The 81,761-nt window shown below is 60.8% G+C and carries 83 protein-coding genes; 46 read left to right on the top strand and 37 right to left on the bottom strand.

From position 1 onward, the window contains the following. Positions 1 to 99, top strand: a 99-nt coding sequence (locus FJD34_RS26940; protein ID WP_146552254.1) for an IS3 family transposase, incomplete at its 5' end; no start/stop codon positions are given. Positions 100 to 157: 58 nt separating this feature from the next. Here the strand turns inward: FJD34_RS26940 and FJD34_RS26935 are convergent. From FJD34_RS26935 to FJD34_RS26925, 3 genes are all read right to left on the bottom strand, one after another. Further along, positions 158 to 799 carry an oxidoreductase gene (locus FJD34_RS26935; protein WP_090292147.1) on the bottom strand — a complete coding sequence of 214 codons (642 nt, stop codon included), beginning with the start codon at positions 797 to 799 and terminating at the stop codon, positions 158 to 160. A 29-nt stretch (positions 800 to 828) separates the two neighbouring features. Then, positions 829 to 2,547: a C13 family peptidase gene (locus FJD34_RS26930; protein WP_065942794.1), complete on the bottom strand. Its 1,719-nt coding sequence runs from the start codon at positions 2,545 to 2,547 to the stop codon at positions 829 to 831. Positions 2,548 to 2,685: 138 nt separating this feature from the next. Then, complete coding sequence (locus tag FJD34_RS26925) at positions 2,686 to 3,141, bottom strand: MaoC family dehydratase (RefSeq protein WP_032861675.1); 456 nt, start codon at positions 3,139 to 3,141, stop codon at positions 2,686 to 2,688. 285 nt (positions 3,142 to 3,426) lie between these two features. Between FJD34_RS26925 and FJD34_RS26915 the strand changes: the two genes are divergently transcribed. From FJD34_RS26915 to FJD34_RS26900, 4 genes are all read left to right on the top strand, one after another. Then, the gene (locus FJD34_RS26915; protein ID WP_032861676.1) at positions 3,427 to 3,789 is read left to right on the top strand and encodes a CidA/LrgA family protein; all 363 of its coding nucleotides are present in this window, start codon (positions 3,427 to 3,429) and stop codon (positions 3,787 to 3,789) included. Further along, complete coding sequence (locus FJD34_RS26910; protein ID WP_065942795.1) at positions 3,786 to 4,502, top strand: LrgB family protein; 717 nt, start codon at positions 3,786 to 3,788, stop codon at positions 4,500 to 4,502. Before FJD34_RS26915 ends, FJD34_RS26910 begins: the two co-directional genes overlap by 4 nt. A 21-nt stretch (positions 4,503 to 4,523) precedes the next feature. Continuing rightward, the gene (locus FJD34_RS26905; protein WP_032861680.1) at positions 4,524 to 5,114 is read left to right on the top strand and encodes an LON peptidase substrate-binding domain-containing protein; all 591 of its coding nucleotides are present in this window, start codon (positions 4,524 to 4,526) and stop codon (positions 5,112 to 5,114) included. Between the two features lie 107 nt (positions 5,115 to 5,221). Further along, positions 5,222 to 5,428: a hypothetical protein gene (locus tag FJD34_RS26900; RefSeq protein WP_032861949.1), complete on the top strand. Its 207-nt coding sequence runs from the start codon at positions 5,222 to 5,224 to the stop codon at positions 5,426 to 5,428. Between the two features lies 1 nt (position 5,429). On the opposite strand, the gene FJD34_RS26895 is transcribed toward FJD34_RS26900, so the two are convergent. Continuing rightward, a complete protein-coding gene (locus tag FJD34_RS26895) occupies positions 5,430 to 6,746 on the bottom strand; it encodes a bifunctional DedA family/phosphatase PAP2 family protein (RefSeq protein WP_032861681.1) in 1,317 nt (438 codons plus the stop codon). 144 nt (positions 6,747 to 6,890) lie between these two features. Continuing rightward, complete coding sequence (locus FJD34_RS26890; RefSeq protein ID WP_090292145.1) at positions 6,891 to 7,574, bottom strand: DNA-3-methyladenine glycosylase; 684 nt, start codon at positions 7,572 to 7,574, stop codon at positions 6,891 to 6,893. A 175-nt stretch (positions 7,575 to 7,749) separates the two neighbouring features. Between FJD34_RS26890 and FJD34_RS26885 the strand changes: the two genes are divergently transcribed. From FJD34_RS26885 to FJD34_RS26825, 13 genes are all read left to right on the top strand, one after another. Continuing rightward, complete coding sequence (locus FJD34_RS26885; protein ID WP_090292144.1) at positions 7,750 to 9,015, top strand: glutamate-5-semialdehyde dehydrogenase; 1,266 nt, start codon at positions 7,750 to 7,752, stop codon at positions 9,013 to 9,015. Next, positions 9,015 to 9,659 carry a nicotinate-nucleotide adenylyltransferase gene (nadD, locus tag FJD34_RS26880; RefSeq protein ID WP_032861688.1) on the top strand — a complete coding sequence of 215 codons (645 nt, stop codon included), beginning with the start codon at positions 9,015 to 9,017 and terminating at the stop codon, positions 9,657 to 9,659. The genes FJD34_RS26885 and nadD overlap by 1 nt, the downstream gene beginning before the upstream one ends. Positions 9,660 to 9,729: 70 nt before the next feature. Continuing rightward, positions 9,730 to 10,224, top strand: a complete 495-nt coding sequence (gene rsfS, locus FJD34_RS26875) for a ribosome silencing factor (protein ID WP_032861691.1) — start codon at positions 9,730 to 9,732, stop codon at positions 10,222 to 10,224. Between the two features lie 9 nt (positions 10,225 to 10,233). After that, positions 10,234 to 10,701, top strand: a complete 468-nt coding sequence (rlmH, locus tag FJD34_RS26870; RefSeq protein WP_003185785.1) for a 23S rRNA (pseudouridine(1915)-N(3))-methyltransferase RlmH — start codon at positions 10,234 to 10,236, stop codon at positions 10,699 to 10,701. Positions 10,702 to 10,716: 15 nt separating this feature from the next. Continuing rightward, positions 10,717 to 12,612, top strand: a complete 1,896-nt coding sequence (mrdA, locus tag FJD34_RS26865; RefSeq protein ID WP_032861694.1) for a penicillin-binding protein 2 — start codon at positions 10,717 to 10,719, stop codon at positions 12,610 to 12,612. 31 nt (positions 12,613 to 12,643) lie between these two features. Then, entirely contained in the window at positions 12,644 to 13,747 is a 1,104-nt protein-coding gene (rodA, locus tag FJD34_RS26860) for a rod shape-determining protein RodA (protein ID WP_050593408.1), read from the top strand. A 17-nt stretch (positions 13,748 to 13,764) separates the two neighbouring features. Beyond that, positions 13,765 to 14,775 carry a lytic murein transglycosylase B gene (gene mltB, locus FJD34_RS26855; RefSeq protein WP_032861698.1) on the top strand — a complete coding sequence of 337 codons (1,011 nt, stop codon included), beginning with the start codon at positions 13,765 to 13,767 and terminating at the stop codon, positions 14,773 to 14,775. Next, complete coding sequence (locus FJD34_RS26850) at positions 14,775 to 15,770, top strand: septal ring lytic transglycosylase RlpA family protein (protein ID WP_032861700.1); 996 nt, start codon at positions 14,775 to 14,777, stop codon at positions 15,768 to 15,770. Before mltB ends, FJD34_RS26850 begins: the two co-directional genes overlap by 1 nt. A gap of 172 nt (positions 15,771 to 15,942) precedes the next feature. Beyond that, a complete protein-coding gene (locus FJD34_RS26845) occupies positions 15,943 to 17,100 on the top strand; it encodes a D-alanyl-D-alanine carboxypeptidase family protein (RefSeq protein WP_029292257.1) in 1,158 nt (385 codons plus the stop codon). An 85-nt stretch (positions 17,101 to 17,185) separates the two neighbouring features. Further along, positions 17,186 to 17,461, top strand: coding sequence for a DUF493 domain-containing protein (locus FJD34_RS26840; protein WP_015886061.1), 276 nt, complete (start codon positions 17,186 to 17,188; stop codon positions 17,459 to 17,461). Beyond that, a complete protein-coding gene (gene lipB / locus FJD34_RS26835) occupies positions 17,461 to 18,108 on the top strand; it encodes a lipoyl(octanoyl) transferase LipB (RefSeq protein WP_032861701.1) in 648 nt (215 codons plus the stop codon). The genes FJD34_RS26840 and lipB overlap by 1 nt, the downstream gene beginning before the upstream one ends. A gap of 25 nt (positions 18,109 to 18,133) precedes the next feature. Then, positions 18,134 to 19,135 (top strand): lipoyl synthase, encoded by a 1,002-nt coding sequence (lipA, locus tag FJD34_RS26830; protein ID WP_162237654.1) that lies wholly within the window; start codon positions 18,134 to 18,136, stop codon positions 19,133 to 19,135. A 158-nt stretch (positions 19,136 to 19,293) separates the two neighbouring features. Further along, a complete protein-coding gene (locus tag FJD34_RS26825; RefSeq protein WP_090292142.1) occupies positions 19,294 to 20,226 on the top strand; it encodes a S66 peptidase family protein in 933 nt (310 codons plus the stop codon). Positions 20,227 to 20,324: 98 nt separating this feature from the next. Here FJD34_RS26825 and FJD34_RS26820 read toward each other — a convergent pair whose 3' ends face one another. The 5 genes from FJD34_RS26820 to leuS form a co-directional block, all read right to left on the bottom strand. Further along, positions 20,325 to 21,650 carry a lytic murein transglycosylase gene (locus tag FJD34_RS26820; protein ID WP_032861704.1) on the bottom strand — a complete coding sequence of 442 codons (1,326 nt, stop codon included), beginning with the start codon at positions 21,648 to 21,650 and terminating at the stop codon, positions 20,325 to 20,327. 61 nt (positions 21,651 to 21,711) lie between these two features. Continuing rightward, positions 21,712 to 21,876 (bottom strand): alternative ribosome rescue factor ArfA, encoded by a 165-nt coding sequence (gene arfA, locus FJD34_RS26815; protein WP_032861705.1) that lies wholly within the window; start codon positions 21,874 to 21,876, stop codon positions 21,712 to 21,714. Between the two features lie 137 nt (positions 21,877 to 22,013). Further along, positions 22,014 to 23,051 (bottom strand): DNA polymerase III subunit delta, encoded by a 1,038-nt coding sequence (gene holA / locus FJD34_RS26810; protein WP_032861707.1) that lies wholly within the window; start codon positions 23,049 to 23,051, stop codon positions 22,014 to 22,016. 39 nt (positions 23,052 to 23,090) lie between these two features. Further along, positions 23,091 to 23,696, bottom strand: coding sequence for an LPS-assembly lipoprotein LptE (locus FJD34_RS26805; protein WP_032861708.1), 606 nt, complete (start codon positions 23,694 to 23,696; stop codon positions 23,091 to 23,093). 90 nt (positions 23,697 to 23,786) lie between these two features. Beyond that, entirely contained in the window at positions 23,787 to 26,393 is a 2,607-nt protein-coding gene (leuS, locus tag FJD34_RS26800) for a leucine--tRNA ligase (RefSeq protein WP_090292140.1), read from the bottom strand. Between the two features lie 262 nt (positions 26,394 to 26,655). Here leuS and FJD34_RS26795 point away from each other — a divergent pair, with 262 nt between their 5' ends. Both FJD34_RS26795 and FJD34_RS26790 read left to right on the top strand, forming a co-directional pair. Further along, positions 26,656 to 26,973 carry a hypothetical protein gene (locus FJD34_RS26795; protein WP_032861710.1) on the top strand — a complete coding sequence of 106 codons (318 nt, stop codon included), beginning with the start codon at positions 26,656 to 26,658 and terminating at the stop codon, positions 26,971 to 26,973. Positions 26,974 to 27,057: 84 nt separating this feature from the next. Beyond that, entirely contained in the window at positions 27,058 to 27,819 is a 762-nt protein-coding gene (locus FJD34_RS26790) for a YdcF family protein (protein WP_090292138.1), read from the top strand. A 53-nt stretch (positions 27,820 to 27,872) separates the two neighbouring features. Here FJD34_RS26790 and lnt read toward each other — a convergent pair whose 3' ends face one another. The 5 genes from lnt to miaB all read right to left on the bottom strand — a co-directional run bounded on the left by lnt (position 27,873) and on the right by miaB (position 33,308). Beyond that, positions 27,873 to 29,396 carry an apolipoprotein N-acyltransferase gene (gene lnt, locus FJD34_RS26785; protein ID WP_090292136.1) on the bottom strand — a complete coding sequence of 508 codons (1,524 nt, stop codon included), beginning with the start codon at positions 29,394 to 29,396 and terminating at the stop codon, positions 27,873 to 27,875. An 8-nt stretch (positions 29,397 to 29,404) separates the two neighbouring features. Beyond that, on the bottom strand, positions 29,405 to 30,244 hold the full coding sequence (locus FJD34_RS26780) for an HlyC/CorC family transporter (protein WP_032861714.1): 840 nt from the start codon (positions 30,242 to 30,244) through the stop codon (positions 29,405 to 29,407). Positions 30,245 to 30,286: 42 nt separating this feature from the next. After that, the gene (gene ybeY / locus FJD34_RS26775) at positions 30,287 to 30,745 is read right to left on the bottom strand and encodes an rRNA maturation RNase YbeY (protein ID WP_065942800.1); all 459 of its coding nucleotides are present in this window, start codon (positions 30,743 to 30,745) and stop codon (positions 30,287 to 30,289) included. Then, positions 30,738 to 31,742, bottom strand: a complete 1,005-nt coding sequence (locus FJD34_RS26770) for a PhoH family protein (RefSeq protein WP_029292238.1) — start codon at positions 31,740 to 31,742, stop codon at positions 30,738 to 30,740. The genes ybeY and FJD34_RS26770 overlap by 8 nt, the downstream gene beginning before the upstream one ends. Positions 31,743 to 31,979: 237 nt before the next feature. Further along, positions 31,980 to 33,308: a tRNA (N6-isopentenyl adenosine(37)-C2)-methylthiotransferase MiaB gene (gene miaB, locus FJD34_RS26765; RefSeq protein ID WP_032861716.1), complete on the bottom strand. Its 1,329-nt coding sequence runs from the start codon at positions 33,306 to 33,308 to the stop codon at positions 31,980 to 31,982. A gap of 132 nt (positions 33,309 to 33,440) precedes the next feature. On the opposite strand from miaB, the gene FJD34_RS26760 reads away from it, so the two are divergent. Next, positions 33,441 to 33,767 carry a DUF1820 family protein gene (locus FJD34_RS26760; protein ID WP_003215457.1) on the top strand — a complete coding sequence of 109 codons (327 nt, stop codon included), beginning with the start codon at positions 33,441 to 33,443 and terminating at the stop codon, positions 33,765 to 33,767. A gap of 119 nt (positions 33,768 to 33,886) precedes the next feature. Here FJD34_RS26760 and FJD34_RS26755 read toward each other — a convergent pair whose 3' ends face one another. The 4 genes from FJD34_RS26755 to FJD34_RS26740 form a co-directional block, all read right to left on the bottom strand. Next, the gene (locus FJD34_RS26755) at positions 33,887 to 34,441 is read right to left on the bottom strand and encodes a tetratricopeptide repeat protein (RefSeq protein WP_032861717.1); all 555 of its coding nucleotides are present in this window, start codon (positions 34,439 to 34,441) and stop codon (positions 33,887 to 33,889) included. Between the two features lie 225 nt (positions 34,442 to 34,666). Continuing rightward, a complete protein-coding gene (hemL, locus tag FJD34_RS26750) occupies positions 34,667 to 35,950 on the bottom strand; it encodes a glutamate-1-semialdehyde 2,1-aminomutase (protein WP_065942801.1) in 1,284 nt (427 codons plus the stop codon). A 17-nt stretch (positions 35,951 to 35,967) separates the two neighbouring features. Beyond that, a complete protein-coding gene (thiE, locus tag FJD34_RS26745) occupies positions 35,968 to 36,591 on the bottom strand; it encodes a thiamine phosphate synthase (protein ID WP_090292133.1) in 624 nt (207 codons plus the stop codon). Between the two features lie 18 nt (positions 36,592 to 36,609). Continuing rightward, positions 36,610 to 37,407 carry a hydroxymethylpyrimidine/phosphomethylpyrimidine kinase gene (locus FJD34_RS26740; RefSeq protein WP_032861720.1) on the bottom strand — a complete coding sequence of 266 codons (798 nt, stop codon included), beginning with the start codon at positions 37,405 to 37,407 and terminating at the stop codon, positions 36,610 to 36,612. On the opposite strand from FJD34_RS26740, the gene FJD34_RS28115 reads away from it, so the two are divergent. The 5 genes from FJD34_RS28115 to FJD34_RS26720 all read left to right on the top strand — a co-directional run bounded on the left by FJD34_RS28115 (position 37,297) and on the right by FJD34_RS26720 (position 44,108). Further along, the gene (locus tag FJD34_RS28115; protein ID WP_162237653.1) at positions 37,297 to 37,761 is read left to right on the top strand and encodes a hypothetical protein; all 465 of its coding nucleotides are present in this window, start codon (positions 37,297 to 37,299) and stop codon (positions 37,759 to 37,761) included. The two genes, FJD34_RS26740 and FJD34_RS28115, sit on opposite strands and share 111 nt — an antisense overlap. After that, the gene (locus tag FJD34_RS26735) at positions 37,694 to 40,063 is read left to right on the top strand and encodes a hybrid sensor histidine kinase/response regulator (protein WP_032861721.1); all 2,370 of its coding nucleotides are present in this window, start codon (positions 37,694 to 37,696) and stop codon (positions 40,061 to 40,063) included. The genes FJD34_RS28115 and FJD34_RS26735 overlap by 68 nt, the downstream gene beginning before the upstream one ends. 88 nt (positions 40,064 to 40,151) lie before the next feature. Further along, positions 40,152 to 41,798, top strand: coding sequence for an acyl-CoA dehydrogenase family protein (locus FJD34_RS26730; protein ID WP_090292130.1), 1,647 nt, complete (start codon positions 40,152 to 40,154; stop codon positions 41,796 to 41,798). 140 nt (positions 41,799 to 41,938) lie between these two features. Further along, positions 41,939 to 43,402, top strand: coding sequence for an AMP nucleosidase (amn, locus tag FJD34_RS26725; RefSeq protein WP_032861724.1), 1,464 nt, complete (start codon positions 41,939 to 41,941; stop codon positions 43,400 to 43,402). Positions 43,403 to 43,472: 70 nt separating this feature from the next. Then, the gene (locus tag FJD34_RS26720; RefSeq protein WP_032861726.1) at positions 43,473 to 44,108 is read left to right on the top strand and encodes a pseudouridine synthase; all 636 of its coding nucleotides are present in this window, start codon (positions 43,473 to 43,475) and stop codon (positions 44,106 to 44,108) included. Here the strand turns inward: FJD34_RS26720 and FJD34_RS26715 are convergent. Both FJD34_RS26715 and FJD34_RS26710 read right to left on the bottom strand, forming a co-directional pair. After that, positions 44,103 to 44,312 carry a DUF2788 domain-containing protein gene (locus FJD34_RS26715; protein ID WP_032861950.1) on the bottom strand — a complete coding sequence of 70 codons (210 nt, stop codon included), beginning with the start codon at positions 44,310 to 44,312 and terminating at the stop codon, positions 44,103 to 44,105. The two genes, FJD34_RS26720 and FJD34_RS26715, sit on opposite strands and share 6 nt — an antisense overlap. Before the next feature lie 228 nt (positions 44,313 to 44,540). Next, positions 44,541 to 45,020 (bottom strand): Lrp/AsnC family transcriptional regulator, encoded by a 480-nt coding sequence (locus tag FJD34_RS26710; RefSeq protein ID WP_003176264.1) that lies wholly within the window; start codon positions 45,018 to 45,020, stop codon positions 44,541 to 44,543. A gap of 417 nt (positions 45,021 to 45,437) precedes the next feature. On the opposite strand from FJD34_RS26710, the gene FJD34_RS26705 reads away from it, so the two are divergent. Then, positions 45,438 to 46,475, top strand: a complete 1,038-nt coding sequence (locus FJD34_RS26705) for a DUF6515 family protein (RefSeq protein ID WP_032861727.1) — start codon at positions 45,438 to 45,440, stop codon at positions 46,473 to 46,475. On the opposite strand, the gene FJD34_RS26700 is transcribed toward FJD34_RS26705, so the two are convergent. The 5 genes from FJD34_RS26700 to FJD34_RS26680 all read right to left on the bottom strand — a co-directional run bounded on the left by FJD34_RS26700 (position 46,472) and on the right by FJD34_RS26680 (position 50,944). Beyond that, complete coding sequence (locus FJD34_RS26700) at positions 46,472 to 47,365, bottom strand: cation diffusion facilitator family transporter (RefSeq protein WP_032861729.1); 894 nt, start codon at positions 47,363 to 47,365, stop codon at positions 46,472 to 46,474. The genes FJD34_RS26705 and FJD34_RS26700 overlap by 4 nt on opposite strands. Positions 47,366 to 47,380: 15 nt before the next feature. Beyond that, a complete protein-coding gene (locus FJD34_RS26695; RefSeq protein WP_032861730.1) occupies positions 47,381 to 47,800 on the bottom strand; it encodes a hypothetical protein in 420 nt (139 codons plus the stop codon). 56 nt (positions 47,801 to 47,856) lie between these two features. Continuing rightward, positions 47,857 to 49,152: an MFS transporter gene (locus tag FJD34_RS26690; protein WP_032861731.1), complete on the bottom strand. Its 1,296-nt coding sequence runs from the start codon at positions 49,150 to 49,152 to the stop codon at positions 47,857 to 47,859. Between the two features lie 44 nt (positions 49,153 to 49,196). Continuing rightward, entirely contained in the window at positions 49,197 to 50,018 is an 822-nt protein-coding gene (locus FJD34_RS26685) for an alpha/beta fold hydrolase (RefSeq protein ID WP_223232762.1), read from the bottom strand. Positions 50,019 to 50,188: 170 nt separating this feature from the next. Continuing rightward, positions 50,189 to 50,944 carry an IclR family transcriptional regulator gene (locus tag FJD34_RS26680; RefSeq protein ID WP_146552290.1) on the bottom strand — a complete coding sequence of 252 codons (756 nt, stop codon included), beginning with the start codon at positions 50,942 to 50,944 and terminating at the stop codon, positions 50,189 to 50,191. Between the two features lie 489 nt (positions 50,945 to 51,433). Between FJD34_RS26680 and hrpB the strand changes: the two genes are divergently transcribed. Then, positions 51,434 to 53,941: an ATP-dependent helicase HrpB gene (hrpB, locus tag FJD34_RS26675; protein WP_090292126.1), complete on the top strand. Its 2,508-nt coding sequence runs from the start codon at positions 51,434 to 51,436 to the stop codon at positions 53,939 to 53,941. A gap of 67 nt (positions 53,942 to 54,008) precedes the next feature. Here the strand turns inward: hrpB and FJD34_RS26670 are convergent, their stop codons facing one another. Next, positions 54,009 to 55,097, bottom strand: a complete 1,089-nt coding sequence (locus tag FJD34_RS26670) for an endonuclease/exonuclease/phosphatase family protein (RefSeq protein WP_065942808.1) — start codon at positions 55,095 to 55,097, stop codon at positions 54,009 to 54,011. 72 nt (positions 55,098 to 55,169) lie between these two features. Beyond that, positions 55,170 to 55,832: a YciC family protein gene (locus FJD34_RS26665; RefSeq protein WP_032861781.1), complete on the bottom strand. Its 663-nt coding sequence runs from the start codon at positions 55,830 to 55,832 to the stop codon at positions 55,170 to 55,172. A 169-nt stretch (positions 55,833 to 56,001) separates the two neighbouring features. On the opposite strand from FJD34_RS26665, the gene FJD34_RS26660 reads away from it, so the two are divergent. From FJD34_RS26660 to FJD34_RS26640, 5 genes are all read left to right on the top strand, one after another. After that, on the top strand, positions 56,002 to 56,718 hold the full coding sequence (locus FJD34_RS26660) for a DUF2076 domain-containing protein (protein WP_032861782.1): 717 nt from the start codon (positions 56,002 to 56,004) through the stop codon (positions 56,716 to 56,718). Between the two features lie 120 nt (positions 56,719 to 56,838). Continuing rightward, positions 56,839 to 57,315 carry an NYN domain-containing protein gene (locus FJD34_RS26655; protein WP_032861784.1) on the top strand — a complete coding sequence of 159 codons (477 nt, stop codon included), beginning with the start codon at positions 56,839 to 56,841 and terminating at the stop codon, positions 57,313 to 57,315. A 25-nt stretch (positions 57,316 to 57,340) separates the two neighbouring features. Then, positions 57,341 to 57,952 carry a 3'-5' exonuclease gene (locus FJD34_RS26650; protein WP_032861785.1) on the top strand — a complete coding sequence of 204 codons (612 nt, stop codon included), beginning with the start codon at positions 57,341 to 57,343 and terminating at the stop codon, positions 57,950 to 57,952. 293 nt (positions 57,953 to 58,245) lie between these two features. Continuing rightward, complete coding sequence (locus tag FJD34_RS26645; RefSeq protein WP_090292123.1) at positions 58,246 to 58,812, top strand: hypothetical protein; 567 nt, start codon at positions 58,246 to 58,248, stop codon at positions 58,810 to 58,812. Then, positions 58,802 to 59,059 carry an acyl carrier protein gene (locus FJD34_RS26640; protein WP_032861788.1) on the top strand — a complete coding sequence of 86 codons (258 nt, stop codon included), beginning with the start codon at positions 58,802 to 58,804 and terminating at the stop codon, positions 59,057 to 59,059. The genes FJD34_RS26645 and FJD34_RS26640 overlap by 11 nt, the downstream gene beginning before the upstream one ends. Before the next feature lie 30 nt (positions 59,060 to 59,089). On the opposite strand, the gene FJD34_RS26635 is transcribed toward FJD34_RS26640, so the two are convergent. Continuing rightward, complete coding sequence (locus tag FJD34_RS26635) at positions 59,090 to 59,548, bottom strand: Lrp/AsnC family transcriptional regulator (RefSeq protein WP_032861790.1); 459 nt, start codon at positions 59,546 to 59,548, stop codon at positions 59,090 to 59,092. A gap of 161 nt (positions 59,549 to 59,709) precedes the next feature. Between FJD34_RS26635 and yedA the strand changes: the two genes are divergently transcribed. After that, on the top strand, positions 59,710 to 60,606 hold the full coding sequence (gene yedA / locus FJD34_RS26630; protein WP_065942811.1) for a drug/metabolite exporter YedA: 897 nt from the start codon (positions 59,710 to 59,712) through the stop codon (positions 60,604 to 60,606). 48 nt (positions 60,607 to 60,654) lie between these two features. Continuing rightward, positions 60,655 to 61,986 (top strand): DEAD/DEAH box helicase, encoded by a 1,332-nt coding sequence (locus FJD34_RS26625; protein ID WP_090292121.1) that lies wholly within the window; start codon positions 60,655 to 60,657, stop codon positions 61,984 to 61,986. Between the two features lie 66 nt (positions 61,987 to 62,052). Here the strand turns inward: FJD34_RS26625 and FJD34_RS26620 are convergent, their stop codons facing one another. After that, positions 62,053 to 63,324 (bottom strand): TIGR03862 family flavoprotein, encoded by a 1,272-nt coding sequence (locus tag FJD34_RS26620; protein WP_146552288.1) that lies wholly within the window; start codon positions 63,322 to 63,324, stop codon positions 62,053 to 62,055. Between the two features lie 136 nt (positions 63,325 to 63,460). Beyond that, entirely contained in the window at positions 63,461 to 64,381 is a 921-nt protein-coding gene (locus tag FJD34_RS26615) for a histone deacetylase family protein (RefSeq protein WP_090293210.1), read from the bottom strand. 75 nt (positions 64,382 to 64,456) lie between these two features. Between FJD34_RS26615 and FJD34_RS26610 the strand changes: the two genes are divergently transcribed. The 3 genes from FJD34_RS26610 to FJD34_RS26600 all read left to right on the top strand — a co-directional run bounded on the left by FJD34_RS26610 (position 64,457) and on the right by FJD34_RS26600 (position 66,639). After that, entirely contained in the window at positions 64,457 to 65,026 is a 570-nt protein-coding gene (locus tag FJD34_RS26610) for a GNAT family N-acetyltransferase (RefSeq protein WP_032861806.1), read from the top strand. A 159-nt stretch (positions 65,027 to 65,185) separates the two neighbouring features. After that, a complete protein-coding gene (tesB, locus tag FJD34_RS26605; RefSeq protein ID WP_032861807.1) occupies positions 65,186 to 66,055 on the top strand; it encodes an acyl-CoA thioesterase II in 870 nt (289 codons plus the stop codon). Next, positions 66,052 to 66,639 carry an HAD family hydrolase gene (locus tag FJD34_RS26600; RefSeq protein ID WP_032861809.1) on the top strand — a complete coding sequence of 196 codons (588 nt, stop codon included), beginning with the start codon at positions 66,052 to 66,054 and terminating at the stop codon, positions 66,637 to 66,639. Before tesB ends, FJD34_RS26600 begins: the two co-directional genes overlap by 4 nt. Positions 66,640 to 66,678: 39 nt before the next feature. On the opposite strand, the gene FJD34_RS26595 is transcribed toward FJD34_RS26600, so the two are convergent. The 3 genes from FJD34_RS26595 to FJD34_RS26585 form a co-directional block, all read right to left on the bottom strand. Continuing rightward, the gene (locus FJD34_RS26595) at positions 66,679 to 67,656 is read right to left on the bottom strand and encodes an alpha/beta fold hydrolase (RefSeq protein WP_032861811.1); all 978 of its coding nucleotides are present in this window, start codon (positions 67,654 to 67,656) and stop codon (positions 66,679 to 66,681) included. Then, complete coding sequence (gene ypfJ, locus FJD34_RS26590; protein ID WP_032861813.1) at positions 67,657 to 68,547, bottom strand: KPN_02809 family neutral zinc metallopeptidase; 891 nt, start codon at positions 68,545 to 68,547, stop codon at positions 67,657 to 67,659. 156 nt (positions 68,548 to 68,703) lie between these two features. After that, positions 68,704 to 69,117, bottom strand: coding sequence for a hypothetical protein (locus FJD34_RS26585; RefSeq protein ID WP_032861815.1), 414 nt, complete (start codon positions 69,115 to 69,117; stop codon positions 68,704 to 68,706). Between the two features lie 195 nt (positions 69,118 to 69,312). Between FJD34_RS26585 and FJD34_RS26580 the strand changes: the two genes are divergently transcribed. Continuing rightward, positions 69,313 to 70,191, top strand: a complete 879-nt coding sequence (locus FJD34_RS26580) for a DMT family transporter (protein ID WP_032861818.1) — start codon at positions 69,313 to 69,315, stop codon at positions 70,189 to 70,191. 1 nt (position 70,192) lies between these two features. Here the strand turns inward: FJD34_RS26580 and FJD34_RS26575 are convergent, their stop codons facing one another. Beyond that, positions 70,193 to 71,527, bottom strand: coding sequence for an MFS transporter (locus FJD34_RS26575; protein ID WP_090292117.1), 1,335 nt, complete (start codon positions 71,525 to 71,527; stop codon positions 70,193 to 70,195). A gap of 257 nt (positions 71,528 to 71,784) precedes the next feature. On the opposite strand from FJD34_RS26575, the gene quiC reads away from it, so the two are divergent. Both quiC and FJD34_RS26565 read left to right on the top strand, forming a co-directional pair. Further along, a complete protein-coding gene (quiC, locus tag FJD34_RS26570; protein ID WP_090292115.1) occupies positions 71,785 to 73,680 on the top strand; it encodes a 3-dehydroshikimate dehydratase QuiC in 1,896 nt (631 codons plus the stop codon). A 71-nt stretch (positions 73,681 to 73,751) separates the two neighbouring features. Further along, positions 73,752 to 74,417, top strand: coding sequence for a TetR/AcrR family transcriptional regulator (locus tag FJD34_RS26565; protein ID WP_032861824.1), 666 nt, complete (start codon positions 73,752 to 73,754; stop codon positions 74,415 to 74,417). Between the two features lie 71 nt (positions 74,418 to 74,488). Here the strand turns inward: FJD34_RS26565 and FJD34_RS26560 are convergent, their stop codons facing one another. Both FJD34_RS26560 and aroQ read right to left on the bottom strand, forming a co-directional pair. Further along, a complete protein-coding gene (locus FJD34_RS26560) occupies positions 74,489 to 75,343 on the bottom strand; it encodes a shikimate dehydrogenase (RefSeq protein ID WP_065942814.1) in 855 nt (284 codons plus the stop codon). After that, complete coding sequence (gene aroQ / locus FJD34_RS26555) at positions 75,340 to 75,777, bottom strand: type II 3-dehydroquinate dehydratase (protein ID WP_032861827.1); 438 nt, start codon at positions 75,775 to 75,777, stop codon at positions 75,340 to 75,342. Before aroQ ends, FJD34_RS26560 begins: the two co-directional genes overlap by 4 nt. 215 nt (positions 75,778 to 75,992) lie before the next feature. Between aroQ and FJD34_RS26550 the strand changes: the two genes are divergently transcribed. From FJD34_RS26550 to FJD34_RS26530, 5 genes are all read left to right on the top strand, one after another. After that, the gene (locus tag FJD34_RS26550; RefSeq protein ID WP_032861829.1) at positions 75,993 to 76,514 is read left to right on the top strand and encodes an RNA polymerase sigma factor; all 522 of its coding nucleotides are present in this window, start codon (positions 75,993 to 75,995) and stop codon (positions 76,512 to 76,514) included. Between the two features lie 62 nt (positions 76,515 to 76,576). Next, positions 76,577 to 77,563 carry a FecR family protein gene (locus FJD34_RS26545; protein WP_090292112.1) on the top strand — a complete coding sequence of 329 codons (987 nt, stop codon included), beginning with the start codon at positions 76,577 to 76,579 and terminating at the stop codon, positions 77,561 to 77,563. Positions 77,564 to 77,811: 248 nt separating this feature from the next. After that, positions 77,812 to 80,562: a TonB-dependent receptor gene (locus tag FJD34_RS26540; protein ID WP_090292110.1), complete on the top strand. Its 2,751-nt coding sequence runs from the start codon at positions 77,812 to 77,814 to the stop codon at positions 80,560 to 80,562. 173 nt (positions 80,563 to 80,735) lie between these two features. Beyond that, the gene (locus tag FJD34_RS26535) at positions 80,736 to 81,164 is read left to right on the top strand and encodes a hypothetical protein (protein WP_032861835.1); all 429 of its coding nucleotides are present in this window, start codon (positions 80,736 to 80,738) and stop codon (positions 81,162 to 81,164) included. Further along, a complete protein-coding gene (locus tag FJD34_RS26530; protein ID WP_090292108.1) occupies positions 81,161 to 81,598 on the top strand; it encodes a DUF2442 domain-containing protein in 438 nt (145 codons plus the stop codon). The genes FJD34_RS26535 and FJD34_RS26530 overlap by 4 nt, the downstream gene beginning before the upstream one ends. The last annotated feature ends 163 nt before the right edge of the window (positions 81,599 to 81,761 follow it).

Here is an 81,761-nt window from a genome sequence, read left to right as displayed (position 1 = left end):
GAGTACATCCACTACTACAACCATGACCGCATCAAGCTAAAGCTCAATGGCATGAGCCCTGTGAAATACAGGACTCATGCTGCTGAGGCTGCTAGCTGAAACTGTCCAACTTTTCGGGGGCAGTCCATTGGGCCGGTGCAAAAACCGTTGAACGGATTCACTTGCCAAGCTTGCGCAACTCATCCGACTCGACAACCCGTACCCCGTCCTGCTCCTCCAGCGCCAGGCGCCACATGGCCCGGGCCAGTTCGCACACTTCGATGCCGCGATACTTACCGGGAATCAGCCGCGACAACGGCCCTGCGAGCTTTTCCGCCAGCCGGGTTTCCAGGCGCTCGCCCAACAGCAGCGAAGGTCGCACGATGGTCAGTTGTGGCCAGCCCTGGGCTTTCAAGGCCTGCTCCATTTCGCCCTTGACGCGGTTATAAAACACCGAGGATTTCGGGTCGGCGCCAATCGCGCTGATCACGATCAGGTGCCGCGCTCCCATTTCCCGGGCACGCTTGCCGAACGCCACGACCATGTCCAGGTCGACGGCGCGGAAAGCCGCCTCCGACCCCGCCTTTTTCAGGGTGGTGCCCAGGCAGCAGAAGGCCAGATCTACCCGGCCGCTCAGTTGCGGCAGGAATACCGCCGGGTCGCCGACGGGGTTTTCCAGGTGCGGGTGCTCGGCCAGCGGGCGGCGGCTGGGTGCCAGTACGCGGGTGACGGTGGGCTCGTTGAGCAGGCGGTCCAGCAGATGTTCCCCGGTCAAGCCCGAGGCTCCGGCAAGCAATATATGCTGAGGCGTCAAGTACATGGTGTTTCCCCCCTTGATACAGTTTCAGCTTAGTTGCTCTTGGCTTCCTTGCTATTGATAGAGACGCTTTCCAGCGCCTTTCGTGCCTGCTGTTTACGTAATGATTGCCAGCGGGCGATGACGCTCTTGGGGGCCCAGATCTGCGGTTCGGAGGCTTCGAAATTGTCGGCCATCTCGCGTTCGGTCACATGCCGTTGCGCCAGCTTGAAGGCGTGCTGCAAGTCGTCGGTCTGGTTCAGGGCCTGGGCGAACAGGGCGTCGCCAAAGTAGGTGAAGTCGGCTTCTTCCGAGCAGCCAAACGACACGCGATCGGCGCGCGAGGCGGTCATGATCAGGGTGTGTTCGTCCTTGAGCGCCGGGATGAACCCACCGGAGTAGCACGCGGAAATAACAATGACCTTGTCGCGGTTTTTCAGCGGCGCCATCACGGCGGCCAGTTCGTCGCTCGGCAGGTCGGCCAGTTCCATGCGCGGTTGGTCGAGCACCAGTTGGTGCTCGTGGGTGCCATGGCTGGTCAGGTAGATAAACACCAGGTCTTCGGGGCCGGTGCGTTCGGCCAGGGTCAGTACGGCCCGGCGCAGGCTTTCGCGGGTCGCCATCGGGCGGTCGGCGATATGGTCGCGGTGGTTGACCAGGCGGATCTGGCCGCGCGCGCCGAAGCGACTGGCCAGCAGGTTGCTGACATAGTCGGCCTCGCGCAGAAATACGCTTTGCTTGCCGTCACCAGCCACCACCAGGCTGTACAGCTCGACAGCCGGGGTAGACGCCGGCACGGCCGCGAGGGCCTCATCGAGCAAGCGGCCCTGGGCCAGTACCCCGACTTCGAGGGTATCGGGCAACAGCTTGCCGTCGGCATCGCGCACGCGCAGGCCGTTGAGCCAGGTTCCGGCTTGCACGGTGCCGTCGGTGAGCACGAGGGTGCCCTGGCCCTGATAACTGTCGTTGTCGAAGCCGCCGACGTAGAAGCTGCCGTCGCTGAGGTTCAGGCGCCCTTCACCGGTAAAGCGCCAGTCACTGAATTGCCCGATGTAATGGCTGCCATCCACACCGGTCAGTTCGCCCTTGCCGCTCAGGGCGCCTTCGCGAAATTCACCGGTCCACACGTCGCCATCGGCGTTTTCATAACGGCCCTTGCCGTTGAGTTGGTTCTGCTTGAAGTGGCCGATGTACATGTCGCCTTCGGCACTGTTGAAGGTGCCGTTGCCTTCCAGTTGGCCGTTGACGAAGTGGCCGCTGAACTGGTTGCCACTGTCGTCGTTGCGCTGGCCTTCACCGTTGGGCTTGCCGTGGGCGAACAGCCCCTGGTATTGACTGCCGTCCGCCAGCTCCAGGCGCCCGAGGCCGGAATACTGGTCGTCCTTGAATTCGCCGCGATAGGTCATTTGCCCCTCTTTGAGGGTGCCTTCGCCATTGCGTCGGCCTTGCTTGAAGCCGCCGACGTAGGTGTTGGCCGCCGTGGTCAGGGTGCCCTGTCCATCAAACAGACCTTGCTGGAACTGCCCTTTATAGACTTCGCCGTTGCTGCCGTGCCATTCGCCCTGGCCGTGCCACTGGCCCTTGTCGAATTGCCCGGCGTACCAACTGCCATTGGGATAGTCCACCCGGCCCTGGCCTTGCAGCAGCCCATCGACCACATCCCCGCGATAACGCCCGCCGTCCGGCAGCCGTGCGTCGGGCGGCAACAGGGATTCGCCGTCGCCGCAAGCGGTGAGCAACAAGGCCAGAGCAAGGGGAACGATTGGGCGCATAGCGGGATCCGGATAATTGAGCGCCGAGTATGCCGCAGCGGGGGAAGCTATACCTAGTGGTCTGTGTGGTAATCAGGACTTGTCGGCGATGGCGTCGGCAAAAACGCCGTCGCCGGCAAGTCGGCTCCTACATGTGCATCAGACGAAGCAGAGTGACAACGACTCGGCGATATAGGCGGGTTTTTCCTGGCCGTCGATTTCCAGGGTGCAGGTCGCCTTGAGTAGCCACTGGCCAGGCTTTTTCTCGGTTGCGTCGGTGAGGGTCACCGCCAGGCGCACCTTGGAATTGACTTTAACCGGCTGGATAAACCGCACGCTGTCCAGGCCGTAGTTGACGGCCATCTTCAAGCCTTCAGGCATGATCAGGATGTCTTCGATCAGCTTGGGGATCAGCGACAACGACAGGAAGCCATGGGCAATGGTGCTGCCAAATGGGGTCTGGGCGGCTTTCACCGGGTCGACGTGGATGAACTGATAATCGCCGGTGGCTTCTGCGAACAGGTTGATACGCTCCTGGTCGATGGTGAGCCATGCGGAACGTCCCAGTTCCTTGCCGACATAATCATTGAGTTGCGCTACAGGTACGAAGGGCATTGCGACTCTCCTTGGTTCATCAATCTATTCCCCTGTAGGCGCGAGCTTGCTCGCGAAAAACCCAACGTCACCGCGTACTGCCTGGATGCCCGCGTTATCGTTGACGGCTTTCGCGAGCAAGCTCGCTCCTACAGGGGGTGGGTGTTGTTGTTTTCGGTGGATTACAGAGAACCAATGTAGATCATCATGGGCCAATGGTCCGGTCAACCCACCATGCTTTTGGCGAATGCCAGTTCATAGGGGCTGCATGCTTATAATGGCCAAGGGCTTTTGGAGGGAAGGCAGATGTTGTTACGCGGTTTGACTTGGCTGGTGTTGTTCCAATTGCTGGGCACGGCGATCAATCATTTGTTCCTGCCGGTCTTGCCGGGGCCGATTGTCGGCCTGCTGTTGCTGCTGGCGTATCTGGTGTGGCGCGGCGAAGTCGGCGAGCCGTTGAGCCTGGCGGCCAGCAGCCTGTTGCGTTACCTGCCGTTGCTGCTGGTGCCGCCGGCGGTGGGGGTGATGGTGTATGCCAAGGACATTGCTGCCGATTTCTGGGCCATCGTTGGCGCGCTGGTGTTATCGCTGGTGATCGCCATGGGCTTTGTCGGCGTGTTGATGCAAAAGCTGGTCAAGCGCCAGGCGCGGCGGGAGGAGGGGCAATGACCTTCGATTGGCAGGGCGCGTGGGCCGCGGTGATCCACCATCCTTTATTTGGCATCGGCATTACCCTGGGTGCCTATCAACTGGTGTTGGCGGGGTATGAAAAGACCCGCTGGATCTTCCTGCAACCGGTGCTGGTGTCGATGTTGCTGGTGATCGGCGTGTTGCTGGGTTGCGGGCTGACCTACGTCGAGTACCGCAAAAGCACCGAGATCATGAGCATCCTGCTGGGCCCGGCTACCGTGGCGCTGGCGGTGCCGCTGTATCTGAACCTGCGACGGATTCGTCAGCTGTTCTGGCCGATTTTTACTACGCTGGTGGTGGGTGGTGTGTTTGCCACCGGCCTGTGTGTGTGGCTGGGATGGTGGTTTGGTGCCGAACACATGGTGCTGATGACCATGGCGCCCAAGTCGGTGACCTCGCCCATCGCCATGCTGGTGGCCGAGCAGATCGGTGGCGTCGCGGCACTGGCGGCGGTGTTCGTGCTGATCACCGGGGTGATCGGTGCGATGATCGGGCCGGCCTACCTGTCGCGCCTGGGGGTACACAGCCCGGAGGCGCGGGGCATGGCCCTGGGCATGACCGCCCATGCTGTCGGCACCTCGGTGGCCTTGCAGGAAAGCGAGGAGTGCGGCGCCTTTGCCGCATTGGCGATGAGTTTGATGGGCGTGGCCACGGCAGTGTTCCTGCCACTGGCCGTGTCTTTGGCGATTTAAGTCGGGTTTAAGGAACGCTTTATGAGTCTGGCGCTGTTCCCTCTCAATACCGTGCTGTTTCCAGGCTGCACCCTCGACCTGCAACTGTTCGAGGCGCGCTACCTGGACATGATCGGCCGCTGCATGAAAAAGGGCGAAGGCTTCGGCGTGGTCTGCATCCTTGATGGCCAGGAAGTCGGCCTGGCACCCGATGGCTATGCAGTGATTGGTTGCGAAGCGCTGATTCGTGATTTCAAGCAGCAGGACAATGGCTTGCTGGGGATTCGGGTCGAGGGTGGGCGCAGGTTTCGGGTGCGCGAGGCGGATGTGCAGCGCGATCAACTGTTGGTAGCCGATGTCGAGTGGCTGGAAGACCTGCCCGAGCGCCCGTTGGACGAGGAGGATGCTGATTTGTTGGCGCTGCTTGAGGCCCTGGCGGAGCACCCGATGGTCGCCTCGCTGGACATGGGCGCCGATGCGCAGGGGCAGCAGGTGCTGGGCAACCGCCTTGCCTACCTGTTGCCGTTCACCGATGCCGACAAGATCGAGTTGCTGCAACTCGACGATCCCCAGCAGCGTCTGGATGCGATCCAGTTGCTGCTGGATGAGTTGCAGGGTGAACTGTTTCCCTGAGTCGGGTTGCCTCGGATTTATCCACGCAAGGTTCGGATTTTTCTTCGATGCCGGGTGCCCATCGCCTGAAATAGTGGAGCTTCAGCCACTACTGTCAGGGAATGAACATGATTCGATTGTCGCCATCGGAGCAGCCGATCTGGGATGCTTTTTTTGTCAGTGTGACCGCGCAATTGATTCAGCAGGCCGGCGATCGTGGCCCGGAGTACATTGCCGAGCGGGCTGCCGAAATCGCCGATGAGATGTTGTTCGAACGCCGGGAGCGCTGCTCTGAACGGCGTAGCGCTCCCGTGGACTGGGTCGGTCCGGCCTAGATCAGTAGGCGTAGCGCAGCAGGGCGTGGGTGGTCCCGGTCAGGGCAAAGAACCCCAGAACCGCCACGCATCCCGGCACGATCAGCCACCACACCTTTGGCGCCATGGGCGGTAGCGAGCTCTGGCGCTGGCTCAGCGTCAGGCTGAAGGCGCAAACCGTCATTGCTAGCAAGGTGCCAGCCAGGATATCGCTCGGCCAGTGCGCCCCCAGATACACCCGTGACAGTGCAATGGCGGCGGCCGGGATCGCTCCCAGCAGCAGCCAGGCCAGGCGCATGCGAATCGGTTGGTCGCGACCGGCCAGCACCGCCAGCGCGAGAAAGAACGCAAATGAGCCCGAGGCGTGACCGCTGGGCATGCTGAAGCTGGTCAGCGGGTCGACGAGGATTTCTGGTCGGCCACGGGCAAAGAACAGCTTGCTCCCGGTATTGATCAGCGCGGCGCCCAGCAGTGTGGCGCCGACAAAGATCCCCTGGCGCCATTGCCGTGCCAGGAACAGCAGGCCGGTCAGCACGGCGCTGGCGACGAACATCTTCTTGAACTCACCCAACTGCGTGATCATCACCATGACTCGGTCCATGGTTGGGCTGCGATGCTCCTGGACCAGGGCCATCAATCCCTGGTCAAAGTGGTTCAGGTACGGATAACCGATAAACATCGCAATCAACAAGGCCAGGCTGGCGCAGCCCACCCACAGCGTGGCCCGGCGGTGGCCGCGCAGGGTGCTGTTGAGGGCGATACCGAACAACACGGCCAGGCAGGCGGCAACCACCCCAGCCTCAGGCCAGAACCCTTCGGGCAGCGGCAGGCGGAACGCTGCACCTGCGGCCCAGCCAGGCAACAGGTAGGCGACCGACCAGCCGGCGGCGGCCAGCACGCTGACGGCAGCAAAGCGCGGGAATGGCATGTCGCACATCCCGGCGACCATGGGCAGCATGGGGCGCAGCGGGCCAATGAAGCGTCCTACCAGCAGGCTGACGATGCCGTACTTCTGAAAGTAGGCCTCGGCACCGTCCATCCATTCGGGATGATGACGCAGGCCGGGCAGGCGCCGGATATTCTGGTGGAAATGCCTCCCCAGATAGTAGGAAATCCCATCGCCCAGCAGCCCGCCGAGCAAGCCCAGCAGCAGGGTTTCGCCCAGGGACAACGCACCACTGCCGGCCAGTGCGGCAATGGCGAACAGCAACACCGTACCTGGCACGATAATCCCGGCAATGGCCAGGCACTCCACAAACGCGACGATAAACACCGCCGCCGCCAGCCATTGCGGGTTAAGGGTCAGCCAGCCAGTAATGCCATCGAGCCATGGGCCCATACAATCACTCCATCAATGGTCGTATCCTCTGTAGGGGCGAGCTTGCTCGCGAAAATCGCTAACGATAACGCGGGCATCCTGGATAAACCTGGCGCCTGGACGTTTTTCGCGAGCAAGCTCGCTCCTACAAGAGGACGCAGGTTTTCAAATCAAAACGTAGTCGCGGCCTTCGACCTGGCCGCGTCGCAACGGGTTCCGTGTGCAATACGCCGCATAGCCGGCGTCGACGAAGCGATACATCAAGTGTTCATCCCGCCCACCGGGAATGCCCAGGCGGGTGGTCTGGATAATCTGTGCGGGCGTAAGGTTCACATCCTCGACGTACAGTCGCTGCGGGTCGAAGCGCTTGGCGTCCCACATCGGCACCTTCAAACCCAAGGCCTTGCACAGCAGTGTTTGCCCGGCGCAGAGCTTCTGGGCCGGGCGCGGCCGGCCGCTGGCGTCAGGGTTGTTCAGCAGCATTTGCGCCAGGCTGCCCGGCCCTGAGACCTCATCCACCCACGGGTAGGCCGACTTGATCAGCACGGCATTGCCTGGCCCTTGGGCGCTGAAGTTCAGGGAGTCGCCACCACGGGCGTAGTACATATAGATGTGCCCGCCATCCAGAAACAAAGCCTTACGCTTTTCTGTGTAGCCGAGGGATGCATGGCTGCCTTTTTCGGCCAGGTAATAGGCCTCGGTTTCAATAATTCGCGCCGACAGCCACACATCGTCGACGCGATGGCGGATGACTTTGCCCAGCAAATCTTTCGCGAGCGTTTGCGCGTCGCGGTCGAAAAAGCCATCAGGCAGGGGGCTGGCGAGGATCTTGGGCGAAAAACTGGACATGACGGTTGACGGTTGCGCAGGCCAAATGTGACAGGATGATATCAACTCCAGGCTTAATCACCGCTGAACGTCGTCTTTTTGCAGTTCATTTCGACCATCCGCCCCTCACCGCTGTCCGTAGGACGGCGCGACAGCTATAATCTGCCGCTTTCCTCTTTGCCAAGACCTCCAGACCATGACTGAGTCCGTTCTTGACTACATGACCCGCCTGGGTCGCGCTGCCCGTCAGGCCTCGCGGTTGATCGCCCGTGCGAGCACTGCGCAGAAGAACCGTGCCCTGCTGGCTGCCGCCGACGCTCTGGATGCCTCGCGCTCCGAGCTGATCGCCGCCAACGAGCAGGACCTGGCCAATGGCCGGGCCAATGGTCTGGAACCGGCACTGCTCGATCGCCTGGCGCTGACGCCGGCACGTATCGACGACATGATCGAAGGCCTGCGTCAGGTGGCCAAGCTGCCTGACCCCATCGGTGAAATCCGCGACATGCGCTACCTGCCGTCCGGGATCCAGGTCGGCAAGATGCGCGTGCCCCTGGGTGTGATCGGCATCATTTATGAGTCGCGTCCGAACGTGACCATTGACGCTGCGAGCCTGTGCCTCAAGTCCGGCAACGCCACCATCCTGCGCGGCGGCTCCGAGGCCATCAACTCCAACCGCGCCATCGCCGCCTGCATCCAGCAAGGCCTGGCCGTGGCCGAGTTGCCGGCGCAAGTGGTGCAAGTGGTGGAAACCACCGACCGCGCCGCCGTTGGCGCGCTGATCACCATGCCTGAATTTGTCGACGTGATCGTGCCGCGCGGTGGCAAGAGCCTGATCGAGCGCGTCAGCCGCGATGCCAAGGTGCCGGTAATCAAGCATTTGGATGGCGTCTGCCACGTATATATCGACATTGCGGCCGATCTCGACAAGGCGATCCGCATTGCCGATAACGCCAAGACGCACCGCTACGCGCCGTGCAACACCATGGAAACCCTGTTGGTCCACGCCGGCATTGCCGAGCGCGTGTTGCCGCCATTGGCTGCGATCTATCGTGACAAGGGTGTTGAGCTGCGCGGCTGCGAGCGTACCCGGGCGTTGCTGGGCAGCGATGTGATCGAAGCCACCGAGCAGGATTGGTACACCGAGTACACCGCGCCGATCCTGTCGATTCGGATCGTTGATGACCTGGACCAGGCCATCGAGCACATCAATACCTACGGCTCCAAGCACACCGATGCGATTGTTTCCGAGCATTTCAGCGATGCCCGGCGTTTCCTCACCGAAGTGGACTCCGCGTCGGTGATGATCAACGCTTCGACACGCTTTGCCGATGGCTTTGAATATGGCCTGGGGGCGGAGATCGGTATTTCCACCGATAAGCTCCACGCCCGTGGCCCGGTTGGCCTGGAAGGCTTGACCAGCGAGAAGTACGTGGTCTTTGGCGATGGCCATGTGCGCACTTGATGGGTAAACGCATCGGGCTGCTCGGCGGTACCTTCGACCCCGTGCACATCGGCCATTTGCGCAGTGCCCTGGAAGTGGCGGATACCCTCGGGCTGGAAGAGCTGCGGCTGATCCCCAACGCCAGGCCGCCGCACCGGGATACACCGCAGGTCAGCGCGCAGGAGCGCCTGGCAATGGTGCAGTGCGCGGTGGCCGGGATTGCCCCGTTGGTGGTGGACGACCGCGAGCTCAAGCGCGATAAACCGTCCTACACTATCGACACCCTGGAACAGACGCGGGCCGAGTTGGCCGCCGATGACCAGTTGTTTCTGCTTTTGGGCTGGGACGCATTTTGCGGCCTGCCCACTTGGCATCGCTGGGAAGAGTTGCTCCAGCATTGCCACATCCTGGTTTTGCAACGCCCGGATGCCGACAGCGAACCGCCGGATGCCTTGCGCAACCTGCTGGCAGCGCGGTCGGTAAGTGACCCACAGGCCCTGACCGGGCCGAGCGGGAATATTGCATTCGTCTGGCAGACCCCGCTTGCGGTGTCGGCCACCCAGATCCGTCAACTGCTGGCCAGCGGTAAGTCGGTACGTTTCCTGGTGCCTGACGCGGTCCTGGCCTACATCGATGCGCACGGGCTTTACCGTGCGTCGAACTGAAAAGGCGCGCTTGAAGGCACGAATAGTCGTGTATTGAAGCGCCCGAACTAATGAGCAAAACGAGTTTTATATGACGAACAAAGACGTAAGCAAAGTTAAGCGCAAAGGCACCTTCAAGAGCGCACCGTTGCCGGTGGAAGCCTTGCTGGTCCCGGCTCCTGAGGGTGAAGCGCTGGTAGCGCTGGCCGTCGCCGCCCTGGAAGACGTGAAGGCCCAGGACATCCAGGTCCTGGACGTGCGCGACAAGCAAAGCATCACCGACTTCATGATCATCGCCACCGGTACCTCCAACCGCCAGATCGGCGCGATGCTGGACAAGGTTCGCGAAGCCGTCAAAGCCCAGGGCGTCAAGCCATTGGGTGAAGAAGGCAAGGGCGACAGCGACTGGGTACTGGCTGACCTGGACACGGTGATCGTACACATGATGACCAGCAACGCCCGCCAGTTCTACGACCTGGAGCGCCTGTGGAAAGGTGCCGAGCAGAGCCGTGCCGCCGATGGCAAGCACCACAGCCCTGAAGTCGGCCACGCGCACTTCGACAAGCTCAACAAAGACCAGGAATAAGGAACGGCTGTGCGCTTGCGCCTGATCGCTGTCGGTTCACGCATGCCCAAGTGGGTGGAAGAAGGCTGGCATGAATATGCCAAGCGTCTGCCATCCGAACTGGCGCTGGAGCTGGTGGAAATACCGCTCAACACCCGGGGCAAGAACGCCGATGTGGCGCGCTTTATCCGTCAGGAAGGCGAGGCGATGCTGGCCAAGGTCGGTCCCAACGAGCGCATCGTCACCCTTGAGGTGCACGGCAAGCCCTGGAGCACCGAGCAGTTGGCGGTGGAACTGGATCGCTGGCGCCTGGATTCGCGCACGGTCAACTTCATGGTCGGCGGCCCCGAGGGGCTGGCGCCGGAAGTCTGCGCGCGGGCCGACCAGCGCTGGTCGCTGTCGCCCCTGACGCTGCCGCATCCGCTGGTACGGATCCTGATCGGTGAACAGCTGTATCGCGCCTGGACAGTCCTGTCCGGGCACCCTTATCACAAATAGTCTGCGCCCTGCCTGATGACCCAGCCGATCCGCATCAAGGACCACGAGAAAGACGCACGTCTTGTACGCGCGCGCGTGATCTTTGGCGCGATCGCGGTGGTGGTGCTGATGTGCGTGTTGATCGCCCGTCTGTATTACCTGCAGGTGATCCAGTACGAATATCACTCCACACTGTCGGAAAACAACCGGGTGCATGTGCAACCGATTCCGCCGACCCGTGGCTTGATTTTCGATCGCAATGGCGTGGTGATCGCCGATAACCGACCCAGTTTCAGCCTGAGCATGACCCGCGAGCGCTCCGGTGACTGGCAGCAGATCCTCGATGTGATTGTCGAGGTGCTGCAACTGACCCCGGAAGACCGGGTGATCTTCGAAAAGCGCATGAAACAGGGGCGGCGCCCGTTTGAACCGGTGCCGGTCCTGTTTGAACTGACTGAAGAGCAGATCGCCAGGATTGCGGTGAACCAGTTCCGCCTGCCGGGTGTAGAAGTGGTGGCGCAGTTGGTGCGCCATTACCCGCAAGGGGCGCACTTTGCCCACTCGGTTGGTTACATGGGGCGGATCAACGAAAAAGAGCTGAAAACCCTCGATCCGGTCAATTACAGCGGCACCCACCATATCGGCAAGACGGGTATCGAGCGTTTCTACGAGCCGGAACTGCACGGCCAGGTAGGTTACGAGGAAGTCGAGACCAACGCCCGTGGCCGCGTGCTGCGAGTGCTCAAGCGGACCGACCCGATACCCGGCAAGGACATTGTCCTGAGCCTGGATATCAAACTGCAGGAGGCCGCAGAAATGGCCCTTGGCGGCCGGCGTGGCGCGGTGGTCGCACTGGATCCGAATACCGGTGAGGTCCTGGCCATGGTCAGCCAGCCGAGTTTCGACCCCAACCTGTTTGTGACCGGGATCAGCTTCAAGGCCTATGCCGAGTTGCGCGACTCCATCGACCGGCCGCTGTTCAATCGGGTACTGCGCGGTCTGTATCCGCCGGGTTCGACCATCAAACCGGCGGTGGCGATTGCCGGCCTGGATGCTGGTGTGGTCACCGCTTCCAGCCGAGTCTACGATCCGGGTTACTACATGTTGCCCAACTACGATCACAAATACCGTAACTGGAACCGCACCGGCGACGGCTATGTGGACCTGGATACGGCGATCATGCGTTCCAACGATACCTACTTCTATGACCTGGCCCACAAGCTGGGGATCGATCGTTTGTCGACCTACATGGGCAAGTTCGGCCTCGGTCAGAAAGTGTCCCTGGACATGTTTGAAGAATCCCCAGGCCTGATGCCTTCCCGGGAATGGAAGCGTGCCACCCGTCGCCAGGCCTGGTTCCCTGGCGAGACCCTGATCCTGGGGATCGGCCAGGGCTACATGCAGGCCACGCCCTTGCAGCTGGCCCAGGCCACGGCGCTGGTGGCCAGCAAGGGCAAGTGGATTCGCCCGCACCTGGCCAAGACCATCGAGGGTGAAAAGCCGGTGGATGACAACCCGATCCCGGACATCATCCTGCGCGATCCATCCGACTGGGCCAAGGTCAACCACGGCATGCAACAAGTGATGCACGGCGCGCGGGGCACCGCGCGCAAGGCGGCTGCCGGTGCGCAGTACCGGATTGCCGGCAAGAGCGGTACCGCCCAGGTGGTCGCGATCAAGCAGGGCGAGAAATACGACCGCTCCAAGGTTCAGGAGCGCCATCGTGACCACGCCTTGTTCGTCGGTTTCGCCCCGGCCGACAACCCGAAAATCACCGTAGCGGTCATGGTCGAAAACGGTGAATCCGGTTCTGGTGTGGCCGCTCCGGTGGTGCGCCAGATCATGGACGCCTGGTTGCTGGATCAGGACGGCAAGCTCAAGCCTGAGTTTGCCAACCCTTCAAGCGCGGAGGCTACGGCCCGTGAAGAGTAATTTTGACCGCATCCTCTCCAGTGAAGATGTGATGCGTCGCCGCGCCACCTTGTTGCAGCGCATGCACATTGATGGCCCGTTGCTGATCCTGCTGCTGACCCTGGCGGCTGGCAGCCTGTTTGTCCTGTATTCGGCCAGCGGCAAGAACTGGGACCTGTTGATCAAACAGGCGTCGTCGTTCGGTCTGGGCCTGTTGTCGATGGTGGTCATCGCCCAGTTGGAACCGCGCTTCATGGCGCGCTGGGTGCCGCTGGGGTATGTCGCTGGCGTCCTGTTGCTGGTGGTGGTGGATGTCATGGGGCATAACGCCATGGGTGCCACCCGCTGGATCAATATTCCGGGGGTGATTCGCTTCCAGCCGTCGGAATTCATGAAGATCCTGATGCCGGCCACCATCGCCTGGTACCTGGCCAAGCGCACGTTGCCGCCGCAGCTCAAGCATGTAGGGATCAGCCTGATCCTGATCGGCATTCCGTTCATTCTGATTGTGCGCCAGCCGGACCTTGGCACCGGCCTGCTGATCCTTGCGGGTGGTGCGTTCGTGCTGTTCATGGGCGGCCTGCGCTGGCGCTGGATCGTCAGTGTGCTGGTGGCGGCCGTGCCGGTGGCGATCGCCATGTGGTTCTTCTTCATGCACGATTATCAGAAGCAGCGGGTGCTGACCTTCCTCGATCCTGAGAGCGATCCGTTGGGCACCGGCTGGAATATCATCCAGTCCAAGGCTGCCATCGGTTCCGGCGGGGTGTTTGGCAAGGGCTGGCTGCTCGGCACCCAGTCGCACCTGGACTTCCTGCCGGAAAGCCACACCGATTTTATTATCGCGGTGATGGGCGAAGAGTTCGGCCTGGTGGGCATTTGCGCGCTGCTGCTGATCTACTTGCTGTTGATCGGGCGCGGCCTGGTAATCACCGCGCAAGCGCAGACGTTGTTCGGCAAATTGCTGGCCGGTGCGCTGACAATGACTTTTTTTGTTTACGTTTTCGTCAACATCGGTATGGTCAGTGGCCTGCTGCCGGTGGTTGGGGTGCCGTTGCCGTTCATTAGCTACGGCGGAACTTCGCTGGTGACATTACTGTCAGCGTTTGGGGTTTTGATGTCGATCCATACCCATCGCAAGTGGATCGCACAGGTTTGAATAAGGTGAAGATGTCAATGCAAGCAATGCGCGGCTGGGCTGCTCGGTATGCGTCCTGTCTGGGCCTGTTGGGCGCCTTCGGCGTTTCACCGCAGGCCTTGGCCGGCGATTACGACGGCTCGCCCCAGGTCGCCGAATTTGTCGGCGAGATGACGCGTGACTATGGTTTCGCCGGCGAACAACTGATGGGCGTGTTCCGCGAGGCCCAGCGCAAGCAGGCGATCCTCGACGCCATCTCCCGGCCCGCCGAGCGCGTCAAACAGTGGAAGGAATATCGCCCGATGTTCCTCACCGACGCCCGGGTGGCGCGGGGTGTGGACTTCTGGCGCCAGCACGAGGCCGTGCTGGCTCGCGCCGAGAAAGAATACGGCGTGCCGGCCCAGGTGATCGTGTCGATCATCGGCGTTGAAACCTTTTATGGGCGCAATACCGGCAGTTATCGAGTGATCGATGCCTTGTCGACCCTGGGCTTCGATTACCCGCCCCGCGCCGAATTCTTCCGCAAGGAACTGCGTGAGTTCCTGCTGCTGGCCCGTGAAGAGCAGGTCGACCCATTGACCCTCAAGGGTTCCTACGCCGGGGCCATGGGCTTGCCACAGTTCATGCCCAGCAGCTTTCGCGCCTACGCCGTGGATTTTGACGGTGATGGCCACATCAATATCTGGAGCAATCCCGATGATGCCATTGGCAGCGTTGCCAGTTACTTCAAGCGTCATGGCTGGGTAGGTGGCGAACCGGTGGTGATCCGTGCGGATGTCACGGGGGATCGCGCCGATGAAGGCCTGACCCAGGGTATCGAACCGGTGAAAACCGTCGGGGAGTTGCGAGCGCTGGGCTGGTCAAGTCATGATGCGCTGCGCGATGATATGCCGGTTACTGCCTTCCGCCTGGAAGGCGCCGATGGCCCTGAATACTGGATGGGCCTGAAGAATTTTTACGCAATCACGCGTTATAACCGTAGTGTGATGTACGCCATGGCCGTGCATCAGCTGTCAGACATGCTGGTTCAAGCACGGGGCGTCAAGTAATGCGGGTATCGCCAATCAATAAACCGCTCAAGCTGGTGGCGCTGGCCGCATTGTCCTTGCTGGTTGTCAGTTGTTCCACCAGCCGTGCGCCGACGCAGAAGGCCGCTGGCCCGGTAGTCCGCGCGCAGCCTGGGCTGGATATCAACCGGGCCCACAAGGACGGCGCGCCGTGGTGGGACGTCGACGTCTCGCGTATCCCGGATGCCACGCCGACCCTGCATACCGGCAACTATAAGGCCAACCCCTACACGGTACTGGGCAAGACCTACTTCCCGCTGCAAGAGTCCAAGAACTACGTGCAGTCGGGCACGGCGTCCTGGTACGGCACCAAGTTCCACGGCCAGAACACCGCCAACGGCGAGGTGTACGACCTGTACGGCATGAGCGCGGCGCACAAGACCTTGCCGCTGCCGGCCTACGTACGGGTGACCAACCTGGACAACAACCGCGTGGTGATCCTGCGGGTCAACGACCGTGGGCCGTTCTATTCCGACCGAATCATCGACTTGTCCTACGCTGCCGCGAAAAAACTCGGCTATGCCGAATCCGGCACGGCGCGGGTCAAGGTCGAAGGCATCGACCCAGCCCAATACTGGGCGCAGCGCGGCAAGCCGGCGCCGTTGATGCTCAACGAACCACAAAGCGCACAGCCGCAGATCACCGCCTCGGCGGGCAAGGTCGAACAGTGGACGCCGCCGCCCCAGCAACACGCTGCGCCAGTCGTGGCCGTGCCACAGGCGGCGCCGGGCAGTGCAGCGGGCGGGCAGTACCTGCAAGTCGGCGCTTTCGCCAACCCGGATGCGGCAGAACTGTTAAGGTCCAAGCTCAGCGGGATGGTCAGCGCGCCGGTATTTATCAGCTCCATCGTGCGTAACCAGCAGACCTTGCACCGGGTACGCCTGGGCCCTATCGGCTCGGCGGGCGAAATTGCCCAAGTGCAGAACAGCGTGCGACTGGCCAACCTGGGTCAGCCCAGCGTGGTCAGCGCGGAATAAGTAGCGGATTGAGGTTCCAGGCACGCCTGGGTCCTGGTTGCAGGCTCTTTGGATAATAAAAACCCGAAGGCAAGGGTTGAGCTGGCAACTGAACACGCGACAGCCTGGCAACGGGTTGTCTGAATAGTTTTGCCCGCGAGGGCAAGTTTCCATAAGCAATTTCGAGAGACGGATGAACATCACCACCTTAGCCAAACGCCTGTGCCTGCTTGTCCCGCTGATCATCGCGCCCGCTGCCTGGGCCGTCGAAATGATGCCAGCGCCACCGCAACTGGCTGCCAAGTCCTACGTGCTCATGGATGCCGCCAGCGGCAACGTGCTGGTCGAAAACAACGGTGACCAGCGCCTGCCGCCGGCCAGCCTGACCAAGCTGATGACCGCCTACATCGCGACCCTGGAAATCCGTCGCGGCCAGATCGGTGAAAACGATCCGGTGACCGTCAGCGAAAACGCCTGGCGTACCGGTGGTTCGCGGATGTTCATCAAGGTCGGCTCCCAGGTGACTGTCAGCGACCTGCTGCACGGCATCATCATCCAGTCCGGCAACGACGCCAGCGTCGCCCTGGCCGAGCACATCGCCGGCAGCGAAGATGCATTCGCCGACATGATGAACAAAACCGTGACTGACCTGGGCATGACCAACAGCCACTTCATGAACCCGACCGGCCTGCCAAACCCAGACCACTACTCGTCGGCCCATGACATGGCGATCCTGGCCCGCGCGATCATTCGCGTCGACCCAGTGCACTACGCCATCTACTCCCAGAAAGAGTTCTTCTGGAACAACATCAAGCAACCTAACCGCAACCTGTTGCTGTGGCGCGACAAGACCGTCGACGGCCTGAAAACCGGCCACACCGACGAAGCGGGCTACTGCATGGTGTCCTCGGCAGTACGTGACGGCCAACGCCTGATTGCCGTGGTGTTCGGCACCAACAGCGAGCAGGCACGTGCGGCTGAAACCCAGAAGCTTTTGACCTACGGTTTCCGCTTCTTCGAAACCCAGACCTTCTACCAGAAGGGCGCTGAACTGGCCCAGGCTCCGGTCTGGAAAGGCACCGAGCGTCAAGTCAAGGCCGGCCTGGCTGATGACCTGACCCTGACCATGCCTAAAGGCCAGCTCAAGAAACTGGCTGCCAGCATGACCATGAACCCACAACTGACCGCGCCAATCGCCAAGGGCGATGTGATCGGTAAAGTCGAAGTGAAGCTGGACGACAAAGTCGTACACAGTGCCGATCTGATCGCACTCGACGCTGTTGAGGAAGGTGGTATCTTCCGCCGCGTGTGGGATAGCATCCGTCTATTCTTCTACGGCTTGTTCAACTGATTGTGTGCACCCGCAAAGCCCCGCGTTGATCCGACGCGGGGCTTTGCTCGTCGCCACGGCTTACCGCTTACGAGGCCGTTACGCCATGACCGATAAAGAAGTAAAGGCGCCAAAGATCGAATTCCCGGTGGTGGACTATCCCATCAAGGTGATCAGCGATACCGGTGTCGGCCGCAAAGACCTGATCCTCGAAATCGTGCGCAAGCACGCTACGATCAACGATCAGCGCGTGGATGAGCGATCCAGCTCTACCGGCAAATACACCACGATCCAGTTGCACATCGTTGCGACTGATCAAGACCAGCTCTACAACATCAACAGTGAACTGCGGGCCACCGGCTTCGTGCATATGGTGTTGTGATGTCACAGGTCCTGGGCTTTCGCGAGCTCGGCCAGATGGCCTACGAGCCGGTCTGGCATGCGATGCAACGGTTCACCAACGAGCGCGGCACTTCGGCTCCTGATGAAATCTGGCTGGTGGAACACCCGCCGGTATTCACCCAGGGGCAGGCTGGCAAGGCTGAGCATCTGCTACTTCCGGGTGATATTCCGGTGGTGCAGGTCGACCGAGGTGGCCAAGTGACTTACCATGGCCCCGGGCAACTGGTGGCCTATCTGCTATTGGATGTGCGCAAGCTGGGGTTTGGCGTGCGTGATCTGGTCAGTCGCATGGAAACCTGCCTGATCGAGCTATTGGCCAGCTACGGCGTAACCGCGGCAGCCAAGCCCGACGCTCCAGGTGTTTATGTCGACGGCGCGAAAATCGCCTCCCTGGGCCTGCGCATCCGCCATGGCTGTTCCTTTCATGGCTTGGCCCTGAACGTGGACATGGACCTGGCGCCGTTTCGCCGGATCAATCCCTGTGGTTACGCCGGTTTGGCCATGACCCAGTTGAGCGATCACGCAACACCTATAGAATTTGCCGAGGTAAGTGCCCGGCTGCGCGCGCAGCTCGTCAAACACCTCGACTATGCTGAGCAGACGACCCTGACGGGCGGAATCGACTGATATGACTACTGATGTTGTGCAAACCATGATCCCGACGCTGGACATTACCGACCGTCCGGCCCCGGCTCCGCGTGCCAAGGTGGAAGCCGGCGTCAAGCTGCGCGGCGCCGAGAAGGTTGCACGCATCCCGGTGAAGATCATCCCGACCACCGAACTGCCGAAAAAGCCCGACTGGATCCGCGTGCGCATCCCGGTCTCGCCGGAAGTCGACCGCATCAAGGCCCTGCTGCGCAAACACAAGCTGCACAGCGTGTGTGAAGAAGCCTCTTGCCCGAACCTGGGTGAGTGTTTCTCCGGCGGCACCGCGACGTTCATGATCATGGGTGACATCTGCACCCGTCGTTGCCCGTTCTGCGACGTTGGCCACGGCCGGCCCAAGCCTTTGGACGTCAACGAGCCAGAAAGCCTGGCCATCGCCATTGCCGACCTGAAACTCAAGTACGTGGTGATCACCTCGGTAGACCGCGACGACCTGCGTGACGGCGGTGCCCAGCACTTTGCCGACTGCATCCGCGAAATCCGCAAACTGTCGCCGAACGTGATGCTCGAAACCCTGGTCCCTGACTACCGTGGCCGGATGGACGTGGCGCTGGAAATCACCGCCGCCGAGCCGCCAGATGTGTTCAACCACAACCTGGAAACCGTGCCACGCCTGTACAAGGCCGCGCGTCCGGGCTCGGACTACCAGTGGTCGCTGACCCTGCTGCAGAAATTCAAGCAGATGATGCCGCACATCCCGACCAAATCCGGCCTGATGCTGGGCCTGGGCGAAACCGACGAAGAAGTGATCGAAGTCATGAAGCGCATGCGCGAACACGACATCGACATGCTGACCCTCGGCCAATACCTGCAACCGTCGCGCAGTCACTTGCCGGTGCAGCGTTTCGTGCACCCGGACACCTTTGCCTGGTTTGCCGAAGAAGGCTACAAGATGGGCTTCAAGAACGTTGCGTCGGGCCCGCTGGTACGTTCGTCGTACCACGCCGACGAACAGGCCAAGCTGGTCAAGGCGAGCCTGGTTTCGTAAGCCGCACCGCAGAATCAATGTGGAATGCGGGCTTGTGTGGGAGCGGGCTTGTTCGCGAAGGCGCAGTATCAGTCACTTGATCCATTGACTGATACTGCGCCTTCGCGAACAAGCCCGCTCCCACATTGGGTTCTGCGTTACAGATAGGGAGAACATGGATGACCGCTCAACCGAGTGCCGTCGTACCCGCGTTGCGAGTTGAAGGCACTATCGGCCTGATCGCCCCCGCCGGCCCCGCCGCGCTGGATGTGGAAAAGGCCGGGCAATGGATGCGTACCCGTGGCTACGAGCTGCGGATCTTCTCGGGGGTGTATGAGCGCGACGGCTACCTGGCCGGCAGCGACAAAGTACGCCTGCGTGACCTGCATGCGGCCTTCGCCGACCCCGATATCGACGCCATCTTCTGCCTGCGCGGTGGCTACGGCACCCCGCGCTTGCTCGACGGTGTGGATTTTGCCCTGCTGGCCGCCAACCCCAAGCCTTTCGTCGGCTACAGCGATATCACCGCGCTGCACCTGGCGATCAGCCGCTACGCCGGTTTTGTGACCTTCCACGGGCCGATGCTCAATGCCGACCTGCTCGGTGATAAGCAACAGCCCACCGAATCATCGCTGTTCAGCCTGCTGCGTGGGCAACTAGGGGCTGGCAGTGTGCTGGTGCACCCGGTGGCCTACCCGCTGACCACCATTGAGCCTGGCATCGCCTGCGGGCGCCTGCTGGGGGGTAACCTGTCAATGATCGCGGCCGTGATGGGTACACCGTTCGAAATCGATGCCGAGGGCATCATTCTGTTTATCGAAGACGTCAACGAGCCGATCTACCGCATCGACCGCCTGCTGACGCACTTGCGCCTGGCGGGCAAGTTGGCACAGGTTCACGGTGTGCTGGTGGGGGATGTGGCGGGGGTGGATAGCGATGCACTGGAGCGGCTGTTGAAGCAGACCTTCGAGCCGTTGTGCATCCCGGTCCTGGCTGGCTGGCGCAGCGGCCATTGCGACCCGAACCTGACCTTGCCGATGGGCGCCTTGGTGCGACTGGATGCGGGGGAGCAGCGGTTAGTGCTGGAGCAGGATGTGGTGTTCAAACCCTGAGTATTTAGTCGTATGTCAGGCCGTTATCGCGAGCAAGCCTGCATTTGCCCCTGTGGGAGCGGGCTTGCTCGCGAAGGCGGTAGCCGCCTTACGCAGTTCTAGCGGTTCTGCAAGGATTCCAGCAACTTCACCGTCGGATACCCATCCGCCGGCCAGCCCAACGACTGCTGCGCCGCACGAATCGCCTTGCGCGTATTGGCACCGATAATCCCATCCGGGTTGCCAGCGTCATAGCCCTTGGCGCTCAACACCGTCTGCAACTCGATACGCTGGGAGCGGGTCAGTGGCAGTTCGTCCGTTGGCCAATCCCCGCGAATCACCCCGCCACCGCCAAAGCGCTCGGACAACAGGCCGACCGCCAGGGCGTAGGACGACGAGTTGTTGTACTTGAGGATTGCGCGGAAGTTATCCAGCACCAGGAACGCCGGGCCACGATGGCCGGCCGGCAGCAGCAGGGCGGCGGACAGCGCCTCGACATTGGGCGGGACGCTGGCACCGGCCGGCACCTGCAGCCCGAGTTTCAACCATTCGCCCACTGGCTTGCGCACTACGCCATCAGCCAGGGCGTAGTCGAAGTTTGCCGGCAATTGCTGTACCTCAAAGCCCCACGGCTGGCCTTTCTGCCAGCCGGAGCTTTGCAGGTAGTGCGCGGTGGAGGCGAGGGCGTCGGCGGAACTGTTCCAGATGTCGCGGCGTCCGTCACCGTCGAAGTCCACCGCGTGGGTGTTGTAGGTGGTCGGAATGAATTGGGTCTGGCCCATGGCACCGGCCCAGGAGCCGCGCATCTGCTCGGCCGGGATATCACCGTGCTGGATGATTTGCAGCGCGGCCAGCAATTGCGCCTGGGCGAATGCCGGGCGACGGCCTTCGTAGGCCAGGGTCGCCAGGGAGCGGATCACCGAATTGTTGCCCTGGAACGAGCCGAAGTTGCTTTCCATGCCCCAGACCGAGACCAATACCTGGCGATCCACGCCGTAGCGTTGTTCGATGCTTTGCAGGATATCGGCATGCTTGATCAGCAAGGCCTGGCCGTTACGCACGCGCAGCGCCGACAAGGCGCCGTTGAGGTATTCCCACACCGGCCGGGAAAACTCCGGCTGGCTGCGGTCGGCACGGATGACTGCCATATCGGGGGTGACGTTGGCGAAGGCGCTGTCGAACACTGCAGGCGTAATGCCGGCTTTCAGGGCTTCGACGCGAAAACCTGCCTGCCATTCGGCGAAGGTCTGGGTCGGTTGGATATCAAGATTGGTCACGGCCAGGGGCGCAACTACGGCGGGTGCGGCAACCGGTACGGGCTGGAACGTAGGCAGGGGCTGAGCGTCGGCGGCGGTGGGTTTTTCGGCGCAGGCGACTAACAGGATCAGGCTGGAGGCAGCAATCAATTGGCGAAGGTGCCAACGACGGGAAAGACTAGAGGGCATGCACAGGTCCAGGAAATACGAATCAGGTGCAGACCTTATCATGCCAGAGGGGCGCTTGCCTTCAGGCAGCCAGAAAGTAAGAAGCCTCCCAGCTATTAGACTGGAAGGCTTCGCGGCGGTAGCTGCCTTTGCCTTTGCCGGCTCGTTCCTGGCGACTGCGGAACAACGGCTGGGCAATGAGGGATTTGGCCTTGTTGGGGCCATGCTTGGATGGCTTTTTGCTCATGATCGGTACTCTCCGATGGGTGGGTAATGCGCTGCGAATCATCTGCCGAAGTTTGCCGGCTGTCCAGCCCGGCGCGATGTAGGAAATGGCCTCGGTTTGAATGTGAAATGCCGGCTTGTGTTGTTCTGGATAATTGATTATTCGGCGGGGAGTGCCAGGCGCTGGCCAGACATAAGCAGCGACAAACGGCTCAAGCTCATCCACGGCGACCCGGCAGCCTGGCCCTTGATTTGTGCATCGATGCGCTGGGCTTCGAGCAACAATTGCGCCCAGCGTTGCGCCGAGTGCCGTTGCAGGGCCTTGCTCATCAGTGGCTTGCGCTTGTCCCACACGGGTGGTCGGGCCTGGCTGAAGCATTTGTCCAGTGGCGTGCCTTGGCTGTATTGCAGGGCAATATTGGCCAGTACGCGCAGTTCGCGGGCCAGGGCCCAGAGAATCACGGGCGGTTCCACGCCTTCGCCGCGCAGCCCTTCGAGCATGCGCAAGGCATGTGCCGGTTCGCCATTGAGAATCGCGTCGACCAACCCGAATACGTCAAACCGCGCACTGTCGGCCACCGCACCTTGCACGGTTTCGACGGTAATCTGCCCGTCTTCGGCCATCAGCTTGAGCTTTTCGATTTCCTGGGCGGCGGCCAGCAGGTTGCCTTCGACCCGAGCTGCAATCAGCTCGACAGCATCTTGGGTGGCAGACAGCCCGGCTTGCGACAGGCGCTGACGAATCCATTGCGGCAACTGGTTGCTGTCGACCGGCCAGATCTGGATGAACTGGGTTTGTGCCCCTTCCACCAGCGCCTTGCCCCATTTGGTCTTCTGCGCACTGCCATCGAGCTTGGGCAAGCTGATCAGCAACAGTGTGTCCTCGGCAGGGCGAGCACAGTATTCCATCAGGGCTGCCGCGCCTTTGTCGCCGGGCTTGCCCGAGGGCAGGCGCAATTCCAACAGGCGTTTTTCGGCAAATAGCGACATGCTGGCCCCGGCCTGGAGCAGGGTGCCCCAGTCGAAGCTGGCGTCGGCGCTGAATACCTGGCGTTCATCAAAGCCTTGCTGGCGCGCAGCCTGGCGAATGGCGTCGGCGGCTTCCTGGCACAACAGCGGGTCATCGCCGCTGACGATGTACACAGGCGCAAGACTGCCTTGCAGGTGTTTGGCGAGTTGGGCGGGGGCGAGTTTCATAGGCTGGATGGACGGGGCGCATGACGCGCCCCGTCTGGTTTACTCGGCAGGGACTTCAACAGGCGATTGCTTGGGGATGCTGTTTTCATAGTCCTGCGCGGCTTTCAGCGCTTCGGCATCCGCCTTGGCCTTGGCATCGGCAGTCTGCTGCAGGGCATCCAGTTGGGCCGGGCTGATCATCTGCAGGCGCAGGACCATACGCTGGACCAGGTCGCGGCGCATTTCATTGCGCACCTGGTTGACCTCGGTATCCGAACCGACCAGGTTGTTACCGTCATGTGTCACGACTTTCTGCACTTGCAGCTTGTCGCTGATCAGTGGCAACTGGTCGTGACCCTGGATCTGGAACATGAGCACGCTGCTCATTTCGATGTCCGAAGAGCGGCCGGCACTGGCGTAGCTGATATTACGCTGGGTTTCTTTCTCGTCGACCAGCACCAGTTTGTAAGCTGCCCCTGGATAGACTTTGACGCCGCTGTTTTCCAGGGTTTGACGCAGCTGAGTCACGGTTTCGCCATAGGCGTTGCGTGCGCTGACATCCAGTTCCTTGATCGCCAGTTCAGTGGTGCCGGTGCCGCGCAGCTGGAAGCCGCAAGCGCTCAACAATACGGCAAGGCCCATAACCAGCAGGTTGCGTTTGATCATTTTATTGCTCCCCTTGAAACCATGTGGGCCTTATCGAGGCCCTGGAGGTTTTGTTCGGCGCCGGGGCTCTTGCCCTGGCGCCCGATCCGATTAGCTAGCGACGATATTGACCAGTTTGCCGGGCACCACGATCACTTTGCGGATCGTCAGGCCTTCGGTGAAGCGCAGCACGTTTTCGTTGCAGCGAGCGGCGGCTTCGACTTCTTCGCGACTGGCGCTGGCAGGCATGTCGATCTGGCCGCGCAGCTTGCCGTTGACCTGAATCACCAGTTGCAGCGTGTCCTGTACCAGGGCGCTGTCATCCGCGACGGGCCATTGGGCATCGATCACCGCGCCGCTGTGGCCCAACTGGCTCCACAGGTCGTGGCTGATGTGCGGGGTGATCGGCGCCAGCAGCAGGACGACAGTTTCCAGGCCTTCCTGTACCAGCGCACGGTCCTGCTCGGTGACCTGCGGGGCTTTTTCCAGCACGTTCATCAGCGTCATCACCTGGGCGATAGCGGTGTTGAACTTGTGATGCTGGCCCACGTCCTGGCTGGCTTGCTTGATGGCCAGGTGGGTGCTGCGGCGAATCAGTTTTTGCTCGTCGTTCAGCAACGCCACGTCCAGTTTGCCCGGCAAGCCCTGGCTGATATGGGCATGCGCCAGGCGCCAGACGCGCTTGAGGAAGCGGTGCGAGCCTTCGACGCCGGAGTCTGACCATTCGGCGCTCATGTCGGGCGGCGAGGCGAACATCATGAACAGGCGGCAGGTATCGGCGCCGAACTGGTCGATCATCGACTGAGGGTCAACGCCGTTGTTCTTCGACTTGGCCATCTTCTCGGTGCCGCCGATTTCCACCGGCAGGCCGTCGGATTTCAACTTGGCGCTGATCACCTTGGCCTTGCTGTCACGCTCAAGCTCGACGTCCGCCGGGTTGAACCAGGTATAGGCGCCATTGGCTTCGCGGCGATAGTAAGTCTCGGCGATCACCATGCCTTGGGTCAGCAGGTTCTTGAACGGCTCGTCGGAACTCACCAGGCCTTCGTCACGCATCAGTTTATGGAAGAAGCGCGCGTAGAGCAGGTGCAGAATCGCGTGTTCGATACCGCCGATGTACTGATCCACCGGCAACCAGTGGTCAGCTGCGGATTTTTCCACCAGGCCGCCTTCATAGTGCGGCGAGGCGTAGCGGGCGTAATACCACGAGGACTCGACGAAGGTGTCCATGGTGTCGGTTTCACGCTTGGCAGGTGCACCGCATTTCGGGCAACTGCACTCGTAGAACTCGGGCATGCGCGCCAATGGCGAGCCGGCGCCGTCCGGCACCACATCTTCTGGCAGCACGACCGGCAGTTGATCTTCTGGCACCGGCACGTCGCCACAGCTTTCGCAGTGGATGATCGGGATCGGGCAGCCCCAGTAGCGCTGGCGGCTGATGCCCCAGTCGCGCAGGCGGAACTGGGTGCGCGAGGCACCGAGGTTTTTCTTGATCAGTGCGACTTCCATGGCGTCGAAGGCACCGACGAAGTCCAGGCCGTCAAACTCGCCGGAGTTGATCAGGGTGCCGTGCTCGCCGTAGGCGTCTTGCCATGGGGCCGGGTTGGTATCGCCGGAGCTGGTACGCACCACCGACTTGATCGGCAGGTTGTACTTGGTGGCGAACTCGAAGTCGCGCTCGTCGTGGGCCGGCACGGCCATTACTGCGCCATCGCCGTAGTGCATCAGCACATAGTTGGCGACCCATACCGGCAGTTTCTCGCCGGTCAGCGGGTGTTCGACGAACAGCGAGGTCGGCAGGCCTTTTTTCTCCTGGGTGGCGACGTCGGCTTCAGCCACGCTGCCGCCTTTGCATTCGGCGATGAACGCCTGCAGCTCAGGGTTGTTCTGTGCAGCCTGGGTGGCCAGCGGGTGTTCCGCGGCCACGGCCACGTAGGTGGCGCCCAGCAGGGTATCCGGACGGGTCGTGAAGACTTTCAGTGCGCCCTCTGCGCCGATGGAATCGACGTTGTACGGGAACTGCACTTCCATGCCCTTGGACTTGCCGATCCAGTTGCGTTGCATGGTCTTGACCTGTTCAGGCCAGCCCGGCAGGTCGTCGAGGCTCGACAAGAGTTCATCCGCGTAGGCGGTGATCTTGAAGTAGTACATCGGGATTTCGCGCTTTTCGATCAGCGCGCCGGAACGCCAGCCGCGGCCGTCGATCACTTGTTCGTTGGCCAGCACGGTCTGGTCGATCGGGTCCCAGTTCACGGTGCCGCTTTTTTTGTAGATCACGCCTTTTTCGAACAGGCGAGTGAACAGCCATTGTTCCCAGCGATAGTAATCGGGCTTGCAGGTGGTCACTTCGCGGGACCAGTCCACGGCCAGGCCCAGGCTGCGCAGCTGGGTCTTCATGTAGGCGATGTTTTCGTAGGTCCACTTGGCGGGCGCTACGTTGTTCTTCATCGCGGCGTTTTCCGCCGGCATGCCGAAGGCGTCCCAACCCATGGGTTGCAGGACGTTCTTGCCGAGCATGCGCTGGTAGCGGGAAATCACGTCGCCGATGGTGTAGTTACGCACGTGCCCCATGTGTAGCTTGCCGCTGGGGTAAGGGAACATCGATAGGCAGTAGAAAGTCTCCTTGCCTGGCTGTTCACTGACTTCAAAGGACTTTTGCTCGTCCCAGAAGGTTTGGGCGGCATTTTCTATTTCACGGGGCTGATATTGTTCGTGCATGGCTACTTTTGAACTGAATAGGGGTGGCCTAATCCTCTTCGGTGCAACGTTCGGGTTGATCGACACCAAACAGCGGCGCGTCCGTGCCCAAACCCTGCGGGAAGTGGAGTTACAGGAAGCGCCGTAGCATACATGACCCCACTCTATCGAGGGAAACCCTGATTGCGCAGCGCAGGCCGTTGGTCGCGGCGTGCGGTTGGTTGCGTCAGCACAGCTACGCTGTTTATTGGGGAGTGAGACTTATCTTTAATGAGGTGAGGGGATGGTAGATTCGCAGCGAATGAGAACGAAACCGCAAGTGTATGAAGGACTGATCGACCGCTTGGGTCGAGCACTGGACGCAGCAAGAACCGCAGGTCGATTGCGTGACGAGCGGCCTGATGAGCTGGAACTGCGAGGCTTGAGCCCTGCAGAGTTTGAAGTGATCAAGGCCTACCTGGACTTGAACGCGTGCCCAATCCCGCAATGGGTGGCTCCTGTGCCAGCCAGGGAGCCGGTGCGATCGTCCAAGGTGGTATGGCTCAAGGACTTGTCGACCGGCCGTGGCCCGGAAAAGCTGCGGTCTGCACGATTCAAGTAACTTGATCAGCGTTATCCGCCGCGTGTAAAGATTGTCGCTAAACCCCGTTACACCTTAGGCTTCGGGCATCTTTGGAGATGCTCGATGCCTATTCGTTATTTCATCAAACAATTACTGTTGCCCCCCGGCATTTTCTTGCTGCTGCTGGCCCTTGCCTGGTGGTTTCGCCGCAGCCGCCCGCGCTTGGCCGGGGGATGCTTTGCCTTGGGGTTTGGCGGGATGTGGCTGATCAGCCTGCCGGTGATGGTGGAGTGGGGCGCCCGCGCGCTGGAAACCGAACCGCCATTGGCCCTGGAAGACTGGGCCGGCCTGGCGCAACGAGCCGATGCCATTGTGGTGTTGGGCTCGGGTCGTGAGCGGGGCGATCCGGCCTGGGGCGCTGATCAGCCGACCGGTATCGGCCTGGAGCGCCAGCGCTATGCCGCGCGATTGGCCAAGGCGTCGGGGCTGCCGGTGCTGACCACCGGCGGCCTGCACTATGGCACGCCGCCCAGCGAGTCAGAGTTGATGGCGGTGTCGATGCAACAAGACTTTGGCGTGGCCGTGCGCTGGAAGGAAGAGCGTAGCCGCACCACCTGGGAAAATGCACAGATGAGCGCCGAGATCCTGTTGCCCCAGGGCGTCAAGCGCGTGGTGGTTGTGACCCAGGCCTGGCATATGCCGCGTTCCGTGTGGAGCTTCGAGAAAGCCGGCTTTACCGTGGTGCCGGCGCCGGTCGGTTTCCTGGGCGTGGACAACGCTCGGCCGCTGGGCGGCTGGATGCCGGAGTTCAAGTCGATCTGGCAGAGCGGGCAGTTGATCAACGAGGCGGTGGGGCAGGTGGGTTACCGGCTGTTCTATCGCTAACACCACACATCAAAATGTGGGAGCGGGCTCCCACATTGGGTTTTGTGTGTCTGTCAGACAGTCTTGGCCATGCGCCCGGCCAGCAGTGCCCAGCCAAACAGCCCCAGGCACAGGATGATCAGCGGCCACGAACGCCATTGCAGGTACGGCGTCAGGTTGTGCATCGGCACCACTTCCCCGTAGAGAATGCCGCGCTCGAACTGCGGGATCTGCTCGGTGATCTGCCCAAACGGGTTGATCAGGCCGGTCACGCCGTTGTTGGTGGCGCGGATCATCCAGCGGCCGGCCTCCAGGGCACGCATCTGGGCCATTTGCAGGTGCTGCAAGGGGCCGATGGAGGTGCCGAACCAGGTGTCATTGCTGATGGTCAGCAGCAAGTCGCTGCGGGCGGCGAGGTCTGCAGCGAACTCCGGGTAGACCACTTCGTAGCAGATATACGGGGCGATCTGATAGCCCTTGGCTTGCAGCAGAGCCTGGTCTTCGGGGCCACGGGCAAAGTCCGACATCGGCAGGTCGAAGAACGCAATCAGTCCGCGCAGCACATCCTGCAGCGGCACATACTCGCCAAAGGGCACCAGCTTCTGCTTCAAATAGGTGCCATCACCCTGGCCGACCACGGTGATGCCATTGAAGTAGCGCTTTTCATGGCGTACCTCCTGGCGAATCGGCACACCGGTGATCATTGCGCCGTTCCGGTCGGCGGCGAACTTGCCCATCATCCCCAGATAACCCTCGACGGACTCCTTGAGCACTGGCACGGCGGTTTCCGGCCAGATCAGCAGGTCCACGCGCTTGGAGGCAAAGCTCATGTCGCGGTACAGCGCCAGTTGCTCGTTGAGCTGCGCTGGGTCCCATTTCATGCTCTGCTCGACATTGCCCTGGATCGCCGCGACGGTTAGCGGTTCACCTGCGGGGCTGGTCCAGGCGTGGTGCTTGAGCGCCAGGCCAATGGCCCACGGTGCGACCAGCAGTACCAGGCCGGTGCCGACAAACACGTTGCGCCTGGCTGCCAGCAGTCGCGGCAGGTTAACAATCAGCGCAGCGCTCAGGGCCAGGGCAAAGGAAATCAGCCACACCCCGCCCAGCGGCGCGAGCCCGGCCAGCGGCCCGTCGAGTTGGCTGTAACCGGAGTACAGCCAGGGGAAACCGGTGAGGAACCAGCCGCGAAACGCTTCCTGGCCCACCCACAGTGCAGCAAACGCCAAGGCGTCGGCCAGCGGCGCTTCGTTACGGCGGATCCAGCGGGCCCAGAGCCAGGCAGGCAGGGCAAAGAACAGGGCAATCGCCGCGGTGAACGCCAGCATCAGCAGCCCGGCCAGCAGCACCGAAGCCCCGCCGAAGTGATGGATGCTGTAGTAAATCCAACTGGTGCCCGCGCCAAACAGGCCAAACCCGAAACACCAGCCACGCCCGAAGGCCTGGCGCGGGGTCAGTTGGCGCATCCCGGCATAGAACACCCCGACCGCCACCAGTGCCAGCGGCCAGATATCGAATGGCGCCAGCGCCAGGGTGGTGATAGCACCGGCCACCACGGCCAGCAGGTTACCGGGCCAGCCGGGTGCGGTGAGACGGCGCATATCAGTCCTTAGCGGGCAATAGGTGTCAGGCGGATCAGGTGGATGCGGCGGCTGTCGGCATTCAGGATGCGGAAGCGATAGGCGCCGATCTCGGTGGTTTCGTTACGCTTGGGCAGATGGCCAAACGCACTCATCACCAGGCCGCCCACGGTGTCGAACTCATCGTCGGAGAATTCGCTGTCGAAGAACTCGTTGAAGTTCTCGATCGGCGTCAGCGCCTTGATCAGGAAGTCACCGCTGGGCAGTGGCTTGATGTAGCTGTCTTCTTCGACGTCGTGTTCGTCTTCGATATCGCCGACGATCTGTTCGAGCACGTCTTCGATAGTTACCAGGCCGGCAACGCCGCCGTATTCGTCAATGACGATGGCCATGTGATTGTGGTTGGCGCGAAACTCGCGCAGCAGCACATTCAGGCGCTTGGATTCAGGCACGAAAGTGGCAGGACGCAGCAGGTCCTTGATGTTGAAGCTGTCGCCGTTCTCCTTGAGGATCAGCGGCAGCAAGTCCTTGGCCAGCAGGACACCCATGACTTCGTCATGGTTTTCGCCGATCACCGGGTAGCGCGAGTGCGCCGAGTCGATCACGGCCGGGAGAAATTCCCGTGGGGTCTGGGTCGCCTTGATGCTGATCATCTGCGAGCGCGGGACCATGATGTCACGCACTTGCAGGTCAGCCACCTGGATGGCGCCTTCGACGATGGCCAGCGCTTCGCTGTCCAGCAACTTGTTCTGATGGGCCTCGCGCAGAAGCTCCAGCAGCTCCTTGCGGTTTTTCGGCTCGTGGGCAAAAGCCTGGGTCAGTTTGCCCAGCCATGACTTTTGCCCGTTGCTCGATCGGTCTTCGCTCATAGCGATTACTCTAAATCCTTGATTGTTTCAGTTGAGTGTCGATTAGTGTTCGTCGTCTGCATAGGGGTCAGGATGCCCCAACTCTGCAAGCAACGTTCGTTCCAGTGCTTCCATTTCTTCGGCTTCTTCATCATCTATATGGTCGTAACCCAACAGATGCAAGCAGCCGTGCATGACCAAGTGGGCCCAGTGGGCCTCAAGAGCCTTGCCTTGTTCCTTCGCCTCGCGCTCTACCACCGCGACGCAGATCACCAGGTCACCCAGCAGCGGGATATCCAGTAGTTCATCCGGTACGTCGGCGGGAAATGACAGTACGTTGGTCGCGTAGTCTTTCTGGCGCCAGGTGTGATTCAGCTCGCGGCCTTCAGGCTCGTCCACCAGACGAATGGTAAGTTCCGAGTCAGCGGTGCGCTGGCGCAGGGCCAGTGTGCACCATTGGCGAAACTGTTCTTCGCTGGGGGCTGGCGCTTGGGTGGCCAGTTGCAGGTCAAGCTCAAGCATCGCGGCGATTGTCCTTGGACAGGCCGTCATCGCGGTGTTCGAAGCGCTCGTAGGCCTCGACAATGCGCTGGACCAGCGGGTGACGCACCACATCCTTGGGCATGAAGTGGGTAAAGCTGATCCCCGGCACGTCCTTGAGGACTTCGATCACCTGGCCCAGGCCCGATTTGGTGCCCTTGGGCAGGTCGACCTGGGTGATATCCCCGGTGATCACTGCCGTGGAGCCGAAGCCGATCCGGGTCAGGAACATCTTCATCTGCTCGACCGTGGTGTTCTGGCTTTCGTCGAGGATGATAAAGCTGTTGTTCAGGGTCCGACCGCGCATATAGGCCAGCGGGGCGATCTCGATCACCTGGCGTTCGATCAGCTTGGCGACGTATTCGAAGCCGAGCATTTCATACAACGCATCGTAGAGCGGGCGCAGGTAGGGGTCGATCTTCTGGGCCAGATCGCCGGGCAGAAAGCCCAGTTTCTCGCCGGCTTCGACCGCCGGGCGCACCAACAGGATGCGTCGCACCTGTTCGCGCTCCAGGGCGTCAACCGCACAGGCGACGGCCAGGTAAGTCTTGCCGGTACCGGCCGGGCCGATGCCGAAGTTGATGTCGTTGCCGAGGATCTCTTTGACATAGCGCTGCTGATTCAAGCCGCGTGGGCGAATCATGCCTTTTTTGGTGCGCAGCGCCACGCTGGCTTCGGCCACCGGGTTATTGGCCAGGTCTTCTACGGCGGATTCCTGCAGGTACAGGTGCACGGTTTCCGGCGACAGCTCGCTACCCTTGGTTTCACGGTAGAGGCGGCGCAGCAGGTTTTCTGCAGACGTAGTGTGCTGGGGTTCACCAATGAGCTCGAACTGATTGCCGCGGTTGCGGATCTCGATGCTCAGGCGTTGTTCGATCAGGCGCAGGTGCTCGTCGAACTGTCCGCACAAGTTGGCGAAACGGCGAGCCTCAAACGGCTCAAGGAGAAAACGATGGGGTTCTGCTATGGGTGCGTTCAAGGTTGCTTTTAGCCGCCCTTTGGCTGTTTAGGTGAAATAGAGGATAACGCCAGCCGCCAGTGTGCGAAAGCACTTAAATGGACTGGCTCCACTCTCGATAACAATGAAGAACCCCTGTGGGAGCTGGCTTGCCTGCGATAGGGTCGGCCCATTCAAAAGAGATACTGCCTGTTACATCGCTATCGCAGGCAAGCCAGCTCCCACATTTGATCTACATTTGTCCCCGGATCTGTCCCGTCAGTTGATCAGCGAACCGCGCAGCGAGTGCGGTTGCGCCGCGTCGATGTGCACGTCGGCAAACTGGCCGATCAGCGTCGGGTTATCGCAGCGGAAGTTGACGATCCGGTTGTTCTCGGTCCGTCCCTGCAATTCGCCCGGGTCTTTCTTCGAGTAATCGGTAACCAGGATGCGCTGGGTTGAACCGACCATTTGTCGGCTGATCTCGAAACCCTGCTGGTTGAGGCGATGTTGCAGTGCGTTCAGACGCTCTTTTTTCAACGCCTCCGGGGTTTCGTCCGCGAGGTCCGCGGCTGGTGTGCCGGGGCGCTGGCTGTAGACGAAGGAGTAGGAGAAATCGAACCCGACGTCTTCAATCAGCTTCATGGTCTGCTCGAAGTCTTTTTCGGTCTCGCCAGGGAAGCCGACAATAAAGTCCGAACTGATGCAGATACCCGGCACGGCGGCGCGCAGTTTGCGCAGCTTGGACTTGTACTCCAGGGCCGTGTGGTTGCGCTTCATTGCCGACAGGATACGGTCCGAGCCCGATTGCACCGGCAAGTGCAGGTGTTTGACCAGCTCCGGCACTTCGGCGTGGGCCTGGATCAGGCTGTCGGAGAATTCCAGCGGGTGCGAGGTGGTGTAGCGGATGCGCTCGATACCGTCCACCGCCGCGACCACGCGAATCAGCTCGGCCAGGTCCGCCAGGCGCCCGTCGTGGGTCTGGCCACGATAGCCGTTGACGTTCTGCCCCAGCAGGGTCACTTCACGCACGCCGTTTTCAGCCAGGTGGATGATTTCTGACAGCACATCGTCGAACGGCCGACTGACTTCTTCGCCACGGGTATAAGGCACCACGCAGAAGGTGCAGTACTTGCTGCAACCTTCCATTACCGACACGTAGGCGCTCGGGCCATCGATGCGTGGCTCGGGCAAATGGTCGAATTTTTCTATTTCCGGGAACGAGACGTCCACCTGCGGCAACTTGGTGATGCGCGCAGCGTCGATCATCTCCGGCAGGCGATGCAGGGTCTGCGGGCCAAAGACCACGTCGACATAAGGTGCGCGGTCGCGAATGGCCGCGCCTTCCTGGCTGGCCACACAACCGCCAACGGCGATTACCATGTCCGGGTTGGCCAGTTTCAATTCACGCCAGCGACCCAGCTGCGAGTAGACCCGGTCCTGGGCCCGTTCGCGGATCGAGCAGGTATTGAGCAGGATCACGTCGGCATCTTCGGCGCGCGCCGTGACTTCCAGGGCCTGATGTTCACCCAGCAGATCGACCATGCGCGAGCTGTCGTACTCGTTCATCTGGCAACCGTGGGTTTCGATGTAAAGCTTCTTGGCCATGGGAATCGTCAACTGGTGGTAAAGAACCGCGCATTATAGGGGGCATGCCCATTGGTTCCTAGCACTGTGCATCGGGTGCCATGCTATAGTTCGCGCCCTCATTTATATCCGCCGATGTGCTGCCCGCCCCCCATGACCAAACGTGAAGCTCCAATCTACAAGGTGATTTTCCTTAACCAGGGCCAGGTGTTCGAAATGTACGCCAAGCAGATCTATCAAAGTGATCTGTGGGGCTTCCTGGAAGTGGAAGAGTTCGTCTTTGGCGAGCGCACGCAGCTGGTCGTCGATCCGGGCGAGGAAAAGCTCAAGGCCCAGTTCGAAGGCGTGGTGCGCAGTTTTGTGCCGATGCATTCGATTGTGCGCATCGATGAAGTCGAGCGCCTGGGCACGCCGAAGATCAGCGAAGCGCGGGGCATGAGCAATGTCATGCCGTTTCCGATGCCGATGCCTGAGAAGTAAGCTTTTTAGACCGCGTCGCGCCCATCGCAGGCAAGCCAGCTCCCACATTTTGATTTGTGAACACATTCAAATGTGGGAGCTGGCTTGCCTGCGATGGCGTCAGAAGGGTTTAGATAATGTCAGGGCAGCGGCGAGAAAGGCGAACGCCCATCCGCACTCTGCAACTCCAGCAGATAATTGCGGAAAATCTGCCCCAGCACCTGGGTCGCCACTTCCAACTCATCACGCTGCATGTGCTCGGCCACTTCATCGGCGGTGTCGAGCGCATCTTCGGCGCCATTGACCGCCGCCATCTTCAGCACGATATACGCCTGCACGTTATTGGCCGGCACACCTTCACCATGAAAGAACATGCTGCCCAGCTTGAATTGGGCTTGCGCATGCCCCTGCAACGAGGCTTTCTCGAAAAAGCTCAGGGCTTTATTGAGGTCACGGGAGGGATTCTTGTCGTCATAGAAGAATTCGCCCAACTCGTATTGCGCCTGCGCATCCCCGCCATCGGCCAGGGTCTGGCAGGCGCTCAGGGCCTCGGCCTGGCTTTCTGGCTGAGTATTGAGGGTGCAACGACCCATCGCTGGGATCAACAACGAGTTGCCGCCCGCTTGTGCATGCGCAAGCAGCGGTTGAAGGAGCAACAGGCAGCCCAGAACCAGGGTGCGGCCGGTGCGTTTCATGGGAATCGACTTACCTCTGACGGGGCGCGTGGAACCACGTGGGGATCCAATAAGCGCGCATTATGAAATAAGCAGGCCTCTGCTTACAAAGTCTTTACTCGTTTTTCTGCTGCGTGGGCAAGTTATCTGCCGGATTGCAGGTGATTTCTCGAAAAAAGAAGGAAATTTCTGTAAGCAAGGTAGCAAATCTGACGCCGCCAGGGGCGACGTCAGGTTTTGGCTGGCTTACTTCAGTGCGGCGAAGGCACGCTCGGCAGCATCCAGGGTCAGTTTCAGCTCGGCTTCGCCATGGGCGATGGAGGTGAAGCCGGCTTCAAAGGCACTCGGTGCCAGGTACACACCGCCTTCGAGCATCAGGTGGAAGAAGCGCTTGAACAGGTTGGCATCGCTGCCCATCACATCGTCAAAGGTCACGATGTCGTCGGCGCCACTGAAATACAGGCCGAACATGCCACCGGCCTGGGTCGTGACGAACGGGATGCCCGCCGCATCGGCGCGTTGTTGCAGGCCGTCCAGCAGGCGCGTGGTGTAGTCGGTCAACTCGGCATGGAAGTCCGGGCGGCTGATCAGGCGCAGGGTAGTCAGGCCGGCGGCCATGGCCAATGGGTTGCCGGACAAGGTGCCGGCCTGGTAGACCGGGCCCAGTGGCGCGATGTGCTGCATGATTTCGCGCTTGCCGCCGAAGCAGCCCACCGGCATGCCGCCGCCGATGATCTTGCCGAAGGTGCTCAGGTCCGGCGTGACGCCGTAGTAAGCCTGGGCGCCGCCGAGGGCAACACGGAAACCGGTCATCACTTCGTCGAAAATCAATACCACGCCGTGTTTGTCGCACTGCTCGCGCAGGCCTTCGAGGAAACCCGGCGCCGGTGGCACGCAGTTCATGTTGCCGGCGACCGGCTCGACGATGATGCACGCCACGTCCTGGCCGACTTCGCTGAGCATTGTTTCGACGGCAGCGATGTCATTGAACGGCAGCGTCAGGGTGTGCTTGGCGAATGCCGCCGGCACGCCTGCCGAGCTCGGTACGCCCTGGGTCAACAGGCCCGAACCGGCCTTGACCAGCAGGCTGTCGGAGTGGCCGTGGTAGCAGCCTTCGAACTTGATGATGCTGTCGCGGCCAGTGAAGCCACGGGCCAGGCGGATCGCGCTCATGGTCGCCTCGGTGCCGGAGCTGACCATGCGCACCATCTCCATCGACGGCACGATCGAGCACACCAGGTCCGCCATTTCGGTTTCCATGGCGGTTGGCGCGCCGTAGGACAGGCCATGCTCCAGTTGCTTGCGCACCGCGTCCAGCACGTCGGGGTGGCTGTGGCCGAGAATCATCGGGCCCCAGGAACCCACGTAGTCCACATAGCGCTTGTCATCTTCGTCGGTGACGTAGGCGCCTTCGGCGTGCTTGAAGAACAGCGGGGTGCCGCCAACGCTCTTGAACGCACGCACGGGGGAGTTCACACCGCCGGGGATGTGTTTCTGGGCATTGGCAAACAGGGTTTCGGAACGAGACATGGGCAGGCTCTCTGAATTCAGGATTTAAGGAGTTCGTTGAAGGCGCGGGCGCGGCGCGTCACTTCCTGGGGGCTGTCGGCACCGAACAGGCCGTGGACCACGGCCAGCAGGTCGGCGCCGTGCTCGACCAGGGGCGCGGCATTTTCCAGGGAGATGCCGCCGATCACGCAGATCGGCACCTGCAAGCGGGCGCGGGCCTGGGCGAGCATTTCGAGGGTGGCTGCCGGGGCGCCGGGTTTGGTGCTGGAATTGAAGAAACGGCCAAAGGCGACATAGCTGGCGCCTTCGCGCGCGGCCTGTTCGGCCAGTTCGATCTGGCTATGGCAGGTGGAACCGATGATTGCATGGCGCCCCAGCAACGCACGGGCCGGGGTCAGCGGGCCGTCGGTCTGGCCGAGGTGGACGCCGACGCCCAGGCGCGCGGCCAGTTCGGCATCGTCATTGATGATCAACTGGGTCTTGTAGCGCGAGCACAGTTCACGCAGGGCTTCGGCTTCGCGCAGGCGCCGGGCCTCGTCGCTGCTTTTATCGCGGTACTGCAGCAACGTCACGCCGCCTTCCAGCGCGGCCTCGACGTAGGACAGGAACTTACCGGCCAATAGTTGGCTGTCGGTAATGGCATACAGGCCACGTAGTTTCATCGAGCAGGCCCCTTGATATTACGAACAGAAATCCAGTGGCAGGCGACGCGGCACAAACTGCCCCTGGCCCAATTGTTCGGCGTCCCGCAGGGTGCGCCAGGTGTAATTGAGTGCCGACTCCACGGCGCTGGCCAGGCCTTCGCCCTGGGCCAGGCGGCCGGCGAGGGCGCTGGCCAGGGTGCAACCGGAGCCATGATAGCTGCCGGGCAGGCGCTGGCAGGTGAAGGTGCGGCGGGTGCCGTCGCGGCTGTACAGGCGATTGTGCACCTCATGCTCGTCGCCGTGGCCGCCGGTGATCAACAGGTGCTTGATGAATGGCAGCAGTTTCTCGGCGCACTGGTCCGCCGTGCCTTCGGGCAGTTCGGCGAGGATGCGCGCTTCAGGCAGGTTGGGCGTGGCAATCAGCGACAAGGGCAACAGCCGCTCGCGCATGGCATAGCCGACCTCGTCCTTGCCCAGGCTGCCACCGCCACCGGCGCGCAGCACCGGGTCGCAGACTACCGGCAGATGCGGGTGCTGCTGGAGCAGTTCGACCACGGTGTCGACCATGACGGTGGAACCGAGCATGCCCAACTTGACCGCTGCAACTTCGGAGTCGCCAAGCACGGCATTGGCCTGGGCCAGCACCCACTCGCGGTCGAGTACGCGGAAATCGCTGACATTCACGGTGTTCTGCACGGTCAGCGCGGTCACGGCCGGAGCCGCATGACAGCCTTGGGCGAGCAGGGCTTCGATATCTGCCTGCAAGCCGGCGCCACCACTGGGATCATGGCCGGAGAGACAGAGGACAACAGGGCGAGAGCTGTAGATATTCATGGTGCGCGAGCTTACCACCAAACGCTTTTTGCGTGGCTGTCGGGCAGTGCTTGTATTTTGCTTCGGAATATCAAGAAAAGTGGCTATAGGCCATTATTTATTTCTGGCAGTTATCGCTCTGAAAGCCCCGGCCTAGAGCCTTTCAAAAAATTATTTCAATGGTGTCTTTTGGCCTTTACCGGCTATGCTAGAGTGGATCCAAACAACTTAATGTATCGCCGGTGTACGTCTTCTCAAAAGGAATGGGGGGCTTTTGACATAACCGGACAGGCCACGCTGGGGCTCTATGCGCTATTTGCTGATGTTTCTCTTGTGCGGGCTGCCGATGCTGGCCGGCGCCGTCGAGTTCAATGAAACCACCCGCAGCCTTCCCCTGGGCCGGGTCATGCAAGTACTCGAAGATCCAAGTGGCAGCGTCACTCTCGCCGACGCCCGTTCTGCGGCACTGGCCGATCGCTACACCCGCCATGATAAAGACACCCTCAATGCTGGTTATTCGCGCTCGGCGTTCTGGCTCAAGGTCGACCTGCATTACCTGCCCAAGGATCCGAAGGCCCTGCGCACCTGGTTGCTGGAGCTGGCCTATCCGCCCCTTGATCATCTGGAGTTGTACGTCCCTGATGATACCGGCGCCTACCGACTGGCCGGGCGCACCGGTGATGCATTGCCGTTTGCCAGTCGCGAGATTCGCCAGAACAACTACCTGTTCAATGTCGACTTCAAGGCCGGCGAGCAGAAAACCCTCTATTTGCGCCTGCAAAGCGAAGGCTCGATCCAGGCGCCGCTGACCCTGTGGTCGAGCACCGCCTACCTGGAAGATCAGCCGCTGCGCCTGTATGTGCTGGGCCTGATCTACGGCGTGTTGCTGGGCATGCTGGTGTACAACCTGTTTATCTACCTCAGCGTGCGCGACACCAGCTACCTCTATTACATCCTCTATATCGCCTCGTTCGGCATGTACCAGCTCTCGGTGAATGGCGCGGCGGTGGAATATTTCTGGCCCGACAACCCCTGGTGGGCGAATGCGGCGACGCCGTTCCTGATCGGCGCGTCGGCGTTGTTCGGCAGCCTGTTTGCCCGCAGCTTCCTGCATACCGCCCTCTACAGTCGCTGGCTGGACCGGCTGTTGCTGGTGCTGGTGGGCACGGGGGCGGTGGTGATGTTGTTGTCGCTGATGACCAGCTACGCCCTGGCCCTGCGCCTGGCGACTGCGCTGGCATTGATTTTTACCGTGACCATTTTTGTCGCTGGGATCAAGGCCTGGTGCTGCGGCCAGCGCGTGGCGCGGTATTTCATCATTGCCTGGTCGGCGTTCCTGATCGGCGGGGTGGTCAATACGATGATGGTGCTGGGCTACCTGCCCAATGTGTTTTTCACCATGTATTCCAGCCAGATCGGCTCGGCCATTGAAGTCGCCCTGTTGTCCCTGGCCCTGGCCGACCGCATCAACGCAATGCGCGAACAACAGGCGCAGATCCTGTTTGAGGCCAGCCAGAAACTGGAGGTGCTCAACCAGCAACTGGCCCACAGCAACCAGTTGAAAGACGAATTCCTCGCGACCCTGACCCATGAACTGCGCACGCCGATGAATGGGGTGATCGGATCATTGGAGTTGATGCAGACCGTGCCCCTGTCCGGGGACCTGGCGCAGTACCAGCACACCGCCGCCGGTTCGGCGCGGGACATGATGCGCATGGTCAACGGCATCCTCACCCTTACCGAGCTTCAGGCCGGTCGCCTTGGCGCGCAGCCGCAGGTGTTCAGCCTGCGCGGGGTGCTCAATACCTTGCGCCAGCAGTTCCTGGGCAACGCCCAGGGCAAGGGGCTGGAGTTTTCCATCGACGTGGCGGGCGAGTTGCCGGATCGCCTGGAGGGGGATGCTGGCAAACTGATGCAGTGCCTGGAGTGCCTGCTGGATAATGCGTTCAAGTTTACCCACGAAGGCGCGGTGCGCGTGCGCGTGGTGGGACTGCCCCGGGCCGATGGTCATTTGCATCTGACGTTTATCGTCACCGATACCGGTATTGGTTTTGCCCACCTGGATGAGGCAACTTTGTATCAGCGTTTCTTCCAGGTGGACGGCTCGACCACCCGTGAATATGGCGGCCTGGGCATTGGCCTGGCGATCTGCCGGCAGTTGATCGAATTGCTTGGCGGGCGCCTGACCCATCATTCCGAACCGCGCAAAGGCAGTCGCTTCCAGTTGGAAGTGGCCGTGATTGCGGTGCCGCCCGAGCCGGCACGGGTGGTTGATTGGCAGCGCTCGCCCCAGGATTGCACGGTATTGCTGGTGGATGACAATAGCGTCACGCAGTTGGTCCTGCGCGGGATGTTGCTCAAGCTGGGTTACCGGGTGAAAGTGGCAGGCAGCGGCCCGGTGGCGTTGGCGATGTTGCAGGACGCGGCATTTGATGCGGTGCTGCTGGATGTGCCCGAGGATGGTTTCTCCCTGTGCTGCCAGGTCCGGGCCTTGCCAGGCTGTGGCGAACTGCCGGTGATTGCCTTGAGCGACTCACTGCAAGGCAGTGCGCGCCAGCATTGCCACGGCGTCGGCCTTACCGAACAGTTGGTCAAGCCGGTACGTTTTGAGCTGTTGCAAGCGGTATTGCAGCGGCGCCTGCTGTGTCCGTTAGAGGGTGAAAGCGCCGGCAGTTAGGCGTATATGCCACTTTTTTAAGCGCGGTGACGATGCTTAACTGAAATGAAGGCCTCACTGAAGCTGGCCTTTTATCAGGAGGCCCGTCATGAATCTGCACCCGTTCGCCGAAACCCACGACGTTACCAACCAGCCGCCGTCATTGGATGGCGCCAACCTGTATCGCCTCGACCTGCCCTTGCAGGAGTGGTCGCGGCGCTTTGGCGCGGGCTGGGCCGAGGCGCGGATTGATGCCTACGGCGCCCTGGCAGGTGGGCCGCTGATGGCGGCGGGGTTCCTGGCGAATCAGAACAAGCCGGTGTTCAACAGCCATGATCGTTATGGCCACCGGATTGACCTGGTGGAGTTCCACCCGGCCTATCACGAACTGATGCGCACGGCCGTTGAACATGGCTTGCCGTCATTGCCCTGGGCCCATCCCCAGGCTGGCGCCCATGTCGCCCGCGCCGCCATGACCTACCTGCACAGCCAGGCGGAAGCCGGCACCGGTTGCCCGCTGACCATGACCTTCGCCTGCGTGCCGGCCCTGCGCCTGCAGCCGGATCTGGCTGACACCTGGCTGGCGAAAATCCTCAACACCGAATATGACCCCCGCAACGTCGGCATTGCCCATAAGGCCGGTGCAACCATCGGCATGGCCATGACCGAGAAGCAGGGCGGTACCGATGTGCGTACCAACACCACCCGCGCTTACCCCGTGGGTGCCGGTGGCCCTGGCCAGCCCTATGAACTGGTGGGGCACAAGTGGTTCTGCTCGGCGCCGATGTGCGACGCCTTCCTGACCCTGGCCCAGACTGACAAGGGCCTGACCTGTTTCCTGCTGCCCCGGCACCGCCCGGACGACACGCGTAACCAGTTCTATATCCAGCGCCTGAAAAACAAACTCGGCAACTGTTCCAACGCCTCCAGCGAAGTCGAGTTCCGTGGCGCCCTGGCCTGGATGATCGGCGAAGAAGGCCGAGGTGTGCCGACTATCATCGAGATGGTCGCCATGACCCGTTTCGATTGCATGGTCGGTTCCAGCGCCTTGATGCGCCAGGCGCTGACCCAGGCCAGCCATCATTGTGCCCATCGTACGGTCGGTGGCCGCGTGCTCAGTGAACAACCCTTGATGCAAAACGTGCTGGCCGATCTCGCCCTGGAGAGCGAGGCGGCCCTGGCCTTGAGCCTGCGCATGGGCCGGGCGCTGGACCATCTGGGCGATGAGCAGGAAGCCAAGTTCGCACGGCTGGTGACGGCAGTGGGCAAGTATTGGATCTGCAAGCGCGCGCCGGCAATGATCAACGAAGCCGCCGAATGCATGGGCGGCGCCGGGTATGTCGAAGACAGCATCCTGCCGCGCCTGTACCGTGAGGCGCCGGTCAACTCGACGTGGGAAGGTTCTGGCAACGTGCAATGCCTGGACGTGCTGCGGGCCTTGTCGAAAGAGCCTGGGGTGCTGGAGACATTGTTTGTCGAATTGGGCGATGGGCATGGCGATAAACGCCTGGCGCGGCATATCGAGCAATTGAAATCGGCGTTTATGGACACCCAGGACATCCAGTACCGGGCGCGGCAACTGACCGAAGATATCGCCGTGGCGTTGCAGGCCAAGTTGTTGCTGGAGGCGGGCAATGCCAGTGTCAGCGATGGGTTTATGGCCAGCCGCTTGGGTGAGTCATCAGGGCGGGTGTACGGCACCTTGCCACGGGGGGTGGATGTGCAGGCCATCGTCGCCCGCTCAACCCCTTCCTAAACGCAATCCCTGTAGGAGCTGGCTTGCCAGCTCCTACAGGGATTGCATTCATCATGGGTGGGCATGCCAATTCAGAGTTTGCGTCTGGCAGCGATGCAGGCAAGATGGCCTCCTGCACGTAAGAAAACAGGAAGCCTACCGTGACCGAAGCTTTTGTTGTCGTTCAAACCGCCGAAGAAGCCGTGGACCGGCTGGCGGCTCTGCATGAGCGGGCCACCAGCGCGCTCAATCAGGCCCTCAAGCAATACCTCAAGGATCGCGTCGAACCCGACGCCGCACAACGTGCACTGTTTCGCTACCCGGAACTGCGCCTGACCTACCACTGCCATGGCGAAGTCCCACAGACCACTCGGGCCTATGCCAAGGTCCAGTTGCCGGGCACCTACAGCGTCACCGTCACCCACCCGGCAGCGTTCCGCAAATACCTGCTGGAGCAACTGGTGCCGCTGATGCACGACTTCACCGTGACGGTAGAAGTGGGCGTCAGCCAGCAGAACATCCCTTACCCGTACGTGGTGGAGCAGGGCGACGAGTTGGCTGGCTCCGGCGTGACCGCAGCGACCCTGGCGCGGGTGTTCCCGAGTACCGATCTGTCCGCTGCCACCGATGGCATTGCCGACGGCCTTTATGATTGGGAAAACACCGATCCACTGCCCCTGGCGCTGTTCGATGCGGCCCGCGTGGATTTCTCCCTGCGCCGCCTGGTGCACTACACCGGCAGCGACTGGCGCCATGTGCAGCCGTGGATTCTGCTGACCAACTACCACCGCTATGTCGACCAGTTCATCGTCCATGGCCTGGAACAGTTGCGCAGTGACCCACGCTTTATCCGCATGGTGTTGCCGGGTAACGTGATCATCGACAAGAACATGGACCATGGCGAAGCGTCTGCCATTGCCGCCGGCGTGGTCTGGCACCGTTACCAGATGCCGGCCTACCACTTGCAGGCCAGCGACGGCCACGGCGTAACCCTGGTCAACATCGGTGTCGGCCCGTCCAACGCCAAGAACATCACCGACCACCTGGCAGTATTGCGTCCACATTGTTGGCTGATGATTGGTCACTGCGGCGGCCTGCGCCAATCCCAGACCATCGGCGACTATGTGCTGGCCCACGCGTATATGCGTCGCGACGGGATTCTCGACCGCGTGGTACCGCCGAACATCCCGATCCCGGCCCTGGCCGAAGTACAGATGGCGTTGCAGCAAGCGGCGGCCAATGTCACCGGCGAGAAGGGCGAAGAGCTGAAAAAGCGCCTGCGCACCGGCACCGTGTTGACCTACGACGACCGCAACTGGGAGCTGCGTTGGGCCCAGGAACGCCCGTTGATCAACCTGTCCCGTGCCGTAGCGGTGGATATGGAAAGCGGCACCATCGCAGCCCAAGGCTACCGTTTGCGAGTGCCTTACGGCACGTTGTTGTGCGTCTCGGACAAACCGCTGCACAGTGAGATCAAGTTGCCAGGTTCGGCCAACGCGTTCTATGAGCGTGCTGTCAGCCAACACTTGAAGATCGGTATCGAGGCGGTGGACTTGTTGCGCACCGAGCTCAACTCGTTGCATTCGCGCAAACTGCGCAGCTTTGACGAGCCGCCGTTCCGCTAAATAGCGGGGTGGTTATTTAACGGTCAGGCCACTAGCATGGTCGGTCCTGACCGTTAGATGTTTCGTTGCCATGTCCCGTCCTGCCCGTCCCGACTCGCGCCGCCCTGGCGTGAAACCTCCCCATGCCGCTGCTCGCCGTGTTGCCAAGGCGCCGCCGGCCGAGCCGAAGTTGATCCTGTTCAACAAACCCTTCGACGTGCTGACTCAGTTCAGTGATGAAGGCGGGCGCGCGACTCTCAAGGATTTCATCGACATTCCGGGGATCTATCCGGCCGGGCGCCTGGATCGGGACAGTGAGGGCCTGTTGCTGCTGACCAATGATGGCCAGTTGCAGGCGCGGATTGCCGACCCCAAGCACAAGCTGGCGAAAACCTATTGGGTGCAAGTGGAAGGCGAGCCCACCGAGGAGCATCTGCAACGCCTGCGCACTGGCGTTGAATTAAATGACGGTATGACGTTGCCGGCTGAAGCCCGGCGACTGGATGAGCCAGAACTATGGCCGCGCAACCCGCCGGTGCGGTTTCGTAAAAACCTGCCGACCTATTGGCTGGAACTGGTGATTCGCGAGGGACGCAACCGCCAGGTACGGCGCATGACCGCCGCCGTGGGCTTGCCGACCTTGCGCCTGGTGCGGGTAAAAATCGGCGATTGGTCGATTGAAGGCCTGGGCCAAGGCCAGTACCGCGAAGTACCGGCGCGTTTATAAAGCCCCGGATTCGATCAGGCCGATCACCACGCTCTTGATGATGAACGCGGCCACGCCCAGGCCCAGCACGAAGAACAGAATCATCGAGCCAAAGCGCCCGGCCTTGGATTTCTTCGCCAGGTCCCAGACGATAAAGCCCATGAAAATGATCAGGATGGTGACCAGGCCGGTCATCATCCACTCTTCAAACAGCACGGGGTCAATCGAATTCATTGGGCAGTTTCCGACAAAGGCAGGCGCGAAGTATAAGGCAGCGAGGCACGCTCAAAGTTGACCTGCGTCGGTACGTCGCACACAGATCCAGCGGTTGAAACACAATCCAAATGTGGGAGCGGGCTTGCTCGCGATAGCGGTGTGCCCGTCGCCGAATGCATTGACTGACGCACCGCTATCGCAGGCAAGCCAGCTCCCACATGGGGTTGGTGGTGAGTCTTAGGTCCGCAGGTGAGTCAACGGCAACTCCGTGCTGTTAAGCACCTGGTTGAGCACAAAACTTGAGCGCACGCTGGTCACCCCTTCAATCCGGGTCAGGTGGCCCAGCAGCAGTTTTTGATAGTGATCCATATCCGGCACCACCACCTTCAACTGATAGTCGGCATCCATCCCGGTGACCAGGCTGCATTCCAGCACCTGCGGCAAGGTGCGGATGGCCGCTTCGAAGTTCTCGAAACGCTCGGGTGTGTGTCGGTCCATGCCGATCAGCACGTAGGCCGTGAGGCTCAGGCCGAGCATCTTGCGGTCGAGCAGGGCGACCTGGCGTGAGATGTAGCCGTCGTCCTCCAATTGCTTGACCCGGCGTGAGCAGGGCGAAGGCGACAGGCCGATGCGCTCGGCCAGCTCCTGGTTGGAGATCCTCGCGTCGCGCTGTAATTCCGCCAAAATACTCAGGTCGTATCGGTCAAGTTTGCTCATTGAGATGGCCTTTATCGTAACTATTGCTGCGAATTATCTATCCAGGGTTAAAAATTGCGCAAGCACTGTTTGTTGACGCAATCTTCGCAATCATCTATCGGGGCTTCACGCCTATGATTACCAACAGAATCACTGCCCGGACATACAGTCCACTGCAGCCCGCCGAATCAGGCCGGCTGCGGCCCGCCAACCCCACCGGGTTGTGCCGGCCCCCGGGCTGCACACTGTCCACAAGACGGCGTGAGGTGAGCCAACGTCATAAGCGTTGAGCCAGGACGAAGTTCTCAAGGGGTGGCCGACGGGCTACCCCTTTTCTTTTGCCGACGAAAAATGTTCGGCTGGCTGATAACCTGTGGCAGAACCGGGCCCGGCTTTTCCAGTCTCATGCATAGGCCCTAATCCGCAGTGAGGAATAGCATGAAGCGCATCTGGCGTTTGGCAGGTGTAGGTGTGTTGATGGTCACCTTGGGTACGCAGGTGATGGCTGACGAGCGAGACAACTCACCCCGCCAGGGGCAAGGCCCGCAGGGCGGTGGTGGCGGGCAGCGAGAGCGTGGCCCCGAAGGCGGTGGGCGCCCGGCGAATAACCCGCCGCGAGCGGAAAATACTCAGCCACGTCCACAGAATCAGCATTTCGAGCGCAATGGCCAGAGCGGTCAAAATGGCCAGTGGCAAGCTCGCCCCCAAGGCAATGAACCTTCGCGCCCGGCGCCCCAGGCCGGGAGCAATCTGCCGATCCAGGCCCGCCCCGATTCCGTGAACCAGACCCAGGAGCCGCGCCAGGGTAACTACCGTGACATTCCCCGGCGCAACGATGGCAACCCGCGCTGGGAAGCCGGCGGCCCCGGTTCGCGTCCTGGCTACAACGGCCACCCCAATGACAACCGCTGGCCGGGTCGCCCCGACGGGCACGGCAATGGCTGGGGCCCGGGCCCACAATATCGGCCCGGGTACACGGTGGAGCGTTTCCCCGATCGCAATTACCGCGTGCCCTATCGTGGCCAGGATTATTTCTTCTCCGGGGGTTATTGGTATCGGCCCCAGGGCCCGCGCTATGTAGTGGTCACACCTCCCTATGGGATTCGTGTGCATTACCTGCCGGACTATGCGCGGGAAGTGTGGGTGGGCAGCGCGCTGTTTTTCCTCGCCGCCGGCGCCTATTACAGCTATGAGACCAGCACCCAGCAGTACGTGGTGGTGCAACCGCCAGTCGCCAGTCTGCCGCCACAGCCGGCGCCCCAGGGCAATGGTTATGACGTGGTCGCCTATCCCGTCAACGGCCAATCACCCGCCCAAGTGCAGCAGGACGGTTATGACTGCTATCGCTGGGCGGTACAGCAGAGTGGCTTCGATCCTCAGACAGTCACCTACGCCCCCGCGCCGGCGGTGGTGCAAACCTACCGCCAGGCCCAGGGCAACTGCCTGGGCAGCCGTGGCTATCAGGTGACCTACTAGGCCTTGTTGCCGGTAACCACTTCCTGCGGATCGGCGTGCACCAGCACCTCAGCCCGCGGGTAGGCTTTCTGGATGGCATCGGCGGCCTGGTCGCTGATGCCATGGGCCACCAACAGGCTCAACTCCCCCGGTAATTCCAGGTGCAACTGCACAAACCAGTGATTGCCGGAAACCCGTGTGCGCAAGTCATGGGCGCCCAACACGCCGGGCACGCCACGGGCCAGTTCCAGCATATGCTGGCTGACCTCGGCCGGCAGTTCCTCGTCCATCAGCACGGCAAAACTTTCCCGGGCGATCTGGATCGCGCTCCACAGGATGTAGGCGGCGATCCCAAGCCCGAACCAGGCATCGACCTGATGCAAGCCAAAGGCCGCCAGCACCAGCGCCAGGAGGATGCTGCCATTGAGCAGCAGGTCCGAGCGGTAGTGCAGCGAGTCGGCACGCACCGCGTTCGAGCCGGTTTCGCGAATCACCCGATGTTGCAGGATCAGCAGCGCCACGGTCAGCGCCAGCGACAGCACAATCACCGCAATGCTCAGCCAGGGTGCGCCCACAGGCTCGGGGTGCTGCAAGCGTTGGTACGCCTGGAAGGCGATCAGCACCGCACTGCCGGCGATAAACAGCGCCTGGGCCATGCCCGCCAGGGACTCCGCCTTGCCATGCCCATAACGGTGGTCGTCATCGGCCGGGCGCAGGGCGTAATGCACCGCCAGCAGGTTGAGCAACGACGTCACGCCGTCGAGCAGCGAGTCGGTCAACCCGGCGAGCATGCTCACCGAGCCGCTGAACCACCAGGCGACGGCTTTACCGATAATCAGGATGCTGGCCACGCCGACCGAGGCGCGGGTGGCCAGGCGCAATAGCCGGGCGTGTTCGGTGCTGGTGGTCATGGGGCGATCAAGTCCTTACGCAGCCGGTTGCAGGCCCAGCATCGCGAGTTGTTGCACGCTGCCCTTGAACTGGATCAGGCGCGGGTCGTCCAGCGGCAGGCTGCGGCCGGTTTCGTGCTCGATGATGGTTTGCAGCTTGGTGTTATCCACCTTGCCGTCGGCGCCGATGGCTTGTTGCAGTTTTTCTGGCGCGACCTGGGCGGTCTTGCCGGGTTCGAAATAGATGGCGCCGGTGGCGAAGTCCACACCAAAGGCGATCAGGCCGGGGATGACATAGAACAGCAGGCCGAGCGCATCGAGTACGGCAATCGTCGGGTCGATCTTGCCGTCGATCTGGCCACGGCGGTCAGGATAGAAAATCGAACCGCAGGCGGTCAGTTGGCTCAACAAGGTGACGGCCAGAACACCGCCGATGACACGGGAAGCAATACGCATGGGACTCTCCTGAACACTTTATGGCGTGACTATAAAACATATCTACCGGGTGCCTCTTATCTAATGCGTGGGCTGGCTTGCCTGCGATGGCCCAGCCATAGGGTAAGCGAGCAAGCGACGACAGAGATAGCCAGGTACGGAATCAATGCATAGGTGAAGCTGCCGGTATGCCCTTTGATGATGCCTATTAGATAAGTCCCGGCAAATACTCCAAGGTTGTTCAGCGCATTGATAAGGGCAATCGCCATCGCGGTATTACGAGCAGGAATCATCTCGGTGGCGAGCGCCCAGAATGGCCCTTTGATCATTGAGGCGGCACTGATTGCAATGCATAAAATGATAATGGTCGGGATGAGCGCATTGACAAATATGATACTGGTCAATGCAACTGCGCCTACTGCTAGAGGGATTGCCAAGTGCATGACTCGCTCCCCTGTCTTATCGGAGTGGCTACTCCAAAAGTACATGGCGACACTTGCAAACGCGAAAGGAATAGAATTAAGAAAGCCAATTTGCATGGTGGTGAGGTTGAAAGTACTGATGATCTGCGGCTGCCACAACGAGAGGCCGTTCGTGACAGATGTCCCGCCAATATAGATTAGAGTAAGTGCCAAAACATACTTGTTGCAGAAAAGCTTCCAAATATCAGAAAAAGAGGCACGAGTTTTTTCGGTTGGAACTTTTTCAACTTGGCCGGACAGCCAGGTTTTATCTCCCTCAGTCAAAAACGAGGCTCTACTTACGCTATGAGGGAGAACCCACAAGGCTGCAATGCCCAAGAAAATGGCTGGGGAGCCTTCAATGATGAAAAGCCAGTGCCAGCCACGCATTCCAAACCAGCCGTCGAGCAACAATAGCATTGCCGACAAAGGCGAGCCCAAGACGCTCGATAGCGGCAAGGCAATCATCAGGATCGCCACCGCCCGGCTGCGATGACCGCTCGGAAACCACAGGGTGAGGTAGTAGATGACACCGGGAAAGAAGCCCGCTTCAGTGACACCCAGTAAAAACCGGAGAATATAGAATGAGTACGGCCCAGAAACCGCGGCCATGCAACTGCTGACGAGACCCCAGGAAACCATGGTCAATGCTAGCCAGCGAACAGGACCAAAGCGTTCAAGAAGCATGTTTGCAGGTACCGCAAAAATGCAGTAAGCAATAAAGAACAGGCCTGCGCCAAAGCCAAACGCGGCATCGCTCAAGGCAATATCTGATTTCATCTGCAATGCGGCAAATGCAATGTTGACCCGATCAAGTGAGGCAAGGAAATATCCCAGTGTAACGAATGGAAGGATTCGCCACGCGACCTTGTTCATTACCCCGCGTTCAATATCTTGCTGTGCTTGTGTCATATTGATTTCATCCCAAGCAGTCAGGCCCGAAGTCGGGTGGTTTTTTATAAAAGTCGGTCGACGAGCCAGTTGTCGATTAATCCGGATATGGTCAGATTGTTTTTCTCAAGCATTGGTAAATGAGAATTTCCATATATCCCTTGTTCGGGCAAGTCCAATGCGTCAACACGTCCTCCAGCAGAAGCCAGGGCGTGGAAATAGGCGTCAGTTCGCGCTCTGATGGCCGGCCATCGTGCATCCAGGGGCAAGTGATCCCCGTATACCGTGAGGATCGGAGTCTCTTTTAGCAGGCGTTTTTCAATGCCTTCTTTCGTACCGGCCTGAGAGGGCTCTATCGCCACAATGGCTGCAACTTTGTGTGGTACTAATTCAGCTGCACGAATAGCAAAATGGCCACCCTGCGAATGAGCGATCAATACGACCGGTTGTTCCAGCTCCTTGAGCATTTGAACGTAAGCGTTCAGGGTAAGCTCGTCGGTAGCTGCCCAGCGAGGAACAATCTGCTTCATGAACGTTTTAAACGCATGGAGCGGGAACTGGCAGTGCGGGTATGCAGCCCTCTGTAAGCTGCTGGCGCAGAGGTCACTGACACGTTTACCTATCCGGAATTGTGTGAACGTATCCTGGTGAGTCCGCAGTAATGCCGGTTCCGAAAACTCATCTTCTCGTGGTGCCCAGCCAGACCTTCCCCGTTCTACCGCATCAATATTAAAAACAGACCAGCCCCGTTTCAGAAAGTCGTTCAACCAACCAGGGCGCCCATCAGGGGTTGATTCCCATACTGCGCCGGTCATAGACCCACCATGACAAAAGACTATGGGGGGGCGGTCTTGAGCTGACGCATTTATGACAAACTGTACATACATCTGCCCAACACAAGCCGTACCATTGGGGTTGATCTTGACTGGCACTCCGTTTGGGGCCAATACGTACTCTTCCATGGGATTGTCGCAATAGTCGACATGATGCCCGCCTACAAAGTAAGAGCCAATGGAATTAATGCTCACTGGGTTTGAGGTTTCTTTAGCCGTAATTATCATAAGAAATTCCGGAAGTGGTCTTGAAGCTTGTTGGAAAGTTGCTTGATGACAGGAAGGCATGTATTTAACTTGCTGTCAGTCATTCTGGAGTTCGGGCCTCCAATGGTCACCGAACCGATGACAAGGTTTCGAATATCCAAGATAGGGAAGCTCAGTCCAACAACATCAGAGAGCCTTTCACTTCGGCTTATGGAAAACCCCGATGATTGAACATTTTTCAAATCCTCCTGGAGGGCCGTTTTGCGTGTTTCACGGTCGGCGCCAGACTCTGGAGCGAATACATCTTCCAGAATGGCCATTTGTTGATCGCGAGGCAGGAACGCTAGCATTGCTTTTCCCCGTGACCCCAGGTGCAACGGCGTTCGTTCGCCCGGATTGATGTTCAATTGGACATGTTCGCTACTCTTGGCAACCTGCACGCATACGGCGGTGCGGTTTTCGAGGAAGTTCAGGTAGACGGTCTCGCCTTGGCCCAGGGCTACTTCCTGGAGCCATGTCGCCGGGGCGTCGCAAAGCTGTAAGCGATCCCGGTACAGAACTCCGAGCTCCCAGAAACGGACACCCAATTCATATCGTCGTGTTTCAGGTTGCTGTCGAAGGAACCCCTTTTTCGCAAGGGTCGACATGATCCGTTGGACAGCAGACGGAGACAGCCCTGTCTGTTGGCTCATCTCCCGTACACCCCAACTAGGGTGGTGAGCAGTGAAATACCCTAAAAGCTCCAAGGAAATATCTAGTGTTTTCAGCGGCATGATCTTTTGTTCCTCTATTTGGAACACTGTTTCTTTATTAGGTTTGCAACTTTGTTCCTTCCTATAAAAGCTTGTCAAGCAATTGCTTGTAGGTCTATTCGTATGTTGATTTTTTGGTGTTAGTTGGGGTGGGTAAAGAATTTGTTGGAGGGGCGTGGTTTATTACTAATAAAGGGGTGTGTTGCTTGTTCCTTTATTAGCAACACTTAGTGTTGGCTGTAGCGCCAGTTAGCAGCTTGGCACTGAATGGCAATGAAATATTTCAGGGTATTAAAGAGCTTCTACTCTCTATATGCCTGTTTATCTCTCCCAAAAGACTACTGGCGGATGATCCGTTGGTGGCTGAAGTCACCGGACGGATCAAGCTCCGCAGCCATCATATGAAGGTCTAAGTGTGGGAGCGCATTCCATAGGGAGATGGCATCGCCTCTGAGATCATCGATATCCAGCAGTTCGCCGTTATACTCGCCGCTCTGCCTTGGAGCCAGTATGAATTCGTTGCCAATCGATGATGTTTTACCCGCCTTGCGTGAAGCCTTGGCGACGCGCCATGAAGCCGTGCTTGAAGCACCGCCCGGTGCCGGTAAAACCACACGGGTTCCGTTGGCGCTGTTGAATGAAACCTGGCTGGCTGGGCAAACCATCCTGATGCTTGAACCTCGTCGGCTAGCGGCCCGCGCCGCCGCCGAGCGACTGGCCAGCGAGCTGGGGGAAAAGGTTGGGGAGACCGTTGGCTATCGGATCCGCCTGGACAGCAAGGTCGGCCCCAACACCCGTATCGAAGTGGTCACCGAAGGCATCCTCACCCGTCGCCTGCAGGATGACCCGGCGCTGGATGGCGTAGGCCTGTTGATCTTCGACGAGTTCCACGAGCGCAGCCTCGACGCCGACCTGGCGCTGGCCCTGAGCCTCAATGGCCGTGAGCTGTTTCGCGACGAGCAACCGCTGAAAATCCTCCTGATGTCCGCCACCCTTGAAGGCGAACGCCTGTCGGGTCTGCTCGACGACGCACCGATCCTGCGCAGTGAAGGACGCATGTACCCGGTGCAGATGCGCTGGGGGCGACCGTTCCAGCCCGGTGAATTTATCGAGCCACGGTTGGTGCAGACCATCCTTGAAGCCCTGCACGACGAAACCGGCAGCGTGCTGGTATTTCTACCCGGTCAGGCAGAAATTCGCCGGGTCAATCAACAGTTGGCGGACGCCTTGGCTGAGCGCAGCGATGTACTGCTCTGCCCGTTGCATGGCGAACTCGACCTGACGGCCCAGCGGGCGGCCATTGACCCGGCACCCGCCGGCAAGCGCAAGGTGGTGCTGGCCACCAACATCGCCGAGACCAGCCTGACCATCAATGGCGTGCGGGTGGTGATTGACGCCGGGCTGGCGCGGGTCCCGCGCTTTGACCCCGGTAGCGGCATGACCCGCCTTGATACCCAGCGCATTTCCCGCGCCAGTGCCACGCAACGCGCGGGTCGGGCAGGGCGGTTGGAGCCGGGCGTGTGCTATCGCTTGTGGTCCGAGGACCAGCATGAAGGGCTGGCGGCCTATGGCAGCGCGGAAATTCTTTCGGCGGACCTGGCCGGCCTCGCGCTGCAACTGGCGCGCTGGGGTGTGACGCCGACACAACTGGTATGGCTCGATGTACCGCCCACGGCCGCCTATGCCCAGGCCCAGGACTTGCTGGAGCGACTGGGCGCATTAAAGGACGCGACCTTGACCCCCCACGGGCAGAAAATGGCCAGCCTGCCGGCGCACCCGCGTATCGCACACTTGTTGTTGCGTGGTCAGGATCTGGGGTTGGCGAACATGGCGTGTGATGTCGCCGCGCTACTGGGTGAGCGCGATATCCTGCGGGGTGCCGGTGCGGATTTGCACAGTCGCCTGGCGTTGTTGTCCGGCGAGGAGCGGGCCCGTGGCACCCAGGGTGGCGTGCAGCGGTCCAGGCAGTTGGCCCGCCAATATCGCGGCTATCTACGAGGCAAGGCCGAACAGCCCGTCGCCGATCCCGATCACCCGCGTTGGCTTGGGGCGTTACTGGCGCTGGCTTACCCGGATCGGGTGGCCCAGCAGCGTCGTGCCGGGGGTGCCGAATATCGCCTGGCCAATGGCCGTGCGGCGCTGTTTGCCGAAGCCGACAGCCTGATGAAGCAAGCGTGGCTGGTCATCGCCGACCTGGGCAGCCGTCAGGGGCAGCGTGAAGAGCGGATCTACCTGGCTGCAGACTTTGATCCGGCGTTGTTCGATTCGGTATTGGCCGAACAGGTGCGCTGTCTTGACCAACTGGATTGGGACGAGCGCGAAGGCGTGTTGCGTGCCGAACGCCAGCGCAAGGTCGGTGAATTGGTGCTCAGTCGCGAGCCGTTGACCGGTCTCGACGAGTCTGCTCGCAGCCAGGCGCTGGTCAATCTGGTGCGGCGCAAAGGCCTGGAATTGCTGCCCTGGACTGCGGAGCTGCGCCAGTGGCAGGCCCGCGTCATGCTGTTGCGCCAACTGGACGCCGGCCAGGTCAGTGAATGGCCGGATGTCAGCGACAGCGCCTTGCTCGCCAGCCTTGAACACTGGTTGATGCCGTACCTGGGCAAGGTCTCGCGCTTGAGCCATTTTGCCAACCTGGATCTATCGAGTTTCCTGCATAACCTGCTGCCCTGGCCGTTGCCGCAACGCCTGGACGAGTTGGCGCCGCACCATTTGAAAGTGCCGTCGGGGTCTTCGGTGCGTTTGGACTACAGCGAACAACCGCCGATCCTCGCGGTGCGCTTGCAGGAGCTGTTCGGCCTGGCTGACACCCCGCGCATCGCCGGTGGGCGGCAAGTGGTGAAGCTGCACCTGCTCTCGCCCGCACGGCGGCCGGTGCAGGTGACGCAGGATCTGGCGAACTTCTGGCGCAGTACCTACGCCGAGGTGAAGAAGGATCTGAAGGGCCGGTATCCCAAGCATTATTGGCCGGATGATCCTTTGGTGGCTGAGGCTACTGCGCGGATCAAACCCCGAAAATAACCTCGAACAGGCCACCGATCAAAAATGTGGGAGCAAGCCCGCTCCCACATTGGTTTTGTAGTGCTGGTTATTGCGCGGCGGGCAATAAGAACCGCGCAATCACCGGCAGGTGATTGGAAATACGCAACGTATCGTCCTGCCGCACCCGGGCCTCCACTTTCTTCAGCCTTGGGCTGTAGAACAGATAATCCACCGTGCGATCCGGTCCGTCGAGGCTCGGGTCATTGGGGAAGTGGGTCAGCCACTGCGCCCGGTCGATGCCGCTGGATTGGCTGTTGCTGGGCACCATCGGGTATTTGTCCCACAGCAGATGCAGCTCGCTGTCTGGCGAATACTGCCCGCGCTTACCGGCCTCCAGGCGCAGGAACTGGCCCAGCGGCAACAGATTGAAATCGCCGCCGATCAGCCAGGGCGTGCCACGGCTTTCGAATTTATCCAGCAGCTTGATGGTCGCCTGGACTTGTTCGCGCACCGTGCTGTGGCCAGGAGCTGCGTTGTCCAGGCGGGTGTTGAGCACCGCCAGTTGGCCGCCGTCGCTCAACGGCAGGTAGCTGAGCAGCAACGCAGGCTTGGGCTGGAACTGGTGACTGAGCAGGTTGGCCGAGGCCACTGGCAGTTGCAGGCGTTCGGCGTGTTCGATCTGGTAGCGGCTGAGGGTTACCAGCTTGCGGCCGACGCTGCCGAAGATATGCCAATCGGGCACAAAGTCGGCTTTCCAGTCGAAGGCCTGGACGCTGCAAGGATAGAGGTCCACCAGTCGCTCCTGGAGCAGCGCCAGTTGGTCCTGGTAATGGGACGGTTTGGCGTCCTCATCCAATTCCTGCAGCAGCAGTACGTCCGGTTGTTCATCACGGATCACCCGCGCCACTTCATCCAGGCTGGAGGCCATGTCTTCAACGGTCGGGCGGTCATCCGGGCCGCTGCCGTCCGGGGTGTCGTACCAGAACACGTAGTTCTTGCCGGCCAGGTACTGCACGTTCCAGGTCATCACCTTGAGCGCCTGGCCGGGCAACAGCGTCGGCGCACGCGGGGCGACGCAGCTTACCGGCAGGATCTCTTTGTCGGCGGGGCGCCAGGTCAGGCTGTAGACCAGGGCGGTCAGCACACCAGCCAGAATCAGCAGGCCCACCAGGGTTGTACGCAGTAAACGGTTCATCGGCTCGCCTTATGGCGCTGCAGGACAGGCACGGAGCATACCCGACCGGCGGCCGAGAGCCCAAGGGCCACGTTAGCGGGCGTCTGCATCACCGGCGATCAGCATGAACAGGCGGAACAGCACCACGCTGGTAAACAATTGCAAGAAGCTGTGGGCGCTGTCGATCAGCACCGCCAGCAGTGGGTTCTGCGGGTCGGGCCAGGCCGCGACGCTCGCGCCCTTGAGCAGCCACAGCGGGGTCATCACGCACAACAGGCAGATCAGGATGCGCAGGAAATGCCCACGGGTCAGTCGGAAACTTTCCTTCATCGCCGCCAGCGCCGGCATGCCGCGCAGCACCAACAGGTACTCGGCAAACGCCAGAGTGACCATCAGCCACAGCCCCGGCAGGAAGTACAACGACAGCCCCAGCAGGATCAACAGGGTGCTCATGGCGGTCAGCAGCGCATAGCGTGGCCACAGGGTCAGCGCCATGGCCAGCACGTCGGCGGTGCGCGGCGACTCGCCACGGCTGCGGGCATCGAGAAACAGGATCAACGCGGCGGTGTACAGCGGATACACCAGCAGCCCGACGATCATGCTGTAGCCGGTAAACGCCTCCGGGCCCAGGGTGCGATCGAGCACTTGTTGCAGCACGGCTTCGAGGATCACCAAGGGTAGGCACAACTGCACGATGGCGCCCAGGTTGCGCTGGAAGAAGTAGAAAGAGTCGCGCAGAACGGTCAACGGATTCATCAAAGTCATCACAGGCCAAAAAAGCAGCAGACACTTTAACTGATCACCGACAAACGTAAACCTTGGGTAAAGATCATTGAAACGCCACAGGCCAGCCCCATTACTGGTGGCGTACCTTGCCCATTGCGGGCGGGACGCAGATTTTTACCGGCAATCTAACGAGGTCGCCATGAACAGCGAAGAGCAAACCCTGATCGATGGACTGTTTTCACGGTTGCAGCAAGCCGAAACGGACTCAGCCCCCCGCGACGCCCAGGCAGAAACGCGGATCAAGGAGCACATCACTCGCCAACCGGCCGCCGGGTATTTCATGACCCAGGCGATCCTGGTGCAGGAAGCCGCGATCAAGAGCCTGGATGCGCAGAACAAGCAGCAGGCGCAACAGATCCAGCAATTGCAGGATGAGCTGCAACGGGCCAAGGCCGCGCCGCCGGCCGCGAGCGGCGGTGGGTTCCTGTCGAGTATCTTTGGTGGCAGCCCTCGCGACTCGCAACCGGCGCCCAGCACACCGTCGTCATCGAACGGTGGTTGGCGTGAGCCGAGCCGGCCGGGCTTCAACAGCGCGCCTGCGCCGCAACAGAATGTTCAGCAACCCCAACAGGCTGCACCCGCCGGCAGCAGCTTTCTCGGCGGCGCCCTGAAAACCGCAGCCGGCGTGGCCGGTGGCGTGATGCTGGCCCAGGGCATCAGCAGCCTGTTCAGCCATAACCAACAGCCGCAGGTGGTGGAAGAGATCGTGCGCGAAGAGCCGGCGCCGGCCAGTGACAACAGCGACTGGGGCAATGACGAGCAACGTTTCGCCGGCAATGACAGTTATGCCAACGATAACGACAGCTTTGCCGACAGCGATTCTTCCTTCTTTGGCGACGACGATTCCTTCGTCTGAAACACACAAATCCGGGGCGCGTTGCCGCCCCGGTCTGATTTTTCTCGGAAAGCTCCCCTTGGCTGGCATACTGGCGACCTTTGCGGGCCATCACGCCTGCCAGTGCCATGAGGGTGTGCGGTGAAAAAAATTGCAGTGTTCGCCGATGTCCAGAACCTCTACTACACCGTGCGCCAGGCCTATGGCTGCCACTTCAACTACGCCGCCCTGTGGGCTGATATCAGCCAGCGCGGGCAGATCGTCGAGGCGTATGCCTATGCCATCGACCGTGGCGACAGCAAGCAGCAGCAATTCCAGCAGATCCTGCGCAACCTGGGCTTTACCGTGAAACTCAAGCCCTACATCCAGCGCAGTGACGGCTCGGCCAAGGGCGACTGGGACGTGGGCATCACCATCGACATCATGGACGCGGCCGCCCATGTCGACGAAGTAGTGCTGGCCTCGGGTGATGGCGATTTCGACATGTTGCTCGACCGCATCATCCATAAACATGGCGTCGAAGCCGTGGCCTACGGTGTGCCGGGGCTGACGGCCAACTCGTTGATCCGCGCGGCCAGCCGCTACGTGCCTATCGAAGGCGCGTTGTTGCTCAAATAGATTTTCTGATGAGGTTGGAACAGGTTTGGAACGGATAGCGGTCATCGACTTTGAAACCACCGGCATCTCGCCGAGCAGCAGTTGCCGGGCCACGGAAATCGCCGTGGTCATCCTGGAGCGGGGTCAGATCGTGGACCGCTACCAGAGCCTGATGAACGCTGGCGTGCGCGTGCCGGGGTTTATCGAACAACTGACCGGTATCAGCAACGCCATGCTGCGCAGTGCGCCGCCGGCCGAGAAGGTAATGAACGAGGTCAATGAGTTTGTCGGCACCACGCCACTGCTGGCGCACAACGCTGCGTTCGACCAGAAGTTCTGGGACTTCGAACTCGGTTTGATCCGCCGCACCCGTCTGCAAAAATTCGCCTGCTCGCTACTGTTGGCGCGCCGGCTGATGCCCGCCGCGCCCAATCACAAACTCGGCACCCTGACCTCATTTGCCCAACTGCCCCACACCGGCAAGGCTCACCGGGCCATGGCCGACGCGGAAATGGCGGCTAACCTGACCGCCCACCTGGCCCAGGAACTGCGCCGTGCCCACGGCTTGCGCGACTTGTCCCATGACCTGCTGTGCAGCTTGCAGAAAGTGCCGGCGGCAAAGATCAATGATCATCTGAAGAAACATCGCGGGTTCTGATCTCAACCTTCCGAGCAGCAAAGATCAAAATGTGGGAGCGGGCTTGCTCGCGAATGCAGTGGATCAGCCAATACATAGGTTGACTGATCCACTGCATTCGCGAGCAAGCCCGCTCCCACATTGGTTTTGTGGTGGTTATCGGCGCTTTGTCGGGGCGTTTACCGGCTTTCTGAATTGTCAGTAGGTTTAGCCCTACAGTCCTGTCGGGCCTTTCTGGATTTTCCCTTCTCCCGCCTATCGTCCTTTGTTGCGGCCTAACATCTTGCCTGTCATTTACGTACAGGGACTACGTCATGCAGGAAAGCGATCTTCATTCGGCAATCATTCGAATCCAGTCCGAACTCGAACAAAATGGCATTGATTTCGGCTCAACTTCCAGCATGACGTTTCACCTGGGAAATACGATGGCAAGCTATCCGGCAGTCATGGTTTTACCTAATACACCAGGCTGGACGCATGGTGCCAATTACAAGTTACTCAAGCCCATTCATGCCGACTCTGCGGTGCCGAACACTACTGTTGACGAACTCTGGAAATGTACACAGCAACACTACGGCTTGACGCTGGCAACGGTCCTCACGGGGGCGGCGGGCATACCTATCAGCAAAATTGCAGTGGGGACTTGGGTCCACGTTGGCTCCAGCAAAACGACAAACCTGGCTAGCCTCATTGGCATGCGCTTTTTCCCTCGTACACTGATCAGGCAGCCGACATTGGCCGGCATGGCGAAAGCGACTTTTGGTACCGTCCGGGTGTTTGGCATTATCGGGCGAGGCATTCCCTTTGTTGCTGCGGGTTTGGCTGTTTTTGATCTAATCAGTATTGGTAAGTGTGCCTATGAGGCAAAAAATGGAAAGTAACCTGACCAGAGCCGAAATCAGTGAAAAAGTAATCCGGCTTTTCGTCGATATCATTGGCTTTATCGACCGAAACCAGGTGACGGAACAAACGGACTTCATCCACGACTTTAAGATTATTGATGAAGATCTGACCTGTTTTGTCATGCAGATCAAATGGCAATTCAACTTGCAGGCGACTCAGGATGATTGGAATCACATCACCACTATCCAGCAAGTTGTCGACTTGATTGTTCAATGTCGGCAGTGAGGCAACTGGCGCTACCGCTGGCTTGCCCGTTCAGCCACCGCCATTCTTCCCTTCCAAATGCCCCAACGGCACCCGCCGCTCTATGGCGCTCGACAAGATGATCGAGGTCTTGCTGAACCCGAACTTCGCCACTCGATTGATCAGGTTTTCCAATTCCGGCATCGAGCCCACCGCCGCCTGCATGATCACGCAGGGGTCGCCGGTGACCCGGTGGCACTCGGTCAACTCGGGGATTTCTGCCAGTGCGTCGTACACCTTCTGGCTACCGTTGTTGGTCAAGCGCAGTTCGATCGTGCACTGGATCGGCAAGCCGATCTTGGACAGGTCAACCTTGGCCTGGTAACCGGTGATTACGCCACTGGCTTCCAGCTTGGCCACGCGCTCGGCTACGGCGGGGGCGGAGAGGTTTACCGTGCGGGCCAGTTGCGCGTAGGTGGCGCGACCATCTTCGAGCAGGGCGCTGAGGAGCATGCGGTCGTATTTGTCCATGAATAAGGCTCTGGTAATGGGAGGCTTTCGAATACAAGGCTTATAGCCCTGATAACCATGAATTGAAAAGTGTATGGGCACTTTAAACAGGTTTTGTAACTTATGTTTACTGGCGCGGATTTCTAGAATAGCTATCCCCTGTCTTGCCTCAGAGCCACCCTATGCCTGGCCCACGTCGTTTTCCCTTACCGTTGATCGCCGCTTTTTTTGCGCTGTATGTCATTTGGGGTTCCACCTACCTGGTGATCCGCATTGGCGTGGAGTACTGGCCACCGCTGATGCTGGCGGGGATTCGTTTTTGTACGGCGGGCGTTCTGATGTATGGCTACTTGCGCTGGCGCGGTGTGCCAGCGCCGACCTGGGCACAGTGGAAAGCTGCCGGCATGATCGGCATCTTGTTGCTGACGTTCGGCAATGGCGCGGTGAGTGTGGCTGAACACACGGGCGTGACCTCCGGTGTCGCCGCGCTGGCCGTGGCGACGGTGCCGCTGTTTACCTTGCTCTGTGGTTATTTCTGGGGCGCGCGTAATACCCGTCTGGAATGGGCCGGGGTGATTCTGGGAATGATCGGCATCGCCATGCTCAATATGGGCTCCAACCTGCAATCGAGCCCGTTGGGTGCAGGGTTGCTGTTGTTCGCCGCAGCCTCCTGGGCTTTCGGTTCGGTCTGGAGCCGGCATTTGCCGTTGCCTCAGGGCGCCATGGCCAGCGCCGCTGAAATGCTGATCGCCGGTGTGGTGCTGTTGATCGGCAGCGTACTCAAGGGCGAGCACCTGGAAGCGATGCCGCCAGTGGAAGGTTGGCTGGCCCTGGCTTACCTGACCGTCTTTGGCTCGATCATCGCCTTCAACGCTTATATGTACCTGCTCAAGCATGTGCGTCCGGCAGCGGCCACCAGCTACGCCTACGTCAACCCGGCGGTGGCGGTGTTGCTGGGCATTGTGTTCGTGGGCGAGACCATCGGCCTGGAAGAAGCCCTGGCGATGCTGGTGATCATCAGTGCGGTGTTGCTGATCAGCCTGCCCCAGTGGCGCAAGCCGAAGCCGGAAATAAGGTAAACTGCCGCGCATTGCGACCTTGCGCTGAATTTTTCCTACGGTAAACACATGACTTTCGCCTCCCTTGGCCTGATCGAACCCTTGCTGCGCGCCCTTGAGACGCTTGGCTACCAGACCCCGACGCCGGTGCAGGCGCAAGCCATTCCGGCGGTGCTGGCCGGTCGCGACCTGATGGCTGCGGCCCAGACCGGTACCGGCAAGACCGCAGGTTTCGCGGTGCCGCTCCTGCAACTGCTGACGATGGAAGGGCCGAAAGTCACCGCCAACTCGGTGCGCGCGCTGATCCTGTGCCCAACCCGCGAGTTGGCCGAGCAGGTTCACGCCAGCGTCGCCCAATACGCCGAACACCTGCCGCTGACCACCTACGCGGTGTATGGCGGCGTCAGCATCAACCCGCAGATGATGAAGCTGCGCAAGGGCGTCGACATTCTGGTGGCCACGCCTGGCCGCCTGATCGACCTGTTTCGCCAGAACGCGCTGAAACTCAATCAGTTGCAAACCCTGGTGCTGGATGAAGCCGACCGCATGCTGGACCTGGGCTTCTCGGAAGAGCTGGCGAACATTTACCGCATGTTGCCGAAAAAGCGCCAGACCCTGCTGTTTTCCGCGACCTTCTCCGACGATATCCGCCTGCTGGCCGGGCAGATGCTCAATGACCCTTTGAGCATCGAAGTCAGCCCGCGCAACGTTGCCGCCAACACCGTCAAGCAGTGGGTGGTGCCGGTGGACAAGAAGCGCAAGGCCGAGCTGTTTGTGCACCTGATGCGCAAGGGCAAGTGGAAGCAGATGCTGGTGTTCGCCAAGACCCGCAATGGCGTGGATGCGCTGGTAGATAAGCTACAAGGCCTGGGGATCAATGCCGACGGCATCCACGGCGACAAGCCACAAGCCACGCGCCAACGTGCCCTGGACCGCTTCAAGGCCAGCGATGTGCAGATCCTGGTGGCCACTGATGTGGCGGCCCGCGGTCTGGATATTGAAGATTTGCCGATGGTGGTCAACTTTGACCTGCCGATTGTTGCCGAGGATTACATCCACCGTATCGGCCGTACTGGCCGCGCGGGCAACACGGGCGAGGCGATTTCCCTGGTATGTGCCGATGAGGTGAACATGCTCTCGGCCATCGAGATGCTGACCCGCCAGACCCTGACCCGCAAAATGGAACAGGACTTCGAGCCGGAGCACCGGGTGCCGGACACCGATGCCAGTGGGCAGGTGGTGAAAAAGCCGAAAAAACCGAAGAAGCCCAAGACCTCGGGTGGTGGCGGCAAGCGCAACTTGGGCAAGTGGGTAGAAAGCGGGGAAGTTGCGGCAGAGCCGTCGATCAAGCCGGTGCGCAAGGTGCCGGTCTTTAATACCGGGCCGCGTAAGAAGAAGTAATTTCTTTGCTGCCTGTCAGGGCCTCATCGCTGGCTTGCCTGCGATGAGGCCCTGAGTTCGCCGCAACTATTGGCGTTGGAACCATTCCAACACCCCGCGCCCCGTAGCCCGCCCACTGGCAAAACACCCCGTCAGCAAATACCCACCCGTCGGCGCTTCCCAGTCCAGCATCTCTCCGGCACAAAACACTCCCGGCAATTGCTTGAGCATCAAGCGCTCATCCAGCGCCTCAAACGGCACGCCACCTGCGGTGCTGATGGCTTCGTCCATTGGCCGGGTTTTCACCAGGGTCAGCGGCAGAGCCTTGATATCGACGGCCAATTGCTGCGGGTCGCTGAAATGTTCGGCAGGCGCCAACTCGCGCAACAGCGCCCCCTTCACCCCATCCAGCCCCAACTGACTGTGCAAATGCTTGCTCATCGAGCGTGAGCCACGGGGCTTGGCCAATGCAGCCTGCACTTTGTCCAGCGGCTTGCCCGGCAGCAGGTCGATATGCACGGTGGCCGCGCCATCACGGTTGATTGCTTCACGGATCGGCGCCGACAGTGCGTAGATCAAACTGCCTTCGATACCTGTCGCGGTGATCACGCATTCGCCCAACCGAGGTTTGTCAGCTGCCAAACCAATGGCGACATTTTTCAGCGGCGCGCCGGCGAATTTGCTCACCATCAAGTCGCTCCAGGCTGACACCTCGAAGCCACAGTTGCTCGGCTGCAGCGGGGCGCAGGGCACGCCTTGGTCTTCCAGCAATTTGAGCCAGGCGCCGTCGGAACCCAGGCGTGACCAACTGCCGCCGCCGAGGGCCAGTAGCACGGCATCGCTGTGGACAGTTTTCTCGCCATCCGGGCTGTGGATAATTAAGCCGCCATCGGCATTCCAGCCGAGCCAGCGATGGCGGGTGTGGATAACTACCCCTTGGTCGCGCAGGCGCTTGAGCCAGGCCCGCAGCAGCGGTGCGGCTTTCATGTCGGTAGGGAATACCCGGCCGGAGCTACCGACAAAGGTTTTTATCCCCAGGCCATGAATCCACTCGCACAACGCCTCGGCGCCAAACTGGCGCAACAAGGGGGCGATGTCCGGTGCGCGTTCGGCATAGCGCGCAAGGAATGCCGGGTAGGCCTCGGAGTGGGTGATATTCATGCCGCCAACACCTGCCAGCAGGAACTTGCGACCCACCGATGGCATGCCGTCGTACAGGTCCACCCGGACCCCGGCCTGGCTCAATACTTCGGCGGCCATCAGCCCGGCGGGGCCGCCGCCGATGATCGTGACGTGATGGGGCTGGGCTGGGATCTGGGACATGGCGGTGACTGCGGTTCGGCGAAGTAAGCCGAGCATTCTACCCGAGGACCGCAAAACTGCCTGATCAAAAAACGTACACCTTCCTACACGCTATACGCTGTCTGCCTTACAGGTGTTTACGCTCAAGTTATCCACAGGCCGTTCCACAGGCATTGTGGGTAACACTCACGTTTCAATGACAACCTGATGACGTCCAGACCCGTTGCGCGCTGTGGTGCAGGATACCGTGGCGACGGGCCAGGGCAGGGCGGTCCTTGCTGTAACCGCCACCAATCACGCCCATCACCGGGATGTCGCGGCCCAGGCAGTGGCGCATCACGCTTTCGTCACGGGCGGCGACGCCGGCGTCTGTCAGCTTGAGGTAACCGAGGGCGTCGTCCTTGTGTACATCGACACCGGCGTCATACAGCACCAGATCCGGTTGATACAACGGCAGCAGGTAGTTGAGGGCATCGTCCACCACCTTGAGGTAGTCGGCATCGCCCATGCCCATGGGCAGGGGGATATCCCAGTCGCTGGTGGCCTTGCGCGCGGGGAAATTCTTTTCACAGTGCAGGGACACGGTAATGGCATCCGGCGTGTCGTGGAGGATGCGCGCGGTGCCATCACCTTGGTGCACATCGCAGTCGAAGATCAGCACCCGGTTGACCCGTCCGCTGGCCAGCAGGTAGTGGCTGATCACCGCCAGGTCATTGAAGATGCAAAAGCCCGCCGGGTAGTCGTAATGGGCATGGTGGGTGCCGCCCGCCAGGTGGCAGGCCAGGCCGTGCTCCAGGGCCTGCTCGGCGGCCAGCAACGAGCCGCCGACCGCACGCACGGTGCGTCGGGCCAGGGCCTCGCTCCAGGGCAGGCCGAGGCGCCGTTGGTCTTCGCGGGACAACTCACCGCTCATATAGCGTTCGATATAGCCAGGGTCATGGGCCAGGGCGAGGACGTCGGCCGGGCATAATTGGGGGCGCAGCAACTGGCTGTCCTGGGTCAGGCCGCTGTCGACCAGGTGATCGCGCAGCAGCCGGAACTTGTCCATGGGGAAGCGATGATCCGCCGGGAATTCGGGGCTGTAGTCGTCGTGGTAGATCAGTGGCAAAGGCATGGCAATTTCTGACAGGAACCAGCGACGGATCTTAACAGCGCTGTACACTCACGCACATGGCAAGGGAGGGGAACGATGGAGCCGATACTGGAGTTGGAAAGCGCGCGCCTGGTGCTGCGCCAGTGGCGCGACAGCGACCTGCCGGAATTTGCCCGGATGTGTGCCGATCCGCAGGTGATGCGCTATTTCCCGGCCCCCCTGGACCGCTTGGAAAGTGCGGCATTGATCGGGCGAATACGTGGGCATTTTGCTGAGTATGGATTTGGCCTGTGGGCCCTGGAGCGCAAGGACAGCGGCGAGTTTATCGGCCTGACGGGGTTGCTGAATGTCGGCTTTGAAGCCGACTTCACCCCAGCGGTGGAAATTGGCTGGCGCCTGGCCCGCGAGCACTGGGGCCTGGGGTTTGCCAGTGAGGCGGCCTGGACCGCATTGCGCTGTGGGTTTGACCGTTTGCAACTGGAGCAGATCGTGGCCTTCACCACCGAGGCCAACCTGGCGTCGCAGAAAGTCATGCAGGCCATCGGCATGCATTACGATCCGGCGGCAGATTTTCAACACCCCAGGCTCGCGGCGGACGATCCGCTGCGCCATCATGTGTTGTATCGCATCACCCGCGCCCAATGGTTGGACACGCTGCACGGATAGGCAGGCGGTAATACTTGTAGGAGCGGGCTTGCTCGCGAAAAACGTCAACGGTTACGCGGGAGGCCTGACACCCTGCGTCATCCCTGGGCTTTTCGCGAGCAAGCTCGCTCCTACAGTAGAAAATAGAAGGTAGAAACCGTTTTGCTCTGAGGAGAGTGTATGAGCCAAGTGTTGGAAGATCTGGTCGATTTGCTGACCCTGGAACCGATTGAAGAAAACCTCTTTCGCGGCCGCAGCCAGGACTTGGGCTTTCGCCAACTGTTCGGCGGCCAGGTCTTGGGCCAGTCGCTGTCGGCGGCCAGCCAGACCGTCGAAGAAGCGCGGCATGTGCATTCGTTGCACGGCTATTTCCTGCGCCCTGGGGATGCCGGGCTGCCGGTGGTCTATCAAGTGGACCGGGTACGCGATGGCGGCAGTTTCAGTACGCGTCGGGTGACGGCGATTCAGAAGGGCAACCCGATCTTCACCTGCAGTGCCTCGTTCCAGTACGACGAAGAAGGCTTCGAGCACCAGACCACCATGCCGGTAGTGGTGGGGCCGGAGAACCTGCCGTCGGAGTTGGAACTGACCCAGCAGCGCGCGCACCTGATTCCTGAGTCCATGCGCGAAAAATTGCTGTGCCCCAAGCCGATCGAAGTGCGGCCGGTGACTGAGAAAGACCCGTTCAACCCGCAGCCGTCCGATCCGGTCAAATATGTGTGGTTCCGCGCCGATGGTGCCCTGGCCGATTTGCCGGCGCTGCACAAATACCTGCTGGCTTATGCCTCGGACTTCGGCCTGCTGACCACCTCGTTACTGCCCCATGGCAAAACTGTGTGGCAGAAGGACATGCAAGTGGCCAGCCTGGACCATGCGTTATGGTTTCACGCCGATCTGCGTGCCGATGACTGGTTGCTGTACGCCATGGACAGCCCATGGGCCGGCAATTCCCGTGGGTTCTCCCGTGGCAGTGTGTACAACCGCGCTGGCCAACTAGTGGCCTCGGTGACTCAGGAAGGCTTGATTCGCCATCGCAAGGATTGGGCGTGAGCCTGGCGCACGTCAAACACTGGGTGTTCGACATGGACGGCACCCTGACTGTGGCCGTGCATGACTTTGCGGCGATCCGCGTGGCGCTGGAAATTCCGCCCACCGACGACATTCTCACCCACCTGGCGGCATTGCCTGCGGCCGAAGCGGCGGCCAAGCATGCCTGGTTGTTGGCGCATGAGCGCGAACTGGCGCTGGGTTCGGTGGCCGCCACGGGCGCGGTGGAGTTGGTGCGTGATTTGGCGGCACGGGGCTGTCGCCTGGGGATCCTGACGCGCAATGCCCAGGAGTTGGCGCACATCACCTTGCAGGCTATCGGCCTGGCAGACTGTTTTGCCGTGGAAGATGTGCTGGGCCGCGACGACGCCCCGCCCAAGCCGGATCCCGGTGGCCTGCTGAAACTGGCGCAGGCGTGGGATGTAGCGCCCGCCGAGATGGTGATGGTGGGTGACTATCGCTTCGACCTCGATTGCGGCCGGGCGGCGGGAGCGCGGACAGTGTTGGTGAACTTGCCGGAAAACCCTTGGCCGGAATTGGCCGATTGGCATGCCAAGGACTGCGCGGCATTGCGCCAGATGATCTAAACCAAGCACCACATTTCTGATTGGGTTTTGTCTGAAGGATTAGTGGAACAGGGCCGCCTGCCCTTCGGGTGAGGTAAACATCTTGTCGCCGTCATGCCCAACCCCTGGCACTTCAACCAACCGCTGGCTCAACTGCGGATGCCGCTGCTTGAGGTAGTCGAAATAGTTGTGCCCGCGAATCAGCCGATAAGCGCCCTGGGCCTCGGCGGCGCAGCTCTTGTCCAGGGCCGGGTGGTTGGGGTCGGTGTCTTGTTGGCCCAGCAGGTAGGTGATATCGCGTGCGACGTAGGCTTTTTCCAGTTGCTCGGGGCTTTGGCCGTTGGCGTAGGTCGGCAGCTTTTGCATGCCGTACTTCCAGTCATTGAATCCTGAGCAACTGGCCGGCGCGAATTGCACCGGGCGTTGCGGGCTGAAGTAGGCATAGGACGACGGGTTGGCGATCACATAACGCAGGCTGATCCCCGCCGCTTGCAGGGCCGGGTGCGCATGGCCGGTCAGGGCAAAGCGTTGCACCACCTGGCCACCACCGGAATGCCCGGCGACCACTATTTCCTTGAGGGTCGGGAACAGTGTGCGGTTGCCCAGGTGCTTGATGATCTGGTCCAAGGCGCCGTAGGAACTGATCTGGCCATGGCCGATTGACGACTCGCCGGCCATCCACGCATTGCCGTGCCAGCGCAGCACGCTATCGCCCAGGTGATGGCGCTGGATATCCGCATCGTTGAGAAACTGCGGCGCGATCACTAGGGTGTTGGCGCCTTGCCCGGCGTGGGCGGCGGCGTCCTCGGCGCTTTTGAGGTAGGTCTGGGCATTACGCAGCCGGCCATGCACGATAATCAGCGCGCGGGTGACCTGCGGCAGCGGCTGGCGCCAGTCCTGGCTAAGGCCCAGGCTCAGGTCGCCGGCTTGCAGGGTGAATCGATCGGGGCTGATCACCTTGACCGCCTGCCCGGCGGCCAGGGTGGCGGTAGAGCAGGTGATCAGCAGGCCCAGCAGCCATCCGCATCGCTTATTCATTTACAGACTCTTGGCCGAAAACGTGTCGCATTGGCTGATCTGGCCTTGGGCAAACCCGGTCTTGAACCAGCGGACCCGCTGTTGCGAAGTGCCATGGGTGAACGAGTCAGGTACTACGCGGCCTTGGCCCTGCTGCTGCAAGCGGTCGTCGCCGATGGCGTTGGCGGCGTTCAGCGCTTCTTCGATGTCACCCGGTTCCAGCCAGTTCAGGCGCTTTTGCGCGCGGTTGGCCCAGACCCCGGCGAAGCAGTCGGCCTGCAGTTCCTGGCGGACCAGCAAGCCACCATCGCCTTGCATCTGCCGGCCTTGCTGGCGCGCGACCTGGATCTTCGAAGAAATTCCCAGCAGGGTTTGCACGTGGTGACCGACTTCGTGGGCGATCACATAAGCCTGGGCAAAATCGCCGGCCGCCTGGAAGCGTTGGGACATTTCCCGGAAGAAATCCAGGTCCAGGTAGACCTGCTGGTCGGCCGGGCAATAGAACGGGCCGCTGGCGGAGGTCGCGCCACCGCAGGCGGAATTCACCCGGCCACGGAACAGGATCAGCTTGGGATTCTTGTAGGCCAGGCCGTTTTCCTGGAACACCTGGCCAAAGGTGTCTTCGGTGTCGCCCAGCACGGCACGCACAAAGTCTGCCTGCTCATCGTTGGCGGGCGGTGCCTGGCGTGTTTGCGGGCTGACCGAAGGCGCCTGCTCGGTCATCTGGCCGCTCAGTTGCCCGAGGATCTGCATCGGGTCCTGGCCGGTCAACAGACCGATACCGACGATCAGCACGATGGCGGTCAGGCTCAGGCCCTTGCCGCCACCAAAGCGCATGCCGCCACCGCCGCCACCACTGTCATTGCGCGCGTCGACCACGTTGTCGCTGCGCCGACCTTTTTTCCATAGCATGTGGCTATCCTCTTGATGATCGTTATGCAGGAACGAGCTTGCTCGCGAAAAACGCCAAGGCCCGCGTTAAACCAGGCATGCGGCGTTAGCGTTAACGACTTTCGCGAGCAAGCTCGCTCCTACAGTAATAGGGGTTGTGGTGAGTGAGTATGGCCGTTATTGGCGGCAATACCCTTCGCCTGTATTGACCACCAGGCAGTCTTTTTTATCAGCCAGCCATTTCAGGCCAGTGGCTGCACCGTCGCCAGCACGCAGCACTTGCGGGCCGTCCGGGCGGTTGAAGGTGATGCCGTCTTCGCCAGCCTCGCCTTTGAAGGTGCCGGAGGCGTCGGCATCGAGGCCGTATTGCATGGTCAACAGGTAATGCCCGCGGCCGATGCTGTCGTCCTTGCTGACGGTCAGGTGCAGGCCTTCGACGCCGACCCACTTGCCGACCCATTTGTCGGTGGGCAGGGTTTCCGGCACCAGGGTCGCCTGTACGGAGGGCGGCGCCGGCTTCGGGGCCTGGGGGGATTTATCGCAGGCGCTGAGCAGGGCGAGGGTCGAAAGGATCAACAGGGTTTTTTTCATTGGGGACTGGCCTTGGTTAAACAGCATGCAATGGCAGGCTGGCGTGCAGCGTTGGACTGGGTTTGGGCAATTTAGTGCGCTGATCGCCCGCTGTTTGGTTATGCTCTTGAGACCGATGCACCACCCGCTCTAGATTAGCGCGTTGAGTGCCACTGCTTGCGGCGGTCATTTCAGCCTGTCACGCACGAGAATTCAATGACCCTCAGCACCCCTCTTTCCGGCGTCAACCATCCCTTCAAGGGCATCGCGCTGATTGTACTGGCGACGCTCCTGTTTTCCAGCCATGACGCCTTGTCCAAATACCTGGCCGGCTTCTATCCGATCGTGATGGTGGTATGGGCCCGGTACATGGTGCATACGCTGCTGATGGCGGGGATTTTCCTGCCGCAATCGGGCCTGCGCGTGCTGCGCAGCAAGCGCCCGTTGTTGCAGGTCGCCAGGGCCTTGTGCCTGCTGGGTACCAGCCTGTTTTTTACCGCAGCCTTGCATTACATCCCGCTGGCGGAGGCCACGGCGGTGAACTTCCTGGCGCCGATCCTGGTGACGGCCCTGTCGGTGCCGCTGCTCGGCGAGCATGTGACGCGGGGCCAGTGGCTGGCGGTGATCTGCGGGTTTGTCGGGGTGATCATCATCGTGCACCCCGGCGGTGAGTTGTTCACCCCGGCGGTGTTGTTGCCATTGGTCTCGGCGTTGTTCTTCTGCTTCTACCAACTGTTGACCCGCATCCTCAGCCAGTACGACAGCCCGACCACCAGCAACTTCTTCGCCGGCCTGTGCAACACCCTGGTGATGAGCGCGCTGGTGCCGTTCTTCTGGGAAGTACCAACCCTGGGCCATGGTCTGTTGATGCTGGCGCTGGGCAGTTGCGGGATGACCGCGCACTTGATGCTGACCCAGGCCTTCCGCTTCGCCGCGCCGGCCTTGCTGGCGCCGTTCGGCTATTGCCAGATCGTGTTTGCGGGGTTGTTGGGCTGGCTGGTGTTCAACCACACCCCGGACCTGACCACGGTGGTCGGGATCGGGGTGATCTGCCTGAGCGGGTTGGCCGCTGCCTGGCAGCAGCGGCGGCGGTGAATCAGACCTCGACCGTCGGGATCTTGCGCGGTGCCATGAAGTACATCCAGGTCAGGGCAAGGAAGTACATCGCCGGGATCAGGGTGAACAGCACGGTGTAGTTGTTGTTGGTCACGGTCAGGATATGGCCGACGATCTGCGTCATGAACATCCCGCCGATGGCCGCGCACATCCCGCCAAAACCGAACACCGTGCTCATCATGTGCTTGGGCGTGTAGTCCATCACCAGGCTCCAGATATTGGCGGTCCAGGCCTGGTGCGCGCCGATGGCCAGGGAGATGGCAAACACCGCGACCCACAACTGGCTGGAGCCTGCGGCCATGATCACGCCGACGATGCAGCAGGCAAACAGCAGCATCGACAGCAAGCGCGCCTTGATCGGCTGCATGCCGCGACCGATGAGGAACGAGGACAGGATCCCGCCGCCCACGCTGCCGAAGTCTGCCGTCAGGTAAATGATGATCAGCGGGATACCCATCTGGGTCACGTTGATCCCCAGGTTGTATTGCTGGTTGAGAAACGGCGGCAGCCAGTATAGGTAGAACCAGAACACCGGCGCGGTCAGGGCGTAGGCAATGGCGAAGGCCCAGGTGCCGCGCATGCGCAGGATGCGACTGAAGGGCGCGCGCGGTTGTTCCGGCTCGACTTCCTGTTGCACGTAGTCCAGTTCCGATTGCTTCACGCTTGGATGGTCTTCGGGGTTGTAGTACTTCAGGCCCCAGAACACCAGCCAGATACCACCCAGCGCCGCCATGCACAGGAAGGCGGCCTGCCAGCCCCACACATGCAGCACCAGTGGCAACAGCATCGGGGTCATCATGGCGCCGACGTTGGTGCCGGCGTTGAAGATGCCGGTGGCCACCGCGCGCTCGCCAGCGGGGAACCACAGGCGGGTGGTCTTGACGCAGGCGGGGTAGTTGGCCGCTTCGGTCAGGCCGAGGATAAAGCGGCAGACCATAAAGCCCACTGCTGAGGTCGCCAGGCCGTGGGCGCCGGTGGCGATGCTCCACAACAGCACCGCGCAGAAGAACACACGCTTGACGCCGACCCGGTCGATCAACCGGCCTTGCAAGACAAAACCAATGGCGTAACCGACCTGGAACCAGAAGTTGATGTTGGCGTAGTCCATCGCCGTCCAGCTCATCTCCTTGGCCAGGATCGGCTGCATCACGCCCAGGGCGGCGCGGTCGATGTAGTTCAGGGTGGTGGCGAAAAACACCAGGGCCAGCATGCCCCAGCGGGTTTTGCCGACGGCGAGGGCGCCGCGAATCTTGTCGCCAATAGCCGCTTGCGGGTTGCCGGGGCGCGGGGCCACGGCGGAGTTTTGCGAAGGCATGAGAGGTACCCGTTTTTTGAAATTCTTATGGTGTGTTCTGGGTCGTGATCACAGGTGCACGCCGATTAAAAGCGGCCCTGGATGCGCAATCGATGGTGCGCAGTGGCTAAAAAATCGTCAATTCGCCAATTGCCATTGTGTTCGATAATCGCCCATAAAACTAACCGGTTCGTACATTTTGAATTGCTGCTTTATTATTGCGCGCGGCCAATAATTTGCCGCAAACAAGACCAGCCTTCATTGCCGGGAGTCACCCCATGCAACGTTCCATCGCCACAGTTTCCCTGAGCGGCACCCTGCCGGAAAAGCTCGAAGCCATTGCTGCGGCTGGGTTTGATGGGGTGGAAATCTTCGAGAACGACTTGCTGTATTACGACGGCAGCCCCCGCGAAGTGCGGCAGATGTGTGCCGACCTGGGCATTGCCATCACGCTGTTCCAGCCGTTTCGCGACTTCGAAGGATGCCGCCGCGAACGCCTGGCGCGCAACCTGGAGCGGGCCGAGCGCAAGTTCGACCTGATGCAGGAACTGGGCACCGACCTGGTGCTGGTGTGCAGCAATGCCTCGGCGGATTCCACGGGCGAACATTCGATCCTGCGCGATGACTTGAGTCTTTTGGCCGAACACGCCGGTCGGCGCGGCTTGCGCATTGGCTACGAAGCCCTGGCCTGGGGCCGGCACGTCAACACCTGGCAACAGGTCTGGCAACTGGTGCGCGAGATCGATCACCCCAGTCTCGGGGTGTTGCTGGACAGTTTTCATACCTTGTCGCTCAAGGGCGATCCGGCGGCCATTGCCGAGATTCCCGGCGACAAGATCTTCTTCGTGCAAATGGCCGACGCGCCGATCCTGGCCATGGATGTGCTGGAGTGGAGTCGTCATTTCCGTTGTTTCCCCGGCCAGGGCGAGTTCGACCTGCCGGGCTTCTTGGCGCCGATCATCCAGAGTGGCTACACCGGGCCGCTGTCCCTGGAGATTTTCAACGATGGTTTTCGCGCTGCGCCCACCCGGGCCAACGCGGCGGATGGTTTGCGCTCGTTGCTGTATCTGGAAGAGAAGACCCGTCAACGCCTGGAACAACAGGCTACGCCGGTGGATATCCTGTTCGAAACCCCGCCTGCCAGCGAGTACGATGGCATCGAGTTCCTGGAGTTCGCGGTGGATGAAAACCTCGGCGCCCGGCTCACGCAATGGCTGCAGCGCCTGGGGTTCGTCAAGGCCGGGCAGCACCGGTCCAAGAGTGTGAGCCTGCTGCGTCAGGGCGATATCAACCTGATCCTCAACTGCGAGCCTTACTCCTTTGCCCACAACTTTTTCGAGGCCCATGGCCCGTCGTTGTGCGCCACGGCGATCCGCGTCAAGGACAGCGCCAAGGCCCTGGAACGGGCAGTGGCCTACAAGGGCCAACCCTATCGTGGCTTGGTCGGGCCCAATGAACTGGAGCTGGCGGCGGTGCGTGCGCCGGATGGCAGCCTGATCTACCTGGTGGACCAGCACGCGGGCGGGATCTACGACACTGATTTCAACCTGCAAACCGCAAGCAGCAACAGCGGTGGCTTGCTGCGCATCGACCATATGGCCATGGCTTTGCCGGCCGACAGCCTCGACAGTTGGGTGCTGTTCTACAAGAGCCTGCTGGATTTCGAGGCCGACGATGAAGTGGTGTTGCCGGACCCCTACGGCCTGGTCAAGAGCCGGGCGCTGCGCAGCCGCTGCAGCTCGATCCGCCTGCCGCTGAATATTTCCGAGAACCGCAATACGGCGATCTCCCACGCGCTATCGAGCTACCGTGGCTCCGGGGTGCATCACATTGCCTTCGATTGCGCGGATATTTTCGCCGAGGTCAGCCGGGCCAAGGAGGCGGGCGTGCCGCTGCTGGATATCCCGCTCAACTATTACGATGACCTGGCGGCGCGGTTTGATTTCGACGATCAGTTTCTCAGCGAGCTGGCGTACTACAACGTGTTGTACGACCGTGACGCCCAGGGCGGTGAGTTGTTTCACGTGTACACCGAGCCCTTCGAAGGGCGGTTTTTCTTCGAGATCATCCAGCGCAAAAACGGCTATGCGGGTTATGGCGCGGCCAATGTGGCGGTACGCCTGGCGGCCATGGCCAAGTCGCGCAGCGGTGCGGTGCGCCAGGCCAAGTTGTAGGGGGTTGGCGCTTCCTTCGTACGACGTGGCGGCCCATAATCACGGCCTGCATAAATGGCCGTGAGCGCACCATGAACCCGACGTCCGAACTGCCCGACGCCCCCCTGGCGCCGCGCAAGAGCCGCAAGAACAACCCGGAAAAGACCCGCGAGAACATTCTGCAAGAGGCCATTGTCGAGTTCGTGCAGCAGGGGCTTTCCGGTGCGCGGGTGGATGCCATCGCCGAGCGCATCCACACCTCCAAACGCATGATCTATTACTACTTCGGCAGTAAGGAACAGCTGTACGTCGAGGTCCTGGAAAAGCTCTACGGGGATATCCGCAACACCGAGACCCGGATGAACCTCACCGAACTGGAACCCCGTGAAGCGATCCGACGCCTGGTGGAGTTCACCTTCGACCACCATGACCAGAATGTGGATTTTGTGCGGATTGTCAGCATCGAGAACATTCACAACGCCGAGTATGTGAAAGAGTCGGATGCGATCAAGGCAATGAACAGCAACATCCTTGAAGCGCTGGGCGCGACCTTGCGCCGGGGGGCGGAACTGGGGGTATTTCGCGCTGGGCTGGAGCCGCTGGATGTGCATTTACTGATCAATTCGTTCAGCTTTTACCGGGTGTCCAACCGGCATACCTTCAGTGAGATCTTTCAGATCGAGTTGTCGGATGAGGCAATCAAGCAGCGGCATCGGGCGATGATCTGCGAGTCGGTGCTGCGTTACCTACAGGCCTGACTCCCCCGCCGAACTCAATGTGGGGTGGGCTTGTGTGGGAGCAAGCCCGCTCCCACATTTGGATTCGGTTCCTACCGTGAAGTATTCATGCTCTGGAAATGATCGAGCATCCTTTGTGCATCTGCTTTCTTGCCGCTGAACAACTCAAACGCCTTCACCGCCTGGAACACGGCCATATTCCCCCCATCCAACGTGCGGCAACCCAAGGCCCTGGCCGTGCGCAACAGTTCGGTTTCCAGCGGGAAGTAGACGATGTCCGCTACCCATAAATCCGCGCGTAACAAGCCCGCTGGTACCGGCATGCCCGGCAGCTTGGCCATGCCCATGGGCGTGGTGTTGACCAGGCCGTCAGTCGCCGCCATCGCGCTATCGAGGTCACTGCCGGCATACGCCCGGCCGGGACCGAAATGCTGATTGAGGTTGGCAGCCAGGCTTTGGGCGCGGTCGTTATCCACATCAAAAATACTCAACTGCCCAACCCCTTCGGCCAACAGTGCGTGGGCCACTGCCGCGCCCGCGCCACCGGCCCCCATCTGCACCACGCGTTGGCGCGCAGCCTCATGCAGGCCACGGCGAAACCCTTCGGCAAAACCCAGGCAGTCGGTGTTGTGGCCAATGCGCTTGCCGTCGCGCCACACCACCGTGTTGACCGCGCCGATGCCTCGCGCTTCGGGCGACAGTTCATCGAGCAGCGCCAGGATCACTTGCTTGCAGGGGTAGGTGATGTTCAACCCGGTGAAGTTCATCTGCTCGGCGGCCTTGAGCAGGTCGGGCAGGGCGCTGCTGTCCAGGTGCAACTGATCCAGATCGATCAGGCGATACAGGTAGCGCAAGCCTTGGGCATCGCCTTCCTGCTCATGCAGGGCCGGTGTACGCGACGCTTGGATGCCAGCGCCGATCAGGCCGGCAAGAATACGCGGCTTCATTTGAGTTCCCGGCTGAAATGCTCAAGGGCCAGGTGATAGCCGTGGCTGCCAAACCCGGCGAGCACGGCCTTGGCGATAGGCGAGACGAAGGAATGGTGGCGGAAGGGTTCACGGGCGTGCACGTTGGACAGATGCACTTCGATCACCGGCAATTCACTGGCCACCAGGGCGTCGCGGATGGCTACCGAGGTGTGGGTCCAGGCCGCTGGGTTGATGACAATCCCGGCACAACGGGCGCGGGCGCCGTGGATCCAGTCCAGCAGTTCGCCTTCATGGTTGGTCTGGCGAAACTCCAGTTTCAGCCCGAATTGTTCGGCGCTGCGACCGCATAGCGCGGCGACGTCGGCCAGGGTCTCGTGGCCATAGGTGGCCGGTTCGCGGGTGCCGAGCAGGTTCAGGTTGGGACCGTTGAGGACCAGCACAATAGGTGGCATAGGGATGTCTCCACTGTTGTTTTTATTGATGAGGACAAAATGTACTGAATAGTTAATTTGGTCAATTGACGAAGTGTCCTGCTGTGGATAACCGTTCGATTATCGAACGCTGAATAAGGTTTTTCGACACTGCCCAAGAGCGGATATCAATTGAAAATCATTCTCGACAACGCTTAAGATGCCCGCCTGTTTCCTTTACATCCCAGGGAGTCGGTTTGTCGGACGTGGATCTCAAGGGCCTCTTTCTCAAGCATGCCGATACCCTGCGCCGGTATCTGCTGCGCAAGGTACGGGACCCTCAGTTGGCTGCGGACCTGGTGCAGGAGAGCTTTCTGCGCCTGGCACAAAAGCCCTCCAGTGAACGGATCGACAACTCCCAGGGCTATCTCTACCGCACGGCGAGCAATCTGCTGATCGACCATATCCGCCAGGAAGCACGGCGCAAGACCGACTCCGTGCCCCATGAGGCGCTGGCCGAGATTGAAGATGAAGTGGCCGGGTTGGAGGCTCAGGCAATGGCGCAACAACAGCGACAGGCATTGAAGCAGGCGTTGGCGGAACTGCCGGAGCGTACGCAGCAGATTTTCCGCCTTAACCGCGTTGAAGGCATGACCCACGCCCAGGTCGCGCGGCACCTTGAAATTTCCGACAGTTCAGTGCAAAAACATCTGGCCAAGGCGCTGGCACATGTCATGCAGCGTTTGCGGGAGGGCGATGTGACGCCATCCGATGAATGAATTACTGGAAAAATGCTGCTCAAACGTCACTGTTTCATACAACGAGAATTCGAGACTCACACGTGAATAGCCCGGAGTCGCAACAGCCCAGCATTACTGAGACCGCCGCCGATTGGGCAGTGCGCCTGCATGCGGGTGGGCTGGATGTGCAGGAGCATGCCGAACTGCAACGCTGGATCGACAGCGACAGCCGTCACGCTGCGGAACTGGCGTTTGCCCAGCAGACCTGGGCGGCGCTGGGCGACTTGCAATTGGACACGCCGGTGCATCGCCAGCGTCCGCCTTCGGTTGGTGTGCCATCGCGTCGCGCCCAGCGTCGGCGGCCATGGCGCGTGGCCGCAAGCGTCGCGCTGTTGCTGGTGGTCGCCGGTGTTGGCTGGTTGCAGGGGCCGCAAGCCTTGCTGCAGATGCAGGCCGACTACCTGACTGCCAAGGGCGAAGTGCGCATGGTCCGCCTGGTGGACGGCAGCACCGTGGAACTGGATTCCTCCAGCGCCATCCGCCTGGACTTCGACGGCGAGCAGCGCCGGATCAGCCTGTTGGCCGGCTCGGCGATTTTCGACGTGGCGCCCATGGCTGGACAGGAAACCCGGCCATTCGTGGTGCGGAGTGCTGGCGGGCAAACTCGGGCGCTGGGCACGCGCTTTGTGGTCGGTCGCGAGGCAGACGACCAGGCGTGGGTGGGTGTGCTGCAACACAGCGTGGCCGTGACCCAGCAAGACAAGCCACAAACCACGGTCCTCCAGGAAGGGCAGGCCGCCCGCTACAGCATGCAAAACGGTGTGGTTGACCTGCCCAACCTTGACCTGGCCCGGGCCACCAGTTGGCGGCGCGGGGTGCTGGTGTTCGATCGCCAGCCGCTGGCCAAGGTGGTTGAAGAGCTCAATCGCTACCGCCCCGGCCGGGTGGTGCTGACCGATGCCGAGCTGGGCAAGCGTGAAGTCAGCGCGGTGGTGCGCCTCGACATGCTGGACAAGGCGCTGGGCACCTTGACCGAAGAGTTGCAGGTGCGGCGCTTTGATCTGGCGGGTGTCAGCCTGATCTACTGACACACCGCAAACCCCTCTGTAGACCGACACTGTGTAGGAGCCGGCTTGCCGGCGATGCAGGCAACTCGGTCTATCTGGCACACCGAGGTGACGCTATCGCCGGCAAGCCAGCTCCTACAAAAGTCCGCACTCCTGGCTGATCTTCCAATAATTTTCAGAAACACTTACTGAGTCCCTATCCCTGACGCGTCTTGCTAATCGAGAAGTATTCGCATAAACAAAAAACGCTCAGCGAAGGGATCACCACAATGTCTGCAATCACCAAAGGGCGCACCACCGGCAGCCGGTTGGCCCTGGCCATTCACTTGGGTCTGTTTGCCAGCGCAGGGCAAGCCTACGCCGCCGCTCCTGTGGCTGGCGCTTCGCAACCTGCGACGCTGATGTTCGATATTCCCGCCCAACCTCTGGGCGGCGCAGTCCTGGCCTTTGCCGACCAGGCCGGCCTGCAGGTGCTGTTCGACAGCCCGCGCCTGCAAGGCCTCAGCAGCACCGCGCTCAAGGGCCAGTACAGCGCCCAGGAAGGCCTGGGGCGTTTGTTGGGCAGCGCACCGGTGGAGTATCGCTTTACCGGCGAACGCCAGGTCACCCTCAATCGCGTCAGTGTCGAACAGGACAGCGCGTTGACTGTCGGCACCACGACCATCAACGCCACTACCAACGGCAAGCCCAGTGACTGGGTGTACGAAACGCCGCGCTCGGTGGCGGTGATCACCCGCGAGCAGATCGACAAGCGCCCACCCCGGCATGCCGCCGATATGCTCGAAGAAACTGCTGGTGTCTACACCGCCGTCAACCAGCGTGACCCTGGCCTGTCGGTGAATATCCGTGGGGTGCAGGACTACGGCCGGGTGAATATGAACATCGATGGCATGCGCCAGAACTTCAACGTAAACGGCCACCAGCAGCGCAACGGGACGATGGTGATCGACCCCGAATTTGTCTCCAGTATCGAGATCGACAAGGGCAGCCAGTCGGGCATGGGCGGCGCGGCGGTGCTCGGCGGGATTGCGTCCTTCAAGACCCTGGACGCCAGTGAGTTTTTGGCCGATGGCAAGGAGTACGGCGGGCGTCTGCGCGCGGGTAACGGCATCGGCAAACTGGGCAATGGCACTAACTTTAACGGCAGCGGGGTGTTTGCCTTTGGCGATGAGCGTGGCGATGTGCTGCTGGGCTACAGCGAGCGGCACTTTGGCGATTACCGCGCCGGTACCAACAACGACCAGAAACTGGGCACCAACCTGCGCGCGCGCAAATACCAACCCGAAGCGTTTGACGATTGGTTGAACAGCGAAGTCGGCGATATGGGCAGCGTGACCCGTTCACAGATCGTCAAGCTGGGCTTGAACCTGCCCAACGATCAGCGCGTGCAACTGAGCTACCTGCAAACCGATAGCGACAGCAACGACGCCTGGGCCTATACCGCCGACGATGGGCAAAGCGTTTACTACCAGCGCGTGAGCAAGAACAACCTCAACGCCAAGAACGTCGCGCTGGACTACAGCTACATCCCGGACAACCCACTGATCGACTTCAAGGCCAAGGCGTATTACGTCACGACTCAATTGGAGCGGACCCATGCGCCGAACCTGGCGACGCCGGGCACGGGCAACGAGGTCGGCGGCTACACCGACCACTTCCAGACCGACACCTGGGGCTTGCAGGCCGACAACACCTCGCGCTTCGATTTCAATACGCTGGGACAGGTCAAATGGAACTACGGCCTGGAGATGTACCAGGACGAATTCAAACCGCGTACCAACAAGGTCGAGGCGGTCAACCTCCAGGGCTTGCTGCCGTACGTCGAAGGCGCCACCCCGGGCGGCAAGCGCACCATCGCCAGCCTGTTCAGCAATCTGCAATACGAGTACGACAACTGGCTGACCCTGGATGCCGGCCTGCGGTACGACCGCTATCGGCTTGAGGGTCAAACCGGGATGACCCTCTACAAGCGTGACCGTTTCTACAACAGCCTGGTGGGCGCCAAGCGGGTGGCCGAGGTGTTTGATATCGACAATGAAGAAGGGCACTTCTCGCCCACCTTTGGCATCGGTATCAAGCCGGGGCTTGAGTGGATGCAACTCTATGCGCGCTGGGGCAAGGGCTGGCGCCCGCCGGCAGTCACGGAGACTTTCATGACCGGTCGGCCCCATGGCGGCAACTCGTCAGAGCGGGTGTTTCCCAACCCTTATCTGAAGGCTGAAGAGTCGCGGGATTGGGAAATGGGCGTCAACGTGTTCAAGGAAGGGTTGTTTTTCAACGACGATCGCCTGGGCATGAAGGTCGCCTACTTCGATACCAAGATCGAAAACTTCTCATTCCTCAACCACAGCGTCAGCTTGCCGGAAACCAGCATTGGCGGTTTCCTGGGGACCATGGCCTACGTCAACAACACGGCGCCGACGCGCTTTCGCGGCATGGAATACCAACTCAACTACGACATGGGCCGGGCCTACGCGAACCTGAGCTACACCCACATGATCGGCAGTAACGACTTTTGCTCGAAGAACTATTACATGGGCGGCGCCAAGACCAGCGGGCCCCGAACCACACGTATCGAATCCTACATTCGCCCGGATGGCCGCCCGGGTATCCGGCCGGTCACGACCTATGAAGTGCTGGATGACGATGTTGCCAACAATAAGGAAAGCTGCGGCCGGATCATGGGCAACGCCACTTATATGCCAGCAGATCGCGGCTCGTTGACCCTGGGCGCGCGGTTCCTGGAAAAGCGCCTGGATACCGGGGTGCGAGTGCGCTACAGCTCGGGCAACGGCGCCAACCTCAACCAGCAGGGCTACGAGTTCATCGACCAGGCACTGTGGCCGCAATACACCCTCTATGACCTGTATGCCAGTTACTGGATGACTGACCATTTGAACCTTGGCCTGGCCCTGGAAAACGCCACTGACGAAGCCTATTTCGTTGCCATGGGCGACGCCAACAACCTCAGCCTGGCGCGCGGTCGCACGTTGAGCGGGATGCTGGAATACAAGTTTTGATCTAGGTGTTTGAGCCCGTAGGTCCTGGGTATTCGCGGTTACAACCCGGCATTTGAAGCCGTACCAATCGTTACTAGTCTGTGAGGCAGCCCTGGCAATTAGAAGGCGCCGGTTGTCGGTTGGTGCTCGATAAAGCGCTGATCGCTGAAAAATAACCTAACGGATGGGTTACGATGAGAGTAGGCACTTACAAGGGACATGTGATTGCAGTGTTGCTCCGGGATGAGCATTGCCCGCCGCACGTCCATGTGGCGGGCAAGGACTGGGATGCGCGTTTTCGTTTCAGTTTTCTGGATGGGGACGTGGAGTTGTGGGATGTGGATCCCGAGCGGCGGCGACCATCAGGTGCAGTTCTGGAAGGCATTCGCCAGACACTGCGGCAGCGACATTATCTGGCGCGGGCACGAAGGATCTGGTGGGAGAAGCTGCAAACGGTCTGCCTGGACAACCATTCCTGGGATTGGGAGGCCGATGAGGTTGTGCCGGGTCTGGTCATCCGGCGGGGTGTCTACGTGATTGCCAGTGCCCGGCATGATGTTGCGGGGCGGCGAACCATTTTGAATCTGGTGAGGGCGCCAGGTTCCGTAGAGATTGAGTTATGAAAATTGTAAAAGCCAAAGTCCGACCCGATGCACCTATCACTGAGACCGATATTGATAAGGCCGTGGCCCGTGGGCGCAAGCTCAAGCGGGTGTACGCCAATGCCAGTTCCGTGCGCTACGAAGATGACTGCATCTCCATCGGCTTCGGCGACGGCAGCCGCATTGTGTTGCCGGTGGCCGGCCTTGTGGAGTTCGAAGGTTTTTCTGTACAGGACTTCCAGAAGCTTGAGGTCGGGTTTGGTGGCAAGGCGCTGTGCTGTGAGGGCCGAGACCTGCATGTTTCCATCAGCGGCCTGATTGCCACGAGCCAGCCCTTGATGGATCTGGCCGCGAGCATGGTGGCATCGCGCAATGGCCGTAAAACCAGTGCTGCCAAGTCCGAAGCCGCCCGCGCCAATGGCAAGAAGGGCGGTCGGCCGCGTAAGGAAGAATAAGTCGGGGATACCCGCCAATCCAATGTGTACGGGCTTATGGACTGCCCCCAAGAAGTTGGACACAAATCCAATTTCTTGGGGTGTTCACATGAGCAAGTATTCAGATCAATTCAAGCTCACCGCTGTTCAGGCCTACCTGGAGGATGGCAAAGGGTTCAGAACA

The organism is Pseudomonas brenneri (assembly GCF_007858285.1).
Taxonomy (GTDB): domain Bacteria; phylum Pseudomonadota; class Gammaproteobacteria; order Pseudomonadales; family Pseudomonadaceae; genus Aquipseudomonas; species Aquipseudomonas brenneri.
This window is presented reverse-complemented; position numbering and strand designations above follow the sequence as displayed.

Coding starts and splice junctions, on each gene's coding strand:
- FJD34_RS26720 (WP_032861726.1), top strand. CDS start 43,473: ATGTCCCGTCCTGCCCGTCCCGACTCGCGCCGCCCTGGCGTGAAACCT.
- yedA (WP_065942811.1), top strand. CDS start 59,710: ATGCCTGGCCCACGTCGTTTTCCCTTACCGTTGATCGCCGCTTTTTTT.
- FJD34_RS26930 (WP_065942794.1), bottom strand. CDS start 2,547: ATGCGCCCAATCGTTCCCCTTGCTCTGGCCTTGTTGCTCACCGCTTGC.
- FJD34_RS26575 (WP_090292117.1), bottom strand. CDS start 71,527: ATGCCTTCGCAAAACTCCGCCGTGGCCCCGCGCCCCGGCAACCCGCAA.
- FJD34_RS26540 (WP_090292110.1), top strand. CDS start 77,812: ATGTCTGCAATCACCAAAGGGCGCACCACCGGCAGCCGGTTGGCCCTG.
- aroQ (WP_032861827.1), bottom strand. CDS start 75,777: ATGCCACCTATTGTGCTGGTCCTCAACGGTCCCAACCTGAACCTGCTC.
- FJD34_RS26935 (WP_090292147.1), bottom strand. CDS start 799: ATGTACTTGACGCCTCAGCATATATTGCTTGCCGGAGCCTCGGGCTTG.
- FJD34_RS26790 (WP_090292138.1), top strand. CDS start 27,058: ATGCCTATTCGTTATTTCATCAAACAATTACTGTTGCCCCCCGGCATT.
- lipA (WP_162237654.1), top strand. CDS start 18,134: ATGATCCCGACGCTGGACATTACCGACCGTCCGGCCCCGGCTCCGCGT.
- holA (WP_032861707.1), bottom strand. CDS start 23,051: ATGAAACTCGCCCCCGCCCAACTCGCCAAACACCTGCAAGGCAGTCTT.
- mrdA (WP_032861694.1), top strand. CDS start 10,717: ATGACCCAGCCGATCCGCATCAAGGACCACGAGAAAGACGCACGTCTT.
- FJD34_RS26680 (WP_146552290.1), bottom strand. CDS start 50,944: ATGCCGCTGAAAACACTAGATATTTCCTTGGAGCTTTTAGGGTATTTC.
- rodA (WP_050593408.1), top strand. CDS start 12,644: ATGCGTCGCCGCGCCACCTTGTTGCAGCGCATGCACATTGATGGCCCG.
- ybeY (WP_065942800.1), bottom strand. CDS start 30,745: ATGCTTGAGCTTGACCTGCAACTGGCCACCCAAGCGCCAGCCCCCAGC.
- FJD34_RS26620 (WP_146552288.1), bottom strand. CDS start 63,324: ATGCTCGGCTTACTTCGCCGAACCGCAGTCACCGCCATGTCCCAGATC.
- FJD34_RS26710 (WP_003176264.1), bottom strand. CDS start 45,020: ATGAGCAAACTTGACCGATACGACCTGAGTATTTTGGCGGAATTACAG.
- rsfS (WP_032861691.1), top strand. CDS start 9,730: ATGACGAACAAAGACGTAAGCAAAGTTAAGCGCAAAGGCACCTTCAAG.
- FJD34_RS26660 (WP_032861782.1), top strand. CDS start 56,002: ATGAACAGCGAAGAGCAAACCCTGATCGATGGACTGTTTTCACGGTTG.
- mltB (WP_032861698.1), top strand. CDS start 13,765: ATGCAAGCAATGCGCGGCTGGGCTGCTCGGTATGCGTCCTGTCTGGGC.
- FJD34_RS26700 (WP_032861729.1), bottom strand. CDS start 47,365: ATGACCACCAGCACCGAACACGCCCGGCTATTGCGCCTGGCCACCCGC.
- FJD34_RS26820 (WP_032861704.1), bottom strand. CDS start 21,650: ATGCCCTCTAGTCTTTCCCGTCGTTGGCACCTTCGCCAATTGATTGCT.
- FJD34_RS26580 (WP_032861818.1), top strand. CDS start 69,313: ATGACCCTCAGCACCCCTCTTTCCGGCGTCAACCATCCCTTCAAGGGC.
- FJD34_RS26565 (WP_032861824.1), top strand. CDS start 73,752: ATGAACCCGACGTCCGAACTGCCCGACGCCCCCCTGGCGCCGCGCAAG.
- FJD34_RS26670 (WP_065942808.1), bottom strand. CDS start 55,097: ATGAACCGTTTACTGCGTACAACCCTGGTGGGCCTGCTGATTCTGGCT.
- FJD34_RS26885 (WP_090292144.1), top strand. CDS start 7,750: ATGACTGAGTCCGTTCTTGACTACATGACCCGCCTGGGTCGCGCTGCC.
- FJD34_RS26665 (WP_032861781.1), bottom strand. CDS start 55,832: ATGAATCCGTTGACCGTTCTGCGCGACTCTTTCTACTTCTTCCAGCGC.
- FJD34_RS26915 (WP_032861676.1), top strand. CDS start 3,427: ATGTTGTTACGCGGTTTGACTTGGCTGGTGTTGTTCCAATTGCTGGGC.
- FJD34_RS26705 (WP_032861727.1), top strand. CDS start 45,438: ATGAAGCGCATCTGGCGTTTGGCAGGTGTAGGTGTGTTGATGGTCACC.
- FJD34_RS26535 (WP_032861835.1), top strand. CDS start 80,736: ATGAGAGTAGGCACTTACAAGGGACATGTGATTGCAGTGTTGCTCCGG.
- FJD34_RS26890 (WP_090292145.1), bottom strand. CDS start 7,574: ATGTCCAGTTTTTCGCCCAAGATCCTCGCCAGCCCCCTGCCTGATGGC.
- FJD34_RS26585 (WP_032861815.1), bottom strand. CDS start 69,117: ATGAAAAAAACCCTGTTGATCCTTTCGACCCTCGCCCTGCTCAGCGCC.
- FJD34_RS26795 (WP_032861710.1), top strand. CDS start 26,656: ATGGTAGATTCGCAGCGAATGAGAACGAAACCGCAAGTGTATGAAGGA.
- FJD34_RS26780 (WP_032861714.1), bottom strand. CDS start 30,244: ATGAGCGAAGACCGATCGAGCAACGGGCAAAAGTCATGGCTGGGCAAA.
- FJD34_RS26615 (WP_090293210.1), bottom strand. CDS start 64,381: ATGCCTTTGCCACTGATCTACCACGACGACTACAGCCCCGAATTCCCG.
- FJD34_RS26695 (WP_032861730.1), bottom strand. CDS start 47,800: ATGCGTATTGCTTCCCGTGTCATCGGCGGTGTTCTGGCCGTCACCTTG.
- ypfJ (WP_032861813.1), bottom strand. CDS start 68,547: ATGCTATGGAAAAAAGGTCGGCGCAGCGACAACGTGGTCGACGCGCGC.
- FJD34_RS26530 (WP_090292108.1), top strand. CDS start 81,161: ATGAAAATTGTAAAAGCCAAAGTCCGACCCGATGCACCTATCACTGAG.
- FJD34_RS26925 (WP_032861675.1), bottom strand. CDS start 3,141: ATGCCCTTCGTACCTGTAGCGCAACTCAATGATTATGTCGGCAAGGAA.
- FJD34_RS26610 (WP_032861806.1), top strand. CDS start 64,457: ATGGAGCCGATACTGGAGTTGGAAAGCGCGCGCCTGGTGCTGCGCCAG.
- FJD34_RS26900 (WP_032861949.1), top strand. CDS start 5,222: ATGATTCGATTGTCGCCATCGGAGCAGCCGATCTGGGATGCTTTTTTT.
- FJD34_RS26730 (WP_090292130.1), top strand. CDS start 40,152: ATGAATCTGCACCCGTTCGCCGAAACCCACGACGTTACCAACCAGCCG.
- FJD34_RS26625 (WP_090292121.1), top strand. CDS start 60,655: ATGACTTTCGCCTCCCTTGGCCTGATCGAACCCTTGCTGCGCGCCCTT.
- FJD34_RS26755 (WP_032861717.1), bottom strand. CDS start 34,441: ATGAAACGCACCGGCCGCACCCTGGTTCTGGGCTGCCTGTTGCTCCTT.
- quiC (WP_090292115.1), top strand. CDS start 71,785: ATGCAACGTTCCATCGCCACAGTTTCCCTGAGCGGCACCCTGCCGGAA.
- leuS (WP_090292140.1), bottom strand. CDS start 26,393: ATGCACGAACAATATCAGCCCCGTGAAATAGAAAATGCCGCCCAAACC.
- FJD34_RS26845 (WP_029292257.1), top strand. CDS start 15,943: ATGAACATCACCACCTTAGCCAAACGCCTGTGCCTGCTTGTCCCGCTG.
- FJD34_RS26910 (WP_065942795.1), top strand. CDS start 3,786: ATGACCTTCGATTGGCAGGGCGCGTGGGCCGCGGTGATCCACCATCCT.
- FJD34_RS28115 (WP_162237653.1), top strand. CDS start 37,297: ATGACAGCCTTGGGCGAGCAGGGCTTCGATATCTGCCTGCAAGCCGGC.
- FJD34_RS26760 (WP_003215457.1), top strand. CDS start 33,441: ATGACCAAACGTGAAGCTCCAATCTACAAGGTGATTTTCCTTAACCAG.
- hemL (WP_065942801.1), bottom strand. CDS start 35,950: ATGTCTCGTTCCGAAACCCTGTTTGCCAATGCCCAGAAACACATCCCC.
- FJD34_RS26740 (WP_032861720.1), bottom strand. CDS start 37,407: ATGAATATCTACAGCTCTCGCCCTGTTGTCCTCTGTCTCTCCGGCCAT.
- FJD34_RS26850 (WP_032861700.1), top strand. CDS start 14,775: ATGCGGGTATCGCCAATCAATAAACCGCTCAAGCTGGTGGCGCTGGCC.
- FJD34_RS26805 (WP_032861708.1), bottom strand. CDS start 23,696: ATGATCAAACGCAACCTGCTGGTTATGGGCCTTGCCGTATTGTTGAGC.
- FJD34_RS26905 (WP_032861680.1), top strand. CDS start 4,524: ATGAGTCTGGCGCTGTTCCCTCTCAATACCGTGCTGTTTCCAGGCTGC.
- FJD34_RS26595 (WP_032861811.1), bottom strand. CDS start 67,656: ATGAATAAGCGATGCGGATGGCTGCTGGGCCTGCTGATCACCTGCTCT.
- thiE (WP_090292133.1), bottom strand. CDS start 36,591: ATGAAACTACGTGGCCTGTATGCCATTACCGACAGCCAACTATTGGCC.
- FJD34_RS26825 (WP_090292142.1), top strand. CDS start 19,294: ATGACCGCTCAACCGAGTGCCGTCGTACCCGCGTTGCGAGTTGAAGGC.
- tesB (WP_032861807.1), top strand. CDS start 65,186: ATGAGCCAAGTGTTGGAAGATCTGGTCGATTTGCTGACCCTGGAACCG.
- FJD34_RS26840 (WP_015886061.1), top strand. CDS start 17,186: ATGACCGATAAAGAAGTAAAGGCGCCAAAGATCGAATTCCCGGTGGTG.
- FJD34_RS26640 (WP_032861788.1), top strand. CDS start 58,802: ATGGAAAGTAACCTGACCAGAGCCGAAATCAGTGAAAAAGTAATCCGG.
- FJD34_RS26645 (WP_090292123.1), top strand. CDS start 58,246: ATGCAGGAAAGCGATCTTCATTCGGCAATCATTCGAATCCAGTCCGAA.
- FJD34_RS26735 (WP_032861721.1), top strand. CDS start 37,694: ATGCGCTATTTGCTGATGTTTCTCTTGTGCGGGCTGCCGATGCTGGCC.
- arfA (WP_032861705.1), bottom strand. CDS start 21,876: ATGAGCAAAAAGCCATCCAAGCATGGCCCCAACAAGGCCAAATCCCTC.
- FJD34_RS26560 (WP_065942814.1), bottom strand. CDS start 75,343: ATGAAGCCGCGTATTCTTGCCGGCCTGATCGGCGCTGGCATCCAAGCG.
- FJD34_RS26685 (WP_223232762.1), bottom strand. CDS start 50,018: ATGTATGTACAGTTTGTCATAAATGCGTCAGCTCAAGACCGCCCCCCC.
- miaB (WP_032861716.1), bottom strand. CDS start 33,308: ATGGCCAAGAAGCTTTACATCGAAACCCACGGTTGCCAGATGAACGAG.
- hrpB (WP_090292126.1), top strand. CDS start 51,434: ATGAATTCGTTGCCAATCGATGATGTTTTACCCGCCTTGCGTGAAGCC.
- lipB (WP_032861701.1), top strand. CDS start 17,461: ATGTCACAGGTCCTGGGCTTTCGCGAGCTCGGCCAGATGGCCTACGAG.
- FJD34_RS26635 (WP_032861790.1), bottom strand. CDS start 59,548: ATGGACAAATACGACCGCATGCTCCTCAGCGCCCTGCTCGAAGATGGT.
- lnt (WP_090292136.1), bottom strand. CDS start 29,396: ATGCGCCGTCTCACCGCACCCGGCTGGCCCGGTAACCTGCTGGCCGTG.
- FJD34_RS26690 (WP_032861731.1), bottom strand. CDS start 49,152: ATGACACAAGCACAGCAAGATATTGAACGCGGGGTAATGAACAAGGTC.
- nadD (WP_032861688.1), top strand. CDS start 9,015: ATGGGTAAACGCATCGGGCTGCTCGGCGGTACCTTCGACCCCGTGCAC.
- FJD34_RS26895 (WP_032861681.1), bottom strand. CDS start 6,746: ATGGGCCCATGGCTCGATGGCATTACTGGCTGGCTGACCCTTAACCCG.